79 protein-coding genes and 1 tRNA gene are annotated in these 94,940 nt (G+C 35.5%); 67 read left to right on the top strand and 13 right to left on the bottom strand.

Annotated elements, in window-relative coordinates; all coding sequences use genetic code 11:
- The first annotated feature begins 42 nt into the window (after window positions 1–42).
- Window positions 43–1,383 carry a hypothetical protein gene (locus AAC601_RS17825; RefSeq protein WP_340154008.1) on the top strand — a complete coding sequence of 447 codons (1,341 nt, stop codon included), beginning with the start codon at window positions 43–45 and terminating at the stop codon, window positions 1,381–1,383.
- Between the two features lie 24 nt (window positions 1,384–1,407).
- Window positions 1,408–1,671, top strand: coding sequence for a hypothetical protein (locus AAC601_RS17820; RefSeq protein WP_340154007.1), 264 nt, complete (start codon window positions 1,408–1,410; stop codon window positions 1,669–1,671).
- A gap of 151 nt (window positions 1,672–1,822) precedes the next feature.
- Here the strand turns inward: AAC601_RS17820 and AAC601_RS17815 are convergent, their stop codons facing one another.
- On the bottom strand, window positions 1,823–2,461 hold the full coding sequence (locus AAC601_RS17815; RefSeq protein WP_340154006.1) for a TIGR04283 family arsenosugar biosynthesis glycosyltransferase: 639 nt from the start codon (window positions 2,459–2,461) through the stop codon (window positions 1,823–1,825).
- A 54-nt stretch (window positions 2,462–2,515) separates the two neighbouring features.
- Here AAC601_RS17815 and AAC601_RS17810 point away from each other — a divergent pair, with 54 nt between their 5' ends.
- Window positions 2,516–3,304, top strand: coding sequence for a DUF547 domain-containing protein (locus AAC601_RS17810; protein ID WP_340154005.1), 789 nt, complete (start codon window positions 2,516–2,518; stop codon window positions 3,302–3,304).
- A gap of 76 nt (window positions 3,305–3,380) precedes the next feature.
- Here the strand turns inward: AAC601_RS17810 and AAC601_RS17805 are convergent, their stop codons facing one another.
- The gene (locus AAC601_RS17805; protein ID WP_340154004.1) at window positions 3,381–4,517 is read right to left on the bottom strand and encodes a BamA/TamA family outer membrane protein; all 1,137 of its coding nucleotides are present in this window, start codon (window positions 4,515–4,517) and stop codon (window positions 3,381–3,383) included.
- A 224-nt stretch (window positions 4,518–4,741) separates the two neighbouring features.
- On the opposite strand from AAC601_RS17805, the gene AAC601_RS17800 reads away from it, so the two are divergent.
- From AAC601_RS17800 to AAC601_RS17775, 6 genes are all read left to right on the top strand, one after another.
- The gene (locus AAC601_RS17800; protein WP_340154003.1) at window positions 4,742–6,715 is read left to right on the top strand and encodes a tetratricopeptide repeat protein; all 1,974 of its coding nucleotides are present in this window, start codon (window positions 4,742–4,744) and stop codon (window positions 6,713–6,715) included.
- 509 nt (window positions 6,716–7,224) lie between these two features.
- Entirely contained in the window at window positions 7,225–8,754 is a 1,530-nt protein-coding gene (guaA, locus tag AAC601_RS17795) for a glutamine-hydrolyzing GMP synthase (RefSeq protein WP_303270232.1), read from the top strand.
- 80 nt (window positions 8,755–8,834) lie between these two features.
- Entirely contained in the window at window positions 8,835–10,646 is a 1,812-nt protein-coding gene (locus AAC601_RS17790; protein ID WP_340154002.1) for an ABC transporter substrate-binding protein, read from the top strand.
- A gap of 28 nt (window positions 10,647–10,674) precedes the next feature.
- Window positions 10,675–11,970, top strand: coding sequence for a glutamate-1-semialdehyde 2,1-aminomutase (gene hemL / locus AAC601_RS17785; RefSeq protein WP_340154001.1), 1,296 nt, complete (start codon window positions 10,675–10,677; stop codon window positions 11,968–11,970).
- A gap of 124 nt (window positions 11,971–12,094) precedes the next feature.
- Window positions 12,095–13,144: a hypothetical protein gene (locus AAC601_RS17780; protein ID WP_340154000.1), complete on the top strand. Its 1,050-nt coding sequence runs from the start codon at window positions 12,095–12,097 to the stop codon at window positions 13,142–13,144.
- A 159-nt stretch (window positions 13,145–13,303) separates the two neighbouring features.
- Window positions 13,304–14,548, top strand: a complete 1,245-nt coding sequence (locus AAC601_RS17775; RefSeq protein WP_340153999.1) for a sodium:proton antiporter — start codon at window positions 13,304–13,306, stop codon at window positions 14,546–14,548.
- A 29-nt stretch (window positions 14,549–14,577) separates the two neighbouring features.
- Here the strand turns inward: AAC601_RS17775 and AAC601_RS17770 are convergent, their stop codons facing one another.
- Window positions 14,578–15,150 (bottom strand): pentapeptide repeat-containing protein, encoded by a 573-nt coding sequence (locus AAC601_RS17770; protein WP_340153998.1) that lies wholly within the window; start codon window positions 15,148–15,150, stop codon window positions 14,578–14,580.
- Between the two features lie 220 nt (window positions 15,151–15,370).
- On the opposite strand from AAC601_RS17770, the gene AAC601_RS17765 reads away from it, so the two are divergent.
- Genes AAC601_RS17765 through AAC601_RS17750 form a run of 4 tightly spaced genes read left to right on the top strand, consistent with a single transcriptional unit; the run spans window position 15,371 to window position 18,811 of the window.
- Window positions 15,371–15,946, top strand: coding sequence for a YeeE/YedE thiosulfate transporter family protein (locus tag AAC601_RS17765; RefSeq protein ID WP_303270226.1), 576 nt, complete (start codon window positions 15,371–15,373; stop codon window positions 15,944–15,946).
- 27 nt (window positions 15,947–15,973) lie between these two features.
- Window positions 15,974–16,387 carry a DUF6691 family protein gene (locus AAC601_RS17760; RefSeq protein WP_303270225.1) on the top strand — a complete coding sequence of 138 codons (414 nt, stop codon included), beginning with the start codon at window positions 15,974–15,976 and terminating at the stop codon, window positions 16,385–16,387.
- 45 nt (window positions 16,388–16,432) lie between these two features.
- Window positions 16,433–17,467 carry a c-type cytochrome gene (locus tag AAC601_RS17755; protein WP_303270224.1) on the top strand — a complete coding sequence of 345 codons (1,035 nt, stop codon included), beginning with the start codon at window positions 16,433–16,435 and terminating at the stop codon, window positions 17,465–17,467.
- On the top strand, window positions 17,468–18,811 hold the full coding sequence (locus AAC601_RS17750) for an OprD family outer membrane porin (RefSeq protein ID WP_340153997.1): 1,344 nt from the start codon (window positions 17,468–17,470) through the stop codon (window positions 18,809–18,811).
- Window positions 18,812–18,890: 79 nt separating this feature from the next.
- Here the strand turns inward: AAC601_RS17750 and aceA are convergent, their stop codons facing one another.
- Together aceA and aceB are read right to left on the bottom strand one after the other, a co-directional pair.
- A complete protein-coding gene (gene aceA, locus AAC601_RS17745) occupies window positions 18,891–20,165 on the bottom strand; it encodes an isocitrate lyase (RefSeq protein ID WP_303270222.1) in 1,275 nt (424 codons plus the stop codon).
- Between the two features lie 34 nt (window positions 20,166–20,199).
- On the bottom strand, window positions 20,200–21,792 hold the full coding sequence (gene aceB / locus AAC601_RS17740; protein ID WP_340153996.1) for a malate synthase A: 1,593 nt from the start codon (window positions 21,790–21,792) through the stop codon (window positions 20,200–20,202).
- Window positions 21,793–22,000: 208 nt separating this feature from the next.
- Here aceB and AAC601_RS17735 point away from each other — a divergent pair, with 208 nt between their 5' ends.
- The 7 genes from AAC601_RS17735 to AAC601_RS17705 all read left to right on the top strand — a co-directional run bounded on the left by AAC601_RS17735 (window position 22,001) and on the right by AAC601_RS17705 (window position 27,364).
- Window positions 22,001–23,491, top strand: a complete 1,491-nt coding sequence (locus AAC601_RS17735; RefSeq protein ID WP_340153995.1) for an XRE family transcriptional regulator — start codon at window positions 22,001–22,003, stop codon at window positions 23,489–23,491.
- Window positions 23,492–23,615: 124 nt separating this feature from the next.
- The gene (locus tag AAC601_RS17730) at window positions 23,616–23,825 is read left to right on the top strand and encodes a DUF2892 domain-containing protein (protein WP_340154010.1); all 210 of its coding nucleotides are present in this window, start codon (window positions 23,616–23,618) and stop codon (window positions 23,823–23,825) included.
- Window positions 23,826–24,187: 362 nt separating this feature from the next.
- A complete protein-coding gene (locus AAC601_RS17725; protein ID WP_303270219.1) occupies window positions 24,188–24,991 on the top strand; it encodes a hypothetical protein in 804 nt (267 codons plus the stop codon).
- 4 nt (window positions 24,992–24,995) lie between these two features.
- Window positions 24,996–25,826, top strand: coding sequence for a DUF5777 family beta-barrel protein (locus AAC601_RS17720; protein WP_303270218.1), 831 nt, complete (start codon window positions 24,996–24,998; stop codon window positions 25,824–25,826).
- Between the two features lie 5 nt (window positions 25,827–25,831).
- Entirely contained in the window at window positions 25,832–26,299 is a 468-nt protein-coding gene (locus AAC601_RS17715; protein WP_340153994.1) for a hypothetical protein, read from the top strand.
- Between the two features lie 69 nt (window positions 26,300–26,368).
- Complete coding sequence (locus AAC601_RS17710) at window positions 26,369–26,857, top strand: cytochrome c (RefSeq protein ID WP_340153993.1); 489 nt, start codon at window positions 26,369–26,371, stop codon at window positions 26,855–26,857.
- Between the two features lie 63 nt (window positions 26,858–26,920).
- Window positions 26,921–27,364, top strand: coding sequence for an Rrf2 family transcriptional regulator (locus AAC601_RS17705; RefSeq protein ID WP_303270216.1), 444 nt, complete (start codon window positions 26,921–26,923; stop codon window positions 27,362–27,364).
- A gap of 9 nt (window positions 27,365–27,373) precedes the next feature.
- Here the strand turns inward: AAC601_RS17705 and AAC601_RS17700 are convergent, their stop codons facing one another.
- The 3 genes from AAC601_RS17700 to AAC601_RS17690 all read right to left on the bottom strand — a co-directional run bounded on the left by AAC601_RS17700 (window position 27,374) and on the right by AAC601_RS17690 (window position 33,063).
- Entirely contained in the window at window positions 27,374–30,580 is a 3,207-nt protein-coding gene (locus AAC601_RS17700; RefSeq protein ID WP_303270215.1) for an ATP-binding protein, read from the bottom strand.
- Window positions 30,581–30,883: 303 nt separating this feature from the next.
- Window positions 30,884–31,390 carry a hypothetical protein gene (locus AAC601_RS17695; RefSeq protein ID WP_340153992.1) on the bottom strand — a complete coding sequence of 169 codons (507 nt, stop codon included), beginning with the start codon at window positions 31,388–31,390 and terminating at the stop codon, window positions 30,884–30,886.
- A gap of 485 nt (window positions 31,391–31,875) precedes the next feature.
- Window positions 31,876–33,063, bottom strand: a complete 1,188-nt coding sequence (locus AAC601_RS17690) for an asparagine synthetase B (RefSeq protein ID WP_303270213.1) — start codon at window positions 33,061–33,063, stop codon at window positions 31,876–31,878.
- Window positions 33,064–33,282: 219 nt separating this feature from the next.
- On the opposite strand from AAC601_RS17690, the gene AAC601_RS17685 reads away from it, so the two are divergent.
- From AAC601_RS17685 to AAC601_RS17645, 9 genes are all read left to right on the top strand, one after another.
- The gene (locus tag AAC601_RS17685) at window positions 33,283–34,521 is read left to right on the top strand and encodes an ABC transporter permease (RefSeq protein WP_303270212.1); all 1,239 of its coding nucleotides are present in this window, start codon (window positions 33,283–33,285) and stop codon (window positions 34,519–34,521) included.
- A 14-nt stretch (window positions 34,522–34,535) separates the two neighbouring features.
- Window positions 34,536–35,315, top strand: a complete 780-nt coding sequence (locus AAC601_RS17680; RefSeq protein WP_303270211.1) for a hypothetical protein — start codon at window positions 34,536–34,538, stop codon at window positions 35,313–35,315.
- 204 nt (window positions 35,316–35,519) lie between these two features.
- On the top strand, window positions 35,520–37,064 hold the full coding sequence (locus AAC601_RS17675) for a S8 family serine peptidase (protein ID WP_340153991.1): 1,545 nt from the start codon (window positions 35,520–35,522) through the stop codon (window positions 37,062–37,064).
- A gap of 274 nt (window positions 37,065–37,338) precedes the next feature.
- On the top strand, window positions 37,339–39,135 hold the full coding sequence (gene typA, locus AAC601_RS17670) for a translational GTPase TypA (protein WP_303270209.1): 1,797 nt from the start codon (window positions 37,339–37,341) through the stop codon (window positions 39,133–39,135).
- Between the two features lie 232 nt (window positions 39,136–39,367).
- Window positions 39,368–40,219: a ChaN family lipoprotein gene (locus AAC601_RS17665; protein ID WP_340153990.1), complete on the top strand. Its 852-nt coding sequence runs from the start codon at window positions 39,368–39,370 to the stop codon at window positions 40,217–40,219.
- A gap of 621 nt (window positions 40,220–40,840) precedes the next feature.
- Complete coding sequence (locus AAC601_RS17660; RefSeq protein ID WP_340153989.1) at window positions 40,841–41,263, top strand: DUF1801 domain-containing protein; 423 nt, start codon at window positions 40,841–40,843, stop codon at window positions 41,261–41,263.
- A 20-nt stretch (window positions 41,264–41,283) separates the two neighbouring features.
- Complete coding sequence (locus AAC601_RS17655) at window positions 41,284–41,835, top strand: DUF4287 domain-containing protein (RefSeq protein ID WP_303270205.1); 552 nt, start codon at window positions 41,284–41,286, stop codon at window positions 41,833–41,835.
- A gap of 34 nt (window positions 41,836–41,869) precedes the next feature.
- On the top strand, window positions 41,870–42,253 hold the full coding sequence (locus AAC601_RS17650; protein ID WP_303270204.1) for a DUF1801 domain-containing protein: 384 nt from the start codon (window positions 41,870–41,872) through the stop codon (window positions 42,251–42,253).
- A 115-nt stretch (window positions 42,254–42,368) separates the two neighbouring features.
- The gene (locus AAC601_RS17645) at window positions 42,369–42,785 is read left to right on the top strand and encodes a DUF6326 family protein (RefSeq protein ID WP_340153988.1); all 417 of its coding nucleotides are present in this window, start codon (window positions 42,369–42,371) and stop codon (window positions 42,783–42,785) included.
- 1 nt (window position 42,786) lies between these two features.
- On the opposite strand, the gene AAC601_RS17640 is transcribed toward AAC601_RS17645, so the two are convergent.
- Complete coding sequence (locus AAC601_RS17640) at window positions 42,787–43,248, bottom strand: hypothetical protein (RefSeq protein ID WP_303270202.1); 462 nt, start codon at window positions 43,246–43,248, stop codon at window positions 42,787–42,789.
- A gap of 326 nt (window positions 43,249–43,574) precedes the next feature.
- Between AAC601_RS17640 and AAC601_RS17635 the strand changes: the two genes are divergently transcribed.
- From AAC601_RS17635 to AAC601_RS17585, 11 genes are all read left to right on the top strand, one after another.
- Window positions 43,575–44,117 carry a hypothetical protein gene (locus AAC601_RS17635; protein WP_303270201.1) on the top strand — a complete coding sequence of 181 codons (543 nt, stop codon included), beginning with the start codon at window positions 43,575–43,577 and terminating at the stop codon, window positions 44,115–44,117.
- A 125-nt stretch (window positions 44,118–44,242) separates the two neighbouring features.
- The gene (locus tag AAC601_RS17630; protein WP_303270200.1) at window positions 44,243–44,398 is read left to right on the top strand and encodes a pyridoxamine 5'-phosphate oxidase family protein; all 156 of its coding nucleotides are present in this window, start codon (window positions 44,243–44,245) and stop codon (window positions 44,396–44,398) included.
- Window positions 44,399–44,462: 64 nt separating this feature from the next.
- Window positions 44,463–45,038, top strand: a complete 576-nt coding sequence (locus tag AAC601_RS17625; RefSeq protein WP_303270199.1) for a DUF2911 domain-containing protein — start codon at window positions 44,463–44,465, stop codon at window positions 45,036–45,038.
- A gap of 747 nt (window positions 45,039–45,785) precedes the next feature.
- Window positions 45,786–46,466 carry a hypothetical protein gene (locus tag AAC601_RS17620; protein WP_303270198.1) on the top strand — a complete coding sequence of 227 codons (681 nt, stop codon included), beginning with the start codon at window positions 45,786–45,788 and terminating at the stop codon, window positions 46,464–46,466.
- Window positions 46,467–46,717: 251 nt separating this feature from the next.
- On the top strand, window positions 46,718–47,128 hold the full coding sequence (locus AAC601_RS17615) for a hypothetical protein (protein WP_303270197.1): 411 nt from the start codon (window positions 46,718–46,720) through the stop codon (window positions 47,126–47,128).
- A gap of 376 nt (window positions 47,129–47,504) precedes the next feature.
- On the top strand, window positions 47,505–48,665 hold the full coding sequence (locus tag AAC601_RS17610; RefSeq protein WP_340153987.1) for a hypothetical protein: 1,161 nt from the start codon (window positions 47,505–47,507) through the stop codon (window positions 48,663–48,665).
- 2 nt (window positions 48,666–48,667) lie between these two features.
- Window positions 48,668–49,507, top strand: coding sequence for a tetratricopeptide repeat protein (locus AAC601_RS17605; RefSeq protein ID WP_340153986.1), 840 nt, complete (start codon window positions 48,668–48,670; stop codon window positions 49,505–49,507).
- Window positions 49,508–49,750: 243 nt separating this feature from the next.
- Window positions 49,751–50,560 (top strand): helix-turn-helix domain-containing protein, encoded by an 810-nt coding sequence (locus AAC601_RS17600; RefSeq protein ID WP_340153985.1) that lies wholly within the window; start codon window positions 49,751–49,753, stop codon window positions 50,558–50,560.
- An 87-nt stretch (window positions 50,561–50,647) separates the two neighbouring features.
- Complete coding sequence (locus AAC601_RS17595) at window positions 50,648–51,196, top strand: cupin domain-containing protein (RefSeq protein ID WP_340153984.1); 549 nt, start codon at window positions 50,648–50,650, stop codon at window positions 51,194–51,196.
- 197 nt (window positions 51,197–51,393) lie between these two features.
- A complete protein-coding gene (locus tag AAC601_RS17590; protein ID WP_340154009.1) occupies window positions 51,394–52,857 on the top strand; it encodes a carboxypeptidase in 1,464 nt (487 codons plus the stop codon).
- Between the two features lie 231 nt (window positions 52,858–53,088).
- On the top strand, window positions 53,089–54,636 hold the full coding sequence (locus AAC601_RS17585; RefSeq protein WP_340153983.1) for an aldehyde dehydrogenase family protein: 1,548 nt from the start codon (window positions 53,089–53,091) through the stop codon (window positions 54,634–54,636).
- 82 nt (window positions 54,637–54,718) lie between these two features.
- Here AAC601_RS17585 and AAC601_RS17580 read toward each other — a convergent pair whose 3' ends face one another.
- Window positions 54,719–55,669, bottom strand: coding sequence for an aldo/keto reductase (locus tag AAC601_RS17580; RefSeq protein ID WP_340153982.1), 951 nt, complete (start codon window positions 55,667–55,669; stop codon window positions 54,719–54,721).
- Between the two features lie 541 nt (window positions 55,670–56,210).
- Here AAC601_RS17580 and AAC601_RS17575 point away from each other — a divergent pair.
- From AAC601_RS17575 to AAC601_RS17490, 18 genes are all read left to right on the top strand, one after another.
- A complete protein-coding gene (locus tag AAC601_RS17575) occupies window positions 56,211–57,479 on the top strand; it encodes a c-type cytochrome (protein ID WP_340153981.1) in 1,269 nt (422 codons plus the stop codon).
- A 35-nt stretch (window positions 57,480–57,514) separates the two neighbouring features.
- Window positions 57,515–60,619 (top strand): TAT-variant-translocated molybdopterin oxidoreductase, encoded by a 3,105-nt coding sequence (locus AAC601_RS17570; RefSeq protein ID WP_340153980.1) that lies wholly within the window; start codon window positions 57,515–57,517, stop codon window positions 60,617–60,619.
- A gap of 18 nt (window positions 60,620–60,637) precedes the next feature.
- Window positions 60,638–62,011 (top strand): NrfD/PsrC family molybdoenzyme membrane anchor subunit, encoded by a 1,374-nt coding sequence (nrfD, locus tag AAC601_RS17565; RefSeq protein WP_303270188.1) that lies wholly within the window; start codon window positions 60,638–60,640, stop codon window positions 62,009–62,011.
- Between the two features lie 2 nt (window positions 62,012–62,013).
- Window positions 62,014–62,538 carry a DUF3341 domain-containing protein gene (locus AAC601_RS17560; RefSeq protein WP_303270187.1) on the top strand — a complete coding sequence of 175 codons (525 nt, stop codon included), beginning with the start codon at window positions 62,014–62,016 and terminating at the stop codon, window positions 62,536–62,538.
- Window positions 62,539–62,551: 13 nt separating this feature from the next.
- The gene (locus AAC601_RS17555) at window positions 62,552–63,196 is read left to right on the top strand and encodes a cytochrome c (RefSeq protein WP_340153979.1); all 645 of its coding nucleotides are present in this window, start codon (window positions 62,552–62,554) and stop codon (window positions 63,194–63,196) included.
- A 25-nt stretch (window positions 63,197–63,221) separates the two neighbouring features.
- Window positions 63,222–64,577 (top strand): quinol:cytochrome C oxidoreductase, encoded by a 1,356-nt coding sequence (locus AAC601_RS17550; protein WP_340153978.1) that lies wholly within the window; start codon window positions 63,222–63,224, stop codon window positions 64,575–64,577.
- A 24-nt stretch (window positions 64,578–64,601) separates the two neighbouring features.
- Window positions 64,602–65,648: a cytochrome c oxidase subunit II gene (locus tag AAC601_RS17545; protein WP_303270184.1), complete on the top strand. Its 1,047-nt coding sequence runs from the start codon at window positions 64,602–64,604 to the stop codon at window positions 65,646–65,648.
- A gap of 19 nt (window positions 65,649–65,667) precedes the next feature.
- Window positions 65,668–67,536: a cbb3-type cytochrome c oxidase subunit I gene (locus AAC601_RS17540; protein WP_303270183.1), complete on the top strand. Its 1,869-nt coding sequence runs from the start codon at window positions 65,668–65,670 to the stop codon at window positions 67,534–67,536.
- On the top strand, window positions 67,517–68,617 hold the full coding sequence (locus AAC601_RS17535) for a COX15/CtaA family protein (protein WP_340153977.1): 1,101 nt from the start codon (window positions 67,517–67,519) through the stop codon (window positions 68,615–68,617). The genes AAC601_RS17540 and AAC601_RS17535 overlap by 20 nt, the downstream gene beginning before the upstream one ends.
- A complete protein-coding gene (cyoE, locus tag AAC601_RS17530; RefSeq protein ID WP_340153976.1) occupies window positions 68,604–69,506 on the top strand; it encodes a heme o synthase in 903 nt (300 codons plus the stop codon). The genes AAC601_RS17535 and cyoE overlap by 14 nt, the downstream gene beginning before the upstream one ends.
- 2 nt (window positions 69,507–69,508) lie before the next feature.
- On the top strand, window positions 69,509–70,099 hold the full coding sequence (locus AAC601_RS17525; RefSeq protein WP_340153975.1) for a cytochrome c oxidase subunit 3: 591 nt from the start codon (window positions 69,509–69,511) through the stop codon (window positions 70,097–70,099).
- 23 nt (window positions 70,100–70,122) lie between these two features.
- Window positions 70,123–70,869, top strand: coding sequence for a cytochrome c oxidase subunit 3 (locus AAC601_RS17520; protein WP_303270179.1), 747 nt, complete (start codon window positions 70,123–70,125; stop codon window positions 70,867–70,869).
- 59 nt (window positions 70,870–70,928) lie between these two features.
- Window positions 70,929–71,255, top strand: a complete 327-nt coding sequence (locus tag AAC601_RS17515) for a cytochrome C oxidase subunit IV family protein (protein WP_303270178.1) — start codon at window positions 70,929–70,931, stop codon at window positions 71,253–71,255.
- A 62-nt stretch (window positions 71,256–71,317) separates the two neighbouring features.
- On the top strand, window positions 71,318–71,953 hold the full coding sequence (locus AAC601_RS17510) for a hypothetical protein (RefSeq protein WP_303270177.1): 636 nt from the start codon (window positions 71,318–71,320) through the stop codon (window positions 71,951–71,953).
- On the top strand, window positions 71,954–72,541 hold the full coding sequence (locus AAC601_RS17505; RefSeq protein ID WP_303270176.1) for a DUF420 domain-containing protein: 588 nt from the start codon (window positions 71,954–71,956) through the stop codon (window positions 72,539–72,541).
- A 48-nt stretch (window positions 72,542–72,589) separates the two neighbouring features.
- Complete coding sequence (locus AAC601_RS17500; RefSeq protein WP_303272078.1) at window positions 72,590–72,862, top strand: hypothetical protein; 273 nt, start codon at window positions 72,590–72,592, stop codon at window positions 72,860–72,862.
- 154 nt (window positions 72,863–73,016) lie between these two features.
- On the top strand, window positions 73,017–76,619 hold the full coding sequence (locus AAC601_RS17495) for a HAMP domain-containing sensor histidine kinase (RefSeq protein WP_340153974.1): 3,603 nt from the start codon (window positions 73,017–73,019) through the stop codon (window positions 76,617–76,619).
- A 2-nt stretch (window positions 76,620–76,621) separates the two neighbouring features.
- Window positions 76,622–80,050, top strand: a complete 3,429-nt coding sequence (locus AAC601_RS17490) for a hypothetical protein (RefSeq protein WP_340153973.1) — start codon at window positions 76,622–76,624, stop codon at window positions 80,048–80,050.
- Here AAC601_RS17490 and AAC601_RS17485 read toward each other — a convergent pair.
- Together AAC601_RS17485 and AAC601_RS17480 are read right to left on the bottom strand one after the other, a co-directional pair.
- Window positions 80,047–80,799: an ATP-binding cassette domain-containing protein gene (locus AAC601_RS17485; RefSeq protein WP_303270173.1), complete on the bottom strand. Its 753-nt coding sequence runs from the start codon at window positions 80,797–80,799 to the stop codon at window positions 80,047–80,049. The genes AAC601_RS17490 and AAC601_RS17485 overlap by 4 nt on opposite strands.
- Before the next feature lie 3 nt (window positions 80,800–80,802).
- Window positions 80,803–81,534, bottom strand: coding sequence for an ABC transporter permease (locus AAC601_RS17480; protein ID WP_303270172.1), 732 nt, complete (start codon window positions 81,532–81,534; stop codon window positions 80,803–80,805).
- 355 nt (window positions 81,535–81,889) lie between these two features.
- Between AAC601_RS17480 and AAC601_RS17475 the strand changes: the two genes are divergently transcribed.
- Genes AAC601_RS17475 through AAC601_RS17465 form a run of 3 tightly spaced genes read left to right on the top strand, consistent with a single transcriptional unit; the run spans window position 81,890 to window position 85,723 of the window.
- A complete protein-coding gene (locus AAC601_RS17475) occupies window positions 81,890–82,594 on the top strand; it encodes an SDR family oxidoreductase (protein WP_303270171.1) in 705 nt (234 codons plus the stop codon).
- Between the two features lie 4 nt (window positions 82,595–82,598).
- Window positions 82,599–83,720 (top strand): aminotransferase class I/II-fold pyridoxal phosphate-dependent enzyme, encoded by a 1,122-nt coding sequence (locus AAC601_RS17470; protein ID WP_303270170.1) that lies wholly within the window; start codon window positions 82,599–82,601, stop codon window positions 83,718–83,720.
- A gap of 50 nt (window positions 83,721–83,770) precedes the next feature.
- The gene (locus AAC601_RS17465; RefSeq protein ID WP_303270169.1) at window positions 83,771–85,723 is read left to right on the top strand and encodes a nucleoside-diphosphate sugar epimerase/dehydratase; all 1,953 of its coding nucleotides are present in this window, start codon (window positions 83,771–83,773) and stop codon (window positions 85,721–85,723) included.
- Here AAC601_RS17465 and AAC601_RS17460 read toward each other — a convergent pair.
- Complete coding sequence (locus tag AAC601_RS17460) at window positions 85,720–86,421, bottom strand: NUDIX domain-containing protein (protein WP_303270168.1); 702 nt, start codon at window positions 86,419–86,421, stop codon at window positions 85,720–85,722. The two genes, AAC601_RS17465 and AAC601_RS17460, sit on opposite strands and share 4 nt — an antisense overlap.
- A 191-nt stretch (window positions 86,422–86,612) precedes the next feature.
- Between AAC601_RS17460 and AAC601_RS17455 the strand changes: the two genes are divergently transcribed.
- The 6 genes from AAC601_RS17455 (at window position 86,613) to AAC601_RS17430 (ending at window position 94,796) form a co-directional block, all read left to right on the top strand.
- Window positions 86,613–88,487 (top strand): ABC-F family ATP-binding cassette domain-containing protein, encoded by a 1,875-nt coding sequence (locus AAC601_RS17455; protein ID WP_303270167.1) that lies wholly within the window; start codon window positions 86,613–86,615, stop codon window positions 88,485–88,487.
- A 178-nt stretch (window positions 88,488–88,665) separates the two neighbouring features.
- Window positions 88,666–88,749: transfer RNA gene (locus AAC601_RS17450), tRNA-Leu, on the top strand.
- 323 nt (window positions 88,750–89,072) lie between these two features.
- The gene (locus AAC601_RS17445; RefSeq protein ID WP_303270166.1) at window positions 89,073–89,561 is read left to right on the top strand and encodes a hypothetical protein; all 489 of its coding nucleotides are present in this window, start codon (window positions 89,073–89,075) and stop codon (window positions 89,559–89,561) included.
- Between the two features lie 48 nt (window positions 89,562–89,609).
- Window positions 89,610–90,101, top strand: coding sequence for a hypothetical protein (locus AAC601_RS17440; protein ID WP_340153972.1), 492 nt, complete (start codon window positions 89,610–89,612; stop codon window positions 90,099–90,101).
- A 171-nt stretch (window positions 90,102–90,272) separates the two neighbouring features.
- Window positions 90,273–93,593, top strand: coding sequence for a T9SS type A sorting domain-containing protein (locus tag AAC601_RS17435; protein ID WP_340153971.1), 3,321 nt, complete (start codon window positions 90,273–90,275; stop codon window positions 93,591–93,593).
- Between the two features lie 450 nt (window positions 93,594–94,043).
- Window positions 94,044–94,796 carry a hypothetical protein gene (locus AAC601_RS17430; protein WP_303270164.1) on the top strand — a complete coding sequence of 251 codons (753 nt, stop codon included), beginning with the start codon at window positions 94,044–94,046 and terminating at the stop codon, window positions 94,794–94,796.
- The last annotated feature ends 144 nt before the right edge of the window (window positions 94,797–94,940 follow it).

Genomic DNA, 94,940 nt, shown 5'->3' with positions numbered 1-94,940 from the left:
AATTGTACTTTCGCTGTATTTTATTCCCATGATTAGCTTTATTTGTGTAAAGCTAGTTCAGGACAAGACAATCTTCATTTCTTATTTCCCACCTTACTTGATATTAAAAAATTAATTGAAACTCCGGCTGCAAGGCAAATGCTCTCAGTCCACTATAGAAATGATATTTCCTTAAATCAATCTTTTTTTAATGAACTGAATAATTTAGGGAATCCAAAGCTATGCCGAAATGTTTCGATATCCAACGGTGATCGAATTGATGATAGACCAAACTTAACACCTGATCAGTTTATAATCAATAAAGACAGGGGCGTTTTTGAAATTGTATTACCCGGTTTATCGGAAGGGTTTTTATTAGACATTCCGACATGGGGCTTATTTTCAAGGACGCTAGTTCAGATTAAGTCTCTGCATAATAGTAATCAAAGCACTAATGTTTACGAGGGCAGATACTGGAGCGTAAATCCCTTTTTATTTATTTATTTGATTTCGGGACGTGACAGATATCACTCAGCTAAGGCTTCTTATTCGACTTCTGCAGGAGGATTGTTTTTTTCACCTGATAATGTTTGGACTAGTTTTTTAAGGCAAGTAACTTTTGTTCCGACAGCGAGTGCATTAGACGTAATGAACCATCAAAATCCTCAGATTTATCAAAACATTTACAGCCCCACTTATAATATATGTGAGACACCCTTCGATAGTTGGTACACGGCTCCGAGTAATGAGGCTCATGTAGAATGGAATGACGGTAATTCTGAATTTCTCTGGAACGAAATTCAAAGTTATAATCAACCTTGTCAGGAAAAAATGTGTGATGATGTTTACATATCCGGATCTTCAAAGGTATGTGGTACTCAAACTTACAGCATAGTGAATAGACCTGCAAATAGCTCAATTTATTGGACATCAAGTAGTAACATCACAATAACCTCAGGTAATGGTACGAATACAATTTCCATTAATAAAAATGGTTCTGGCACTGGCTATGTTTCAGCTAGAGTAGTGAAATCTGGTTGTGGAACTGCTAGAATAAGGAAAGATGTTACAATACCCTCTGGCAGTAATTCCAGTATTTCCATTAGCGGTCCAACATCAGGCTATGAAAACAATGTGTTAAACTATACCTTATCATCAATTTCAAGAGGAAGTTCGTATACTATGACGGTAAGGAAATATTCTGGTGGTTGTTATTCCAATTGCTGGACGATATATACTAATTCCAGCAGACAGCTGAGTCTTGCATTCATTTCTCCTGGAACATATCAGATTACAGGTTCAGTGTATAACGGGTGTCGAACAGTAACAACTTATAAATATGTTACAGTTAGTTCATCTGGTGGTGGTGGTGGAGGTGGTTGTTCAGCTACATTACAACGTTAAGGGTCAAATCCTTCATCAGGAGACATGACTTATAAAGTAATTGAGCCTATTGAACCATGTGATACATATAGGACCACTGTACTAAATAATTCAACTGTTATAAAGGATAGATACTCATCAAAAAGGACATATTATTCAGTTATAGATGCAAGAGGATTTCAAGTTCTACAGGGGGAACTGCACAAGGGATCCTTTGCATTAGATATGAAAAAATATCCCAAGGGTCTTTATATAGTTAATGTCTATTGGAAGGGTCAATTGATGACCGATAGATTGATCAGAGAATAGTTGATTTATGAAAATTGCTTTAGAAAGAATTATGGTATGGATGATTTTGAAGCCCTATGTTAAGGGGCTTCTTTTAAGCCTTCGGATGCTTTATCAACCGTAAATACTTTTCCTTCAAGATTTGAGGATGATACCCTTTCATAAACATGCGTTACATTTTCAGATTCGCCATGTTCACTGTCCAATAACTATTGAGTTCATATTTCCTAGCAGATACTTTTACGGATTTAGGGATAATTCCAAATGGATGTTTTTTCCATAGTCTTTTAATTAATTCGAAATCTTCCATTACTACGTATTCCTCATCGAATCCATTATTTTGCTCAAAAACAGATTTTTTAATAAACAGGGTCTGATCTCCACCTCTACACCATAATACTTTAAAACGAGTAAACCAGGAATTGACAGCCAGCAAAGGACTTTTCGATTCAAACTTAAAACGGTAACAACCGAAGTCATTTCCCTTTTCAATCGCTTTTAAAATATCGTTTACAAAGCTTTTAGGTGGTTTTGCATCTGCATGCACGAAATATAAAATATCACCTGTCGCCATTTTTGCAGCTTCATTCATTTGATGTGCCCTGGAAGCTTGCTTAGTACAGATTACTATCGCACCCTTTTCCTTGGCTATTTCTTGCGTGCTGTCTTTGCTTTCAGCATCACTTACAATGATTTCTGCGATCTTATCGCTTGCATCTTGATGCAAATAGTGGAGTAACTGCTCAATGTTTTCTGCTTCATTGAGTGTCGGAATAATGACAGTTATTTTATTATTCTGGGTTTCGGGCATCTGTAGTTTAAAATATTGCGTACTTAGATTGAAATAACTTACGAAATAACAATAATGAAAAGATTTACCCTTACTCTATTTAGTTTTTCTTTTATTTTTTTCGGCTTTAGTAGTCAAGCGCAAAGTAAAATTATGAATGAGCCCAATGAATTCGTGCGATTAAGCATGAAATTGATAACGGCTGTTAAAAGTGAGAACGATTACAAAAACTATGTTAATGAATATAAGGCGCTGCCATTAAATAAGTTAGCTGAGTCTTTAGATACCGATAATAAAACCAAAGCTTTTTGGATTAATACCTACAATGCCTTTGTGCAAATTCTATTAACGGAAGATCCTGCACTTTTTGATGATAGAGGCGCTTTCTTTAAAGCAGATCAAATCAATGTTGGTGGAGAATTATTAAGCCTTGATTTTATAGAACATGGAATTATTAGGGGCTCTAAAGTTAAATTATCAATGGGATTTATGAAAGATCCTTTTGCTAGCAAATTGGAAAAACAATTTAGGGTAAGTGAAACAGACGGAAGAATTCATTTTGCCTTGAATTGCGGAGCTACTTCTTGTCCTTATGTGGCGGTTTACAGTGCTTATGAATTAGACAAAGAATTGGATCAGATAACCCGTCAGTTTTTAAAAAGGACAACAAAATATGACCAAAGCGAAGACGAAGTATATGTCACCACACTTTTCAGTTGGTTTAAAGGCGATTTCTCAGATAAAGGTGGAGTAATCGGATTTTTAAGAAAATATGATTGCATTCCGGAAGATGCTGATCCGGATGTCAATTATAAAGAGTACGACTGGACATTGGATTTAGGGAATTTCACGGACTTGCAGTAAAGAAGCTTTTCAACTATAGTAGTTTAATAGTTTTTGGTTTATAATTCTCTCAATCAGTTATCTGGTTGGGAGATGTTTAAAAAGCCTCATTAAAAGCAATATAAAATCCATTGCTGTCTTTTCCGACAGCATAATCCAATCTTACGTTGATGTGTTTTTTGGTGTCAAAAGTGAAGCGCAAACCAGCACCTCCGGCATAATTCCATCTGTTCATACCATAGTCTCCCCAAGTGGGGGCGGTTTGGCCGGCAGAACCAAAAGCTGTTAGTCCTATCCTCCAGAAAAGTTCTTGTCTTATTTCAACTTGTCCCAGCAATAGATTGTTGTCTTGGAAGTAGCCTTGAAAATAGCCTCTCATTTTTTTATTACCACCCAATTGTGCCAGTCTATTGAAAGGAACATTCCCAATATTCGACCATGAGAAGGCGTTAGCGGCCAAAACCGTTTTGTCGGCAGGGGAATAATAATAGGCATAGTCAAATGAAATGGCGGTGTAATTATGCGTACTGCCCGTATATTGATGATTGAATTCAATAAAACTTTCTAAATAATGGCCATTTCTTGGATAGTAAACGCCATCCCTGGTGTCATAAATCATGGCAGGTCCTAAACCACTGGTTCTGTTGTAAGTGCCTCCTGAAAAATCCTCTTGCTGAAAACTTCCGGCATTGTCCCACATGAAGATATCATAATTTTCAAACCAGTATCGACCTCCCACAAATAAATTAGGTGCGGTCTCTTTTAATAAAAACACACGTACTCTGGGGAAACTGGCCCTATAAGTTGAAAAGACATCCTGTTGTCCATTGTTTCCGATGCCGTAGAAAGGGTAGGCATAATTATAATAGCCCAGTTCGCCTATACTTCTCCATTTGTTCTGATCCCAGAAAATCTGAAAAGGCACGAATATTAAAGTTTGTTGTTTAGTGGTATAACCCGCAGCCAATTGAACCTGACTGGCATTGATCGGTTTTTTTCTGCTGGTGAAAAAATTATATAAAATGGCTGCGCCATAGAAAAGCCCTGCTTCAGGGGTATAATAAACCACGGGCAATGGGAAAAGAGAATTTTTATCAGTTTCGTAAATAGCGGTGTCTAGGTCAACTGTTTTCTTATCAATGTTATCCTGAGAAAATGCAATTTCTGTTGTCATTACGCTAAGAGTAATAACTGCAAAAAATGAAAATACAAAGTTTTTAAAGGATTGTTCCATGATTATTGAAATTGATAAAATTATATTTTTGTATTCAGATAATTATAGATTATTTTCAATTCAGCTTTGATTGTTTATAATCAATTCGAAATATAATGAGAAATTATGGAAGGATGTAAACTGCATCCAGTTCATTAATTTTTTTGGAATCTAAAATGATAAAATATTTATTTGTCTTATTTCTGCCACTCATTAGCCTGCCGCTTTCTGCCCAAAATTCGGAAGTGGATAGCTTATTAAATGTAGCGGAAAATTCAAATGATAGTATTAAAGCTAGCATTTACCTTGATTTGGCAATTGGCTACCGGTCAGTCCAGCCTGATGTGGCACTGAAATATGCTAATGATGCCTTAAAATTAGCAAAACAGAATGATAATTATACCGCCAAGGCGAGCGCCCTACATGTTTTAGGAGCTATTTATACGGTTTTAGGAGATTATGAAAAAGCTATTTCAAACCTACTGGAATCGCTTAGAAATTATGAGCTTTTGGGTGATTCCAAAGGCGTAGCAAACTCTTCCAATAGCTTGGGTATTTTATATTTCAATCAAGAAGATTACGAGAATGCCAAGAAATACTATAATAAAGCTTTGAACCTAATTGATTCCTCCGAATACGCCATGAGCACAGGGGTATATAAATTAAATATAGGCGAAGTCTATCAGGCAACAGGTGAAAACGAAAAGGCATTAAAATTAGAAATGGATGCCTACAATATTTTTAATCAATTAGGAGATATCAATGGAATGGCATATGCCTTAGGTGTGCAAGCTAAGGTTAATTATCAACTAGGCAATAATTATGAAGCCATAGAAATGACTAAAGAAGCTTTAGACTATTTAATTGAAGACCAAGATTATCTGGGGGCAGTAGAATACTTAAATTTTTTAGTAAAAGTTTATATTAGTACTAATAAATGGTCATCGGCTGAGGATAATGCGCAGGCGGCATTAAAAATTGCTAGACAAATGAATTCCCTTAAATGGAAGATTAAATCCTTTGATAATTTATCGAAAATCTTCTATCAAAAAGGCATGCATCAATTAGCCTATCAATTTAAAGACTCAGCCTATAATTATGAGAATCAGCTCATGGATGAAGAAAAGCAAAAGCAAATTGCAAACTTGAGGGTTATTTATGAGTCTGAACAAAAGGAGCAGGAAAATGAAATATTAAGAATAGACCAAGAGCTCAAACGAAAGCAAATAACACAACAGCGAATTTTGAATTTAGCGATAATCAGTATTCTGGTCATATTGATTGTATTTGCAGTTGTGACTTTCCGGGCAAAAAACCAAAAGCAAAGGGCTAATAATCAATTACGAGTTCAAAATGAGGAAATTCGCCAACAAAGAGAGGAAATAGAGACACAAGCGGAACGATTAAAGAGCATTAATTCGGACGTGGTGAGAAAAAATGAGTTGATTGAAGAAAAAAACAAAAACATTACTGATAGTATCAATTATGCAAAGCGAATTCAAACCGCACTATTGCCTTTCTCGCATCGAATCAGCAAGCAATTAGAAGATTACTTCATATATTATAATCCTAAGGATATCGTTAGCGGAGATTTTTATTGGTTTAGTGAATCTGAAGATAAAGTAATATTGGCGGTAGCTGATTGCACTGGTCATGGCATCCCAGGTGCTTTTATGAGTTTTATAGGACATGACATGTTGAATCATATCGTGAATTTCAAAGGCATTACCCAGCCTAACGAAATCCTTAAACAGCTAAAATTGAGTGTTATACATATCTTGAGACAAGAGCAAAGCGACAATAGGGACGGGATGGATATCTCAATTTGTGTCTGGGATAAAAAGAATAATAAAGTTTACTTCTCTGGTGCCAATCATTCTTTAATATATATTCAAAACAAGCAACTTCAACAAATTAGAGGTAATAAAACAACGGTAGGTTTAGATGAGAAAAGAAATATTAAAGATTTTGATAATCATGAAATCAACCTAGTGGGTGATACTTGCTTTTACTTGTTTTCTGATGGGTATGTAGATCAGTTTGGAGGTGATAGGGATAAAAAATTTATGATCAGAAATTTCAGGGAATTGCTATCTACCAATCATATGAAAAAAATGGAAACGCAGGGAATGATTTTAAGAGAGACGATAGAAGAATGGATGGCAAATAGTGAGCAAGTTGATGATATGCTAGTTTGGGGATTCAGGGTTTTTAGTTGATAGTATTGCGCTAGTTGCCTTTTTATTACGCCCTTTCAGGGCTTAAGAGTGTGTTCATTTTTTATCAGAGGACTTCACTCTATGTTTTGATATTATACCCTTTTAAGGCTGAACTTAGGACTATACCAGATTTCATCTGATTATTCTTTTTTCATAAAAAAATACTTATTCTTCCACAGGGATTGCTTATAATGGTATAGGTTTGCAGAAACTCTTAGGCACGAAGGGCTAATATATTTCAACGTAGGGTGTAGCCCTACACTCATAAAACTGAAACTCAACCAAGCCCTGAAAGGGCGAAATATATTGGGTGATAGAATAGATTTCCCACATTTAAAATAGTAAATATTTTTACCATGAAATCAATATTTTTTAATAATAGAGGCGAAATCCCTCAAAACCGCTAATTTTCCCCTAAAATCATATTTATAAATCATTGACAATGAATTAATTAAAAGCAATCTTACTTTTTTCTATGCTTAACTGATTCATCCTATTATTTTTGCACCATGACAGAGCAAATTATTATTCTTGATTTTGGGTCGCAGTATACTCAACTCATTGCCAGAAGAGTCCGCGAACTCAATGTTTATTGTGAAATACATCCCTTCTATGATGCCCCTGAATTAACACCAGATGTGAAAGGCGTGATTCTTTCAGGAAGCCCTTGTTCCGTTAGAGACGAGGATTCCCCTAAAATTGATCTTGAAAAATACCGAGGAAAAATTCCGTTATTGGGAGTTTGTTATGGTGCGCAGTATTTGGCTCAAAATAATGGTGGAGAGGTTCTGCCTTCTGAAATCCGAGAATATGGTCGTGCCAAACTTACAAGCTTTGATGCGGATAATGATTTGCTGAAAAATTTGACCAAGGGCTCACAAGTTTGGATGTCACATGGCGACACTATCAAAACTTTGCCGGAAGGTTTTAAAATTATTGCCAGTACCCCTTCAGTGGAAGTGGCCGCTTTCGAATTGGAAAACGAGCCTACTTTTGGTATTCAATTTCATCCCGAAGTGACTCATACGATTGAGGGTAAACAACTATTGGAAAATTTCTTGGTTAAAATCTGTGGTTGCTCCCAAGATTGGACTTCCGAGATATTTGCTGATATTACAATAGCAGAGTTAAAAGAACAACTAGGACAAGATAAGGTAGTGTTGGGCCTCTCTGGAGGAGTAGATTCTTCTGTAGCTGCCATGCTGATTCATCATGCGATTGGCAAAAATCTTTACTGCATTTTTGTAGACAACGGTTTGCTAAGAAAAAATGAGTTTGAAGAGGTATTGGATTCCTATAAGCACATGGGTTTAAATGTAAAAGGAGTTGATGCCAAAGACCAATTTTATAAAGCTTTAGCAGGGATATCAGATCCTGAAGGCAAAAGAAAAGCAATTGGAAAAACTTTTATAGACGTTTTTGACCAAGAAGCTAAAGCCATCAAAGATGTGAAATGGTTAGCTCAAGGAACCATTTATCCTGATATCATCGAATCTGTTTCAGTAAAGGGTCCATCGGCCACTATTAAATCTCATCATAATGTAGGTGGGCTGCCAGAGAAAATGAATTTAAAGGTGGTTGAGCCTTTGAAAACACTTTTTAAAGACGGTGTACGTTCAGTTGGCAAAGCGCTGGAAATAGATCATAAAATTCTAGGAAGACACCCATTTCCGGGGCCAGGTTTGGCTATCCGAATTTTGGGAGATGTAACTCCAGAGAAAGTAAATATCATCCAAGAAGTAGACTCAATTTTTATTGGAATGATGAAAGAAAGAGGGCTTTATGACCAAGTTTGGCAAGCTGGCTCTATCCTATTACCCATCCAATCTGTTGGTGTGATGGGAGATGAAAGAACCTACGAGCGAGTGGTGGCACTTAGGGCCGTAGCAAGTGTGGATGGAATGACAGCCGATTGGGTACATTTACCGTATGATTTTCTAAGTGACGTATCGAATGAAATTATCAATAAAGTAAAAGGAGTAAACAGGGTGGTTTATGATATAAGTTCTAAACCCCCAGCCACTATTGAATGGGAGTAAGCAGTTTAAATTTAAACTTGTCTGGCTTTGTAAACAGGGTTCGACAGAGCAGGATTAATTAATGTTTTAATAAAAATAGCATGCGATCAAAATCATTAGTCATTTTCGGATTGATATTTATAATTAGTGCATTCCAGCTGAATGCCCAAGTAAATTATCAATCAGAGTACTTGTCTGGGAAGAATTATTTTAAATCAGGTGATTATCAAAGGGCTCAAAATCACTTCAAGAATTTACTTGATTTGAACGAAAACAATCCTTTCTATTTATATGCCTCTTATTTTTATGGTATTTCTGCTTATGAAACTGGGAATAAAGACCGAGCGCTTGAAGTGCTAGGGAATATCAGGACTACCCACTCTGATTGGGAGAAAATTGATGAGGTTAATCTATGGTATGGAAAAATGCTGATGCAGGAAGGGAACTTGATGAAAGGTCTTAATGTCTTGAACAGCACTGAAAAAGATGATTTGAAAATTATAGCGAATGAAATTAAAAAAGTGACTTTGTTCGCCTATGATAGTATCCCTCTATTGCAAAAAGCCATGGAGCTTAATCCATACGATGAGGTTCTAGCGAAATATTTGGCTAAGAAGATAAATGAACAACCCATGGTTGATCGTCAGGTTGAGTTGATGGAATTTTTGATCGACTCTTTTGATTTGAATCGTGCTAGTTTCGATTTTGTAGATAAAAGTGTGACAGAAAAAAAGGATAAGTATAGGGTAGCTGTGTTGTTGCCATTAATGGCAGAAAGTCTGTCCACCTCAAAAGGAAGCAAGGGAAATCAATTTGTACTGGATTTGTATCAAGGTATAAAAATTGCCATAGAGGAGTTAAACGCCAACGGTCAGAAGATCGAGCTATTTTCTTACGATACTGACCGAGATAGCCTTAAAACCACTAAAATTATTGAAAGTGGAGAGTTATTGGAAATGGATATGATAATTGGTCCACTTTATCCGATTCCAGCAAGTTTGGTTCGAGATTATTCTTATAAACATAAGATTAATATGGTAAATCCATTGTCAACTAATTCAGAGACCATAGCCGCTAATCCGTATTCATTTTTGATGAAATCAACAGCAGAAACAAGAGCGAAAACAGCCGCTAAGTATGCAATTGAAAATATGGAAAGTAAGAATGCTACAATTTTTTACGGTAGCAAATCCCAAGATTCAGTTTTTGCATATACTTACAAAAGGATGCTTGAGGCGGATTCATTTAATATTACTTGGATGGCGGCATCTAGATCCGCTGTAGCTAGTACCGAAATTCTAAGGTCTTTAACGGAGGTTTATGATGATGACACTACATATACAGGAGGTAAAGTTTACATTAGCAATACTGTAAAGGTAAAAGTGGGAGACGGAGATTCATTAATAATGACTAGAGATACCATAGGACATATTTTGGTCGCATCTTCTGATAATTTACTAGTCTCGAATGTACTAAGTGCCCTTGACACCAGAAGAGATAGCATTCCAATAATCGGCTATGATGAGTGGCTGGACTTCAATCAAATTTCCTTTGACCAGCTTCAAAGAATGGGGGTAGTGATGATAGGTCAAAATTATTTTGACTTCAGTTCATCCGATGTAGCAAAATTTAAAGAGAATTATAGAAAAAAGTTTAACAAATTGCCTTCACAATATAGTTATGATGGTTACGAAACTATGTGGTTTTTTGGAACACAGTTGATTGAATTTGGCAATTATTTCCAATACGGTTTATATAACGAAGGCTTTCAAAATGGGCATCTTTATTTTGGGTTCGATTATACTAATGCAAATGATAATCAAGTAGTGCCAATCATGAAAATGCAGGATTTGGAGTTAAAAATGTTGAATTTTGAACAAGTAGAAGAAAAACCATCAGTTTTTACAGATTAATTTTAGAAAATCGAAAATCATTTTATTTATGCTGGACAAGTCCAATAGCAAAGAATTATTTAAAAAAGCACAAAATTTTATTCCCGGTGGGGTTAACTCACCTGTTCGTGCCTTCAAGGCAGTGGGAGGAGACCCAATATTTGTAAAAAGTGCTAAAGGTGCTTACATGTTTGATGAGGATGGAAACCGCTACATCGATCTTATCAATTCGTGGGGACCTATGATCTTAGGACATGGGAATGAGGCCATTGAAGCTGCAGTTGCTAACGCATTAAAAAGCTCTCTTTCGTTTGGAGCACCCACTGCAAAAGAAATTGAGATAGCAGAATTAATTACCCACATGGTGCCTTCTATCGAAAAGGTAAGGATGGTAAATTCTGGTACCGAGGCTACTATGTCTGCAGTACGATTGGCCAGAGGTTATACGGGCAAGGACAAGGTATTAAAATTTGAAGGATGTTATCATGGACATGGCGATAGCTTTTTAATTGCTGCAGGAAGTGGAGCTGCAACTATGGGTACCCCAAACTCGCCTGGTGTTACCAAGGGAACTGCAAAAGATACGTTGACTGCACCATTTAACGATTTGGAAGCTGTTAAAAACATTGTAGAGCAAAATAAAGGTGAGATTGCCGCATTAATCGTTGAACCTGTCGCGGGAAATATGGGGTGCGTAATTCCTAAAGATGGATATCTGGAAGGACTCCGGGAAATCTGTGATCAGGAGGGTATAGTTTTGATTTTTGATGAAGTGATGACTGGTTTCAGATTATCAAAAGCCGGGGCACAGGGAATTTTCGGTGTAAAACCAGACATAACTACGCTTGGTAAAATAATTGGTGGTGGAATGCCAGTAGGAGCCTATGGAGGGAAGAAGGAAATTATGGATTTTGTGTCTCCACAAGGGCCTGTCTACCAGGCAGGAACGCTTTCAGGTAATCCGATTGCAATGTCAGCCGGTCTTATGATGCTACATTATTTGAATGATCATGATGAGGTTTATGAGCAGATTGGGGCATCTGGGAAATATTTAGCCAAAGAATTAGCAAAAGTAAATGCTGCCTTAGGGAAGAATTATACTATTAACCAGTTAGGTTCTATGATTAGTATATTTTTTACAGACCAAACTGTTGATAATTTTGATGGAGCTAAAAGTTGTGATACAGAAATGTTTGGTAAATACTTTCAGGGTATGCTAAATGAAGGAGTTTATCTTCCTCCTGCACAATTTGAATCTTGGTTTTTATCAACATCTTTGTCTGCTGAAGATTTGGACCATATCGTGAAATCACACGAGACTGTTATGAAAAACCTCATTTTATAAATGGATTCTGAAAAATTATTCGCTATTTTTCAATAATTTAATATTGATTTTGTTCATTTAGGGACTACATTTATTGTAGTCCTAATTAATTATTATATTTACAGCTGTAAAAAATAGAATTATAGTGAAGATAGTAAAACTTATTCTGATCATTTTGGTGTCATGCTGCTCTGTATTTACTGTGGAGGCACAGTTTAGAAGAAGCACTGAAAACAAAACTGTGACCTTCGAAGAAATGTATAATGATCCCTACGATATCAATAAATTGTTTATTGGTATTACTCCTGCCTACGGGGATATACATGTCACCAACATTACTTCTGGTTTTGGAGTAGACGCTACCTATTATTTAAAAGATAAAATGCATTTCAAAGCCCACGCTAGAACTCCATACTTTATAGGAAGTGATTTTGCTAGAAATGCAGCCCAAAAAAATGGCTTTGACCCGCAATCTAGAGCTAGAACGTACTTTTTTGCAGAGGCAAGTGCCTCTTACCATATCTGGGATAAAGAACAAGAATCTGAAAGTCGAATACCGTTATATTCAAAGAATTATCAGGGTGCTGAGTGGGCAGCCAAAGTTCCCAAAACAGCAGATATTCCTAATAAAAGAAGAGAAATATTATTTGCTCGATTAGGAGGGGTGTACTACGAAACAACTTCCGAATTGAGTAGAGCAATTGCTTCTCAAGGCGTTATAGTTAATCCTGTAGGCGAAACCGAAGAATCTGTAAATTCAATTTCAGGAGAAAAAGAGGAAGCTGTTTTTGGTAATGTATTAGGAGCAGGAGTTTCCGTAGGTGGAGGATTTACATGGATTAAAAACTTTGCGGCCAAACCTGATAAAACTTATGAAGAGCTAGTGGACGACCATGTATTTTCAACTTTTATGGATCTATTTATATTTCCTATGGTGACAGTTGAAAATTTCTTTCATCAGCCCGCCGGTGCCAATCAGTTTTTTGAATATGATGCTTCTTCTATTAACACATTTATGTTTGGAGGTAGAATCGGAATTGACGGACATTTTAACAGAACACTTGGTTGGGGTTATGGTGCTGAAATTGGCATGAGACCTGGGCTTCAGAAAAGAGGCTTTTATGGACTCCTGAAAATTACTTTCCCGATGTATGGCACCAAGCTTGATTATGGTGTCGAGGCATTTGGAAGATAGAATTAACTCCAAAAAGATTAAAAAAATAATTACAATTATTGATAAGCTTATAAAGCCTTGTATTTTTTTGATAAATACAAGGCTTTTTTTATAGAGGTAAAGTATTAAATCAGTAATTTAACCAATCAAACACTGAGTTAACTTTAAATCAATTTAATAATGGGTGTATTAGATTTAATAACCTTACTTATATTTCTAGCTGCTGTTTTCACCTTTATAAATGTTAATTATTTAAAACTTCCTTCTACGATTGGATTGATGATTATTGCATTAGTCTTATCAATTTTGATTCTTTTATCTGGATACATTTTTCCGGAAATTACTGATTTGGCGATTTCCATTGTTTCTGAGTTCGATTTCAAGGAGGTTTTATTAGATGTAATGCTAAGTTTTTTATTGTTTGCTGGGGCATTATCTATTAATGTAAAGCAACTAAAAGAGGAGCGCTGGCCAATTTTGATTTTCGCTACGGTTGGTGTATTGATTTCCACCTTTGTGGTTGGCTTTTTGATGTTTTACATATTTGGCTTTTTTGGCTATCAAATTGATTTGATTTATTGTTTGCTGTTTGGTGCTTTAATTTCACCTACTGATCCAATTGCTGTTTTGGCCCTGCTATCAGATGCTAAAGTTTCGAAAAAATTAGAAATTAAAATTGCTGGAGAATCACTATTTAATGACGGTATAGGAGTAGTGGCATTTTTGACAATTCTGGGTTTAGCCCAGACAGGTGTTAGCGATTTTAGTATTGGAAGCATCCTCGGCCTATTTGGAATGGAAGTGGGGGGTGGATTGTTGTTAGGGGCTATATTTGGTTTTTTTGGGCTTAAATTATTAGAAATTATTGATAATGAACATGTTGAGCTAGAGGTGTTAGTAACCCTTTCACTGGTGATGGTATCTTATAAAGCCGCAGAATTCTTTCACATTTCAGGACCATTGGCAGTGGTAGTGCTTGGTTTATTTCTAAGTAAAGAAGGAAATACGGTAGGTAAAAATATTGCTACAGGTGATTACGTGTATAAATTTTGGCATTTAGTTGATGAGGCATTGAATGCAATCCTTTTTATTTTAATAGGTTTGGAAATAATTGTGATTTCAAAGGAGTTCCATCCAGACTACTTTTTAATTGGGTTGTGTGCTATTGTTGTGGTTTTGTTTGCTCGATTGGTCGGGGTCGGAATTCCTGTAAAAATCATGGAGCGTTTGAGAACGTTTGAAAAAAATACGCTGGCAATTCTCACCTGGGGAGGTCTAAGAGGAGGGATTTCAGTTGCTTTGGCTCTTTCCATTCCTGATGATTTTGAAGCAAAAAACATAATATTGTCTGCCACTTATTCAGTAGTGGTTTTCTCCATTTTAGTGCAGGGATTGACAATAAAGAAATTGGTACCAAAAAAGTAAGAACTTACATATTCCAAGTAGAATATGCTCTAGTATTCTATTTTTATCTGATATTTATCCAATAGTCCACCGATTCCATCATTGGAGAATTTGGCATTCTTTAGTTTATTAATTTCTGGATTAATACTATAGTTTAATGTATTTCTAAAATCAGATTTTTGTAAATCGCAGTTTTCAAATACAGCACCTGATAAATCTGAGTTTTGAAAGCTGACTTCTCTAAGATCACTATCACTAAAATCAACTTCAATAAGTTTAGAGTGTATAAATTTTGATTTCATTAGTTGAAGCTGGTAGAAAATTGAATGATTGAGCTGGCAAGAATCAAAATTTACTGTTAGACCAAAGGCATTACATTCATCAAAATGGACGCCAAGTATTTTGCAACCTTTGAAATTAACAGTCTGAAATGACGTGTTTTTTGTTTTTGCTGAACTTAAGTTACAATCCTCAAAGTCGCAATCAATAAATTTAAGATTCGATAAATCACAGTTCTGAAAGTTACAATTGATAAAAGTACAATGCTCAAACTCATTATATTCAATTGAGGATTCCGAAAAGTTGATAGCTTTAAAATTTTCTTCAGTAATAATTTTATCCACTTTATTTATTCTGGTTAATTGGCAAGTTAAAAAATTATGGATTCAGATGTTAATACAACTGCCAATTTGTAATAGAGATGACATATATCATCTAATTCGTAACTTTTGTTACGCCTCGATGAATGTTGCTACATTAATTTTGTTTTTAAGATTTGGACAAATCATTGTGCAAATAGTTTAAAGGTTGTTGTACAAAAATAAATTTTAACTAGAATATTATATGAGTCAATTATTAGAGTGGATAAGCCAACCGTGGCCATGGTATGTTGCCGGTCCTTTGATTGCAGTGGTAATGTTTTCCATGCTTTTCTTTGGAAAATCTTTTGGCCTTTCAGCAAATCTCAGGACCATGTGTTCCATTTTAGGAGCTGGAAAGTCCTGTGACTTTTTCGATTTTAATTGGAGAGATCAAATGTGGAATCTGGTGTTTGCTGCAGGATTGGTTTTAGGTGGATTGATATCCTATTTGTATTTGGGAAATGATCAAGCCGCACATATTTCTGAAACTACTATTGCTGAGCTACAAGCCTTTGGCATTGAGAATCCTGGCAAGAATGTAGTACCTGTAGAGATTTTTAATTGGGAATCATTACTAACTGTAAAAGGAATCATATTTATAGTAATTGGTGGGTTTTTAGTTGGATTTGGTACTCGTTATGCGGGTGGCTGTACTTCCGGGCATGCTATATCGGGGTTAAGCGATTTACAACCCGCCTCATTGTTGGCTGTGGTTGGATTCTTCATTGGAGGTCTCATCATGACTTACTTTATACTACCCTATTTGCTTGTACTTTAATTAATTCAAAAAATCAAACAGGATAAAATGAAATTTTTTAGATATTTATTTATAGGAACCATATTTGGAATTACGCTGGCAAAGGCGGAAGTTATTTCTTGGTTTAGGATTTATGAAATGTTTAAGTTCCAATCATTCCATATGTATGGTGTTATTGGATCGGCTGTAATTTTGGGAATTATAGTCATTCAGATCATTAAGAGAAAGAAGTTGAAGTCAATTGATGGAGATAGAATTATTGTAGCTCCAAAGCAATTTAGCTGGGCTAGATATTTAATTGGGGGTTCGATATTTGGATTAGGATGGGCTCTAACAGGAGCGTGCCCAGGTCCCATGTTTATTCTTTTAGGAAATGGGGTAGGCGTAATCTTAGTGGTGATTGCTTCAGCTGTTTTGGGAACTTATGTTTATGGTAAAATAAGACATAAATTGCCTCATTAAAAATGCATTCTTTTGCACCCATATTTTGATACCTAATACAAAAAAATGGACTTTTTAAGATTATTGAGGATTACCACCGCGGCACTGACCGGTATAGTGGCTATCGTTTTTCTTCTTTTTTTAGGGGTGTTAGTCTTGGACGATGTTCCTAACTGGTTGGGATCCACTTTATCAAATGAGCAAAAGGAATGGAGCATACCGAATATTGAGACTGATTTGCCTGATGGAAAAAAAGGCAAGAAAGTTAAATTTGGATATCTATTGGCAACCGAATCCCCTAAGTGGATGGGGCCTCAGGTCATTGATAAAGATAAAAGACTATATGCTGGAAATAATCTGACTTGTCAGAACTGCCATCTGGAGGCAGGAACTAAGCCAGGTGCTGGTTCATGGGTGGGAGTAACTAATCGTTTTCCGCAGTTCAGAGGTAGGGAAAATAAAATTGGCAGTATTGAGGAAAGGATTAATGGGTGTATGGAGCGCAGTATGGACGGGAAGTCTTTACCGGACGATTCAGAGCAAATGGAAGCTTTGGTTGCTTATATGGAATGGTTGAGTGTGGGTGTTCCTGAAGATACAGTGGATTGGTATAAAGGATTTGTAAGCATAAAAATACCTGCCGTCAAAGCAGATACTATTTTTGGAAAACAGGTTTACATTAATGAATGTCAAGTTTGCCATGGTGAGAATGGACAAGGGACTAAATTAGCCGATGAAAGAAAAGGTTATCAGTATCCGCCATTATGGGGTGATGATTCTTTTAATCACGGAGCTGGTATGCATAGAGTGTTAACGGCTGCGCAATTTATTAAAGCTAATATGCCGCATTTAATTGCAACAAAAGAAAACCCGAAACTGACAGATGAGCAAGCCTATCATGTTGCTGCTTACATTAATAGCTTCAGTAGACCCAAGAAACCTAAAACAGAAGAGGATTTTCCGGATCTAAAATTGAAGCCAGTATCCACTGCTTACGGTCCTTGGGATGATCCATTCCCAGCTGAACAACATCAATTTGGTCCTTTTCAGCCTATTATTCAATATTATGATAGTGTCTATCAAATCAAGAAAACTAAATAAATGAAGTTTACTTCTATATTTTTGTCCTACTTTTTATCCACTTTTCTAGTTTTAGCTCAAGAAGATGAGACTGAAAGCAAAAGAGGGAATATAAGCGGTCATTGGCGAAATTACTATATGCATTCTTTCAATGAAGGAGAATTGCAGGATTGGTATGCGGTAGCCACGGGCTTAAAATTTAAATATACCTATGATTTCAATAAGCATTGGCAAGTTGGAGGAGCAGTATACAGTAGCTGGAATACTGGGGTTGGAAATGTCCAAACCACTGACCCAACAACTGGGAGGAGTAGCCGATATGTAGCAGGAAACTTTAATGTCCAGGATTTATCTCAAAGATTCATAGCTTATCCCGGTGAATTGTATGTGCAATATAAGAATGAAAATCATCAGCTTAAGATGGGTCGGCAGACTTTCTTTTCGCCTTTTATGAATGGTCAGGATGGTAGAATGATTCCAACACTTTTTGAGGGGGCATTTTATAAATACGAAAAGAAAGAGAAGCTAAGGTTTCAATTAGGTGCAATCAACAGAATTGCTCCAAGAAGTTACAATGGATTTGAAAATATTGGTCAAACATTGGGGATTTATCCTGTAGGGAGAGATATCAATGGTCAAGGAAGCGAATACAGAGAAAATACAACATCAGATTATGTGGCATTAACTAATCTTGATTATCAAATTACTGGTGATTTTAAAGTTGAGCTGTGGGATTATTATGTGGATAATATTTTCAATGTTTTGTATGTAAAACCCACCTACAATTTTAAAAACTCCGGCTTAGCATTTTCGGTAGAATGGTTGCTACAAAATAGGATAGGAGAGGGCGGAAATCCAGATCCTGCTTTCCAATATGTGCAAAATGAAACGGCTCAAATTTTTGGCGCTCAGCTATCTCATTCTCTACCAAATGGAAAAATCAGTTTAGGATATGATCACATTACGGCTCAAGGCAGATTTTTATTTCCTCGGGAGTGGGGCAGGGAGTTTTTATTCAGTTTTCAGAAGAGAGAAAGAAGTGAAGGGTTTGGAAATAATCATGCAGTTGTGATGTATTACCATCAGAATTTCAATTTTTCTAATCAAAACGTAAAATCAATTTTCAGCTTTGGTCATCAATGGAGACCATCGGTGAGCGAACCAGTATTAAACAAATATGCCATTCCCAATTATATGCATGTCAATCTGGATTTGTTTTATGAAAATGTAAAGTGGAAAGGCTTTAAGCCTGAGTTGCTCCTCACATATAAACATGGAACAGGAGATTTTCCTGATAATCCTGTATTCATTCTCAACAAAGTAAATCTGTTCTTGATCAATGCGATTGTGAATTACAATTTTTAAAAATACAAAAGACTTCCTTGCGGAAGCCTTTTGAAACATGAAACACCTCTCGGTGTAAACTACGGAAACGGTATTTTATTTAAAATTGGGCTTCTTCAGTTGAGCCTTTTAAAGCTGTGGTAGAAGATTTACCTTGCATGACTGCATTTTGCACTGCGTCAAAATAACCTGTTCCTACAAATGCCTGGTGTTTAACCGCTTTAAAACCTTGCTTCTGTAGAGCAAATTCTCTTTGTTGCAATTCAGAATACCCAGCCATGCCTTTGTTTTTATAAGCAGTTGCTAATTCGAACATAGCAGTATTCAATGCATGGAAGCCAGCTAGCGTTATGAACTGGAATTTGTATCCCATTTCAGCTAGTTTTTCTCGGTATTCTAACATCTCATTTTCAGTCAGCTTTGCTGCCCAATTGAAAGATGGAGAGCAATTGTAAGCCAGCATTTTGTTTGGATATTTTTCCTTGATGGCCTGAGCAAATTCCCTAGCCTCTCCTAAGTCAGGATGAGAAGTTTCACACCACACTAGATCAGCATATGGAGCATAAGCAAGACCACGGTTAATCGCTTGTTCCAAGCCGTTTTTTACGCCAAAGAATCCTTCGGAAGATCTTGTTCCATCAAGAAATTTACGATCTCTTTCATCAACATCTGACGTCAATAAATTAGCAGCATCTGCATCAGTTCTGGCAATGATCAGGGTAGGAACTCCCATCACATCTGTTGCTAGTCTTGCAGATATTAACTTATTGATAGCTTCTTGTGTAGGGACTAATACTTTTCCGCCTAGGTGGCCACATTTTTTGGCTGAGGATAGTTGATCTTCGAAATGCACACCAGCAGCACCAGCTTCTATCATCCCTTTCATAAGTTCGAAGGCATTCAAGTTGCCACCAAATCCAGCTTCCGCATCAGCTACAATTGGAGCCATCCAGTGAATATCACCATCGCCACTTACGGATTGAATTTGATCTGCCCTCAGCAAAGCATTATTAATTCGTTTTACCACATTCGGAACACTGTCGGCTGGATATAAACTTTGGTCAGGATACATCTGTCCGGCCAAGTTCGCATCAGCCGCTACTTGCCATCCGCTTAAGTAAATCGCTTTTAAACCGGCTTGAACTTCCTGCACTGCTTGATTACCAGTTAAGGCGCCCAATCCTGCTACGAAATCTTCTTTCTTTAATAAGTCCCACAATCTTTCAGCGCCTAATCTGGCTAAACTGTGATCGATTTTTACAGTCCCTGCAAGTTTTACCACTTCTTCAGCCGTGTAAGTTCGTTCTACATCCTTCCATCTTGGGTTAGTGGTCCAATCGGATATTAATTGATTTACTTTTTCTTGATTAGTCATCTCGTTATGATTTATAGTAGTTTTAAAATTGATTTTATAAATAAGGGTAAGCTTTAAGCGTTAGGAAATCCTCAAATTCTTCGCTTTTCACCAGTTTTTTTAGGATGTCTCTCGCTATTGCTATTTTTCCTGTTTCAACCCGTTTTTGACCGAGCATTTCCTTCACTTTTTCGGTTTCTTCCTCTAAGAGCATGCAAAACAATGCTCGGTTAAAGATCTTACCATTTTTAAAGGATATTTGGTGATGATACCATTGCCATAACTGTGCTCTGCTAATTTCCGCTGTAGCGGCATCTTCCATCAAATTATAGATAGCAGCAGCCCCGATTCCTTGAAGCCAAGATTCAATGTATAAAAGCGCCACATTGATGTTCATACGAACTCCTTTTTCAGTAACCTCTCCATACATCACATTGGGGCTGGTTAAGGCGGAAGGAGTGGTAGTAAACTCTTCTCTTTTATTATGCTTTTGATGCGGTTTATCTCCAATAATTTGGTCGAAAACTGCTTCAACAGCAGGTATTAGAGCTGGATGTGCCACCCAACTTCCATCATAGCCTGCCAAAGCTTCCTCTGTTTTATCATTTCTGACTTTATCCAATATTTTCTGATTTTGCTCCTCATCTTTGGTAGGGATGAAAGCAGACATACCACCAATCGCATGAGCACCTCTTTTATGGCAAGTCTTTACCAAAAGATTAGCATATGCTTTCATGAAAGGAACTTGCATGGTTACTTCATTTCTATTAGGAAGAATGTAGTCTGGCCGATCTCTAAATTTCTTGATAAAGCTGAAGATGTAATCCCATCTGCCAGCATTAAGTCCTGCCATATGATCTCTTAGCTCATAAATAATCTCCTCCATCTGAAAAGCAGCTGTAATAGTTTCTACTAACACAGTGGCTTTGATAGTACCAACGGGTATTCCCAGTTCATTTTGGGCAAATACAAAAACTTCATTCCATAATCTTGCTTCAAATCTGTGTTCTAATTTCGGCAAGTAAAAGTAGGGTCCACTTCCGTTTCTGATCAGTTCATGAGCATTATGAAAGAAATATAAACCGAAGTCAAAAAGCGAAGCTGAAATGGGTTCCCCATCTACCAAAAAGTTTTTTTCTGATAAATGCCAGCCTCTAGGTCTCACTTTTAATACCGCAGGATTTGCTTTTAACTTGTAGCTTTTGCCTTGGTCAGAAGTAAAATCAATCTGCTTTCGTATTGCATCATACAAATTTTGCTGTCCTTCAGTTATGTTTTTCCAGCTTGGACTGGTTGCATCTTCGAAATCAGCCATAAAGACCTTTGCTCCGGAATTTAAAGCGTTGATGATCATTTTCCTGTCCACCGGTCCGGTGATTTCTACTTTTCGGTTTTGTAAGTCTTTTGGTAAGGGTGCAATTTTCCATTCAGGATCATTGCGTATATCCTCAGTAGTTTTCGGAAAGTCTAATTCTTTACCTTGTCGGATTTGATCATACACTTGCTCTCTTTTGCCTAGTAGTTCAAGTCGTTTTTCATTAAACCTTTCATGGAGTTTATTTAAAAATGAAATAGCTTCATCTGTCAATAAATTAAAGCCTTCATTTTCTTCTTTTGTTTGTTTTGCTTTTGCTGATGTAGTTTCCATTTGATTATCAGATTTTTAAGTGTTTGATATTTCAAATGTATAGAAGCGAATAATAAATCGCAAGCGAATATTCGCTATTGGATTTTATTCGCTATATTAGCGAATACTCTTAGGAAGCACCAGATGGAATTATGGTATTGAAAAAAAAATGAAAATAGTTTTTTCGCTTTTAAGGAGAAGTATCGATTAATAAAAAAACAAAGGAGAAATGGCTATATCTCAAGAAAATGTAAAATTAATTTTTGGTTTAAAAGTTAGGCAACTGCGTCTGGAAAAAGGCTTGTCCTTTGCCCAATTATCAAAACTGACAGGATTGTCAGCTTCTTATCTAAATGAGATTGAGAAAGGGAAGAAATATCCTAAGATTGAAAAAATTAATTTACTTTCTGATGCTTTAGAAGTCAGCTTTGACGATTTAGTATCCCTACAACTTTCTAAGAAGCTTGCGCCATTAGGGGAGTTGTTCCAGTCCAATTTATTCAAAGAGCTACCCTTAGAGCTTTTTGGTATTGAACCAGCACATTTATTAGATCTGCTAAGCAATGCTCCTGCTAAATTGGGTGCATTCTTAAGTACCTTAATTGAAATTAGTAGAAATTATGGTCTTAGGGTAGAGAATCTATATCTTAATATGCTGCGCTCTTTCCAGGAAATGCATGATAATTATTTTGAAGGTATTGAGGAGTCTGTAGAAGCTTTCCGTAATCAGGTTTTTAGTGAAATTTCCTATCCTTATACCTATCAGCAATTCGAAGGGGTTCTGAAATCAGAATATAACTATCAGATTTTGCCAAAGGGTCTAGAAAATCAGCAAGAGCTTAAACCACTTCGCTCTATGACCATTCCAAATGAAGCCCCTCAGTTACTCATGAATCCGAAATTGACGGAATCGCAACAGCTTTTTACAATGTCGAAAGAGCTCGGCTACCAGTTTCTAAAATTAGCTCCGAGGCCTTATACATCGAGCTGGGTATCTGTCAATTCATTTGAGGAGGTGCTCAATAATTATAAAGCTTCTTATTTTGCCTGCGCTCTGGCATTACCAGAAAAAGCTATCGTGGAAGATCTGAAAGAATTTCTATCGGAGCCACAGTTTAAAGCAGAATTGCTTTTGAATATTTTAGAAACCTATCAGTGCACACCTGAAATGTTAATGCACAGAATGACAAACCTTTTACCTAAAGTATTCGGTATTAAAGAGTTATTCTTTTTGCGATTTAGCACTTCAGATGAAACGATATTCAAACTTACGAAGGAAATGCATTTGTCAGGATTGCATAATCCTCACGGAACTGCTCTAGACCAACATTACTGCAGAAGATGGGCTTCGATTGAAATATTGAAAGAGCTACGGAATTTAGAGGGAGAGGACCAAGATGCGGTACAATGTAAGGTGCAGCGTAGCCAGTATGTAGATTCCGATAATGAATATTTGATTATTAGTCTGGCTAAGCCTAGTAATAAGAATATTGGGCAAAATAGTAGTGTTTCAATTGGTTTATTGATCAGTCCTCAAATGAAACGTAAAGTGAAATTTCATAACGACCCTGTGATTCCTGTACGGATCGTGAATGAAACTTGTGAGACTTGTCCACTTTATGATTGTCAGGAAAGAGCAGCGCCTGCCCATATTTATGAAGAATCACAGCAGTTAAATGCCATGAAAAAAGCAGTTGATCTATTGATAGGAAAACTGTGATCACGATTTTGATAGCCCGAATTTTAGTTTAATGAGGTTGTTTTGGCTCTGTAACAATAGTTACAATTATAATTGCTCAAATGATTAAATTGAATCGTTATTGAATAATTACACTAAGGAAGTTATGAAAGCCAATATGGGGTCTGCTGATAAAACCGTGAGAATTATATTAGCCATTGCAGTAGGAGTATTGTATTACTTTGGAGTAATTTCAGGCACATTAGCTATTATCTTGGGAGTACTAGCGGTAATATTTGTAGCGACAAGTTTTATTAGTTTCTGCCCGCTTTATCTGCCTTTTGGCATCTCTACAAGACCTAAGTCCACTAAATAAATATGAGCATTAAAAAAAAAGCGACTCTCCTGAGTCGCTTTAAACCAATTAAACTACTACTTATTTAGAATTACCAAGTGTTCTGTCGTCATCTTTTGATATCAAGCAAACTACAAGCTTTTGTGCTGAAAACCCCTTGATTAATTCTTAAAGTATATACGAACTCTTTTAGATACTTGGATTCAATCTTCCATTTGCTTTCCAATTAATTAGCCGAAACAATATTCTTATTTTTGTTATATTATTCTTAGATTAAGAAAACGATTTCAAGTAGAGTTGATTTATACCTATTTGTTGGTAAATAAATCTGCATCTACTGTTTACTGCGTTGTTAAGTTTGATCTTAATAATTAAAACCTCACATGAATATTAATTCTTATAAAATCTATTTATTCATTTTAGTTTTCTCTTTAGGTTGTGAATATGAAAGAATTGCGGGACCCGATGAAAAGTGTCAGACGGAATCTTTAGAATTGGTTGTTGAATCCGTTCAAGATACCCCATGTGGTGAAAGTGATGGTGAAATTATCGTGTCTGTAAACGGAGAAGATGAATATGAATACAGATTGAATGATCAGGACTTTAATGAAAACAACGTATTTACAGGATTGGCTGCTGGAACTTATAGCATTCAGGCTAGAATAGTTAATTCTACTTGTTTGAGTGATGAAATACAAGCTACAATTAATAATGAAGATGGAATTCAATTATCAGTGGTTGCAAAAAGTGATTCTGATTGTGGTGCAAATACTGGCAGTATTACAGTTGCTCAGGAAGGAGGGGTGGAGCCTATTGAATATATCTTGAATAATACTAATGTGCAGGACAGTCCTGAGTTCAATGATTTGTCAAACGGTAGTTATACAGTCGTAGCGCGTGATGCAAACAATTGTGAAGCTGAGATTTCAGGGATTGATATATTGTCTGGTATTAGCTTCATTGATAATATTAAGCCTATTATTACTAGTAATTGTTCGGTTAGTGGTTGCCACAATGGTTCTCAATTTCCTGATTTTTCTGATGATCAAAATATTTTTGAAAACGCTTCCAATATTAAAAATAGAACACAAAGTGGCTCTATGCCACCGGCCGGAAGGCCAGATCTAACAGATGAAGAGGTTCAATCAATAGCCTGCTGGGTGGATGATGGAGCTTTAGATAATTAAATTTATGAAAAAGATAATTGCGGTTTTATTATTACAGTTCTGTGTGTTAACACTTTTAGCTCAAGAAGACAGAATTAAGGTATTCCGAGACACAAGAGTAGTAAATGGTCATTCGACTGAAGTGCTTCCTAAAGGGATAATGAAATTTATTATTTCGCACAGATTTGGTGATATAAGTTCAGGAATCCAGCAATTGTATGGTTTAGACAATGCTACTATTCGAATTGGTTTGGATTATGCTTTAACTGATAATATCAATGTTGGATTTGGAAGAAGCTCTTTGCAAAAGCATTATGATTTTTATTTAAAATACAGAATCCTTCAGCAGAAAAAGGAAAGTGGTAGTCCTGTTTCATTGGTTTATTATACTAATGCTGCTGTCAGGACTATCCAAACCCCGCAAACTGAGGATTTGTCTTTTACTAATAACTTAACTTTTGTTCATCAATTGTTAGTGGCGAGAAAATTTAATGAGTTTATTAGCTTTCAATTGATGCCGACCTACCTGCATCGTAATTATGTATTGGATTTGGAGAGTAATAATGATATCTACAGTTTAGGAAGTGCTACTAGAATACAAGTCTCCAAAGTGTTAGCTTTTAATCTCGAGTATTACTATAATTTCCCTGATCAACTGCTAAGTCAGTATCAATCTTCAGCAGGTTTGGGTATTGAATTGGAAACTAAGGGTCATATTTTTCAATTGAATTTCACGAATTCTTTGGGGCTTATTGCTCCATTATATATAGCAGAAACTACTGGAAGGATCGATAAGGGAAACATTCATTTTGGATTTAATATAACGAGGGATTTTAAAGTTGGAGCAAGGAAATAAGCGCAATGGATAATCTGTGGAACTATAAAATAAGAATTTTTGCCTTTGTCACTTTATTGATGTCTGTAGCTTCCTTTACTTTCCTAAATAATCAGGAAATAAAGGGAAACAGTTTTCTTGTCGAAGTACTGAATAGTTTGGGTCAGGATTATCCAGAGCACTATATCGAAGAGCCAGATTCTGCTGATATCAAAAGAGGATATGATTTAATTCATAGCGGGATGACTAAACCGCCCAATGGATTTGCCTCTAATGCAATCAGTAAGTTTTATACTTGCACCAGCTGCCATAATGTGGAAAGAGAAGATCCTGATTTAACTGTAGTTGATCAGGATGCCCGCTTGGAATATGCCATGGAAAATGATTTACCATATCTGCAAGGCTCCACCTTCTGGGGGATTGTCAACAGAGAATCCTGGTATAACGATGATTATATTTTGAAGTACGGCAGTCTGGTAGAAAAAGCCAAGTGAAGTTTAAAAGAAAGCATTAATCTCTGTGCTACAGTATGCTCCCAAGGAAGAGAATTGGAAGCTTGGGAAATGAAAAGTATCATGTCTTATTTATGGACGCTTCAAATGAAAATAGAAGATTTGGAATTGAATAATGCTGAAATTCAAAAGGTAAATTCTTTGGCTGAATCAAATCCAGACAGTGCCGTTACATTTATTAAATCTCATTATCTAACTAAATCTCCAGCCTCATTTGCGGAATTACCTGAAAGCAAGGTAAAAGGTTATTCATTTGAAGGAAGAACGAAGTACGGAAAAGCAATTTACGAGTTGGGCTGTCAGCATTGCCATCATGCTTACGGAGAAAGTGATTTGGTTTTAGATAATTCGATTCTAACCTTTAAATGGTTAAAAAAGCATATGCCAGAGAATGGTAAAAAGTCTATTTACGAAATCATCAGAAATGGCTCCTATTCCGAATTGGGCCATAAAGAATATATGCCCAATTATACTTTGGAAAAAATGAGCCATCAGCAGGTAGAAGATTTAAGGGCTTATATTGAATCAAATCTGAAATAATCTTGTCTATTCTTTTTGTGGAATTGCCCTTAAAAATCACTTTCAAAGCGTATATTTGCCCATATGATTTCCAAAAAGTCAAAATATGCTATTAATGCTCTTGTTCACTTAGGCCGGAAATACGGAGAGGGTCCCACACTAATCAGTACAATTGCAGAAGAAGAAAATATACCGCAGAAATTTTTGGAAGCCATTCTTTTAGAACTGAAAAATGATGGAATTTTAGGTAGTAAGAAAGGTAAAGGTGGAGGCTATTATCTGCGAAAAGATCCAGAAACCGTAAATTTGGCTCAAGTACTGAGGTTATTTGATGGTGCTATTGCCCTCCTTCCATGTGTTACTTTTAAATTCTATGAACGTTGTGAAGAGTGTAAAGATGAAGAAACCTGTTCGATACGGGAAGCATTCCTGAAAGTGCGTAATGAAACCGTTAAAATTTTCAAAAGCCAGACGTTAAAAGGATTGGTTGATAAAGAGAAGAAATTGATGGCAAAGAAGAAAGACTGATCACTCAATTTAAGGTTTTCTCAGTGGGAGTTTAATTGTAAATCTAGTGAATTTATACTCTTCCGATTCGCATTTTAACTTCCCGTCTATTTTCTCTACGGCCACTTTCACTAAATAAAGTCCGAGCCCGTTTCCTATTGATCTTTCTGATCCTCTGTAAAACATTTCAAATATTTTGGGCATCTGGTTTTCAGGAATTCCAACGCCATTGTCCTCCACAGAAAGTAGGAAAGATTTGTCTTTCCTAATTGTACTTAGCTTTATTTCTCTCTGGGGTTTATTATGATCCGAATAGATCAAAGCATTCTCCAATAAATTGAGCAAAATTAATTCAAGCATTTTTTCATCCGTCTTCAGCTCGTTTTCATTTTTTAAGTCAAATTGAAATTTGAATTTTGACTGTTCAACCAATGGGCTTATTTTCTCCATTACGTCCTTAAAGATTGTCGGAATATCAATAGTTTTATATTCCAATTGTGAATTGTAAATATTGTGGACCTGAGTTAATTTATCCAGTAGGATATCCATCTCTTTAGTGGTTTTTTCAATCAGGTTTAAGTATCTATCTGTTTTAGCTTCAGGGTTTTCAAATCTTGACAAAGCCAGAATTCCTTTAATCCTGCTGATAGGACCTTTTAAATCATGAGAAGTTTTATAAGTGAAAGTATCAAGGTCTTTATTGGTTTGCTGAAGTTTTTTGATGGTGTCTTTGATTTTGGCTGTTCTTTTTTCAACCCTTGCTTCCAGGGCGTGGTTTAGTTCCTGTAACTTATTGTTAATGGCAATTACTTCCTCTTGGGAACTTTCCAGCTCTTGATTTTTTTCCAGTATATCATCTCTTTGATGACTGATTTCCTCATTAAGATTTTGCATTTTTAGTAACTGCTTTTCAATTACCTTTTTTTGTTGGATTACTTCAAAGGTACGATCGGCAACAATAAGCTTAAGTCTTTTCCGGTGCTGTCTGATCCTATAGGTATATCCCAACATCAAAAGCCAAATAACACTCACCACTATCATGCTAAAAACAAAGTATGCCCAAGTGGTCTGATACCAGGGAGGTAGGATCACGAATTGGTAAGAAGCAATTTCGCCTTCAGTTTCGTATAGGTTCCTACCCTTCACCAAAAAAGTATATTTACCAGCGGGTAAGTTCGTGTATTCCTTATTGCTCATTGCAGTCCATGGAGACCATTCTTTGTCAAATCCCTGAAGATAATAGGAGAACTGGTTCCTTTCGGGTTGTTCATAAAAGAGGGCACTATATTCGAATTGTATATTATTGTCATTAAAATCTAATCGAGGTATAGCTTCTTGAGGTTGCTTGATTACCAATGTTGGGATGCTATCATTAGCCCTAAATTCTTTATATAGCCCTTTAGATAGTATAGAATCATTAAGGCTAACATTTTTAATAAATGTATTGAATTCGATATCCAAATTAACCTTTACTTTTTCATCAAATCGGTATAGACCTTCATTGCCTGCTATCCAGACTACACTGTCTTCGGCTTCATCTACATAAATAGCTGAGAAATTTTGATTAGGAATAGCTTTTAAAGGCCTGTCTACTTTTTGATAGCTCCCATCTTCTTTTCTTTCTAATTTTAAAACCACTTGCTTTTGGGATTCCTCAATGAAAGTCAACCAATAGTTTCCATGTTGGTCTTGATCTATTTGACTTATATTGAGTTGTTCATCTGTAATCTTAGAATGAGGAATGAATAAATCACTGGAATCTGGTTTTGGACTTTTATTTAAAGTGTAAAATCCTTTGGAGGTGGTAAAAAGGATTTCGTTATTAACAGATTTTAAGATATTGATTTCATTCACATCAGGTAAACCATGATTTTGATTGAAGAATTTCCATTTAGGATTTCCATCATTTTCTTGGATTAAGTACACCCCTTGTGATTTGTAGCTTAGCCAATGTTTTGATTCTAAGCTAAGTATACTATTACAGAACCCACTTATTTCAGGTATGTAATTTTCTGTATGATCAGATTCAGGTGAATATTGAATTATCCCATCCCTGAATGTGGTGATATTGTATTTATTGTCAGCAGTAGGAAAGACATTTGTACCCCCTTTGATGGGGATTGTTTTAATTAAGTTTTCATTTTTTATTTTATAAAGGCCATTATCACCTATTACTAAAATATAATCTTTTGTATTGAATATATTAAATAATCTATCTTCTGTGTTTTCTATAAAATGAAGATTGTTATTGCCAATCAAAGTGTAAACACCATCGAAAGTTGTTAAATAAATTTGATCAACATTTGAAATTTTACTAATTGATGTATTTAAACCTAGATCCTCCCCCCATAACATTAATTGATCATTTCCTTGAATCCTGGTAATACCATTTTGATGAACAGCCCAAGTTCCGTTTTGAAAATCAGAGTAAATATTCAAGTTAATATTGCTAGGTAATCCTTTATTAACATTTAAATTATTTGATGTTGTATCTCCTATATTAAAACTAAAAATGCCTTTACTTACAGTAGACGCCCAATAAGAATTTTCATTTGAATTACTACGGCTCAAAGAAAGTATTGAATTACCGAATGAATATTGATCATCAGTTTCCAAAATTGAATCATTTCGAAATATGAAACCTTTATTTTCGGTAGTTCCTATTATATATTTTTCATCCTTATTCGGCCCTTCAATAATATTGTTTCTTATGGATGAAGGGATGGTTTTATTAGATCCGGCTATTGGATTTAGCTGATCCTCCTTAAGTTTTAATAAAACTTGATCAACTTGTTTTACATAAAGATTTTCTTGATGAATAAATCCTCCAAAACCTCTGTTTAAAGGCCAATATTTAAAATTATTATTTCTATATCTGATTAAGTAGTTTCTTGTGATAAAGAATATATCATCTTTATTACTCAGTATTTGAAGGACAAGACCAAATCTTTCAAGTTCAAAATTTTCACTCAATGATTGGTAATAGGTATTATTGAAATTATCAGTGTCTAAATATCCAAACTCATCATTACTGCCTACAAAAATTCTGCTATTGAAATCCCTATGAATCGCACGGACAAATTTGCTACCTGCTATTTCAGTGAATTTCCATTCTTTTCCATCGTAACGTAAAACCCCATTTAAATTTGCAAAGTAAAAGAGGCCGTCTGAAGTTTGTGTTATATCCCAATTTGATATTCCGGCCTTATATTCCTGGGCGGAATAATTTTGTATCACGGGGGAGAAATAGGATTGGCTATTTACAAATGATATTTTTAGTATCAAAAGGCTTATACCCAAAAATCTAGAAAAGAATTTTTTTGCTTGGGAATTAGTACTATGTGAATAACTTGCTTTCAAATTCTTTTCATGAAATTACTCTGAAATAGAAATATATAGAATTTAATCGGAAATTATTAAGTATTTATGATATATGGAAATCTGATTTTATATGACTTTTTAAAATGTAGCTAAAAAAAAAACGGTAGCAATATATTATATATTGACTACCGTTTCTTTGAAATATTGGATTACCAATATCTATCTTTTTAAAGCCTGAATTTTCTTCTCACTGAATTTTTCAGGAAATTCTTCATACCATTTACTAACTGTTTCAGCACCTAGTTTGTCATAAATATAGGAAAGTTGTTGACTTAACCTTTCCTCTTGTTGCTGCTGAAAGCTCTGTTTTTCTTCATCGCTGTCAAAACCAATTATTTTCTCAGAAGCTGGTGTAGGATCATGATGCACAAATAAATTCAGTTTCTCTTGACAGAATTTTTGGTAAAATCGAGTATGCAAAATGAAATTATGCCACATCTCGTCAATTATCATTAAAGAGTTATCAATAAACAGTCGAAACCCGTTCTTCTCTTTGATGTTCTCTGATGCCAGCCATAACCATTTCTTGGTTTCATGTAAAATTTCTTCGGCTTCTTCTCTGTTAACCGAATATCTATTCATAAAACCTTCTATGATTATTTTGTCCTCATTACAATCAATAGCAGATTCTAGCAATTGATTACTTTTGGGAGTTGAACTTGTCATTTTAAAATGATAAATAACTTAATTAATGACTTTCACAAATAGACATGCAAAGAGGTGAAAGAGATTTCTTTTTAGTTAAAATCCTTTTCATTAATTGTTCTTTTTCTGTGTTTACTTTTGCGTTGCTTTTAGTAGTAGTAGTTTTCATTTCTTGTACTTTTTAGAGTTAAATTGAATTTTCAGTGCGCAAAGGTATTTTCTGAAAATTAATTTGCAAGAAAAATCCCAACTATTTGAAATACTGTATTTTAACCGATTTAGTAAATCATGAGATAATTATTTTTATTATTTAAATCAGAATATATTTAGGTTAATGGTTAAAATAAATTCCGATAAATTGAGGTAAGAATTTGAGGCGTAAAAGACATTCTAATTATCATAATTCTTAGTTTCCAATTCCTCAATCCCAGCAAGGCTCACTCCTCTATAATTGTATTTATCTAATAAAATATATGATTAGAGTTACTCCCAGAGGAGACTTATTTTTAGGTCTTCTTCTTTTTCTTTTTGGCAGCAGGGAATAGAATATTATTTAAGATTAATCTATAGCCAGGTGAATTAGGATGCAAATTTAAATCGGTAGGTGGCTCACCCACAAAATGTTGATAATCTTCTGGGTCATGACCTCCGTAAAAAGTCCAAAAGCCTTTTCCAAAGATGCCGTGGATATATCGTGCCTCGTTTATTTCATTATTTTCACCCAGAATTACCACATCAGGTTTAATCAATGATTTTCTGTAAGCGGTCGTTTGCCCCATAAATCCTTTTACAAGTTTTTGATGATTCTGCGTCAACATGGTCGGAATCGGATCCCATTTTGCGGAGAATTCAAATAAGGTGAAGAAGTCATTTCCTTCTTTGATGCCAGGTCGATCAATTTGGTTTTGATCGATGTTTGAATACTCATATTCCAAAGGATTCATTTCCAATTTGAAGTTCTCGAAAGCCAGTGTTTGCTCATAGTCTAACTTTTTTTGAGCATTCGGATCAGCTGGATCTCCATCATACATCCGGGCGGCAATATCTATCCCTGCTGCAGAAAGAGCAATATCATATGTATCAGTTGCAGAGCACATGGCAAAAAGGAAACCTCCCTTATTGACAAAACCTCTTATTTTCTGTGTGATCGCGAGCTTAAGTTGAGAGACTTTTCTAAACCCATGTTTTTTGGCCATGGCTTCATATTCTTTCTGTTGTTCAATATACCAAGGCTGATTGGCATAACTGCGGTAGAATTTCCCGTATTGCCCTGTGAAATCTTCATGGTGAAGATGTAACCAATCATAATCGGAAAGACCCTCAGTCATAATTTCATCATCAAATATAACATCATAAGGAATTTCGGCATATGTCAAGACAAGCGTAACAGCATCATCCCAAGGTTGCTTTGACTTGGGTGAATAAACGGCAATTTTTGGTACTTTATCCAATCGCATCGCGTCTTTATTGGAAGACGGACTGGCAATTTCATCCAATAAACTATTGGCATTAGCATCTGAAATGATTTCATAAGACACCCCTCTAATGATCAATTCATTGATTATTGTTTGTTTGCTTTCAATTAAAAAACTTCCCCCTCTGTAGTTCAACAACCAATCTATTGGGATTTCTTTTTCCAATACCCAAAACGATAAGCCATAGGCTTTTAAATGGTTTGATTGTTCTTTGTCCATCGGGATCAAAATTTGATTGGCCTTGGCATAGAATATGAACAGGAAAAATAGTAGTATTAGTGAAGAGAACTTTTTTAGCATAAAAACTGAAATTATCTTATTATAAATATATAACTAAATATATTTAATGGAGTTTCAAATCAAAGTTTATTACTTTTATGTAATATATAGTGAATAATCACATTAAATTGCTAAAATTTACAAAAAAATTATTTGATTTTGGATTATCTGGAAAACATTAAAGAAGGGGTTAGATCGATTAAAGGCAATCGATTGAGAACAATTTTAACAGCGGCCATTATTGCTATTGGTATCACGGCTTTGGTTGGGATTTTAACAGCCATTGACGGAATACAAAACTCAGTTAGTGGAAATTTGGCAGGTTTGGGAGCCAATAATTTTGATATCGAGGCCAGAGGGTTAGATGGAAGAAGAAGTACATCGGATGGTAAGAAGGAAAAACGATATGAGCCGATTGGCTACAAAGAGGCAGTTCAATTTAAGAATAAATATAATTTTGCAGGCAGTGTCTCTATAACAACCAGAGTTACGGGAAGTGCTGAGTTAAAATACAAATCTGAAAAAACTACCCCCACTATTAGAGTCTATGCTTCTGATGAGAACTATTTAATACAAAATGCTTATGAAGTTGATAAGGGTAGAAATTTTGCCCCTTTGGAAATTCAGAATAATAGCAATGTGGTTATTTTGGGTGCTAATGTAGTTGGAAAACTATTCAAAGAAAATGTCGATCCCATTAGCAAGGATATTTCGTTTTTCGGTTCTCGTTTTAAAGTTATTGGCGTATTAAAAGAACAAGGAGGAATGGGAGGAGGAGGAGCTGACCAGTCAGTCATAATTCCTATAGGCTTATCTACCTTAATGGCAAGTCGGACTTTACAATATGATATTACAGTATCAGTTCCTGATCCAATCTTAATGGAACAAGGAATTGCTGAAGCAACGGGAGTGATGAGAGGAATAAGAGGTGACGGAATTGGTCAGGAAAACTCTTTCAACATTCAAAAAAGTGAATCTTTAGCCGAAAGAATGGAAGAAATCGCTGGCTATCTTAGAATTGGAGGTTTTGCCATTGGTGCTATCACCTTGCTGGGTGCTTCAATAGGACTCATGAATATTATGATGGTTTCCGTGACGGAAAGGACGCGTGAAATAGGGATTAGAAAAGCAATTGGGGCTTCTCCAACAAAGATTCGATTACAATTCTTGTGGGAGGCCATTGTGATTTGTCAGATTGGAGGAATCGCAGGAATAATTTTAGGAATTGGGATAGGAAATGGCATTTCAGCTATTATTGGCGAAGGTGGTTTTATAGTGCCTTGGCTATGGATGTTTGTAGGTGTTGTGATTTGTGTTGCCGTTGGTCTGCTATCTGGATATTATCCCGCATTCAAAGCTTCTAAATTAGATCCTATCGAGTCATTAAGATATGAATGATCGATAATAAATTCATGAGAAAGTTTTTATTCCTTATAATAATATTTGAAATAGTATCCTTTTCTGTATCAGGAAAGGATAGCTATTTTAGAGGCTTTTTTCATGGAAAGAATGTTTTTGTAAGAAATCCTTATTTGGGCCAAGAATTAGGGTTTTGCATTGAGCAAATCTATTTAAATGGTCAGTTAGTTGTCGAAAATCCTGAAGTGTCAGCATATGAGATTGATATGCAAGAACTTGAACCCGATGAAAGGGTAGTAATCCGTATTGTCCATCATGATAATTGCGAACCTGCCCTAGCTAACCCTGAAGTCATCCAAGAGGATTTGAAGTTTAGCTGGTTAAAAGTGTATGTAGATGAAAATCAGATTATCTGGATTACTACAAAAGAATCAGCTGAAGGATTTTATATAGTGGAAAAGGATACTGATGATGGATGGATGCCATTGGATACGGTCAAAACAAAAGGCGGTATTTTCATTAATCAACATAGTGTAGAACCTGACCATGTGAAAGGGGATAATCTATACAGAGTACAATATCATGATCCAAAAATGGAGGTGAAATTGTCCGAAAGTTTTAATTATTATTCTGATAAAGAAGAAATAAGTCATGCCATCGATGAAGACAATTGGGTGATTGAATTTACTCAGGAAGTCAGTTATTTACTGTATAACAATAATAGCAGAATCATTAAAAGGGGGAAGGACGTATCCTGTGATATTAAAAAGCTGCCCAAAGGTCGTTATATGATTAAATATGATGACAAAGAAGTGTATTTTGATAAGAAGTAATAATTAGTCAACACCTCAAAATTTCCATCTGGTTGATTAGGTAAGATATCTACCCTAACTCTTTTTAAAGCTAATATTTCACCAGTTTTAATTCTCATTTTCTTGAATAAATACAAATTTAATTCTAACAAACACTTGTAAGTTAAATTTAAGTTTTGCAATTTACTCTGCATACAGCATAAATTATAACCAAAACTAATTACTATGGAATTAAGAAAAATATTAACTGTATTTTTGGCTTCAGCTTTACTATGGTCTTGTACGCAAGATGATGAAAACCTTAGCCTGATGGAAGAAAATGTTCAACCAGAACAAGAAATCAAAATTGTACCCAAAGAGGAAATTGATGCAATTATAAAAAATGCATTGGAAGAACGAAATGAGTTTAATTGGTCTGAGCTCAATGATGTCCAATTATGGAGTGCTTTAGTGCATTCTGATAGTGTATTGACAGTAGGCTATTTGGCCGATGGAGAAAGCAATATTAATCAAAGGATGACTTCAATAAATGTTCAGGATCCTGATTGGGTTAATTCACGAAAAGATATTTTAGAGGAAACACGGGCGGTAATGGAAAGAAAAAGAGAACAAAATATCACAGATGAGGATTTGCCTAATTACTCACACGAAGTTCTTCCCTTTATAGAAATGAAAGTTTATGACCTTGAGGTAATCAATCGATTAAGAACTTTGGAAAATGTCAGGTATGTGGAACCATTAAGCTATGAAGTTGAATTCCAAAAATATGGTGAAGGAGAGCGTTATAGTGACTCGGGATGTTCCAACGACCCAAATTACAACATAGCCGGCCTATATACAGACATTGCACCAGGCGCGAAAATGTCTTGGAATTATCCACAAATGGGAATTGATCAAGCTTGGAATTATAGTACAGGCTCTGGGATAACTATTGGAATGATTGACACGGGATTGTCTCCAGATCAAGATAATTTAGGAAGCCAATTCAATTCTGGCTATTCGCAGAATAGAACAGTTGAAAGAAAGGGAACTTATCAAACCGGTTCTTGGTGGTGGAAGCGATATGACGGACCTGAAGACAAATGTGGTCACGGAACCTCAATGGCTGGTGTTGCTGCAGCACCAAGAAGCAATGACGGTTCTGCCGTAGGCGTGGCTTATAATGCAAACCTAGTTGGCGTAAGGGGAACAAGTGATGTTATTGTGAATGGTGGAAATGAAAAAGATGGAGTTACTGAAGCATTGGTTTATCTTGGAAATCGATCTGATGTTAAGATTATCAGCATGTCTATTGGCGATGTGTTCAATAATTCCAAAGTGGCCGATGGTATTCGCTATGCTTATGGAAGAGGGAAATTGATTTTTGCCGCAGCTGGTACTTCTACAAGTTGGACCAATTGGTTTGGTGTTATTTTTCCTGCCAACATGAACGAAACCGTAGCAGTTACTGGAATAAAAGAGGGACAATATAAAAGATGTAATACTTGTCATTCAGGAAGCAAGGTAGATTTTACCGTCATCATGGAAAAAGCGGGTTCTGACGCTCACCCATTATCTGTGGCTATGAGTGGGAATCAACCATCAACAGTTGGTGGATCTTCCGTGGCAACGGCTACAACAGCTGGAATTGCAGCCCTGGTTTGGTCAAAAAACCCTAGTTGGAACCGTGATCAAGTTTTGCAGAAGCTTAGGGAATCTTCTGATTTTTATCCAAACAGAAATTCTGAATTTGGATATGGAAATCTAAATGCATTGACTGCAGTGCAATAAGATATATAATTAATAGAATTGCTGTATTTAAGAGGCTGTCTTATTAAAAATAAGACAGCCTCTTTTGTTCGCTTTTAATTATAGTTTCAAAACCTCTCCACTTTCATGTGGTGTGCTTGAAGCTTTTCCAATCTCCTATTACCTTATTATTAATTTATTTGCAAAAGCATTATCACCCAAACTATTTTACTTACCTTTGCAACTTGATTAGTTATCATTTATATAATGTTGTGTTAACTAGTTGAATATCAGTTAATTTATTTATATTATTTAGATGTCAGAAATTAGAAATGTGGCGATTATCGCCCACGTTGACCACGGTAAAACTACCTTAGTCGACAAAATTATCTATGCATGTCAAGAATTTCGTGAAGGAACGGAATCAGACGAATTAATTTTGGATAATAATGATCTGGAAAGGGAGCGTGGAATTACCATTTTGAGTAAAAATGTATCCGTTACTTATAATGGTGTTAAAATTAATATTATTGATACTCCTGGTCACTCAGACTTTGGAGGTGAAGTAGAGCGTGTTTTGAAAATGGCGGATGGTGTATTGCTTTTGGTAGATGCATTTGAAGGACCTATGCCACAAACTCGTTTCGTTTTAGGAAAAGCATTAGACTTAGGCTTGAAGCCAATAGTTGTTGTAAATAAAGTGGACAAAGAAAACTGCCGACCAGATGTAGTACATGAGCAGGTTTTCGATTTAATGTTCAACTTGGATGCCTCAGAAGATCAATTAGATTTTCAAACCATTTACGGTTCAAGTAAAAACGGTTGGATGAGTACTGACTGGAAAGAGCAAACGGATAATGTTTTCCCTCTTTTGGATGAAATCATTAAAACAATCCCTGCAGCTCCTGTTAAAGAAGGTGTTCCGAAATTACAGATTGTGTCTTTGGATTACTCTTCCTTCGTTGGGCGTATAGCCATTGGAAGATTATACCAGGGTACTTTGAAAGAAGGTATGCAAATCGGACTTTGCAAAAAAGATGGTTCTGTTAAGAAGATGAGAATCAAAGAATTACATGTCTTTGAAGGCTTAGCAAGAAAAAGAGTGGAGGAAGTATTTTCTGGTGATCTTTGTGCTATTATTGGTTTAGAAGGTTTTGATATTGGAGATACGGTTACCGATCCTGAAAACCCGGAGCCATTGCCAAGAATTTCTATTGATGAGCCTACAATGAGTATGCTTTTCACTATCAATAATTCACCATTCTTCGGTAAGGAAGGTAAATTCGTTACTTCTCGTCATTTGCGTGATCGTTTGATGAAAGAGACTGAGAAAAACTTGGCTTTGCGTGTAGAGTCTACAGAGTCCGAAGATAAATTTTTGGTTTACGGTAGAGGCATTTTGCACTTGTCAGTTCTGATCGAAACGATGAGAAGAGAAGGTTATGAATTGCAAGTAGGTCAGCCCCAAGTATTATTTAAGGAAATTGATGGCGTTCGTTGTGAGCCCATTGAGCATATGGTTATTGATGTTCCAGATGATGTTTCTGGTAAAGCTATTGAGCTAGTAACCCAAAGAAAAGGTGAATTATTAGTAATGGAGCCGAAAGGTGATGTTCAGCATTTGGAATTTGACATTCCTGCAAGAGGTATCATCGGTTTAAGAAATAACATGATGACTGCTACTGCTGGTGAAGCGGTAATGAATCACAGATTTAAAGAATATGCTCCATTTAAGGGTCATATTCCAGAACGGAACAAAGGTTCTCTAATTTCAATGGAGGAGGGCCCTTCTACAGCATTTGCGATTAATAGATTGCAAGATAGAGGTGTGTTCTTTGTTGAACCAGGTGATGTGATCTACAAAGGTCAGGTTATTGGGCAACACTCAAGAGATAATGATTTGGATGTGAATATTAATAAAGGAAAGCAGTTAACCAATATGCGTAAATCAGGTACTGATGACGCCATGAGAATTGCTCCAAAAGTCAATTTTTCACTTGAAGAATCGATGGAATTTATTCAAAAAGATGAATATTTGGAAGTTACCCCCAAGAGCATCAGAATGCGTAAAATCTATCTTGACGAAAATGAGCGTAAGAGAATGTCTAAATAAGAGTACATTTAGAGAATATGATATCTTGAAGAAGCCGGTTAATGCCGGCTTTTTTTTTTGATCGTATTTACATAAAAAACTCTACCGATTCGTAAAAAACTATAGCTTATACAGCTTTATGAAGCGAATGTTTTTAGGGTTATCAGATTAAGAGATACCTATTTTCATTTTTTTTTGCTTTCTTTATCTGTATTTATTTTTGAGCTAAAGCTAAACTCCAATTGCTATCAAGATGAAAAACTCAATTCTTTGTATTTACCTTCTATTATTTTCATTTGCCGCATTCAGTCAGAAAGATCCTTTTATTATTTATAAGGCTAACGGAAAAAAAGTTTCTTATAGAAAGATGTTAAAATCTCTCGAAAAAAGTGACATCATTTTATTCGGAGAGTTACACAACAATCCAATTGCACACTGGCTGCAATTTGAGCTCACAGTTGACCTTCATGAAAAGAAGCAGTTGATATTGGGTGCAGAAATGCTAGAAGCTGATAATCAGCAAGTGCTGAATTTATATCTTAAGGACAGTATTTCGTACAAAGGATTAGATACTCTAGCAAGGCTTTGGCCAAACTATAAAACAGATTATGCACCTTTAGTTGATTTTGCCAAAAAGGAGAAGTTAGACTTCATAGCTACGAATGTCCCAAGAAGATACGCTAATTTGGTATACAAGAAGGGATTTGAAGCGCTTGATTCTCTTCCGGGAGAAGAAAAGCAGTGGATAGCTCCGCTTCCGATTGCCTTTGATAGTGAATTACCGACCTATAAAAATATCCTAAGTATGATGGGAGACCATGGTAGTCCTACCTTGGTGATGGCTCAGGCAATTAAAGATGCTACCATGGCGCATTTCATAATGGAGAATTATAAAAATGATCATTTATTTATTCACTATAACGGTGCCTATCATTCTGATTTTTACGAGGGGATATTATGGTACTTGAAAAAGGAAAGAGAAAATTTAAATTATAGGATCATTTCAACCGTCTCTCAAAAGGATGTCAGTGAATTACAAGAGGAAAACTACAATAAAGCTGACTTTATTATCTGTGTGGACAGTGATATGACAACGACATACTAAGCAGATTTCAGCACTTATATGGAGATTCAAAGCTCCCAGTCTGCTTCGCACCTCCTACAATAGTGGAGCATCAGGAGTCTTGATCTAAGCTATAGTATGCATGATTGCATGTATAGCTTCTTTTTATTTTTCTTTGATTAACTCAGTAAGACTTTTCTTTCTTTTAGCAATGCTCATCAAGTCCATGGTAGTTTTTTTAAGGTGCTTTAGCGAACAAGAATATCTCAAAAAAGTAATCCTTTAACTTATTTAACTTTGAAGCATACTTTTTTAACTATTCAATGGTTTGTTTATGGCCTTTATTCGACTTCGGGAGAAGCCTCACTAGTTCTTTTCAATAATACAGTTAGTAATAGGCGCTACGTATCTATTTTTATTGTTTTTTTAAATATGATCTTTCTCTGTAAGCTAATTAATCCCTGGCAATGAGTTTCTGGAGTTTCGAAGGGAGTTAAGATCGAAATAGCATCCCGAATATTCTAGAGTCAGACTTATCTTTATAGCAGTAAAATAGTCAATGTCATATATAATTTTAATGCCATAATTTTATTATATTAGTCCTGAGTAAGTCCAAATAGGGAGTGCATTAGGTCACTAATGGTACAATAAAAAAGCGAGCAAATGGCAGCAATTAAAACAAGACAGCATGATGGCGATGTACACGAATTCATTGAATCTTTTTCTAATACCGAACAAAAGAAGAAAGATAGTTATGAATTATTAAAGCTTATGGAGCAGGTATCAGGTCACCAACCGAAGATGTGGGGTGCCTCTATCATTGGATTCGGACAATATCATTATAAATCTAAAAGAAGCAGTCAAGAAGGCGATTGGCCACTTATTGGATTTTCACCCCGGAAAGCTGCTATTTCTTTGTATGTTTATTCTGGCTGCGCAGGTCAGGATGATTTATTGAACGATCTAGGAAAATTTAAAATGGGAAAAGCCTGTATTTATGTTAAAAAGCTATCAGATATCAATCAAGAACCACTCAAAGATTTAATGCGGTCTAGTATTGACTTTCTTCAAAAAAAATATGATTAGTCACTCTAATTACTAAAAATATGGACAAGGCAACACAAAGCATGATTGATAATTTGCACAAAAACACAGGCAAAACCCTACAGCAATGGATTGAGATCGTAAATGCAAAAAATTTTGCAAAGCATGGTGAAATTATGAAGTTCCTTAAAGAAGTGCATGGACACTCGCATGGATTTGCAAATTTGATTGCTCATAAAGCCAAAGGCTCAGATGCAGGTTCAGCTCAAAATCCTGATGACTTGATTGTTAAACAGTATATCAGTAAAGAGCATTTAAAGCCAATCTATGATAAGCTGATTTTCGAGATTAAGGCCTTTGGAAATGATGTTGAAATAGCTCCTAAAAATACTTATGTGAGTTTAAGACGCAAGAAACAGTTTGCACTATTGAACCCCGCGACCAAAACAAGATTTGAAATCGGAATTAATCTGAAAGGGCAAGAACCTAAAGGGAGACTAGAGGCAGAAAAGCCAAATGCTATGTGTTCTCATAAAATAAAACTAACTGAAATCAAGGATATTGATCAAGAAGTATTGGATTGGTTGAAATTAGCCTATGAAGACGCAATTTAAGACTTTCACTAAATAGATTAATAAAAAAACTAATATGGCTACAAAAGGAGAAATGCCAAACTTTGCCACTGTTGATGACTATATCGCCAGTCAGCCAGATGATGTGCAAAAAGTATTGGAGGAATTAAGAAAGATTATCAAAGAAGCCGTGCCTGATGCAAAAGAAATGATGAATTATAAAGTGCCAGTTTTTACTTTGGTTCCAGAAGGGAAAAGAGATCAGCAGATTATGATGGCGGGCTATGCAAAACACCTTGGTTTTTACCCATTTCCGTCAACTATCGAAGAGTTCTCTGATGAGCTGAAAAATTATAAGCGAGGAAAAGGATCAGTGCAGTTCCGTCTAAACGAACCACTCCCTAAAGATTTGATTACTCGTATGGTAAAATTTAGAAGAGAAGAAATATTGAAAGGATAGTCTCCCATCTCAAACTACTGATTTGAATACAATTCAGAGTTATTTTTTCTGAAAGCAACCTTTAATAAAGAACATGCATCTTGCTTAAAAGATTTACATTTCATTAAAGGATAGTATGTTAGAAAACGCAAAGGTCAATGTCAAAATCAAGCTTTCCCTACTGTGGGCTTCCGTATTATTCTGCTATCTGTATGGTGATTATTTTGAACTATATGTGCCTGATAAAGTGGATAGTCTTCTCACAGGTACCAATGTCCTTGACAGTCCAAGCAAATTATTGATAGCGTCCGTAGTCCTAGCGATTCCGGCATTAATGGTTGCTTTATCCGTCCTTTTAAATCCTAAGTTTAATAGAATATTAAATATCCTCTTTGGTATCTTATTTACTGTTATGATGGTTTTTATAGGGATTAGCTCCATTACTCCTTGGTACAGCTTTTATGTGTTTCTTGCATTCCTGGAAAGTTTGATCACGATTTTGATTGTACGGTTTGCATGGAAATGGCCTAAGAAAACTCCAACCTTAGACTAAACTACCACCTGTAGCCAAATTTAATACCTACCAAATTCCAGGCATAAAATTCAAGTTGCAAGGGCGCAACTTCAAAAGCAAAATTGAAACGATTATCTCCTGCAAATTGCACACCTATTGGGAAATAGGGTAGATACTCCATACCTATTGTCTGGAATAAGGATCTCGCAATTGAAACGCCTACGTAAGGAGTCCACTTTCTTGCTGAACCACCCAAAAGATGAGCCTTCAAACCTGCATGCGCACCGATAAAACCGATACCCGCTTCGGCTTGCAAGTGATAAGTTAAAAATCGGTCATAAGAAATGGAGCAAACTGCATTGGGGCCGATGGCATAAAGACTCAGTCCTGAGGGGAATTTTTCTCTGTTATTCAAAGTCGAAATGTCCTGTTTCTGTGCTTGCACTTTCTCAACCAATAATAGTAGGAATAAAATGAACGTATTTTTCAGTATTGGGCTCATAACATCAAAAGAAATACTAAGTGAATATAGTCATTTTGAATTAAATCACTGTGAGATTAGTAATTCCAATTATCTAATAATATTAATGCTCAAATGTAATTGGAGCTTATTTTTTTGGCATTTAGCCGTTAATAATCAGTTTGTATTCATTAAATTATACACTTATGATATGGAAAGTATAAAAAGTGGAGAAGGAAAGTAGGAAATACTAAATCAGCATCCATTTATGATCTTACAGTCATCTAAAAAAGTCAATTGCAGAGGTATTTGATAACATAATTTTTACTTACCTTCATCTAAACAATCATTTGAAAAATATAACACATATGGATATTTCAGTAGCTCAATCGGATATGAGAAATGCTTATTTTGGTGGAGCTCCTGGGGTCATGATTTCAGGTCTTATTTGGCTGATTTCAGGTATTGCTTCCTTTTCAATCTCCCTGATGACTACAGTCATCGTCTTTTTTATCGGGGGGATGCTTATTCATCCTTTGTCAATCGTAATGAGTAAGGCAATGAAACGAACTGGGGCTCACCAAAAAGCTAACCCTTTAGCTAATTTAGCCCTAGAAAGTACTTTTCTGCTATTTATTGGTTTATTTATTGGTTATATTATGCTGCAGATCAAAGCGGAATTATTTTTCCCTGTAATGCTGTTGGTTATAGGAGGAAGGTATTTGTTTTTCTCTACATTGTATGGCATCAAACTATTTTGGCTTTTAGGAGTATTACTTATTTTGCTTGGTGGTTTTGGTGCGGCCTTGAATTTGTCGATTCAAATTTGCTTGATAGGAGGAGGGATAATTGAAGTGATTTTTGCTGGACTTCTTTTTCAGAAAGAACGTCTTGCAATTAAGGCGTCTTGAAATAAGCAAAAGTTTACTGAAGGCCACATTCAGATTTCTTTCTACTATAAATAATCAAATCTAAAAAAAGCGGAGCACTGGTTGCATTGAACTGTTGATATATTGTAGAAATAAAAACAAGACATATGTCAAGTCCAGAACATAAGCAGAAAATATGGAGTCTGTTTAAAGATATTAAAATAGGAATGCTGACCACGAAAGAGGAGGGGGGTGATCAACTACGAGCTCGGACGATGACTTTAGCGCAAGAGGCTTTTGACTGTACGCGGCATTTTCTATAGGTTCATTTTAAACCTTTTGACCGTAAATCCTTTTAATAAAGCTTAACCATTTAAATGTATCATTATGAAAAAAACAATTACACTCGCATTGGTGCTTTTCGCTATGTTTTCTATAAGCACTCAAGCGCAAGAATTCCCTCCTTTGGATAAAAGTCCAATGGATATGGCTTACTACCCTTCAAAAGTAGCTTTAAGAGCTTTCGCGAAAACTGACGAAGGTAAAAATGCAGAGCCGATCATTCGAGTAACGTATTCCAGACCCAAAGCAGACGGAAGAGCTGTATTCACAGAATTAGAAAAGCCGGGTAATATGTGGAGAGTAGGGGCTAATGAAGCAACTGAAGTGATGTTTTTTCAGGATGTAAAAATCGATGGAAAAAAAGTGAAAGCTGGTAGATATACCATGTATATCATGCTAGGGGAAGAAGAATGGACAGTTTACTTGAGTACCGATACAGACGGTTGGGGGCATTATGCTTTTAAACCAGAAGCAAGTAGCGTAGCACAGATTACCGTGCCTGTTGAAAAGACAGAAGATACGATTGAAAACACAAGTATTATGTTTGAAGAAGCGGAGCCAGGAGCACATATGTTAATTGGCTGGGATGATCGCATGGTACGAGTTCCCATTGAACTATAAGTGAGATTACAATTCTGTAAATTGAAATACAAGAGCCGGCATTTATGCTGGCTTTTTTGTTCTGTGGCAAGTTTAGCTAGTCTTAATTTAATATCCACTTTTCATAAATAGCATCAATCAGAGGATTGATTTACATTTTTGTCTTTTAGATTTACTTTAGAAGTTCAATGTTGAATCCTTCAAGGTACTCTTCGATTTGGAATTGCTTTTTTAGGTTTTGAAAAAAAATATAATAGATATATGTCTACAAAAGAAAAATATATCTGCAATATATATGGTATATGTTTACGAAAGGTGCATATATTCGGATGCTACCACAATCGTATCTAATCGAAAGCGAGCTATTAAATTATGAATGATGTCTACCTAACTACAATACTAACGATTACACTGATTTGCCACATATCCGCCATTATCATTGGGTATAAAATAAAAAAAACAACTTTAACGATATCTTATTTAAATGCGGTTACTGTGATCGGGGTATTCGTTATTTTGGCTGTTTCTAGCCCGAATATCACACAACATCGTTTTGAAATTAGGGAATTACTAGTGATAGGCCTCGAATCTTGTATTTTAATATTCGCTTTCTACTTTGTACTTGGTTTTCGTAATAAAATCTATGTAAGAGTCATAAATTTCATTGGATTTGGAATTCATTTATTGGCTACAACAGGAATGTTTTATTATATGTTTACATTTGAATTTGATAAACTTTTTTAATGATTGATCGAGTGTAATTTATAAATGAAGGTTTCTGAAGTTAATTTATTGATTTTTGTACTTGTATTTATTCATTTCTCTGGATATGCACAATCAGACCCTAATATGAGTAACAGTTCTATTACAATACCATTAAAAATTGGAAAAAACCCTAGGACTGTATTTGAGGAATTAGTTATAGAACCTGCCAATCTATTTATTCAATCCAAACCACTAAACAACAACTCACCACATTTTCAACTAGAATTAAATGTATTTAACAATGAAACTAAATACTCTACTTTTCTCTGGTGCTACAATGCGTATACTGATAATCAACAAACAAACTATCCAAAATCATATCAAGACTATTCTTTTGCTTTAAAAATTAATAAGATGGAAGTTGCCTTAGTAGTGGAAAAATTAGATTTTGGAAAATCAATGTTTCTTGATTTCGGCCAAACAGCAGTTATTGCTAAGCTTGAAATTCTGTTTAAAGATTGCATTAGTGAATGGTCAGAAGATATAAATGGAAATCAGACTGCTGGCCTTAATTCATATACTATTTCATTATCAGAGGAAGGTGAGCAGAAAAGCGTGTCATTTATGTCACTAAACAAGCTTATCGATCAGGAACTAATTATAGAATGGAAGAACTATGAAATTTTGATTTTAGAAGATTCAGAAAAAGTCTTAAAGCTAATCGTTCATAAAAACGATTCTTAAAAAACTGTCGGCTATACCGATAAGAATCCATTGCTAGTCTTCGCCCTAATACAAAAAATTCTGGGAGATTATCTACTTGGATAGTATTTGAAAATTTGTTGCAAAGCTTATGCAGCCAAATCATGCACAAAGTCGGTAAAGAAGATTAAACCTATTCCGTTTATGCTTTTCCATCATGAATTAATTTTCTTAATTAATATCATAACTTGCGTTTTTTATAAATTAACAATCAACTGTATCTACCAACTTTCATGATTAAGAACCAAAAACTCCTCCTCCTAATCCCATCACTCTGGGCCAGTATTTTTGATATATTCATTACCAGTTTCTGGCAAGACCCTAGATATTGGAAAGGCGATTTAACAAAAGCAAAGGAAGGCAATCCGATTGGCGCTTGGTTTATGTCGCAGCATGTTTCGGGTTTGTTTATTATCTCTACTATCTGGGTGATCTTGATTGGGGTATTAGGTTATTATTTGCCTCGTAAACTGAGTAAGATCTTCTTACTTTTCACTTTGATTGCTCATAGCTATGGGTCATCCACCTGGCTATTTCAGTTTTATGGTTTTTGGAGTGCCATCATATTTATATTCATCAATACAGTGCTCTATGTGCTTATAGATGAGTATGTAAATCAGGAAAAGAATGGGAAGATCATTTGATTATACTGCTCAGCCTACTTGTAAGGGGTAGATGGATTTTGATTTCCTAAATTTAAATAATATCGATAAGGATTTGAGAATCTGCGAATTGTTTATCTCTACGATATTTAAGGTATATAGCAATCCCACTTTTTAAAGTTTTTTATTAGTCCGCTTTCGTTTGCTGGTTTAGTATTTTATATCACACTCCTACAAGCAAACATATTAGGAAAGGTCATTCTATCCAGATAAATAGACCTAATATGTAGTCATGTGTTGGATTTACTTTAGCCGCTCATTCAATAAATAAAACCCGTTACCTTTTAGATATGCAGTGCAGAAATTTTCAAATTACAATTTATAGCAGTAAGTTGTCATTCCCTCAAATACGTGTTAAATGAAAATAAGTCTTTCATTTTTAATTGTCATATCATGTTTGACTAGTTGTAGCAATAGAGAAAGTAAGAATTCTGAAATCTACCTTGGAACCTACAGAGTAGCAGATAGAGTCATCCCATATCCTTTCATACTCAAACACGCTAGAGACTCTGTTTTTCTCTTTGATGCAAGTGGAGCCAGTCTGGATAATGCAGATCTTCATTCAATGAAAAAAGGGGGAGAAATTATTTTGGGCGAAAAGCATCTTAAAATATTAGATAAAAATGAGAGCAATTTAATTCTTTTTGATTTACTGGATACGATATCTTTCCGAACATATAGCAATGGGAAACCAAACATAAAATATGCTGCTAAGTTTCAGAAACTGCTTGTCGAAGATGAACTTGATCTTCAAAAACTCGGTGTTGTCCTGCAAAAATCTATTTGGAAGTATGAGCTTCAAGAAGGTGATAATTCTAATCCAAATCACGATTTAGATATCAAACAAAGCTTCAATTTTAAAGAGGATAGTGTAAACATTATAACCAATTACTACTATCAGACCTCAAAAATGATCTCCGAATATGAAACCAAAGCCTATCAGATTTTTGAAATTGATGGAATTTACTTTCTCTCCCTACGAAAAGAAAATGATAATCCACAACTGATTTACCGCTTGAAAGGCTTTAATTCCCAAAACATCGAATTGGAGGATTATTCCTCAAAAGTTAGCAAAAGCTTGAGTTTGCAGAAAGATACGCTAAGCATTGATGGGTATCGGAGGCGATTGCAAAGCACAGCAGCTTATGCTAATTGTTATGATGGCTATCAAGGTGAGTATTATTATGAGGACGTGACCTTCAATAAGGGAAATGAATTTATAGCAGAATATGTAAGTGAAAATCTTCCTCAAACTGAATCGAAATCGGGATATATCATTATTCATTTTAACATAAATTGTAGTGGAAATCTTGGTGATTTTGGACTGATTCTAATGGATAAATCATTTAACGAATCCGTATTCTCAATAGAACTGGTAAAGCATATCATTAACAAAGTGAGTGAATTAAATGATTTCCCGCCTTCAGCATCACAGAGAGAATGGCTTCAATTCAAGGATGTACATTCTTTTTTAATGTTTAAGATTGAGCGCGGTAAAATTACAGATGTAAGTCCTTAAAAATGAGAATAATTAGTCTAATATTACTATTACTATTTGGGAGTTGTCATCAAAAGTCAGTCAATGATTATGATTCTTTAAATGAAGCTGAAAAAGAAGAGCTCAGCAACTGGTTTGATACAATTTCAGAAGAGCGTTTTTTGCAACCGTCAGCAGTGCATAGAGCGTATAAAGACTCCGCTTTGATTTTGCAGCCTAATAATGTCGATATAAGACAAAGACTTTCTTATTCATATAAAAAAGTGGGCGAACATATAAAAGCTATGGAAGTCTTAAATAAAGCTGTTGAAATTGATATTTCAAATGGAAAGTCCAATGCGCTAGAATACAGAGCTTGGACGCTCTTATATTATTACCGAGACTATGAAGGAGCTGTACGAGATGTGGATTTAATTGAAAAAATTACAAATAATTTCTATAATTCTTGTTGGGGAGAACCTTGCGGCTTAATTAAAGGACAAGCTTTGTATAAATTGGGAAATTATAAGGAAGCCATCGAAAGATTCAAAATGGTTACTGCAGAGGAGGAGGCATTGGGTTTTGATGGTAATTTTTTGGTTTCCTTTTACACTGGAAGATGTTATGCCGAGCTGGGAGAGTATAATAAGGCAATCGGCCATTTTGAAGCATCATTAGGTTCAGTCAAAAAGTTCACTGAAGCATACTTTCAATTGGGCTTAGTCTATGAGAAACTTGACGATCAGAAGATGGCAACTGAAAATTTCAATTTAGCAAAGAAATACATCAAGTACAGCATGAACGAACCTTATATCGAGCGGTTTGATGAGGTCTTTGAGTATATGATTGATCGAAAATTGGCGAAATCAAGTGACAACAATTAGTTACTGTTTGAAATATTGGCCTTAAATAACGGTCTGAGCATCCTCCTCCAAGACAATACCTAAATCAACAATCCTGAACAAATGCAAGGAAGTCAGTTTTTCTCGATCAAATATATTTGGTTTTAACTTGCAGAATTAGCTAGTATGTGTAATTTTAAAAGACGGCTTGGCTGGTTGTAGATGGTGAATCATAAATGAGTCCGCCTTGCTTTTCTCTCAATAGCCAATGACTATAATGCACTTATGGTATCCGAAAAAGTAAAAATATCACCAATACTTGATGAGCTAAGTTCGTGTATAAATGAAGAGGGGTACTATCACCTTTGTTGGATTCAAGACCATGTTCGATATATAGAAATTAACAATACCCAATACCGCCACGTTTCAAATTCTGTTTTCTTTCTTACACCTGATCATCGTTGGACAATTTTTAAAAATGATGTGGGTACTTCATCGGGTTATGTGCTATATCTGCCCAAAAGCATTTTGAACCATCCAACCTTTAAAAACCTTCATATCACACAGGTCAGATTATTTAAGTCCACTGATGAAATTCCAAAGATCAATCTTGCTCCTGGTATAGAAAAACGGGTGCAATCTATTCTTGAAATGCTTGATGAATTAATAAGCACTAATCTGGCACATAAAGAAGAAGCTATTTTATCGCTCTTAAACACTTTTTTTATGTATTGCGATGGTAAGTGTAATATCAAAAGTGTGATTTCGGATAATAATGCTAAAGCAACTTTAGTGTATAAGTTTAAGAAAAGTATTGACCAGCGCTTTACACAAGAACATGAGGTTAGCCACTATGCTAATTTACTTAATGTATCAAGCAAATATCTCAATGAGTGTGTGAAAGATGTTTTACATACGAATGCAAAAAACCTTATTGATGAGCAATTAATTATGAGGAGCCGTCATATTTTAAAATTTACAGATAAAAGCGTGAAGGAAATATGCTACGAATTAGGATTTTCTGCCCCCGATTATTTTAGTTATTTTCTCAAAAAGCATACGGGAATGACCCCATCACAGATCAGAAAAAGCTGAGCCGTTCTAAATTCAAAGGTTTTACCGATTTTATCACAACTTTGATTGCCATTGGTGTCCTTATCTTTACTCATAAAGATAAGAACCATGAACAGAAAAAAATTTATACAGACCTCAGGAGTAGGAGTTGGCATTGCTCTGCTTTCCGGAATAGCAAGTAGTAAGCCATTATTTGGAAAAACAAATCTTGCCAATAAGCTCAGTCCCAAAATTATTAAAGACAATGAAGGGGAAGTATTTAACGTCTTAGGAGACGTGCAAAAACACAAATTGGTGGGTAGTGACACCAATAATCAAATTGTTGAGTGGGTGGATGATGTAGAGCCAGGCGTTGGAATTCCTCCCCACGTCCACACTAAGGAAGACGAAATTTTTCGGGTTATAAAAGGAGAAGTTGAGATTTGGCTAGGGGGTAAAAGTACGGTGCTTCAGGCTGGAGATACAGCTTTTGCACCTAAAAACGTTCCCCATTCCTGGACGGTTGTCGGAACAGAAAAGGCTAAAATGTTAACAAGTGCATTTCCAGCAGGGATTGAAAAAATGTTTCATGAGTTAGCGGAATTACCGCCTGGTCCACCTGATTTAGATCGGGTAGGGCAGATATGTGGAAATTATGGGATAAACTTTATCAAATGATTGCTCGTATTTAGGTTTTGCTATTAGAATATGGAGTATCTGTATTCCTAATTGCAATCTGCTTCAATCACCACTAATCCAGTCATATTACTGTTAATCGAATTAGCAATAGTCAATTTCAATTCTTTCAATTAGATTTATGTGATATCATTTAATTAATGTGAAAGAATATGATGAATATAAAATCTACTTTATTGATGAGCCTGCTATTGGTTTGTGTTACTGGATTCGCCCAAAACCGAAAAATTGCAGTAGACACCACAGTGGTGACTAGTCACAGCACTACCATCGAGGGACAAAAAGTTTCCTATACCGCCACTACTGGTACACAGCCTGTTTGGAATGAAATGGGTGAGCCAGATGCCACTTTGTTCTACACATACTACAAGAGAACTGATGTAGATGCTAAAAATCGTCCGCTCTTAATTTCATTCAATGGAGGCCCGGGTTCCGCTTCCGTTTGGATGCACGTAGCTTACACTGGTCCTAAAATTTTAAATATCGATTCAGAAGGTTACCCTGTACAACCTTATGGCTTTCATGAAAATCCGCATTCTATTTTAGATGTGGCTGATATCGTATTTGTAAACCCAGTGAATACCGGTTATTCCCGCACGATTCCTGAAACTGGCAAAGACGTCAATAGAGATAAATTCTTTGGTGTAAATGCGGATATCAAATACTTAGCGGAATGGTTGAACACCTTCGTAACACGTCACGAGAGATGGACTTCGCCTAAATACTTGATAGGAGAGAGTTATGGTGGTACACGTGTATCAGGCTTAGCCCTAGCCTTGCAGGAGCAACAGTGGATGTATCTCAATGGCGTAATCATGGTTTCTCCAGCTGATTATACAGCCATCAATTCCGATCCAGCGATTTCTACGGCTATTAATTTTCCTTACTTCACGGCAGCGGCCTGGCATCATGGAATGTTGTCCGAAGCCTTACAATCGAAAGATCTTCTGGAAATCTTACCTGAATCAGAAGAATTTGCCATCAATACCTTAATGCCAGCTTTAGCTAAAGGCGGTTTTCTTTCAGCTGAAGAAAAACAGCAAGTAGCGGAGCAGATGTCGTTCTATTCAGGCTTATCGGAGAAATCTATTTTACAGCATAATTTGGATGTACCTACTAGCTTTTACTGGAAGGAGCTATTGCGAGATGAAAGCGGATATACCATCGGCCGATTAGATTCTCGCTATTTGGGTATAGACAAAACAGAAGCAGGAGTTTCTCCTGATTACAGTGCAGAATTAACTTCTTGGTTACATTCTTTTACACCTGCAATCAATTCCTATATCAGAGAAGAATTGAACTTTAAGACTGATATTAAATACAATATGTTCGGCTCAGTTTATCCTTGGAGTTTTGAATATAATAATACACGCGAAGATCTCAGAAAAGCAATGGCGGAGAATCCATACTTAAATGTGATGTTCCAAACGGGCTATTATGATGGGGCTACCACTTATTTCAATTCTAAGTACACCATGTGGCAGCTTGACCCTAGCGGTAAAATGAAAGACCGCTTAAGCTTTAAAGGCTATAGAAGTGGTCACATGATGTATTTAAGAAAAGCAGATTTGGAAACGGCTAATGACGATTTAAGAGAATTTATAAAGCAAAGTGGAGCAAACAGTGAGTCAGCAAAGTATTAAGTGAAAGTGGCACAAAGCCAAACAATCAATCTTTGATAAAAAGAGCCAATAAGTTTTACTTTTATTGGCTCTTTTATTTCAGAATCAAATTTGTGTTCATCTTAGGGAAAGAATAAAAGCCAAAGATTAAAAACGGTTTGAGTGAAACCGCTTGATAAAGTTTCAAGGTCAATCAAATTATTATTCCAAACATATTATTCTCACATAAGGTTGGTACAAAAAACTAATTTTATGGCAAAACACATCTTACCCAAAGCGGAGTGGACTATACTCTACGATCAACTGAAAAGTCTCATTCCCGAAGCCTTCAATAAAGATGGAAATGTGATGAATCTCATAAAAGGAGAATGGAGCGATCAGATGAATTTGAAACCCTTTAATTCTTGTCTTGATGGTACCCAGCTAGGCTTTTACCCCATGTTGAAATCGCAAGATGGAAAGGAAGCAGTGGAGTACTGTGCAGAAGAATTTAAAAGTTGGAAAGAAGTATCTCTAGCAAAAAGGAAAGAAAAGGTCAGCAAAACAATCGATCATTTAGAAGAGCATAAAGAATTGCTGGGCTTGATTTTGGTCTGGGAAATCGGTAAACCTTATAGTCAGGCATTAGATGGAGTGCAACGATGCATTGATGGAGTTAGGTGGTATATCGACAATGTTGATGAAATGATTGAAGGTAGAGAGGCATTGGGAGTGATTTCCAATATTGCTTCCTGGAATTATCCGTTATCAGTCTTGGTGCATGCTTGTATGGTGCAAGTTTTGTCTGGAAATACAGTGATCGCCAAAACACCCTCTGATGGAGGCTTGTGGTCACTTTCGCTTTGTTTTGCTTTGGCAAAAAGAGAAGGGTTGCCGGTGTCTTTAATTAGTGGTTCAGGTCGAATTCTTAGTGAAGCGCTGGTTACTCATGAAGCAGTGGATTGCCTGTCTTATGTAGGGGGAAAGAGTAATGGACGGTCAATTGCCAGCTCTTTATATAATAAAGATAAACGCTATATGTTAGAGATGGAAGGGATCAATACTTACGGTGTTTGGGAGTTTTCTGATTGGGATAATTTAGCAAAGCAAATCAAGTCTGGGTTTAAATACGGAAAGCAAAGATGCACAGCTTATGTACGATTCGTGGTACAAAGAAATCTATTTCCTAAGTTTTTGGAGATGTATTTACCAGTTTTAAAATCCCTTCGTTTTGGTCATCCACTTTTGGTGGAGGAGGGCGAAACTGAACTTCCTGATTATGATTTTGGTCCTTTGATCAACTCTAACAAGGTAAATGAACTAGACGTGATGTACAATGATGCGATTGGTAAGGGTGCGGTTTCCATATATCAAGGAGAGTTGAACGATGACTTATTTCTACCTAACCAGGATACTTCGGCCTATTATGCTCCAGCCGCCTTGTTGAGCTTGCCTAAAAATGCAGAACTGTATCATCATGAACCTTTCGGGCCTTTAGACAGCATCATTTTGGTCGATCACAAAAATGAGTTGATTAATGAGATGAATGTTTCCAATGGTGCTTTGGTTGGTTCTATTGCTTGCGATGATGATATGGAGGCAGAAGAAATTGCTTGTCAAATCAGGGCGTATAAAGTCGGAATTAATAAAATGAAGTCAAGGGGAGATAACGAAGCTACATTCGGGGGAATAGGCGAATCTTGGAAAGGTTGTTTTGTAGGGGGTAGATATTTGGTGGAAGCAGTGACCAAAACAGATAATGATGAAAAGCTATTTGGTAATTTTCCAAAATATACGCAATTACCTGAGAAAAGGGACTGATTAGGTTAGTTTCAAGTAAACAGCCGATGAAATCTACTTCCATCGGCTGTCTTGCTATTAAATTCTATTTTTCAATAATAGCTTAGCCCCACAAATCTTTCATACTGTAAGGTGAACCTTCCATTGTCCAGAAGCTACCATCCACAAATCGATATCCTTTATCTTCTTGATTAATGGCTTGCACCTCATCTTGGGTTAGTTGTATTCCGTCAGCTTCCAAATTCTGCTTTATTCTGCCTGCATTAGTTGATTTTGGAATTACAGAAATGCCACGGTTGAGTCCGTACGCAATCAAAATCTGAGCAGGTGTTTTACCGTATTTCGTTGCCAAATCTTTGATAATTGGAAGTTCAAATAGATCGGGTTCATCCTCCTTTTTCATTTGGCTAGCCCTGTCTTTTGATCCCAAAGGAGAGTAGGCTGTTACCAAAATATCATGCTTCTTACAGAACTTTACCAATTCATCTTGAACTAAATTAGGGTGTAACTCGACCTGATTCATTTCAGGTTTAATAGTTGCATTTTTCCTTATTTTCTCAAGGTTGTTGATATTAAAATTTGCTACTCCTATGTGTTTGGTCATTCCCTTATCAACTAATTTTTCCATGGCCATCCACGTTTTCTGGATTGGCGCATTATCTTGCCCTAGAAAGTCATCACCTGTTTTGGGAAATTGTGATTCAGGCTTCAGAGCCACTGACCAATGTATTAAATAGAGATCTAGATATTCTAGCTGCAAATCTTTTAAAGTCTGCTGAAGCGCTGGTTCTACATCTTCTGGCAAGTGTGCATTATTCCACAATTTAGATGTGATGAAAATCTGTTCACGACTACATATACCCTCTTGAAAGGCTGTCTGCAAGGCATCTCCAATTTCTTTTTCATTACCATATATGTAAGCACAATCAATATGTCGGTAGCCAACCTTAATTGCTTCTAAAACAGCTTCATATACCTCTCCTGGTTCTGATTTCCAAGTACCTAATCCTAGTGCAGGTAAAATATCTCCGTTCCTAAAAGTTAATTTTCTCATTTGAATTTTAGTTTTTTAGTCTCTCTTACTATACTCATTCGATCCTGTAATGTTGAATAAAATGTGAAATTACGTCTCAAACCAAGCTAAAGGAACTCCTGTTAAAAGATTTAATTTGGCTTGCAAATATTGTCAATAAGATTTAATTATTGCTAGGTGGTAGCCTACATAATTAAATACACTCAATATCCAAATTCCCTTCGCTTTTGAGGAAAAACAGAGGAGAAGGCTTTTGGGAAAGATTGAGGATGGAGCCTTTTTCAATACTTAGAAGAGAATACATTGCATTATTCCGTTAATTTCTTCTAAATGCACAAAAGTTCACTCAGAAGCCTATTTATAACTTTTCTAAATTAGTATTGTTTTTACTATTTGTAACGCTATAAGGAGCTTGTATTCAGTTATTTAAGGCTATTTCCTTGATTTGGAATATAAAAACCCCAAATTTGTCTGTGAAATGTATTTGAAATAATGGCTTTGGGCAGTAGATTTGTACCCAATTAATAATTGGTGTTCCCAGATGCTAAATGAACAAATAAATATGTCCTTGAAAACGTATATTACTCGCTTATCTTTTATAGCATTCCTATTAGTGAGTTTTTTATCATTACCCAACAATGCTTTTGCTCAGGCTGACGAATTGCCTACAAGCGATGAAGCCATTGCCAATGGTGAAAAACTATTCAAAAATAATTGTGCTGTTTGTCACCAGGTTCAACAAAAAATGGTTGGTCCTGCTCTTAAAAACGTTTACGAAAGACGAGAGTTGCCTTGGTTACTAAATTTTATTAGTAATTCTCAAAAGGTGATTCAAAGCGGTGATGAATATGCTGTAAATCTTTACAACGAATACGGAAAGGCTGTAATGCCTAGCTTTGATTACTTTGCAGATGAGGAAATCAAAAATATTTTAGGTTATATAAAGTATCAAACTGATAACCCACCTCAAGAAGCGACTGCTGATGCCGGTGGTGAAGCTACTACAGCTGGTGCTGGTGGATCAGGAATTCCTTCAGAGTACTTGACTCTAATTATTATAGGGTTTGTAGTGGTATTGATCTTGATCTTAATTGTTTTAGTATTGATCGTAACGGTCCTTACTAAATTTATAAATCAAAAAGACGATGTAGATCAAAGAGATAAAGAATTTGTTAACCAAAGCTTAAATCTCAACAAACTTGTTCGAAGTAATGGATTCCTATTCTTCGTGATTTTAATATTTACTGCGGTTGTTGCTAAAACAGTTATTGATGGCCTTTACACTGTTGGTGTTCAACAAGGTTATCAGCCAACACAGCCAATAGCGTTCTCTCATGAGATTCATGCCGGCCAGTATGAAATAGAATGTCAATATTGTCACACTGGTGTGATGATTAGTAAAAGTGCTAATATTCCATCTGCCAATATCTGTATGAATTGTCACACAGCTATTAAAACCGAATCTAAAGAAATTGCCAAAATATATAAAGCCATAGATTACGATTCTGAAACTGGCGAATACGGTGATAACGTAAAGCCAATTGAATGGGTAAGGGTACATAACCTCCCAGATTTGGCTTACTTCAACCACTCTCAGCACGTGAATGTAGGGGAAATTGAATGTCAAACTTGCCATGGTCCTATAGAGGAAATGGCAGTTGTGAAGCAATGGAGCACATTAACTATGGGATGGTGTATCAACTGTCACAGAGAGACTAAGGTAAATGCTAAAGGTAATGCATATTACGATCAATTAGTTGAAGCACATGATGGTGGCGACTTGAAAGTAGTGGACATAGGCGGTCTGGAATGTGCGAAATGTCATTATTAAGTAAAAGAAATTAATCGACTTCATTAATCATAGATATGAGTGATCAAAAAACATATTGGAAAGGAACTGAACAATTAACGAATGATCCTTCATTCGTTAAAAATGCGGAAAAGGAATTTCCTGAGTACTTGCCAATCAATGATAAAAAAGAATCCAATGGAGGTAGTCCTTCCAGAAGGGATTTCTTGAAAATGATGGGGTTTGGTGTAGCAGCAGCTTCTTTGGCGGCTTGCGAGGCACCTGTAAGAAAAGCGATCCCTTATTTGAACAAACCTGTTGATGTTGACCCAGGTATTCCTAATTACTATGCATCTACCTACTCTGTCGGTGGTGACTACGCTAGTATAGTGGTAAAAACTCGTGAAGGAAGACCAATCAAAATAGAAGGAAATAAAAACTCTTCTATTACCCAAGGTGGTGTAAATGCACAGGTTGAAGCGTCAGTACTTTCTTTATATGACCAAGAAAGATTAAGAGGTCCTTTGAAAGAAGGTAAAAGTGCTGATTGGGGAACAATTGATAAAGAAATCACTGAGCAACTGCAAGCAATAAGCGATGCGGGCGGTCAAATAAGAATTGTTTCCAATACAATCAATTCTCCATCTACTTTAAAAGCTATTAATGAAATGGCTGAAAAGTATGGAAACACGGAGCATGTGATGTATGATGCTGTTTCTCAATATGGAATGTTGAAAGCTAATGAAACAATGTTCGGTGTGAAAGCGGTACCTTCCTATGACTTTAGCAAAGCTCAGACAATAGTAAGTTTTGGTGCAGATTTCTTGGGAACTTGGGTTTCTCCAATTGAGCATACTAAGCAATATAGTAAAACAAGAAAGGTAAATAGTGACAACAAAAAAATGTCGCGTCATTACCAATTCGAATCTAACCTTTCATTGACTGGTTCGAATGCAGATTACAGAACAACAATAAAACCTTCTCAAGACGGATTAGTGGTAGCTGCTTTATATAATGAAGTAGCGAAAATAACTGGTAATTCTGGCATAAATACCAATAAAGTGGAGGTTGCAAACATTTCAAAAGCAGCCAAAGACTTGGTTGCTAGTCAGGGTAAATCAATTGTAGTGTCAGGCTCAAATGATTCTGATATTCAAATGTTGGTCAATGGTATCAATTCCATGTTGAATAACTATGGTACTACCCTTGATTTGAATCAACATTCAAATGCAAGAAAAGGCGATGATGCTGCTTTCGGTAAATTTGTCAAAGATGCAAATGCTGGAAGTATTAAAGCTGTTATTTTCTATAATGCTAATCCTGTTTATGATTCGGGAATGGGTGAGGACTTGACAAAAGCTTTGAGTAAAGTAGCTTTGACAGTCTCGACTTCCGACAGAAAAGATGAAACAGCTGATGTTGTCAAATATGTAGCACCAGATCATCACTTCTTAGAATCTTGGAATGATGCGGAGCCTAAAAAGGGTCAACTGAGCTTAACTCAGCCAACTATTTCTCCATTATTCAAGACTCGTCAGGCTCAGGACAGTTTCTTGACTTGGACTGGTAACAAACAAGAGTATTACAATTTCCTTAGAAAGAATTGGGAGGATAATCACTACAATGGTCAGGAGCCTACGTTCGATATATTCTGGGATAAGACGTTATATAATGGTGTATTCACTTATGCAGTGGAAAGCAACAATGTATCAGCTCAGGGTGTAGATTTGTCTGCTTCTGCTGGTAGAATTAATAAGAATTATAAGCCTAACAATAGCGGATTAGAAGTTTCTTTCTACCAAAAAGTTTCTTTAGGGACTGGTTATCATGCCAACAACCCTTGGTTACAGGAATTACCTGATCCGATTTCAAAAGCCACGTGGGATAATTACGCAACGATCTCACAAAAAATGGCCAATGAGTTAGGAATAAAAATATTTGAAGGTAAAACGTCTAAAATCAATTTGACTATTAATGGTCAAGCAATGGAAGTTCCAGCTTTGGTTCAGCCTGGCCAAGCAAATGGAACTATCGGGTTAGCATTGGGCTATGGTAGAAAAATGGCTGGTAAAGTTGCCAATGGTGTAGGCTTTGATGTTTATCCTTTCTTGGGTCAGCTAAATGGTTCAAAAGCTTATGCTTTAACAGCCGGAGTTAGCGTTGATGGAACAGCAGGAAGCTACCAACTAGCGCAAACCCAAACACACCAAACCTTCATGGGGCGTGAGACTGTGATTCAGGAAGCTCTATTGGAGGATTATCAAAAGAAGAACTGGCAAAGAGATTTCCAACCTCATGTTGCCACTAGCAAAGGAAAAGTTGCTCCGTCCAAATTGACGCTTTGGAATGGACATAAATATAATAACCACCATTGGGGATTAGCTATTGATTTGAATTCATGTACAGGTTGTTCTGCATGTACCATAGCTTGTCAGTCAGAAAATAATATTCCGGTTGTTGGTAAAGAGGAAGTAGTGATGAGAAGAGATATGCAATGGATGCGTATTGACCGATACTACAGCTCAGATGCAGCACCAGATGATACAGCAGGTTTGGAGAAAGCCGCTGAAAATCCGGAAGTAACATTCCAACCGATGATGTGTCAGCATTGTAATAATGCTCCTTGTGAAACTGTTTGTCCGGTTGCCGCTACTACTCACAGTTCAGAGGGATTAAATCAAATGACTTATAACAGATGCGTGGGTACAAGATATTGTGCTAACAATTGTCCTTATAAAGTAAGAAGATTTAACTGGTTCAAATACCATGACAATACCAAGTTTGATAAGAACATGGCCATGAATAATGACCTAGGTAAAATGGTGCTAAACCCAGACGTAACGGTTCGTTCTCGTGGAGTTATGGAAAAATGCTCTATGTGTGTTCAGAGAATCCAAGCAGGTAAATTGAAAGCGAAAAAAGAGAAGCGTAAATTAGAAGATAAAGATGTTAATACAGCATGTGCTTCTGCATGTCCTTCTGATGCGATCGTTTTTGGTGACTTGAACAATCAAGATTCAGCGATTTCAAAATACTTGAAATTGAAAGAGAAATCTGATGAACCAATTAAAGAGGTGAATGAAGAACGCGCTTACCATGTGCTGGAAGAGTTGCGTGTAGCACCAAACGTTTGGTATATGACCAAAATCAGAAATAAAGATAAAGTAAATACTAAGGCTTAATTTAATAACTGTAGCAATATGGAAGTCACTTCACCAGTAAGAGAAGTATTAGTAACGGGAAATAAGACCTATCATGATGTTTCTCATGATATCTGTAGGCATGTAGAAGCCAAACCAAACCCTAAGTGGATGGCCGCTATGGCACTTTCGTTAGGAGCATTATTTGTGGGAGGTTACGCTGTAGCTGTCACGGTATGGGATGGTATAGGCATGTGGGGTTTGAATAAAACCGTAGGATGGGCATGGGATATTACCAACTTCGTATGGTGGGTAGGTATTGGTCATGCAGGAACTTTGATATCGGCAGTATTGCTTTTGTTCCGTCAAAAATGGAGAACTTCCATCAATAGGGCAGCAGAGGCGATGACAATTTTTGCTGTAATCTGTGCACTAATGTTTCCGATCTTACACACAGGTAGACCCTGGCTAAGTATTTATTGGTTTGTTCCAATTCCAAATACCTTTGGTTCGTTATGGCTTAACTTCCACTCTCCTTTACTATGGGATTTCTTTGCGATCTCTACATATTTCACAGTTTCATTGGTGTTCTGGTATATCGGATTGATTCCTGATTTTGCTACTATTAGGGATAGAGCTACAAATAAAATATCGAAAGCGATATATGGTGGTTTGAGTTTTGGTTGGGATGGTGCTGCAAAAACTTGGCAGCGATATGAAACAGTTTCGTTAGTGTTAGCTGGTTTGGCGACTCCTTTGGTACTTTCAGTTCACACCATCGTATCGATGGATTTTGCAACTTCTGTTATTCCAGGATGGCATACTACCATTTTCCCTCCATATTTCGTAGCAGGAGCGATTTTCTCAGGTTTCGCAATGGTATTGACATTAATGTTGGTAACAAGGAAAGTGTACAACTTAGAGGATTATATTACCATTAATCATATTGAATTGATGAATATCATTATTATGATAACGGGTTCAATTGTGGGTGTAGCCTACATTACTGAATTGTTTATGGCGTGGTATTCTGGTGTACAATATGAGCAATATGCATTCTTAAACAGGGCAACCGGACCTTATTGGTGGGCATATTGGGCGATGATGACATGTAATGTGATTTCACCTCAGTTATTCTGGTTCAAGAAAATTAGAACAAGTTTATGGGCAACTTTCATTTTATCCATAGTGGTAAATATTGGAATGTGGTTTGAAAGATTTGTGATTATTGTAACCTCATTGCATAGAGATTACTTGCCATCAAGTTGGGCCATGTTTAGTCCTACTGTTTATGATATGGGTATCTATCTATTCAGTTTTGGTTTATTCTTTACACTGTTCTTCTCTTTTGCTAAATTCTTCCCAGTGATTAATATGGCAGAGGTAAAATCAGTATTGAAATCTAGTTCAGGTGAAATTGAAAACAAAAAATAATTATGGAAAGCGGTAAAAACTTTATCGTAGGGATTTTTGATGACGAATCAGTGCTTTTAAGCGCAGTTAAAAAAGTCCGTGGAAGCGATGTAAAAATTCATGAATGTTATACTCCGTATCCAGTTCATGGTTTGGATGATGAATTGGGCTATAAGCGCTCCAGAATTTCCATTGCAGCATTTATGTTTGGTATCACTGGAACTTGCTTAGCATTTTTGATGATGATATACATGATGGGAATCGATTGGCCAATGATAATTGGTGGTAAAGATCATATTGCAATCCCATCATTTGTACCAGTTGGTTTTGAGGTAACAGTTCTTCTTGCGGCTTTAGGGATGGTTGCTACCTTCTTTATAATCAGTAATTTGAAGCCTTATGGAAAACCGAGAATATACGATATCAGAAGTACTGATGATATGCATGTAATGGCTATTGATCTGGCTAAAAACAGCAAATCAACGGATGAGCTTAATGCTATCTTGAAAGACTCAGGTGCTGTAGAAATAAATGAAAAGAAATTTTAAGTTGATTAAGGAAATGATGAATAAAAATAGAATATTTCAAATCTTATTTTTCGGCTTAGTTACAGTTTTAGTTGTGGCATGTAAGCCGGGAGAGGATAATCCGGGTACAGAATACGCACCTAATATGTATCATGCTGTTTCTTATGAACCATTAACGCAGATTACTGAAAAGGATGCTGGAGCATGGGTTGGTTCTGATGAAGACGAGTATGGAGAATATTTCAACTCAAACCCTAACAATCCATTTGGCATGACAATGAGGCAACCTGCTAACAATACGGTGCCTAGAGATGAAAATGGAATGCTTCCCTATCGATTACCAAAGGATAGTGTTGAATTGGCGGCTAGAATAATGAAAAACCCATTACCTGATAATGATGTGATTCTGGAAGAAGGTAAGGTTTTATACACCAAATACTGTACTCATTGCCACGGAGAAAATGGTGGTGGTTCTATGGATGAAACAGCATTAGTAGGAAAGGTATATCAAGGGGTACCATCATACAGTGCCGGAGCAACTTCGCAATTGTCGGAAGGACATATTTTTCATGTAATTACACACGGAATTAGAAGAATGGGAGCTCATGGTTCTCAAGTGCTACAAGAAGATAGATGGAAAATTGTACGTTATGTACAAACTTTACAAAAACAAGATTAATATAACAGTTTTAAGATAAGTTATCATGGCTGAAGAAAAATTTGAATTTACCTCAAAAGCAAAAAAGACACTTTCTGTTTTAGCGATTGTAGGGCTTGTATTATTTGGACTAGGTACTTTTTTTGCAAGTACCACAGACCATAGTGAAGAAGCTGGACATGCTCAAGAAATGCATGATGGAGCTATCATGTCTGACGGTAACGAAGGTGCTCATGTAACCGAGGATGGAGATCAAAACCATTTAGAAGGTGCTGAGGCTCATGGTGGTGAACATGCAGGTAATCCTAGTTGGTTGAAAAGAATTTATGCCAATCTTTGGATTAATAATATGTATTTTGTTGGTCTGGCCCTTCTTGGAGTCTTTTTCGTGGCCATCCAATATGTTGCTCAAGCTGGCTGGTCTGCTGCTTTAATACGGATTCCAATGTCCTTCGGTAACTGGTTGCCTATAGGCGGTCTTTTAACTTTGGTTATATTTTTAGTAGGAGGGCATGATATTTTCCACTGGACTCATGAATATTTGTATGATGTTAACGATCCAAGATATGACTCTATTATTGCGGGTAAAGAGGGGTACTTGAATACACCTTTCTTCTTGGCCAGACTAGTTGTTTATTTTGTAGTGTGGTTTTTAATGTTCCGTTGGATTCGTAAAAAGTCTTTAGAGGAAGATTTAAACGGAGGTGAAAAGTATTATTATAAGTTAAGAGGTATATCAGCAGGCTTTATTGTATTCTTTGCTGTCACTTCTTCTACCTCTGCCTGGGATTGGATACTATCAATTGATACGCATTGGTTCTCTACCATGTTCGGATGGTATGTATTTGCTTCATGGTGGGTTACTGCTTTAGCGGCTATCACTTTGATAACAGTAATTCTTAAGGAGAACGGATATTTGAAAATTGTAAATACAGGGGTTCTACATGACTTAGGGAAATTTGTTTTTGCATTCTCTATTTTCTGGACCTACATATGGTTTTCTCAATTTATGTTGATCTATTATTCTAACATTCCAGAGGAAACTGTATACTTTATTGAAAGACTTACTAGTGATCATTACAGTATTGTGTTTTTTGTTAACTTGATTTTAAACTTTTTCTTTCCATTCTTGGTTTTCATGCCAAGAGATTCAAAAAGACATACTGTTTTCTTGAAAATCGTAACAATTGTGGTTCTTATCGGTCATTGGTTTGATTTTTATCTGATGGTAACCCCAGCAGTAATGAAAGAAAATGGAGGATTTGGTTTGTTAGAAATCGGAATGGCGATCATCTTCGGAGTTGCATTCTTATTTGTTGCGTTAACTGGATTATCTAAGTCTTCATTGGTGGCCAAAAATCACCCAATGTTGAAAGAAGCAGAACATCACCATGTATTTTAATTTAATTTAGTAACAGTAATATATATGTTCAATTTAGCTATAGGTTTAGGAGTAGTACTTTTATTAGCAATTTTGTTCTTTATCTTCAGAATTTCGGCCTTAATAAGTGTCGCGAAGGGAGATGGAGAAAAGAAAGAATCTAGTTCTAATAAAATTAATGGGGCCATGTTTATCGTTTTTTTACTCGGAACTGGTTTCTTGTTTTTCTGGTATTCTTTCAAAGAGTTTGAAAATTATAATTTACCCGTTGCATCAGAGCACGGGGTTGAATATGAGTGGATGTTTTGGGTTACTATGGCAGTAACCGGTGTTGTCTTTGTAATTACTCAAATTTTACTGTTTTATTTTTCTTGGAAGTATCAATATAAAGAGAATTCCAAGGCACTTTTTTATCCTGAGAATAATAAATTAGAGGTTATTTGGACTTTTGTTCCTGCAGTAGTGTTAGCTGTATTAGTTTTTACAGGTTGGAGAGTGTGGACTGATATTACTGCACCAGCTCCTGAAAACACAAATAATCTAGAAATTATGGGTTATCAGTTTGCTTGGGGAGTACGCTATCCAGGCCTTGATGGAGAGTTAGGTAATACAGATTATCGAGTAATAGAAGCTACAAATAGTTTTGGTATTGATTTTAACGATAAAGCAGCGTATGATGATTTTATTCCTCGTGAAATGCATATACCAAAAGGCGAGCCTGTGACTTTCAATATTAGAGCGAGAGATGTATTGCATAGCGTTTTTGCACCTCATTTCCGGTTGAAAATGGATGCAGTACCAGGGATGCCAACATCTTTTACCTTTACAGCGACCAAAACAACCGAAGAAATGAGGGAGGAATTAAATGATCCTGAATTTAATTATGAAATAGCTTGTACTGAGGTTTGTGGGAGAGGTCATAATTCCATGAGATTAACCCTTATTGTAGACACACCTGAGGAATACCAAGAGTGGTATGCAGAACAGGAATCTTTCTTAAAAAGGAATCCTGAATATTTAACTAAGGTGCCAGAAGATTTGAAAGAATTAGCACTTTTGAAAACAGGAATTGATAACAAGAAGTTAGACTAAAAAATTAAATCATAAAGTTATGTCAACAACGGCAGAAGCAAATTTAAGTCAGGAAGTTCATCATGATGAGCACCATGACCACGAACAAGGCTTTATTTCTAAATATATTTTTACTACTGATCATAAAATGATTGGTAAGCAATTCCTGATTACTGGAATTCTGTGGGGGTTAATCGGTGTTGGAATGTCAGTTATTTTCCGACTTCAGTTAGGCTTCCCTGATATGGATTTAGGTTGGTTAAGACCACTTCTTGGCGGATGGATATCCGAAGCTGGGCAGTTAGATCCGGAATTTTACCTTGCCTTAGTAACGATGCATGGTACCATTATGGTATTCTTTGTTTTAACAGCTGGTTTAAGTGGGACATTCAGTAACTATTTAATACCATTGCAGATTGGGGCCCGAGATATGGCCTCAGGATTTATGAATATGTTGTCATATTGGTTCTTTTTTGCATCTAGTGTGGTAATGATGTCATCAATTTTTATAGAAACAGGTCCAGCTGCAGGTGGTTGGGTGGTATACCCACCATTAAGTGCATTACCACAGGCAATCCAAGGTTCAGGGCTGGGAATGACTTTATGGCTAGTAGCTATGGTATTCTTTATTGTTTCCATGCTATTGGGAGGTATTAATTATATCACTACAGTAATTAACTTAAGAACAGAGGGAATGTCCTTCTCAAGATTACCATTAACGATTTGGGCTTTTTTCTTAACTGCCGTAATTGGTTTGTTATCATTCCCTGTTTTGTTTGCAGCAGCTTTATTATTAGTGTTTGATAGAAGTTTCGGTACTTCTTTCTACTTATCTGATATTTACATCGGAGGGGAGGCATTGCCAAACATGGGGGGTAGTCCAATTCTGTATCAACACTTATTCTGGTTTTTAGGACACCCTGAAGTTTATATTGTATTATTGCCTGCATTGGGTATTACTTCCGAGGTGATTGCTACTAACTCAAGAAAACCTATCTTCGGTTATAGAGCTATGATTGGGTCAATGTTAGGGATAACTGTTTTATCATTTGTAGTGTGGGCACACCACATGTTCGTGTCAGGTTTGAATCCTTTCTTGGGTTCAGTTTTCATGTTCTTAACATTGATAATTGCAATTCCTTCAGCGGTTAAAGTATTTAATTACTTAACAACACTCTGGAAAGGTAACATCATATTTACACCAGCGACACTATTTTCAATTGGTTTAGTTTCATTCTTCATATCTGGAGGGTTGACTGGAATTTTCTTAGGAAATTCAGTAATTGATATTCAGTTACACGATACTTATTTCGTTGTAGCACATTTCCACTTGGTAATGGGTAGTTTATCAATCTTTGGTTTGCTAGCAGGTGTTTATCACTGGTTCCCTAAGATGTTTGGTAGAATGATGGATGAAAAGCTTGGCCATATCCACTTCTGGATGACTTTCATAGGGGTTTACATGATTTTCTTCCCAATGCATTACATTGGTATTGCAGGATTCCCTAGACGATATTATTCATGGACTAACTTTGACGCTTTTAGTAGCTATACTGATTTGAATATGTTTGTTTCTGTCGCAGCCTTCGTTACCGTTGCTGCTCAGTTCTTATTTTTGTTCAATTTCTTTTATTCAATGTACAGAGGGAAGAAGGCACCTCAAAATCCATGGAGATCAAATACTTTAGAATGGACTGCTCCTATTGAGCCTGGTCATGGTAATTGGCCTGGAGAAATTCCTAAAGTTTACAGATGGCCGTATGATTATAGTAAGCCAGGTGCAAAGGAGGATTTTATTCCTCAGCATATTCCTTTGTCTCAGACTCCTGAGTCTAATTTAGACCATGAGGTTGAACTAGCGAAGAAAGAGGTTGTTGATCCAGCAGCTGATGCAAAAGCAAACGCATAATAACTCATTTAAGATAAGCAGCTACTATCGGAACTTAGTTACAGTTACGGTAGTAGCTGTTTATCTTTTGATCCTAGCTGGGGGTATTGTCAGAAGTACCGGATCAGGCATGGGGTGTCCTGATTGGCCTAAATGTTTTGGTCAATGGGTTCCACCAACTTCAGCAGAGCAGTTGCCAGAAGATTATCAAGATTTTTATGCTGAATACAGACACCAAAAAAACTTAAAATTCGCTAGTTACTTAGATGTCTTTGGGTATTCTGAGATTGGTCAGGCAATATTAGCGGACGAATCAATTAAGGAAGAGGCAGAATTCAATGTGTCGAAGACTTGGACTGAATATCTAAATCGATTATTAGGTGCAGTGGTCGGTCTGTTGATTGTGCTATGTGTTGCAGGCTCTTTAAAGTATGTTAGGCAGTCTAAAACGATTTTTGCTTTAGCTTTTGCGTCTTTGGTCTTAGTATTGATTCAAGGATGGATTGGTTCGGTTGTAGTTTCGACAAACCTACTATCTTGGTTGATCACAGTGCATATGATGCTAGCCATGGTTATTCTTGCAGTTTTAACTGGACTTTATTTTGTTGTTAATAAGAAGAGCAGAATAAAGAAGATAGAAGGAGCCAAATCGAAAAATTTGTCAAGAATTCTACTTGTGGCTATGGTCATGATACTTATACAAATTGTCCTTGGTACTCAGGTGCGAGAAGCACTCGATGTGGTAGCTCTTAGGTTGGGAGAGGCTCTAAGGGGTAGTTGGATAGAAGGTTTAGGTCTAGAATTTTACATTCACAGATCATTCTCAATAGCTATTGCCCTTGTTCATTTCTACTTACTGTATGAATTATTTAAGCAAAAAAACAGTTTAGATATCATTTATAGAAATGTAAAAATATTAATTAGTTTAATTATTCTTGAAATCTTATCCGGTACCATAATGGCATATTTTGCTGTGCCTTTTTGGGCGCAGCCTATTCATTTGGTTCTAGGTAGTATGATTTTTGGGATTCAGTTTTATATATTTTTACAAGTAGTGTATAGCACGAAAAAGAAAAATAAAAGGGAGTATGCAATATCCTAATTCACAAAATTTATCTTTAAGCGACTTACTTATAAGTTACGCAAAGAATTTATTCGTTCTTCTTAAACCGAGGCTAAGCTTTTTGGTAGCTTTTTCGTCTGCTTTCGGTTACGTTTTAGGCTTTTCTGGAGCAGGCATTGATTACGTGGTTTTAGCTTTTCTCTCATTGGGAGGTTTTTTAGTTTCAGGTTCTGCTGTTACAATCAATCAGATTATTGAGGTAGAATTAGATAAGAAAATGGATAGAACGAAAAATCGTCCTATCCCAACAGGGAAAATATCTATTCAAGAAGCAACAATTTTTGCAATCGTGACTGGAGCATCAGGTATAGGCTTACTTCTTGTATACACGAATGTGATGACGGCCATTCTTTCATTAGTGTCTTTAATTTTGTACAGCTTTGTATACACTCCTCTGAAAAGAGTTGGTCCGATTGCTGTATTTGTAGGTGCCATTCCGGGTGCATTACCTCCTTTATTAGGCTGGGTAGCTGCAACTAATGGTTTTGGCATCGAAGCTTGGATTATATTCGGGATCCAGTTCATTTGGCAGTTCCCTCATTTTTGGGCTATTGCTTGGGTAGCGGATGACGACTATAAGAAGGCCGGTTTTAAGCTATTACCTTCTGGAGGTAAAAAGGACTTAAATACTGCAATTCAGATTATGATCTATACCTTATTTTTGATTCCCTTGGGTTTACTTCCAACGCTCTTTGGAATTACTGGTATTTATTCGGCATTAGTAGCAACCATTTGCGGAGTGTTATTTCTTAGTCAAACATTCTACCTAATGAAAGAATGCAGTAAGGAAGCAGCATTAAAAATTATGTTTGGGTCGTTTTTATACCTACCGATAGTCCAAGTGGCTTATCTTTTAGATAAAATATAATAATGGAAACTTCTATAAATAAAGAACAACAATTACAACCGAGTATTAAAATACTCTCCATGCATCCGTTGAAGTTTGCATTATGGTTGTTTATAGTTACTGTCGTGATGATATTTGCAGCACTTACTAGTGCTTATATTGTACGGCAGTCGGAAGGAAATTGGTTAATTTTTGACTTACCTACCGTCTTTTTGTACAATACGATTATTCTGGTAGCTAGTAGTATTACAATGCATTTGGCCTATATTTCAGCTAAAAGAGATAATTTCAAGAACTTGAAGCTTTTTATGATTTTAACAGCTGGCTTGTCAATTGCCTTTTTTGTAGGTCAGTACGAAGCATGGGGAGCCCTTGTCGACAGAGATGTTTACTTTGTAGGTAATCCTTCTGGCTCATTTTTGTATGTAATTTCAGGTTTGCATGCATTTCATTTGATTTCAGGGCTGATTTTTATTTTAATTATGTTATTTTCGGCTTTTAAATATAAGGTTCATTCTAAAAATATGGTAAAAATGGAAATGTGTACTACATATTGGCACTTTTTAGATGGACTTTGGGTATATTTATATATATTTTTGTTGTTAAATCATTAATCCTTTTTTGAACAGATAAATTTATGGCAACTACTGCAACAATTGATACTACTACAAAAAACCAATGGGGAGGTGGAGTAGCCCCTATGAATGCTAGTTATGGAAAACTGATGATGTGGTTCTTCCTTCTTTCGGATGCATTCTCATTTTCTGCTTTATTGATAACCTACGGTCTCATCCGTTATGCACACCCTGCTTATGAAGGTACTGTATCTGAATTTACTTTCAGTACAGAGTATTGGCCAATTCCTGAGATGGTATTTGAGGCTGTTCCTTTTCTTCATGGGGTACATGCTCCTTTGATATTCGTTGGTATCATGACCTTCATTTTGATTTTAAGTAGTGTTACCATGGTATTGGCTGTTGAAGCTGGCCATAGAATGGATAGAAAGGGCGTTATCAAATGGATGCTTTGGACCATTATCGGTGGATTAACTTTCTTGGCATGTCAGGCTTGGGAGTGGAGTCACTTTATCCATGGCACAGCAGAAGGCACAGTAAACGCCATGGGAGAAACCATATTTGGTGCTAATCTTACAGAAAATCAATATGGTCCCCCATTATTTGCATCATTATTCTTCTTCATTACAGGATTCCATGGTTTCCATGTATTCAGTGGAGTAGTAATAAATTTCATTATTTTCTTTAATGCAGTGGTAGGCACCTATGAAAAAAGGGGACATTACGAAATGGTTGAAAAAACTGGGCTTTATTGGCACTTTGTTGATTTGGTTTGGGTATTTGTATTTACACTTTTCTACTTAATTTAACTAGAGCAAGTTAGGAAAGTAGAAATTAGAGATATTAATTAAAAGAATTCATATAAGATATGTCACACGAAGAAACTAATAACGTTCAGGTTATTCCTGAAGATAAAGAAAAGACCAAGAAAATCTGGAAGGTAGCAGCAATACTAGCAATAGTAACCATAATTGAGTTTATTTTCGCATTTACTTTACCTAGAGGTATAATTCTAGTATCTATTTTTTTAGGTTTAACAGTTGTAAAAGCATTTTATATTGTAGCTGAGTTTATGCACCTTAAGCACGAACAAAAAGCTTTAATTTGGTCAATCATGATCCCAACCATTTTAATTTTATGGCTAGTTGTAGCACTAATGGTTGAAGGTAGTGCGATCTTTAATATTAGAAATTAAATTAATTGATTTGAAAATTTAAATGAATCAGGTTGATGTAGATCAGCCTGATTTTTTTGTTTATGAAGAAGTCAAAAATTCTTATACTACTAGTTACCCTTAGTTTTCCTGTGATTTTATATTTGTTTTTGAGATCCTATGGTCAAAATGAATTTAACTTGCCCATCTTTTTTGAGGATCAAGAAAAAAGGTATTGTAATGATGTTAATCTGACAAGGGATAATGTAGAGTTCATGAACTTGAATCAGAAGGAAATTGTAAAGTTATCAGAGATTTACGATGCGGATTTTAAAGTAATTCACTTTCCAAATACTCAAGATCCAGAAATCCAGACCCTGAAGAATGAGTTAAACAGGGTGTTGAATACTTTCGATGAAGTGTCTATTAGTATTTTAAGTTTACAATCCATTGATTCAGGAAAAGTAGATCAGTTAGGCAATACTGGATTTTTGCCCTCGAAAAAATCGAAGACATATCTTTATCACGAAAATAAACGAAATAGCCTTATTAATTGTCTGTACGCCTTTCCAACGAAAGAATGGGATGGAGAACATCCTTCTGAGGATATTATTGCAGCGGACGAGACTTTAGTGCTTTTAGATGAGCAGAACCGGATAAGAGGCTATTACAATGGGTATGAAACAAAAGAGGTGGACAGATTGATATTAGAAATTAGAGTTTTATTAAGTAAGAAATAAATGGAATCAGTTAATACTAATCAAAAATCATATACTAGCTTAATTTGGATATTGTCAATTGCAATTCCAGTGGTAGTTGCAATCTTAATATTTACACCGGAGAAAATACAAGGAGCAGGTGATTGGGTTTATATGTTACCACATTTAAATGCCACTTTTAATACTTTAACTACCATCGTATTGCTATTAGGTTTGTATTTCATAAAGCAAAAGAATATTAGGGCTCATAAGAGTATGATGTCTATCGCTTTTACTTTGGGCAGTTTGTTTTTAGTTAGCTACGTGATTTATCATTCTACAGCAGATTCTACAGTATACGGAGATGTAAATGGGAATGGTGTTTTAGAGGAAGCGGAAAAGACGGGAAAATTGATGTTTTGGAGAGGTTTTTATGTTGTCATATTACTTTCTCATATTCTGCTAGCAGCAATCGTTGTTCCCTTTGTCCTATTTGCCTTTTACTATGCATTGACGGATAAGATCGAAAAGCATAAGAAGATCGTGAAGTGGACCTTCCCAATATGGCTGTATGTTTCTATAACTGGAGTGATCGTTTATGGTATGGTAAGTCAATATTATCTTAATTAATGAGAACTCTTATCCGTTTGATGCAGTTTTATAAGTAAATAATTTATGATGAGAAAGCTTTTCTTCTTTATATTTTCTTTTCTGTTTGTTGGCCTTTCCAATGTTTCTGCACAGTGTGCAATGTGTAGGGCAACAGTAGAGAACAATGTTAATAATGGTGAAATTGGAATAGCTAGTTCACTAAATTTTGGAATCTTATACCTTTTTGCTGCCCCGTATTTAGTGGCTATGGTAATCGGGATTTTATGGTATAGAAACAGTAAAAAGCACAGCAAGAAGATTAATATTAAAGAGCTTCTCTCAAGAAAGCTCAACTCATGAATAAATCTATGTGACGCTTTGTCCCTTATCGCAGCTTTATTTCATTTCAATTCTTTAAAGTCCAGTACGATTATTGCTATATTGATGCTTTAATTCATCCCAATCAATTGTGAAGAAGTATTTAGTTTATATTTTTTTAATAACACTGGCCCTCTTGATTTTTAGCTTACGCAGTTACTATCATTCAAAGGAATCAGATAGAGAGGGATTTATTTCTGAAACGCAAACAAGGGTTTTAGAAGAGCTGCTCAAAGTAGAGAAAGATAAAGATCAGTGGAATGCATATTTCTCACAAAATAGATCCTTAGACTTTAAGTCTTTAAACGAAATTAAGACGACTTATCCTTTTTATATTTTCAAGAATATATCACTGGTATATTGGTCCGATGAACATTATGCCCCTGAATCAAAGAAGTATCGAAAAGAAGGTTGGCATTTTGTAAATAAGCAATCTGGTCAGTATTTGGAATATTCATTAAAGTCTAAAAGTGGAGATGTTCATATAATTTCAGTTATTCCTTTATTTGAATATTATGATGTGAATAATGAATATGTCCAATCAGGATATAATAGTAAAATATTACCCCCATCCGGTATTAATCTTTATCAAAATAAAAATGAGGATGCGTATGAAATTAGTGATTTAAACGGAGATCCCATTTTCTTTATCTCCTTGACAAATGAATTTGAATTTTATCATCAGGAGTTACATTATCTTATCCTCTTTTTAGAGTTTCTTTTTATATCTCTGTCCATATTCTCCTTATGGAGTTATTGTTCCTCCCGGAAGAATACAGTTCTTAAAATTTCTACCTTTGTCGCAGGAATTTCTGTTTTATGGGTACTGATGGAGCTTTTTGATATGCCTTTTCATGCCAAGGATTTAAGACTTTTTGACCCGAAATTTTTCGCTTCTTCCGATTTCAATCCTTCAGTAGGAAATTTACTGATTAATTGTGTACTTTTTTTTATTGTAGGCTTTTTTTTCATCAGGAAGATCAAGACTTATTTACTTCGGAAATTCCGTAGTAGTCAATTATCAGGATGGGGGATAAATTTCTTATCATATCTCACGACCTTAGGGATCTTCTATTTCATTCATTTGATCTATATTCATTCTAATTGGGGTATAGATAGTACTGCTTCAATTGAGTTTAGCATATTTCAAATCTTATCTTTTGCAGTAGTCTTGCTATTTGGCTTTTTGGTGTTTGAGGTATTTAAAGTAGCTCACTTCTTCAATACTCAAGAAAAGTTAAGCCCTGTATATTTCTTAAGCGTCCAGTTGGCTTGTTTTGGTGCTTTTCAGATATTTGCAATCAAATTTGGTTATCCAATCTTCTGGATTGGTCTTACTGTGATGCTTTTCAATTCAGTGATTTTCTTTTCGAAATTGGGGGCAGTCCTCGAGAATATTAACTTTTTGAGCTTCATCTATATATTTTTATTGATTATTGCGATTTCAATAATTAGCGCTATCTCAGTTCAATTTCTCGAAAAACAAAATGAAGCCAACCAAAGAAACATACTGGCAGATAAGATATTAAATGGCAATGATGTCTTAGCTGAATACATGATCAATCAGCTGGAAGAAAGCCTCAGGAATGATGAATATATAAAAAGACAGTTTTTACTTCCCTTAACACCATACAAAACCATTGCTGATAAAATTGAAAGGTATTATTTGAATGATTATTTCGAAAAATATGAAAAGTCTATAAAGATTTTTGATGCGGAAGGTAATTCGATTTATCCAAATGGGAGCTTACCAATGTCCTCCTCTTATCCAATCCAGCAGATGAATGCCAGGAACAAACGTGGAGAGCTGAAATTGTATCTGGTGGGAAATAATGAGGAAAACCAACTTCAAAGAAATTATATATATGTCTTTGAAGTAAAACACTATAATTTTGTTTTTGCTAAGATCGTTTTAGAATTAAAGCCAAAAAAGATCAGACCTGATAATGTATTCCCTGAACTATTGGTGAAAAATCGAAATATCCCTACCTTTTTGGATATTCCTTACGATTATGCACTTTATAAAAACGATACCTTATCTTATAGTGTAGGGGATTTAAATTTTCCCAATGTCGTAGAGGATGATGTCTCCGAAGATGCCAGTTTACTTAAAATTCAACATGACCGTAATCTTAAATTTAATGTTATCATAAACAATGGGGAAAAGTTGATTTTTAGTAAAACCAGTAATTTTTGGTACCGGTTTTTTTCTAATATTTCATTTTTCTTTGTTCTATCTTTCGTCTTAATATTTGCATTTTCCGCTATTCAGTTTATTAAGATTTACTGGAAAACTAGGAGTATTGGCCTTAGCGCAAAAATTCAATTATATTTTTCTTTAGCTTTTCTAATACCATTGCTTTCTGTAAGTGTTTCTACACTCGGATTTGTAAATGCTACTTTTTTAGATGATATAGTCTCTAAGTATGAGGAAAATACCACCAGAGTAGCTAATCAATTGGTTCCTTTATTGATGAATTATGAAAGTGGATTACTAGATAAAGCTAATCTAAATAATGATATCTCTACTATTACAAAAATCATAAATGCCGATATAAATCTTTACGATTTAAATGGGCAACTTTTTTTAACGAGCCAGCCTCAAGTATTTGAAAAGAACCTGTTATCGTATAAGGTAAATCCGCAAGCATATGCATCTATTCTGCAGAGTGGACAAAAGATGATAACCCTTGAAGAGCAAATTGGAAACTTGACTTACCAATCGGCCTACGTTGGAATTAGGTCTTACAATACGGGTGAGTTATTAGCCATCTTGGGTAGCCCATTTTTTAAATCCAATAAGGAATATGATTTGTTGTTTACCGATTTGCTGAATAATGTGTTCAATATATTTGTAGCTTCTTTTATTGTATTTATCTTCTTGGCTTACACTGCCACTAAAATTTTGACCTCTCCATTGAACCTTCTTAAACAAAAACTTTCTCAGGTTAACTTATCTGCAGATAATAAGCCTATACATTGGCAAGTCGATGATGAAATTGGCTTATTAATTAAGGAATACAATCAGATGCTTTTAAAACTTGAGAAAAGTAGGCAAGCCTTGAGTAAAACAGAAAAGGAATCTGCTTGGCGAGAAATGGCTCAGCAAGTGGCACATGAAATCAAAAACCCGTTGACCCCTATGAAGCTTTCATTGCAACATCTGCAAATGAAAATTCAAAAGTCAGATAGTCCTCTCCCTGATGCTTCGGCTAAGATTGATAGCATTTTATCGCAGATCGAAAATTTAAGTGATATTGCTACTTCATTTTCTTCTTTTGCTAAAATGCCGATTCCGCAGAATGAAAGAATATGCATAACGGATATCTTAAGAAAAGTGGTCGATTTCTTCAAAGCAGAGCATGTAGAAATTTATTTGGATTTACCTAGCGAGGATATTTATGTATGGGCTGATCTTAAGATAATGGAGCGGACTTTTAATAATATGATATTGAATGCCTTGCAAAGTGGTGAAGAGGAACAATATATTGAGATCAATATAAAGATTGATTTGCAAAATGAAATAGTTAGAATTTCTATTCATGATAATGGTATGGGGATTCCTGAGGATAATTATAACAAAGTATTTTTGCCTAACTTTACAACCAAATCTACAGGTTCAGGAATTGGGTTGGCTGTGGCTAAAAGAGGAATCGAACATGCGGGAGGGGACATTTGGTTTGAATCAGAACCAAACGTGGGAACAACCTTTTATATTGAATTAAAAAGGCAGAACTAGTTTTGAAGTGGGCAAAGAAAGTTGTTTTGATCATATTGATGGGCTTTATTTTAGGCCCACAATTAGTAAGTGCCCAAAATTATTGTTTTCAAACGGCTTATTCAGCACTTTCTGTACCTGATTCGGCTTTGATTGTTCCTAGTTCATTGCAGATCCAAAATCAGTTTGGAGACAGCGTTTCTTATGCGATATCTAAAGGATTACTTATAATTAATAAAGTAAATGAACATGACACCGTAAGGGTTTGCTTCAATTATATCCTCAAAAATCAGCAAATTGTACATACGGCTGTACCGGAACAACTTTTTGATAGCACTGCAAAATTTCAACAAAAATTACAGCATGATAATTCTAATCATCAAACTACTCAAGAATTTCTGGGCTTGGAAGGAATAAAAATTTCAGGTGCGTTCATGCGCTCCGTTTCTGCTGGAGATCAACAATCTGCTATGATGCACTCTGTTATGGATTTAACTATTGCGGGAAATATTTCTGATGAATTAATGCTCCAAGCGCGATTGACAGATCAACAAATGCCATTCGAGCCCGAGGGGAATACTCAACGCTTGCAGGATTTTGACAGAGTAAATGTGCAGCTCAAGCATGAAAACTGGGAGCTGGAAGCAGGTGATTTAAATATTAGATCTAATTCAAACCTGAATTTTTTAAAATATAATCGACAAGTGCAAGGCTTAGGCGTATTATCATCTAAACTTTCATTTGACTCGACAAAATCGAATACTCAACTGGTGACCTCATTTGCAAGAAGCAAAACGGGAGTGCAAAATATTGAGCCTTTAGAAGGAGTTTTAGGTCCGTATCGAATCAAGGGTCCTCAAAATGAGCCGTTTATTTTTATTTTATCTGGCTCTGAGAAAATATTTTTAGATGGAAAGCAGTTGCAAAGAGGGTTGGACAATGATTATGTAATAGATTATAATGCTGCTGAAATAACGTTTAACTCCCAACACTATATTTCAAAATATAGCATTATCCAAATTGAATTTGAATATTCCGAAAGGCAATATAGTAGAAATGTAACCACACTAAAGCATGAGCAATCCGTTGGTAATTTGGACGTAAATTTTGGTTATTTCCAACAGACTGATAAACCGGATAATCAGATTGATGATTTAAGTCAATCAGATTTCAATGCGCTTTCAACTTTGGGCAATAATGCAGATTACGCAGAAATACCGGCAATAGATAGTCTAGGATATTCCGCTGATAAAGCACGATATACTAGAGTTGATTCAATAGTGGATGGAAAGAGTTATTGGGTTTATAAGTTGTCCAATAATCCAGAGATAGCTCATTATCAAGTAAATTTTACAATGGTCGGGGAGAACCAAGGTCATTATAGAATAGCTAATTCTTCGGAGAACGGGGTAGTTTATGAATGGGTGGCTCCAATAGATGATGTGCCACAAGGTAATTATGAACCAATAAAGAAAATGGCTTTGCCTCAGAATCAAAGAATTATTAATATCGGACTGAATTATAATTTGAAGGATGATTCCGATTTAAGCTTTGAATATGCGGGTTCTGAATTTGTTACAAACAGGTTTAATAAAGATGATACTCAGTTAAAGGGTAATGGCATGGCAATAGGATTCAGCTCTGCCACAAAATCTCTTCATTTCATGGAAAAGACCAGCATTAATTATTTCATTAAATATGAATTTCTGGATTCCGCATTTTCACCAGTTCAGCCTTTCCGAGCACTGGATTTTAATAGAAACTGGGGAATGGAGGAGTCAGCTGGTTTCCAAGCCGGAGAAGAGCATTTAATACATTTAGGAACAAGCATTGAGTCTAAAAACAAAGCATTAAGCTATGATGTGGCGCTACGAAATAAAGAAAATCTGGGAAGCGGATTTCAGCATAATATAAACTTTCAAAATAACGGAGATATCAGCATTACTGTCGATGGGTTTTTGATGGAAAGTGATAATGGAAATTTGAATACTGAATGGAAAAAGGCGCTGGTTGATTTTAAATATGCCAAATATAAATTAATGCCAGGCTATACTTTTCGAACGCAACAACATGAAATCAAAAACATGGACGAAATAAACAGAAGTTTCCAACATTTTGATAGTCATCAGTTCTATATCGCTAAGGAAGATTCAGGGAAATGGAATTTTAATTTATCTCATGAAATACGTTCCGATGAAATCCCCCTCGAAGGGCAAATGACTAATTCAGAAGTTGCCCAAAATACTCAATTGAAATCTTCATTTAATTATGGACAGGGAAATAGTTTTATTCTTAATTTTCTTAGAAGAAATATCCAATCAAAATTAGATTCTGTACAGTCTCAACAGTTTTTTCAAGGAGGCCTACATTGGCAGTCTTCTTTTTGGGATAATAACATCACTCAGAACCTAAATTTCCAAACAGGAACTGGCCGTGTTTTGCAGAGAAGTTACTTTTTCATGGAAGTGGCTAGAAGGTTAGGAACGCACTCTTGGTCAGATTTGAATGATAATGGGGAGCAAGAGCTTAATGAGTTTTTTGAAGATGAAACAGATTATGGAGACAGGAATTATGTTAAAGTGCTAACGATGGGTGATGAATATCAGACTGCCTACATTAATAATCTGCAATATCAACTCCGGTGGAAAATGCCTATTGAATGGGGTAATTCTCAAAATCTACTGCAGTACCTGGGTAAAATTTCAGGAAACTTTAATGCTAATTTGGATACTAAAAATACTTTTGAAGACTGGGTAGATAGGATCTCGCCTTTCCAAGCAAAGGAAGATGGAAGTGTTTTATCCTCTAGAAATATGTGGAAATCCAGTTTATTTTACAATCGTGGTGGAAATGCATTTTTGGAAGCCGTGTGGTCACAGTCCGGTAGGAAACAATTGTTGTTAGATGGTTTTGAAGGAGTAGATAGAAGTAACTTCTCTTTTGCGGGTACATGGAATGCTTTTCCGGATTGGAATTTTAATACATTATATAGAATTTCTCAAAACAGCTCGTTTTCAGATAGGGTAGAGGAAAGAGATTACCAATTCAGTTCCTCAGCAGTTATCCCAAAAATTATGTGGCAGGGCGGAAATAACCATAGGTTGAGTTTGTCTTACAAAAACGAAAATAAATGGTGTCCTAATGAGGGAATTGGGGGAGAGGTATTTGTAAATTCGGTTGAGCTCGCTAATAAATTTATTCAGGGAAGCAATGGTATTTTAGAATCTAAATTTAGTTACGTTAGTGTAAATTCAGAATTAGTTGATAATCAAAGTGCTTTGGCGTATGAAATGTTTGAAGGACTCAGAGCAGGCGAAAACTATGTTTGGAATGTCTCATTTAGAAGAAAAATCATAGGGGATTTAAACTTAATTCTTCAGTACATTGGTAGAAAAAGTCAAGACCAAAAAGCCATACATAATGGTACTGTTCAGTTAACAGCTTTGTTTTAAAGTGATTTGCGAAGTTTTTTCATAAACTTACTAGCAAATATAAAATCCTCTAGATCTTCTTGACCAGAAGTCAGGATATTGTCCGAATTACCTTCCCATAATTTCTTACCTTTTGCAAGATACATGATGTGTTCTCCTATTCCCATTACGGAATTCATATCATGAGTAACCACTATAGTGGTCACATTTAATTCATGAGTAATTTCTTGAATTAGTTCATCAATAAGTAGCGATGTTCTTGGGTCAAGACCTGAGTTTGGTTCGTCACAGAACAAATAATTTATATCATTTACAATGGCTCTAGCAATGCCTACTCGCTTTTTTTGCCCACCACTGATTTCTGAGGGCATTTTCTTATTGATGTTATCAAGGCCTACTCTATTCAATACATTATTAACACGATCAAGCTTTTCATCTTTTTTCATATCCGTCAGTAGCTCAAGTGGAAACATTACATTCTCTTCAATATTTTTTGAGTCAAATAATGCACCGCCCTGGAAAAGCATGCCAATTTCTCTTCTCATTTGTGATTTTTCTTCCTTATCAGCTTTAAGAAAGGCTCTATTATCATAAAGTACTTCTCCTTGCTCTGGAATAATTAAACCAACAATACATTTTAATAATACACTTTTACCTGTTCCACTTGCACCAATGATTAGATTGGTGATACCTCTCTCAAAGGTTCCAGAAATATCATCTAAAACTTGTGTTCCGTTAAACGACTTCGATATATTTTTGATTTCAATCATGGCTTAGTTTAATAACAATTCAGCTAAAACATAATCAGCTAACAGCACTGCAATACAACTTTTAGTTACAGCACTAGTACTTGATTGTCCAACTTCTAATGCACCGCCAGTGGTATAAAATCCCTGAAAAGCAGAGATTGAAGAAATTAAAAAGGCAAAAACTATAGACTTAATAAGCGCGAATTTTACAGTGTATGGATTAAAATCTATTCTAATACCATAAACATATTCGGTCTCGGTCAAAATACCAGTCATTGTGCCTGCTATGTAGCCTCCATATAAGGATAAGAATCCTGCAATTACCACTAAAAGTGGGTACATTATCATGGCGGCCACTATCTTCGGCAACACCAAATAAGAAGATGAATTGATACCCATCACTTCCAAGGCGTCAATTTGCTCTGTAATCCTCATGGTGCCGAGCCCACTAGCAATACTTGATCCTACTTTTCCAGCAATTACAATGGCGGTAATAGTTGGAGCAAGTTCTAAAACCACCATTTCTCTGGTAACCTGCGCTACAACATAGTTTTGGATTAGTGGACTAACTAAATTGTAAGCTGTCTGCACCGTAGTAACTGCGCCCATAAAAGTCGATGTTATAGCTACTATTATAATGGAGTTCCAGCCTATGGAAATACACTCATTAATCGTGAGTTTGAAATAGGATGAAAAAGTCTCTCTCCTTACAAACATGCTCCCAATAAATATAAAATAGGCACCTATTGATTTCATTCTTTTTTCATTATTTTATTGGCAAAAGCTTAACCCATATTTGACATTGTCCTTTAAGGGAAATTTGCGACAAATTTTACTTATAGGTGATCGTCAATAATTGATCTCGAATTAGTAATTTAAGTTGTTTAATATTTATTGTAACTTAGTAACGTTATTCTCTTCTTGTTCTTCAAATTTAAAGTTAGCATGAAAATTTTCTTTGCAATAGATAAAAGCTGTAAAGTACTCAAAAATTTCAGTTCCATATGAAAATTAATTCATAAACATTACGCTACTATTGCCTTGAAGTTTGAAGAACAAACTTAATAATCCTTAATTTCGTATTTTTAACGACAATAATAGAAATTATAGTATGAGTAAATATATCGTAGTAACTGGTGGTACAAAAGGCATTGGTAGAGCATTAATTCTAAAATTTGCAGAGAATGGGTTTAACATAATTACATGTTCTCGGAAAGAGGCAGATTTAAGTGTGTTGAAAGAGGAAGTGGAAAGTCGGCATAAAGTAGAGGTTTTTGTTATGCAGGCTGATTTATCCCTAAAGGATGACGTGAAAGAGTTTGCTGATTTCGTTTTGAAAACTACCTCAAAAGTGGATGTTTTGGTTAATAATACTGGAGTTTTCATACCAGGAAGCATTATAAATGAACCCGAGGGAAATCTGGAAATGATGATGAATACAAACTTGTTTTCAGCTTATCATCTAACTAGAGCATTATTACCCGTAATTATACCACATAAAAGTGGCCATATTTTCTCAATGAGTAGTATTGCAGGAATTACTGCTTATGCAAGTGGAGGTTCCTACAGCATTACAAAATATGCAATGCAAGGTTTTACCAAGTGTTTAAGAGAGGAATTGAAAGAAGAAGGAGTGAAAGTTACAGCTGTATTGCCTGGAGCGACTTTCACAGCAAGTTGGGAAGGAGTAGATTTACCGCATGAGAGGTTTATGAAGGCGGAAGATGTAGCTGAATCAGTTTGGTCAGCATTTTCCTTATCCGATAGAACAGTTGTTGAAGAAATAGTATTAAGACCACAATTAGGAGATATATAAAGCAATGAGCGAAAGAATATTTTTATCAGCTCCTCATATGGGAGGTGAAGAAATTAAATATATACAACATGCCTTTGATGAAAATTGGATCGCTCCCTTGGGGCCCAATGTCAACGGTTTTGAAGAAGATATTCAAAAATATAATAGCATTCCTTATGCGGCAGCTTTAAGCTCTGGAACGGCTGCAATTCATCTTGCGCTTATAATTCTGGGAGTAAAAAAAGACGATGTTGTTTTGGCTTCTAGTTTCACCTTTTCTGCTACAATCAATCCTATTGTTTATCAATTGGCTGAGCCGGTTTTAATCGATAGTGAAGAAGAGACTTGGAACATGGATCCCGAACTTCTAGAAAAATCGATAAAAGAGTATATAGCCAAAGGGAAGAAACCAAAGGCAATAATTTTTGTCCATTTGTATGGAATGCCCGGTAAAATTCAAGAAGTAAAAGCTATATCTGAAAAGTACGAAATCCCGCTTATAGAAGATGCAGCCGAGGCTTTAGGTTCAAAATTAGACGGAAAACCACTTGGTACTTTTGGTGATTTCGGGGTTTATTCTTTTAACGGGAATAAAATCATAACTACTTCTGGTGGAGGTGCCTTGGTTTCTGAGAATAAGGATTGGATAGATAAAGCAAGGTTTTTAGCTACGCAGGCAAGAGATGCAGCACCGCATTATCAACATTCTGAGATTGGCTATAATTACAGAATGAGTAATATAGCTGCTGGTATAGGTAGAGGTCAAATGAAAGTTTTAAATCAATGGATTGAAAATAGACGTTCCAATCATGATTTTTATGAGAAAGAGCTAAAATCACTTGGCTTTGATTTTTTATATGAGAATGATTCTGCATTTAGTAATAGATGGTTAACTTGTGTGTTATTCAGTCGAGTATCGAACAAGGAGCCTGAAGAATTGAGGCAAGATCTAGAAAAATATAATATTGAAACCAGACCCTTATGGAAGCCAATGCACTTACAGCCTATCTTTAAAAATAGTAAAGCTTATCTGTCAGGAGTTTCTGAAAAGCTATTTCAAAAAGGACTTTGTCTTCCCTCTAGTTCGTCCTTGACAAATGAACAAAAAGACTTGATTATCGAAAAAATAAAGGTCTTTTGTAAATAAAAGCTTAAATTATTATAAAAAAATATCAAATAGATTATATTTGTGTTGTTATGATCAAAAAGATTAATGATATCAGTTTTTTACCAAGGTGGATTATTTTACTAATCGACTTGGTATTGTTGATGTCTGCAATCGTTTTTGCCTATTTATTGAGATTTAATTTTAGTATTTCTGATATGCTGGCCTTCAAATTCACTGAAGGTTTAGTCTTATTTCTGATCTGTCATTTAATTTCAATTTTAATTACACAAAGCTATGCAGGGATTATTCGTTATACTTCTATAGAAGATGGTCTTCGTATTTCCTATACTACCTTTATTGGTACCTTATTAATAGCTATAGTTAGTTACCTCAATTTGTGGTACCAAGGAAGCGTTATCATTCCTGCTTCGGTCTTGATTATAAGCTTTATCCTATCTGTTGTAATTTTGTTTTCCTATAGGGTTTTGGTGAAAAATCTATTTGCATATTATAGAGATGCTGTCCGTCACAGAAAAAATGTAATGATTTTTGGTGCAGGGCAATATGGCATAATAACAAAGCATGTGATAGATGCAGATCCTAATGCAAGAATGCGAGTCGTAGGCTTTATAGATGATGATCTTAAAAAAGTGGGGAAAATATTGAATGGTGCGCCAATCTACGATGCGGAATATAATTTAGACGATATTTTAAATAGGTACCATATCCATGAAATTGTAATAGCGATCGCAAATCTTTCTGTTGACCGAAAAAATGAGTTAGTAGATTATTGTTTAAAGGCTCATGTAAAAGTAAGAACAGTTCCAGCCCCTGATAAATGGGTGAATGGAGAATTGAGCATGAATCAAATCAAAGAGATTCGTATTGAAGATCTATTAGGCAGAGAATCTATAAAATTGCAAAATCCTAAGGTGACGGAGAATATTGCAGGCAAAACTGTTCTGATTACTGGTGCTGCTGGCTCAATTGGTTCGGAAATTGCGAAACAAATCCTTAAAGTAAAGCCAAAAAAGCTTATTTTATTGGATCAAGCCGAATCTTTTCTATATGCTATTGATATCGAGTTGACTAATCTAAATGTTGGTGGTAATGTAGACATTATCCCAGTTATAATGGATGTTACCAATAATAGAAGGCTTGAAGTAATATTTGAAAAATATAAACCGAATGTAGTTTATCACGCGGCAGCCTATAAACATGTCCCTTTAATGGAAATGCATCCATTTGAAGCAGTATCGACCAATGTGTTTGGAACAAAATCATTAGCAGACTTTTCTGTTAAATTCAAGGTAGAAAAATTCGTAATGGTCTCTACTGACAAAGCGGTGAACCCTACCAATGTGATGGGTGCAACCAAAAGATTAGCAGAGGTATATGTACAATCTTTAAATGATTCCAAATCTGAAGAAGTTAAAAATAGTACGCAATTTATCACCACTCGTTTTGGAAATGTATTAGGATCAAATGGTTCTGTTATTCCGCTATTCAAAAAACAAATAGAAAAGGGTGGACCAATAACCGTTACTCATCCAGATGTTACTCGATATTTCATGACTATTCCGGAAGCCTGTCAGCTTGTTATTGAAGCTGGTATTATGGGTTTTGGAGGTGAAATTTTTGTTTTTGATATGGGTAGGTCCATTAAAATAATTGATTTGGCCAAGAAGATGATTCAGTTATCAGGCTATGAGGTCGATGATGATATCAAAATAATTTTTACAGGTCTTCGTGAAGGAGAGAAATTGTTTGAAGAGTTATTAAGCGACAATGAAACAACCTTACCAACGCATCATGAGAAAATCTTAATTGCCAAAACAGAAAGGATGGGGCATAAAGACATTATCAAAGAACTCCAGAAGCTTAATGATCTAATGTCAGATGAGAACGAATTGGGCATGATAATGCAGATAAAAAGTATTCTACCTGAATTTGTTAGCCATGCTTCCCGTTTTGAAGCCTTGGATGATGAACTTGCAAATGAAAGAAAACGCAAATGGAGTATTACCCGAAAAATCAGTTAGGCTTTCGTTTTCTTTACAGTGATTAGGCCTTCCTGGTATTCGTGAAATTTTTTCATTACATACCGAATAGAACGATAAGTAGTCAAAAGTACAGTTCTCAATTCCACTTTATTGACCCAAATAACCTTTTCAATCCCTTCTTCCTTTTGTGGCTTCATTTTCTTATCCTCTTTGAGGGTCATATGAAACCAGCTGGTTTTTTTGAGGTGGTTTTTTCCATTCCTAGTATATGTGTGCCATGTTTTACAAACTTTAGGGCCTAACTCAACCTGCACATTACATTCTTCTTCCACTTCCCTAACGGCAGCTGTTTCCACCTTCTCCTTTTTTTCAAGTTTTCCTTTTGGTAAATCCCATTTCTTCAGTCGATAAATAAATAGGTATTTATCTTTTTTGGTTACGATTCCACCTGCAGCTTCAACAATTTTAAACTCTTTCTTAAAACCTTTTATAACATTTGCATAATCGTAAACTTTGCATGCCAAAGAGTCAAGTTTTTTGTTTTTATCCGCTGATAGAAATCGATAGAAATCTAATATATCGGCCAGGCTACCTTTTCTAATAAGTACATCATCAATTAGATTATCGAATCGAATCTTCTCTTTTTCAGCATCAATAATAAGGTCATAATGCTCTCTATCTATTTCCCTTTCCATAGGGATTATATATAACGGAACATCATTGATAAAAACTTTCATAGGATTGGTTTTGAGCTATGCAATTAAAAGAATAATTCAGAATGTGCCAATTATTAATTTATAATTTAAACAGTGAAAATCAGAAAAGTTGTTTTCTAGGTTCAAATTGATTTCTTGATTGCAGAAATAGACTAATAGAAATACTTTTATTAATGTATTACTAATTTAAATATATGATCTAATTTTGCTCTATGAATTATCTGTCAGTAGAAAATATTACCAAAAGCTTCGGAGAAAGAGTCTTGTTTGAAAATATTTCTTTTGGATTAGCGCAAGGAGAAAAAGTAGCTTTAGTAGGAATTAATGGCTCTGGAAAGTCAACATTGCTTAAAATTTTGATGGGTGAAGAAACGCCTGATGAAGGAAATTTAAGCTTTCGTAATGATACAAAAGTGGGGTTTTTATCTCAAAATCCTCAATTTGAAGCCGGACAAAATGCTATGCAAGCCATATTTAGTTCTGATCATGAATCTCTGAATATCATCAAGGAGTATGAGAAATTAGCAGCAAATCCTGAAATGAATAGTAAAGAGCAGGCTCGCTTTCAGGATCTGATGGAAAAAATGGAAGCTCATCAACTATGGGATTATGAGAGTCAGGTTCAACAGATTTTAGGGCAATTAGGGATTGATAGTATTACGCAGTCCGTGGAGAATATGTCAGGAGGACAAAAGAAGAGGGTTGCTTTGGCTGCTCAATTAATTGTAAAGCCTGATTTTTTAATACTTGATGAACCAACCAACCACTTGGATATAAGTATAATTGAATGGCTGGAAAGTTATTTGGCAACACAAAATATGACTCTATTAATGGTTACGCACGACCGTTATTTCTTAGACAGAGTTTGCAATGGGATTTTAGAAATAGATCGTCAGCAAATATTTAAGTATAAAGGTAATTATGAAGAGTTTTTACTTAAAAAGGAGGAAAGAGAATCCATTGAGCAGATAGAAGTAGATAAGGCAAAAAACCTTATGAAAAAAGAGCAAGAATGGATGCGAAGAATGCCAAAAGCTCGCGGCACTAAAGCCAAATATAGGGTAGATGCATTTGAAGGTCTTAAAGATAAAGCTTCAAAGAATTTAAAGAGAGATCAAGTGGAATTGGAAGTGTCTCAGAAGAGGATGGGAGGAAAGATTCTGGAATTGAAAGCAGTATCTAAGGGTTTCGAGGAGAAGCAACTTTTTAAAAATTTTAGTTACACTTTTAAAAAGGGAGATAGAATTGGAATTGTTGGGCAAAACGGAACAGGAAAAAGTACATTCTTAAACATCTTAACTGGAAAACTAAAAGCTGACTCAGGTGATTTAGATCTTGGAGTCAATACAGAGTTCGGTTACTACAAACAACAAGAAATACAGTTTGATAATAGTAAGAAGGTTATTGAGGTTGTCCTGGAAATCGCAGAACACTTTTCCCTACCAGATGGAAGCGAAATATCAGCATCACAGTTTTTGAACAAATTCCTATTTCCACCAAAGCAACAACATGATTTTGTTCATAAGCTGAGTGGAGGGGAGAAAAGAAGATTGCAATTGCTATTAGTGCTTATCAAGAATCCAAACTTCCTGATTTTGGATGAACCTACCAATGACTTGGATTTACAGACACTCTCAATATTAGAGGACTTTCTCAACAGATTTCAAGGTTGTTTAATTATAGTATCGCATGATAGATATTTTATGGATAACCTAACTGATCAATTGTTTCTTTTTGAAGGAGATAATCAGATTAAAATCTTTAATGGTAATTACACGAATTATCGAGCTATAAAAGATCAGAAGCCCAAAGTAAAAAGTACAAAACCAACAGAAACAATCAACAAAGAGAAGCCAAAGGTAGAGGATAAGCAAAAGTTAAGTTATAAGGAGAAAAGGGAATTAGAATTAATCGACAAGGAGATTCCATTATTAAATAAGCAAAAGGAAGAATTGGAAGTTAATTTAGCAAAAGGAAAAGGGGATACAGATGATTTTTCTAATTGGGGTAAAGAATTAAATGAAATTAACAAAAAATTAGAGGAATTAGAAATGCGTTGGCTTGAGTTAAGCGAATTTGAAATGTAAAATTATGCATTGTGTTGATATTGAGAGGATTATCTTGTAAGTAGGATAGAAAACGACTAGAAGATTTTTAATGAGAGATTCTTTTTTTATTTTTTTATGAGTCACCTGTTTTATTTTAATAATCATTAGCTATATTTGCATCCCGTTAAGGAAATGCTTTAACGTTTTGTCTTGAAATGCCTTGGTGGCGGAATTGGTAGACGCGTTGGTCTCAAACACCAATGGGGTAACACCCGTGCCGGTTCGACTCCGGCCCAAGGTACACATAGCCCTGTTAATCATCTGATTTTCAGGGCTTTTTTATTATATAGGTGGCAAAATAGGTGGCAAACTTTTTTATTATAAATAGAAAAGCATAACATTTTTGTTAGATATTATATTTAATTTAAACTACTTCAAAAGAATTCTTACTCGACTAATCTTTCTGAAATTCCTCGTTACCAGTCGTATGTTAATTTAAGTAGGTGACGTAAGTATATTTTCGTTACTGACTGTACCAAAAAGTACATTTGAAAATTTCACCTATTTTGTTTTTATAAAAATTAAACTTTTATTTTAGTTTAAAATAAACCAAAACAATACCCCATGAAAATTTTTCTTTCCCATTTAATAGTTCTATTCCTTTTCACATCTTGTGAATCTCTGATTAAACCTGAACCAGAATTGCCCCCTATTACCACAGAAGGCAAAAACACCTTTGGTTGTTTGGTAAATGGGGAGGTTTGGTTGCCTAAAGGAGGTATTAATAATCCTAAATTGAATGTTTCACTTTCAAATTCTGGAGAATTTGAACTTCAAGCTTTTAGAGATGCTGATAGAGAAACCATTCAATTATATTTTATAGATTGCTGCGATGAAAATTTGAATTCGGAGATAAATAGTTTTCCATTTAGTGCAGCCGCAGCAAATTTGGGGGATTGTTTTTTTGAAACTGATTCAAGCGCAGGTCATTTCGAAATTTTAGAATATAGTCCTCGGGATTTCATTCTGGCAGGAACATTTGAATTTACGATCGAAAACGAATGTGACACCATTAGGGTCACTGAGGGTCGCTTTGATATCCGTTATCGTTAATACTTCCCTTAATTATTTCAATAAACTTTTCACTCAAATTTCAAACCAATGAAGAAACTTTACCCAATTGTTTTATTCCTAATTTTTGTAACTAAAATCTATGCTCAGGAAGTTGAAGTGGTGGATTCCATTAATCGGACGGTAAGTGAGGCAGCCGAGGAAATATTTCAAAACATTGATAATGCTGATATTACCACTGGCTTTTTAGTTGACCGTTCCTTAAGCGCCATGGATTTTGGCAATTTTACAGGTATTCCACAATTCTTGAAAGATACCACTGAACACCAACAATGGAAACATCTTTATGGGGTGTTCAAGCGCAATGCTGAAAATGAAACCGATGTTTGGAATAGTGACTTAATACTAAATATTTTCACTATTGACAGTTTGATAGAAGTACGAGGATTAACTGGTGATAATGTATTTCCTTGTGTTTTTTTTGATATTGATACAGAAGAATGGTACAATCAATATAACAACGAAAAACAATATTTATTGGATATATCATTAAACTATCCTCCCCAATTACCAAGGATTTGAAGGTGGCTACGACATATTGATGAAAAAATTGAAGTCATCAGCGTCCTCGATGATCAAGAACAAGGCTATGGGGTTTTGAATGATAGCAATAAGGTCGACTTGCTCAATTTTAGCCAAGTCTTTAGTACTCTTGAAAAATCTTGGGTTGGGAATGAAAATGAGTATCCGATAATGAATCAAGAAGATTTTTTTGAGAAGCTAGCGAATTCTAAGGATACTGATAGTGTTGTACCTATTGCGATTCTGAACATGGAAATCAATCGATTAAAACCCACTGCTATTGAGTCGGATGCTTTGTCATTTGAGGATGGAGTTTTAAATCCTATTGGGGAACCCTATGAATATTTAGAGACGATTAATTGGTTATTTGCTAGTCCACTTAGCTTACAACTTGAAGGAAGGAACCAACAATTTCGTTTAGATCGTGAATTATATGTTCAACATCAAAGCAAAAATATTGAATCAATAGCAATAGATTTTGATGATGAGAATGGATTTATAGAGCTTACATGGGATGATGTAATAGCGGTGGATTATGAAGATATAGGAGAAAAGGAAATTGTGGTGAGGTTAACTTATGAAGATTGCAGTTTTGCCTATAGTCAATCTATAATTGAGGTGACCGAAAACAGTAATAGCACAAGCCAAAGATATGTAGGTATAGCTGATGAGGAATTTCATATTGATGCTGGAAGGTCTTATGAAGGAGAAACAGCAGGAGGAACAGTAAGCATTGAATATGGATGTGGAAACGATCAATTAAGAAAACCATTTATTATCATAGAGGGTTTCAACCCCCCTGAATATGATGTTTTTAATGGCAATTCTGATTATGAAGGTTTTTTTAATTCATTAAGATTTAATATGAGAAATAGCCTCCAAAATGCAGGATATGATTTAATATACCTTAATTACGATAATGGAGCTGAACCCATTCAGCGAAATGCTTATTTGGTTCAAACTTTACTTAAAATAGTTAATGAAATGAAGGCTGATAATGGAAGCGTTGAGCCTAATGTGGTCTTAGGATCAAGTATGGGAGGTTTAGTGGCAAGGTATGCACTAGCTGAAATGGAACGTCCTTTAGATGGCAGGGAGTCTGAAGAACATGATACAAGGTTATACATATCTTTTGACAGTCCGCACAGAGGGGCTAATTTTCCTTTAGGCATGCAATATATGGTAGATCATATAAGTTATATGCCCCAATTAGAGGAAAGTGTAGAGGAAGTAAAGCGGATTATGAGGAGCGGGATCATTGATCCTGATGAATTTGATATTGATTTTGAAAATTTCACTCAAGATATAGGGAGTAAAATATTTGACAGACCAGCTACTAAACAGCTTTTAATTCAACAAATAAGAGAAAATGCCACCCATCATAATGCCTTTATGGAGGAGTATCATCAGCTGGGTATGCCACAAAATACTAGGAATATTGCCATTGCCAATGGTTCTCAAATTGGAGAAGGATTGCCTTTTGATCAGAATGATCGTTTGTTTAGGCTTAATTATTTTGGGGCAATCAACGGAATTTTAAGAGCTATTAGAAGAATTGGAGAGGGTGTTAATCCTGATATACGAGAAATGAGTGGATTCCAAAGATTATTAGATTCTTTTAAAATTATAGGTATTGTAGCGTCAAATAATTACTACTCAAGGTTTAGGGTTGAGCCTTCTAATCCTACAAACAATATAGAGGTGATTTACAGAGGATCTGTTTTTGGTAATTTACTTTTAATTCCGATCCCATTGAATATTAGAACTGTGAAGACAAGAAATCAAGCGCCATTAGATTTTGCACCAGGGGGAAGTTTTAATTATGGATTAGATGGTATTCCAGAATTTATAGTGGATGCCGGGCCAGGGGTTTTTAGCCATATCCCCACAGTGAGTGCCTTGGATATCGATATTGAAAATAATGAAGATTATTTTATGGATGTACGGAATGCTAATATATTAGGTAATAATCTGACGGAGTTTGATAATTATGCAGCACCAGATGCCGATTTTTTAGATGCTAACCTAGAACCCACCTTTAATGAGCGACATACCACTTTTACTAATTTCAATGAAGCCTTATTCTTAGAAGAAGTAATCAGAAATAATGATTTCACGCCACTAGATTTGTCAACTACAAATTTTACTTTTTCAGGTGAGCCATACTATAACTTTACAGAATTTACCGATAATAGAATATACAGTGGCTTTATTAATAATGGTGAAAGTTTGCTGATCAATAATGATGTTGCCTCAGCTTTTCCTTCTTCTAATATATCGAATCCGAACGTTGATTCTCACATTAGGGTAACTGCTTCTGGCGTTAGTAATTGTAATTATAGGCCTACTGAAATTACGGTTGAAGATAGTGGGGAAATCATTATTGGTGACGGAGCTGATTTTACAGGTGAACTATATATGCTTTCAGGCACAAGTTTAAGATTTAATGAAGGAAGTAGATTGGTAATCAACGAAGGTTCATCCTTAACAATGGATTGCGGAAGTCAATTTATTTTTGAAGAAGGGGCTGAAATTGTTAATAATTCAGGAAATTTATTCATCAATACTGAAATAGAATATATTGGTTCAGGAGAATTTCCCTATGATTATGAAGTTGGTAATGGGGTTAATATTGATACTGAAAATATAAATTTAACAGGCCCAGAATATGTTTGTGTAGGGGATGAGATTGAATTTAGGTTGAATAATTGGGATTTAATTAATGATTTCACATTCGAATCTGAAAATGGAGAAGATGAATTTTTTACAGTTGTTGAACAGTCTTCGGATTTGATTAGAATTAGAGTTGAACAAGGCTTTAGTGGTAGTGTCAATTTGATTGCAAATTTAAGACTTGATGAAGCTTGTGGAAGTACAGCTAAGGTTACAAAAGAAATTATATCAGGTGCATTTTTGAATCAACCAGTTAGTGTTAATTATGCATTTGGTGATGCTGTGGGAGGTGGAATATTTGTTGAGGAACAGTTGTGTCCAAATACAGATTATATTTGTTTGCTTACAATTGAAGATGAAAATATTATTAATAAGCTACAAGAGGTAGATTGGACTGGAACGGGAGCGACTGTCGGAAATATTAATACTAATACTGAATTAGGGCAAAGTATCGTCTATTTCACAACTTCAGATGATCCTGAAAATGATTTATTGACCTTTAGATTAGGCAGTATTTGTGGTGATTTCAGTTCAATAAATGATATAGATTATAACACTAAATACGAATGTAATAGTGGTTTTAGGGTTTCATTGTCACCTAATCCAACTTCTTCGGAAACTGAAGTTGTCATTGAAGACTATAAAACAAATGAAAGTTATGAAATGAGTTTACTTTCAAATTCAGGTAATTTATTATCTACCCAACCTATTAAAAATCAAAAAACTAAATTGGATATCTCTAGACTGAAATCAGGTGTTTATTATATAAAAGTTGATGGCCCAAATGGAGTTAGTACAAGGAAAGTATTGGTGAATTAATTGTCAACATAGAATTTGGATTAAGAGAAGCCCTGTTTATCATTTGATTTTCAGGGCTTTTTTGTTTTATAGGTGGTAGAATGGGTGACAAAAATATTTTTACTATAAGCCGATATTCTACTATTTCGAGATCAAATTGAAATGTAACTCTTTATGTAAGTAGCTAGATTACTTTTTTGATTGGGTATTTTTGATTTCATGATTTTAATTCATTGGTTTTTCATTTTCGTTTATGCTACCTTTATTAATGCACGTTGTATGTGTATTAGCTGTCAGTTCCTTTTTTCCACGACAATTGGTTTTAATCTTTCATAGCTGTTTGTCTAAGTGTTTTTCTAGGTTTTAAAGTCAGACTGTGTTTGGACAAAAGCAATAGATAAGGAAAGTAGTTTTTAAGAAGGAGCTAAATAAAGTTTTATCTTTTTAAGTTGAATTTTAGAGTAGTAGACGATGTCGAATAATTTAGATGTACAAATCATAGAATATTCAAATAAATCCTTGGTGATCATTGATGGGAAGATCTCCTTTAATAGATTCTATATATTGTATTGTTACTATCGATCCTTTTTAAAACAACCTGCTTTTATGGTTAAGGGGCAAATTGTTTTGAATTTATTTTCATCTTTTAATCATCGATATGCTGGTGATAATAACCATAGATCATTCAAAATTGAAAGATGTTGCTTTATTAATACTTTTATAATTCAGGATGAAACATTTGGTAAGAAATTACCTAAGCATGTGAGACTCATTAGAAGTGAGAATCTTTCTGAAACAAGTACTTTGTCAAAAATCTACGGTCTAGATTCTTTTACTATTCGTTTTGACTTTTGTTATATTAAATATTTACTAATTGATTCTGATTTAGGTGAAAAATTAGAAATGCAATTTAGTAATATGATTATTCAGGTAGTGAATTTTGTACTTTCAATTAACTCAACTCTAAGTTTCTATAAAACTTCTTTTTTGGATAGAGTAAATATGCCAATGATACCTGTAAAGTCAAAGGTTCAGTTTCATGAATGTAAATTCCAAACCTTTAATTGTTATAATACTAAATTTAGAAACTTAATTGATTTTTATAAATCAGAATTTTTTGCTCCAACACAATTCCATCTTACTGATTTTATGGATAGAGCTGTTTTCTCACAAGTAATATTTAGAAAAGAAGTACAGTTTTTGTACTGCAGAACAAGGTACTAAAACCTCCTGTTCGGAGGTTTTTTTGTTTTCAGATATTCTAAGCCCTAGCTACTTAAACTTTTAAAGTAGTGGCTTTCAATAGATTGAAATTATTTCAAATTTAATTACTATTTCTTCATTGTTTAGAAAGAAAAAGCTTCTACA

The sequence above is a fragment of the uncultured Marivirga sp. genome (assembly GCF_963974845.1).
In the GTDB taxonomy this organism is placed as follows: domain Bacteria; phylum Bacteroidota; class Bacteroidia; order Cytophagales; family Cyclobacteriaceae; genus Marivirga; species Marivirga harenae.
This window is presented reverse-complemented; position numbering and strand designations above follow the sequence as displayed.

Excerpts from the sequence above, each read along its gene's own strand:
- AAC601_RS17445 (WP_303270166.1), top strand. The coding sequence starts at position 89,073 with ATGAAAATTTTTCTTTCCCATTTAATAGTTCTATTCCTTTTCACATCT.
- AAC601_RS17640 (WP_303270202.1), bottom strand. The coding sequence starts at position 43,248 with ATGAGCCCAATACTGAAAAATACGTTCATTTTATTCCTACTATTATTG.
- AAC601_RS17655 (WP_303270205.1), top strand. The coding sequence starts at position 41,284 with ATGGACAAGGCAACACAAAGCATGATTGATAATTTGCACAAAAACACA.
- AAC601_RS17715 (WP_340153994.1), top strand. The coding sequence starts at position 25,832 with ATGGATAATCTGTGGAACTATAAAATAAGAATTTTTGCCTTTGTCACT.
- AAC601_RS17440 (WP_340153972.1), top strand. The coding sequence starts at position 89,610 with ATGAAGAAACTTTACCCAATTGTTTTATTCCTAATTTTTGTAACTAAA.
- AAC601_RS17595 (WP_340153984.1), top strand. The coding sequence starts at position 50,648 with ATGAACAGAAAAAAATTTATACAGACCTCAGGAGTAGGAGTTGGCATT.
- AAC601_RS17475 (WP_303270171.1), top strand. The coding sequence starts at position 81,890 with ATGAGTAAATATATCGTAGTAACTGGTGGTACAAAAGGCATTGGTAGA.
- AAC601_RS17720 (WP_303270218.1), top strand. The coding sequence starts at position 24,996 with ATGAAAAAGATAATTGCGGTTTTATTATTACAGTTCTGTGTGTTAACA.
- AAC601_RS17485 (WP_303270173.1), bottom strand. The coding sequence starts at position 80,799 with ATGATTGAAATCAAAAATATATCGAAGTCGTTTAACGGAACACAAGTT.
- AAC601_RS17680 (WP_303270211.1), top strand. The coding sequence starts at position 34,536 with ATGAGAAAGTTTTTATTCCTTATAATAATATTTGAAATAGTATCCTTT.
- AAC601_RS17620 (WP_303270198.1), top strand. The coding sequence starts at position 45,786 with ATGAAGGTTTCTGAAGTTAATTTATTGATTTTTGTACTTGTATTTATT.
- AAC601_RS17520 (WP_303270179.1), top strand. The coding sequence starts at position 70,123 with ATGGCAACTACTGCAACAATTGATACTACTACAAAAAACCAATGGGGA.
- typA (WP_303270209.1), top strand. The coding sequence starts at position 37,339 with ATGTCAGAAATTAGAAATGTGGCGATTATCGCCCACGTTGACCACGGT.
- AAC601_RS17690 (WP_303270213.1), bottom strand. The coding sequence starts at position 33,063 with ATGGACAAAGAACAATCAAACCATTTAAAAGCCTATGGCTTATCGTTT.
- AAC601_RS17650 (WP_303270204.1), top strand. The coding sequence starts at position 41,870 with ATGGCTACAAAAGGAGAAATGCCAAACTTTGCCACTGTTGATGACTAT.
- AAC601_RS17455 (WP_303270167.1), top strand. The coding sequence starts at position 86,613 with ATGAATTATCTGTCAGTAGAAAATATTACCAAAAGCTTCGGAGAAAGA.
- AAC601_RS17630 (WP_303270200.1), top strand. The coding sequence starts at position 44,243 with ATGTCAAGTCCAGAACATAAGCAGAAAATATGGAGTCTGTTTAAAGAT.
- AAC601_RS17575 (WP_340153981.1), top strand. The coding sequence starts at position 56,211 with ATGTCCTTGAAAACGTATATTACTCGCTTATCTTTTATAGCATTCCTA.
- AAC601_RS17755 (WP_303270224.1), top strand. The coding sequence starts at position 16,433 with ATGGACTTTTTAAGATTATTGAGGATTACCACCGCGGCACTGACCGGT.
- AAC601_RS17815 (WP_340154006.1), bottom strand. The coding sequence starts at position 2,461 with ATGCCCGAAACCCAGAATAATAAAATAACTGTCATTATTCCGACACTC.
- AAC601_RS17665 (WP_340153990.1), top strand. The coding sequence starts at position 39,368 with ATGAAAAACTCAATTCTTTGTATTTACCTTCTATTATTTTCATTTGCC.
- AAC601_RS17735 (WP_340153995.1), top strand. The coding sequence starts at position 22,001 with ATGGCTATATCTCAAGAAAATGTAAAATTAATTTTTGGTTTAAAAGTT.
- AAC601_RS17705 (WP_303270216.1), top strand. The coding sequence starts at position 26,921 with ATGATTTCCAAAAAGTCAAAATATGCTATTAATGCTCTTGTTCACTTA.
- AAC601_RS17775 (WP_340153999.1), top strand. The coding sequence starts at position 13,304 with ATGGGTGTATTAGATTTAATAACCTTACTTATATTTCTAGCTGCTGTT.
- AAC601_RS17580 (WP_340153982.1), bottom strand. The coding sequence starts at position 55,669 with ATGAGAAAATTAACTTTTAGGAACGGAGATATTTTACCTGCACTAGGA.
- AAC601_RS17710 (WP_340153993.1), top strand. The coding sequence starts at position 26,369 with ATGAAAAGTATCATGTCTTATTTATGGACGCTTCAAATGAAAATAGAA.
- AAC601_RS17600 (WP_340153985.1), top strand. The coding sequence starts at position 49,751 with ATGGTATCCGAAAAAGTAAAAATATCACCAATACTTGATGAGCTAAGT.
- AAC601_RS17605 (WP_340153986.1), top strand. The coding sequence starts at position 48,668 with ATGAGAATAATTAGTCTAATATTACTATTACTATTTGGGAGTTGTCAT.
- AAC601_RS17525 (WP_340153975.1), top strand. The coding sequence starts at position 69,509 with ATGGAAACTTCTATAAATAAAGAACAACAATTACAACCGAGTATTAAA.
- AAC601_RS17765 (WP_303270226.1), top strand. The coding sequence starts at position 15,371 with ATGAGTCAATTATTAGAGTGGATAAGCCAACCGTGGCCATGGTATGTT.
- AAC601_RS17730 (WP_340154010.1), top strand. The coding sequence starts at position 23,616 with ATGAAAGCCAATATGGGGTCTGCTGATAAAACCGTGAGAATTATATTA.
- AAC601_RS17790 (WP_340154002.1), top strand. The coding sequence starts at position 8,835 with ATGCGATCAAAATCATTAGTCATTTTCGGATTGATATTTATAATTAGT.
- AAC601_RS17570 (WP_340153980.1), top strand. The coding sequence starts at position 57,515 with ATGAGTGATCAAAAAACATATTGGAAAGGAACTGAACAATTAACGAAT.
- AAC601_RS17480 (WP_303270172.1), bottom strand. The coding sequence starts at position 81,534 with ATGAAATCAATAGGTGCCTATTTTATATTTATTGGGAGCATGTTTGTA.
- hemL (WP_340154001.1), top strand. The coding sequence starts at position 10,675 with ATGCTGGACAAGTCCAATAGCAAAGAATTATTTAAAAAAGCACAAAAT.
- AAC601_RS17625 (WP_303270199.1), top strand. The coding sequence starts at position 44,463 with ATGAAAAAAACAATTACACTCGCATTGGTGCTTTTCGCTATGTTTTCT.
- nrfD (WP_303270188.1), top strand. The coding sequence starts at position 60,638 with ATGGAAGTCACTTCACCAGTAAGAGAAGTATTAGTAACGGGAAATAAG.
- AAC601_RS17545 (WP_303270184.1), top strand. The coding sequence starts at position 64,602 with ATGTTCAATTTAGCTATAGGTTTAGGAGTAGTACTTTTATTAGCAATT.
- AAC601_RS17645 (WP_340153988.1), top strand. The coding sequence starts at position 42,369 with ATGTTAGAAAACGCAAAGGTCAATGTCAAAATCAAGCTTTCCCTACTG.
- aceA (WP_303270222.1), bottom strand. The coding sequence starts at position 20,165 with ATGACTAATCAAGAAAAAGTAAATCAATTAATATCCGATTGGACCACT.
- AAC601_RS17560 (WP_303270187.1), top strand. The coding sequence starts at position 62,014 with ATGGAAAGCGGTAAAAACTTTATCGTAGGGATTTTTGATGACGAATCA.
- AAC601_RS17435 (WP_340153971.1), top strand. The coding sequence starts at position 90,273 with ATGAATCAAGAAGATTTTTTTGAGAAGCTAGCGAATTCTAAGGATACT.
- guaA (WP_303270232.1), top strand. The coding sequence starts at position 7,225 with ATGACAGAGCAAATTATTATTCTTGATTTTGGGTCGCAGTATACTCAA.
- AAC601_RS17585 (WP_340153983.1), top strand. The coding sequence starts at position 53,089 with ATGGCAAAACACATCTTACCCAAAGCGGAGTGGACTATACTCTACGAT.
- AAC601_RS17430 (WP_303270164.1), top strand. The coding sequence starts at position 94,044 with ATGTCGAATAATTTAGATGTACAAATCATAGAATATTCAAATAAATCC.
- AAC601_RS17820 (WP_340154007.1), top strand. The coding sequence starts at position 1,408 with ATGACTTATAAAGTAATTGAGCCTATTGAACCATGTGATACATATAGG.
- AAC601_RS17460 (WP_303270168.1), bottom strand. The coding sequence starts at position 86,421 with ATGAAAGTTTTTATCAATGATGTTCCGTTATATATAATCCCTATGGAA.
- AAC601_RS17760 (WP_303270225.1), top strand. The coding sequence starts at position 15,974 with ATGAAATTTTTTAGATATTTATTTATAGGAACCATATTTGGAATTACG.
- AAC601_RS17805 (WP_340154004.1), bottom strand. The coding sequence starts at position 4,517 with ATGGAACAATCCTTTAAAAACTTTGTATTTTCATTTTTTGCAGTTATT.
- AAC601_RS17555 (WP_340153979.1), top strand. The coding sequence starts at position 62,552 with ATGATGAATAAAAATAGAATATTTCAAATCTTATTTTTCGGCTTAGTT.
- AAC601_RS17535 (WP_340153977.1), top strand. The coding sequence starts at position 67,517 with ATGCAAAAGCAAACGCATAATAACTCATTTAAGATAAGCAGCTACTAT.
- cyoE (WP_340153976.1), top strand. The coding sequence starts at position 68,604 with ATGCAATATCCTAATTCACAAAATTTATCTTTAAGCGACTTACTTATA.
- AAC601_RS17750 (WP_340153997.1), top strand. The coding sequence starts at position 17,468 with ATGAAGTTTACTTCTATATTTTTGTCCTACTTTTTATCCACTTTTCTA.
- AAC601_RS17590 (WP_340154009.1), top strand. The coding sequence starts at position 51,394 with ATGAGCCTGCTATTGGTTTGTGTTACTGGATTCGCCCAAAACCGAAAA.
- AAC601_RS17695 (WP_340153992.1), bottom strand. The coding sequence starts at position 31,390 with ATGACAAGTTCAACTCCCAAAAGTAATCAATTGCTAGAATCTGCTATT.
- AAC601_RS17505 (WP_303270176.1), top strand. The coding sequence starts at position 71,954 with ATGGAATCAGTTAATACTAATCAAAAATCATATACTAGCTTAATTTGG.
- aceB (WP_340153996.1), bottom strand. The coding sequence starts at position 21,792 with ATGGAAACTACATCAGCAAAAGCAAAACAAACAAAAGAAGAAAATGAA.
- AAC601_RS17615 (WP_303270197.1), top strand. The coding sequence starts at position 46,718 with ATGATTAAGAACCAAAAACTCCTCCTCCTAATCCCATCACTCTGGGCC.
- AAC601_RS17610 (WP_340153987.1), top strand. The coding sequence starts at position 47,505 with ATGAAAATAAGTCTTTCATTTTTAATTGTCATATCATGTTTGACTAGT.
- AAC601_RS17540 (WP_303270183.1), top strand. The coding sequence starts at position 65,668 with ATGTCAACAACGGCAGAAGCAAATTTAAGTCAGGAAGTTCATCATGAT.
- AAC601_RS17470 (WP_303270170.1), top strand. The coding sequence starts at position 82,599 with ATGAGCGAAAGAATATTTTTATCAGCTCCTCATATGGGAGGTGAAGAA.
- AAC601_RS17500 (WP_303272078.1), top strand. The coding sequence starts at position 72,590 with ATGAGAAAGCTTTTCTTCTTTATATTTTCTTTTCTGTTTGTTGGCCTT.
- AAC601_RS17510 (WP_303270177.1), top strand. The coding sequence starts at position 71,318 with ATGAAGAAGTCAAAAATTCTTATACTACTAGTTACCCTTAGTTTTCCT.
- AAC601_RS17660 (WP_340153989.1), top strand. The coding sequence starts at position 40,841 with ATGGCAGCAATTAAAACAAGACAGCATGATGGCGATGTACACGAATTC.
- AAC601_RS17725 (WP_303270219.1), top strand. The coding sequence starts at position 24,188 with ATGAATATTAATTCTTATAAAATCTATTTATTCATTTTAGTTTTCTCT.
- AAC601_RS17465 (WP_303270169.1), top strand. The coding sequence starts at position 83,771 with ATGATCAAAAAGATTAATGATATCAGTTTTTTACCAAGGTGGATTATT.
- AAC601_RS17550 (WP_340153978.1), top strand. The coding sequence starts at position 63,222 with ATGGCTGAAGAAAAATTTGAATTTACCTCAAAAGCAAAAAAGACACTT.
- AAC601_RS17515 (WP_303270178.1), top strand. The coding sequence starts at position 70,929 with ATGTCACACGAAGAAACTAATAACGTTCAGGTTATTCCTGAAGATAAA.
- AAC601_RS17810 (WP_340154005.1), top strand. The coding sequence starts at position 2,516 with ATGAAAAGATTTACCCTTACTCTATTTAGTTTTTCTTTTATTTTTTTC.
- AAC601_RS17635 (WP_303270201.1), top strand. The coding sequence starts at position 43,575 with ATGGATATTTCAGTAGCTCAATCGGATATGAGAAATGCTTATTTTGGT.
- AAC601_RS17675 (WP_340153991.1), top strand. The coding sequence starts at position 35,520 with ATGGAATTAAGAAAAATATTAACTGTATTTTTGGCTTCAGCTTTACTA.